Raw genomic sequence first — 115,343 nt, 5'->3', positions numbered from 1 at the left:
CTCTTTATTCTGGCAGACGGATGGAATTTGGTTGTGGGTCAGCTTGTAGAATCTTTCAAATAATTTTGGGCAATGAATCGAGGTAGAAGATGAGTACAGGTGTTATAATTGATATTGCAAGAGAAGTCATTTGGACCGTGGTTAAGGTAACGATGCCCTTACTATTGGTATCGTTGATCATTGGTCTGATCATCAGTATTTTTCAGACGATCACATCTATTCAGGAACAGACACTTACATTTGTTCCGAAGTTTCTTGCTATCATGCTTGTGATCCTTTTGTGTGGAGGATGGATCATGGGATCTGTATCAGATCTTTTTATTGATCTGATGAAGCAGATTCCTACTTTAATAAAATGATATATAAGATAATGATAGGAGTGTAGCAGGTGAAATTTACGATAGAATATATAGAATATGCTGTATTGATCATAACAAGAATTTCTATGATCTTTTTTATCGTACCGTTTTTTGGAAATGTCAACATTCCTGTACGCATTAAGATTGCGCTTTCTTTCTTTTTATCATTGATCATAATGAATTCCGTAGATTATTCAGCTGTATCTTATCAAGGGATGTTAGGATACAGCATTCTTATTGCTCAGGAAGCTGTCACCGGGCTTTTGATCGGGATCGGTTCAGGGTTCACTCTTTATATTTTGAATTTCTCGGGTCATATGTTAGATATGGAGATTGGTTTTTCTATGGCAATGGAGATGGATCCGACAACACAGGTACAGACAACAATTTCGGCTACTTTTCTGACAGCTGTCTTTATGTTAATGTTTATCGCATCTGATATGCATTATTTTCTGATTGATGCGGTTGTAGATTCTTATAAGGTTATTCCAATCGGAGAAGGAATCGTTTCACCCAACTTATACAAGATCTTTGTGCAATACGTGATTGATTATTTTGTGATCGGTTTTCGTATTATTTTACCGGTATTTGCTTGTATTCTGGTTATTAATGTTATTTTAGGTATTCTTGCAAGAATTGCTCCTCAGATGAATATGTTTGTCTTTGGTATGCAATTAAAAGTATTTGCGGGTTTATCCCTGATATTTATATTAATGAACTTTTTACCGGGAATTACGGATTTTCTGTTTAATGAAATGCAGACATTGACGAAGCTGTTTATGCTATCTTTAGCAGGAAGTTCATAACGTTGTATTATAGATTGCTATTTTATCTTATTTAAGGTATTATGATATTGTGTGTGTTAATTGAGAAAAGGATGCTTTAGTATGTTATTGGAATCATATGATCTGCAGCTTTTTGCCAAAGATGGTGAAGGCGGAGAAAAAACAGAAGAACCTACGACAAAAAAGCTTTCGGATGCCAGAAAGAACGGACAGGTTGCTAAAAGTACCGATCTGACTACTGCGTTTTGCCTGCTTGTTTTTTTTATAATCTTAAAGCAGTATTTAGGAACGCTTGGAAATGACTTTCTAGAGCAGTTTCATTTTTTTTATAGTAAGATCAGTGATTATACCAATACAAACTTTACATTACAGTTAGCTTGTGCTACCGCAGGAGAAGCGATCAAAAGCATACTGATCATGGCGTTGCCTTTTTTAGTGATTTTGTTTGCTTTAACAGTCATTGTTTTTCTGATGCAGGTAAAATGGAAGATTTCTTTTGAACCAATGAAACCAAAGATTGATAAATTTAGTCCGATCAATGGCATAAAGCGTTTGTTTTCTGTACAGAAACTGATAGAGCTTTTGCTTGCTATCGCAAAAATTACTATCATGGTTTATGTGGTATACAGTTATCTGATTGATAAATGGACTTTGATACGGGATATGTATCATTATACTTTAGCACAAGGAATTGAATTGATCGGAGATATCATTGTAAATATCGGTATACGTATCAGTGCATGCTTTTTAGTGATCGGTTTTGCCGATTATATGTATCAGAGGTGGAAATTCCACAATGATATGAAGATGACAAAGCAGGAAGTAAAAGATGAATATAAAAATTCGGAAGGTGATCCAAAGATCAAGAGCCAGCAAAGAGCACGTATGAGACAGGCATCACAAAGGCGTATGATGCAGGAACTTCCGCAAGCCGATGTTGTTATTACGAACCCTACACATCTTGCTGTAGCGATCAAATATGATAAAGAAAAATATGATGCGCCTGTTGTAATAGCAAAAGGTGCTGATTATCTGGCACAAAAGATCAAGGATGTAGCCAGAGAGAATGATATTGAAATTGTTGAAAATAAACCATTGGCACGTATGCTATATCATAATGTAGATATTGGAAATCAGATTCCACCGGAATTGTATCAGATGGTGGCAGAGGTTTTGGCATATGTCTATGGTTTGAAAGGAAAATTATAAAATACAGTATATTAACGAAAAAATTTCGTATGACATAAGAAGCAGAGGAGATTAGATCAAATGAAAAAAACAGATATATTTCTGGGGTTATATGTATTAGTTCCGATTGTATTTCTGATTGTACCAATGCCAACGGTATTTTTGGATGTATTGATGATGTTAAATATCAGTCTGGCATTGATCATCATGTTTACGGCATTGTTTTCAAAAGAAGCGTTGCAAATGTCATCATTTCCAACACTTTTGCTGATCACAACATTATTCCGTTTGTCATTGAATGTCAGCTCAACGAGAAACATTCTTTTACAGGGTTATGCCGGAAACGTTGTAGATGCTTTTGGTCAGTTCGTTGGTGGCGGTAATCTGATCGTTGGCGTTGTAATTTTTATGATTCTGATCATTATTCAGTTTATTGTTATCAATAAAGGATCGGAGCGTGTATCCGAAGTAACAGCTCGATTTACACTGGATGCGATGCCCGGTAAGCAGATGGCAATTGATGCTGACTTAAATACCGGTGCGATCACGGATGCACAGGCGAAAGAACGTCGTCAAAAAATTCAGGATGAATCTGCATTCTTTGGAGCGATGGATGGTGCTACGAAGTATGTAAAAGGAGATGCTACAGCCGGTCTTATCATTACAGGCATTAACTTTGTAGGTGGTCTGATCCTTGGTGTTGTGATGCAGGGAATGGACATGACAGAAGCTTTACAAAAGTATTCAATCCTGACCATGGGTGATGGACTGGTAAGCCAGATCCCATCCCTGATCATATCACTTTCAACCGGTATCTTAGTTACAAAAGTATCGAAAGAATCTGATCTTGGTAATGTTTTATTACGTCAGTTGTTTTCTATTCCAAAAGTTTTATATATTACCGGTGGTGCATTAGCCTTTTTGGCATTTACACCAATGCCGACATTGATCTGCCTATGTTATGCGATCGTATTCATTGCTGCAGGCCGTGCAATCGAGGCGACGATGGAGGATGTTAAGGTAGAAAATGAAATTGATGAGGAAGAAGAGTCAGCTGAAGAAATCCGCAAACCGGAAAATGTGGTATCATTATTGCAAGTTGATCCAATTGAACTGGAATTTGGATATGGTATCATTCCGCTTGCCGATGTCAATCAGGGTGGGGATCTGCTTGACCGAGTGGTTATGATCCGAAGGCAGATTGCACTTGAGCTTGGCTGTGTTGTTCCAATGATTCGTTTACGAGATAATATTCAGTTAAATCCAAATCAGTATGTGATCAAGATCAAAGGCGTGCCGGTTAGTGAAGGCGAGATCTTATTTGATCATTATATGGCAATGAATCCCGGATATGTAGAGGAAGAGATCACCGGCATTCCGACATTTGAACCTTCATTCCATCTTCCTGCAATCTGGATTACAGAGGCACAAAGAGAACGTGCGGAATCGCTGGGATATACGGTGGTCGATCCGCCATCGATCATTGCGACACATTTGACGGAAGTAATCCGTAATCATTTGGATGAACTTTTAACAAGACAGGATGTACAAAACCTGATCAACAATATTCAGGAGGCCAATACAACCCTGATTTCAGAATTAGTTCCCAAAACACTAGGTGTTGGAGAAATTCAAAAAGTTTTACAAAATTTGCTGGCAGAAGGAATTTCGATTCGCGATCTTGTGACAATTTTTGAAACGTTAGCAGATAATGCAACTTCCACAAGGGATACTGATGTTTTGACAGAATATGTGCGTCAGAGTCTCAAGAGGGCAATCTCAAATAAATATTTCCCGGCAAATGAAATGACCAGTGTAGTAACATTAGATCCTAAGATTGAACAGGAAATTATGGGTTCAATCAAGCAGACAGAGCAAGGGGCGTATATTAATTTAGAGCCGGAGAAGACACAGGAAATCTTAAATGCCGTTAAAGAAGAAATCGACAAGATGGAGGAACTTGGAAAGAATCCGATCATTGTGACTTCTCCAATCGTACGTATGTACTTTAAAAAATTAACATCAGAGCAATTTAAGGATTTGATCGTTATATCTTATAATGAAATTGAATCTGATGTAGAACTACAATCAATAGGGATGGTGACAGTATAAAATGGTAATCCGAAAATACATAGCAATAAATGAAGAAGAAGCTACAAAGCTTGCAAAAGAAGATTTAGGACAGGATGTTGTGATCCTGAATGTTAAAAATAATTCCAAACGTGGTTTTCTTGGAATTTTTAAGAAACCATCCGTAGAGATCACAGCGGCTGTAGATGAGAAGAAAGAGGAAGAAAGTGTACCGGACTTTAGTAAGCTTCAGGAAGCAATCAAGGAGACAAATGCTGTTTTAGCAGCAAATGAAGCCAAAGTTGCAAACGAAGTAAAAAAAGAAGAAAAGAAAATGCCGGATATGGAAAAGATCTCTTCGAATCTTTTAGAGGATTCCTCTGTTCCTTTTTCAAAAGAGAATGCACAGCCAAAAGAAAAGTTAGAAGAAAGACTGAGTAATTTGCAAGATCTGATTGAAAAGCAGATACAGGCATCGAATGAAGTAAAAGAACATAAGAAGCAGGATTCCAATCAGGCTTATTTTGATCTGATTCGCAAAAAACTTTTAGATAATGAAGTAGAAGAAACGTATATAGATCAGATCTTTTCTGATATTGCAGACAGTTTATCCCAAAATGCGAATCTGGAAAATATTTTAGCAGGAGTTTACCAAAAAATTGTATTAAAGATCGGCCAGCCACGCTTGATCGATATTCGGACCAGAAAGACAAAATATATTTTCTTTATCGGTCCGACAGGAGTAGGTAAGACTACAACGATAGCAAAGATCGCATCAACACTGCGATTAACAAAACAGACAAAGGTTGCATTGATCACATCGGATACATATCGGATCGCTGCCGTTGATCAATTAAAGACATATGCCAATATTCTGGGGATCCCTTTACAGGTTGTTTATTCTCCACAGGATATGAAACCGGCAATGGAAGAATTGTCAGAGTATGATCTTGTCTTTGTCGATACAGCCGGTCGTTCCCACAATAATAAGGAGCAGAAAGAGGATATACAGAATCTGTTAGATACTGTAGAGGATGCAAATAAAGAAGTATTTCTCGTGCTGAGTGCAACAACAAAATACAAGGATCTGGTAAAGATCGCACAGACATATTCTGAGATTACAAAGTATAATCTGATTTTTACAAAACTTGATGAAACAGAGACAGTAGGAAGCTTATATAATATTCATATGCTGACAGGAGCACCGTTGTCTTACGCAACATGGGGACAGAATGTTCCTGATGATATAGGCAAGATAGATGCACAGAGCATGGCAAAGAAGCTTCTCGGAGGAAATAGTTAATGGATCAGGCAGAACAGTTAAGAAATATTATAAAAAAACAAAATATGCAGCAGCATCTTGCACGCGTGATCACAGTGACGAGTGGCAAAGGTGGCGTCGGTAAGTCGAATGTGTCGGTTAATCTTGCATTGCAACTTAGCAGATTGAACAAAAGAGTTGTAATTCTGGATGCGGATTTTGGGCTTGCCAATGTGGAGATCCTGATGGGAATACGACCTAAATATAATCTGGCAGACTTGCTTTTTAGAGGAAAAACATTACGCGAAGTAATCTGTCCGGGACCGGGAAATATCGGATTTATCTCCGGTGGATCCGGATTGAAGGAACTTACAAACCTGAATCATGAACAGCTTCAAATGCTTGTTCGTATGATGTATGAACTTGATAATCTGGCTGACATTGTGATCATAGATACTGGAGCCGGAATTTCCGACACAGTAGTCGAGCTGGTTTTGGCAAGTTCAGAGCTGCTTTTGGTTGCAACACCGGAACCGACTTCTCTTACCGATGCATATGCATTGATTAAGACGCTGTCGCGTCATGAAGAATTTTATGAAGATAATCGTATGATCCGAATGGTCGCGAACAGAACACACAGTGCACAGGAAGGGACAGAATTATATGAAAAACTTTCTTCTGTGGTTGCTAAATTTTTAAAGGTTCATATTGATTATCTTGGTCAGATTCCATATGATGAAAAGCTTTCAAAAGCAATCATGAAACAGCAGCCGGTCGCATTGATGTATCCAAATGCCGCGTCATCAAGAGCACTGATGGAAATAGCGACCTGTGTGGAAAGAGGTTTAGACAGACCGGCAGAGGGAAGACAGGGATTATCGGGTCTTTTCTCAAAAATGTTTCATAATAAAAAAAATTAAAAGAGCGGAAAATATAGCATTCCGGCAGAAAAGAGAGAAGACAGATGATAGATGAGTATGTTAAAATAGGAATGACAGCAAAAATGTATCTTTCTGTTTCCGTGAAAGGAGAGAATGATGCTGACAGGCAGCCATGTATTTGCGTTGGCAAGATAGAAAAGATTCTTTCTGAACATGAAGTGGAAATAGAAGTATTACATCAGTCAGAAGAATCTTTTTCTAAAAAAGAAACATATGTGATGTATTTTATTGCTCCATTGGAGGCATGCATGTGCCATGTCAGTTGTTTGGCATCCTATCATGATGAACAAAAAAAGATTCTTTCTTTTAAAATTTTGTCTCCGTTAGAAAAAGTACAGCGAAGGATGCATGAACGGATATCTTATCATGCAGAACTGGCTTTTCGTACTCTTTCAGAACCTATGAAGGAGTGGAAAGAAGATCAACAGGAACTATTTACGGAAGTATCTGATACTTACTATAAAAATTATGAAGACACAGTTGTTGACATCAGCGGTGGCGGGATTCGTTTTACTTCAAAAAAATGTGTAAAACCAAATGAATGTATCCTAGCTGATTTTAAAACGATTCAAGGTGGTAAAAGTATGATGATGCATGTGTTTGGTCAGGTTGTATATTGCCAGGCACTTCGTAATGAGAAAGATGTTTTTGACATTCGAATGAAATATATTCATTTGAGTGAAGCGAAAAAAGAACAGATCATTCGCTTTGTATTTCAATTAGAAAGAGAACAACGAAACGTAAAATTACGTCGTGGAGGTGAATAGATTGAAAAAAATTTTGGTGGTTGATGACTCTGCACTTATGAGAAGAGTGATATTTGATATAATAAACAAAGATAGAAATCTTCATGTAGAAAAATACGCAACAAACGGATTAGACGCATTAGATCTGTTAGTATCCGGTGAGGAGTTTGATGCAATTGTTCTGGATATCAATATGCCTAAGATGAATGGTATTGAGTTCTTACGTGAGCTTAAGAAGCGTGGAATGAATGAAAAGGTTTTGATCGTCAGTACTCTTGCAAAAGAAGGGGCAAAAGAGACGATTCAGGCGTTAGAGCTTGGGGCGTTTGATTTTGTAACAAAGCCCGACAGCCTTGCAATAGCCAAGGGAAATCTGTTTTCTAATATGCTTCTTGATATGCTTTATGCAGCAGTAAATCTTTCACGCAGAACACTTGATAACGAAGTGAAGCAGCAGGCAAAGGATCACAGCAGCATCCGGAAAACACATAATATCTATGGAAAGGCATTGCAAGGGGATACTTCTAAGCATTCTAAGAAACCGCTTTGTGGTACTGCAAGAAAATTAGTTGCTTTGGCATGTTCGACAGGCGGACCAAAAGCATTGCAATATGTTGTTCCGTTTCTGCCGGCAAATCTTGATGCGGCAGTTTTGATCGTTCAGCATATGCCGGAAGGTTTTACGGCTTCTCTTAGCAATCGTCTGGATGAATTAAGCCGGATCAAAGTGAAAGAAGCAGCACATGGAGATATTCTAGAAAAAGGAACCGTGTATTTAGCAAAAGGCGGTTCACAGATGCGCCTGATCGAAAAAGGAAGGATGCAGCATATTCTTTCTGTTACGGCAGAGGAAGCACGAAATGGTTTAAGACCATGTGCGGATATTATGTATGAATCATTGGTTGGTTCCTCTTTTGATGAGATTACCTGTGTTGTGATGACAGGAATGGGTGCAGACGGAACAAAAGGAATTATACAATTAGAACAAAAAAACAAAATTTACGTGATTGCACAGGATGAAGAAAGTAGTACTGTATATGGAATGCCTAAAGCGATCGCTGATGCAAAAGCGGTTGATGAGGTCGTAACATTACGGAAAATTGCTGATGCAATTACAAAACACGTGGGGGTGCGCTAATATGGACGTTAGTCAGTATCTTGAAATTTTTATTGATGAAACAAAAGAACATTTACAGACATTAAGTGATCAGTTAATGATCCTTGAGCAGGAACCGGAGAATATGGACACGATCAATGAAATCTTTCGTGCTGCCCATTCTTTAAAAGGAATGGCTGGAACGATGGGTTACAAGCGTATGCAGCGCTTAACACATGACATGGAAAATGTGTTTCAGGAGATTCGAAGCGGTAATATGAAAGTACAGCCGGAATTGATCGATGTATTATTCCGTGGATTGGATGCGTTAGAGGCTTATCTTGCTGAGATCCTTGAATCCGGAAACGAAGGAACAGAAGAAAATGAAGAGATTATTAACACCTTAAATTCTATTGCAGCAAAAGCAACCGGTAAAGAGCCGCCGGAGCCAATGAAAACTGCACAACCACAGGAAACGGCAAGTGCATCAACAGAAGAAGCACCTGCAGAAGCAAAATATACTTCTATTCAGATCAATGATTATGAGAAGAATACATTTGATAAAGCGGTTCAGCAGAAAGAAAATATTTTTGGTATCACGGTATATTTACAAGAAACATGTATTTTAAAAGCTGCCAGAGCTTTTTTGGTATTTAAAGCATTAGAAGAACATGGTGAGGTGATTAAGGCTGTTCCGAATGTACAGGATATCGAAGACGAAAAATTTGACTTTGATTTCAGTCTTGTATATTTTACAAAAGACAGTGCAGAGACCATCAAAAAAGCAATCGAAAATGTTTCAGAGGTAAAGAAAGCAATTGTTGGAGCGTTTATGCCTGAGATGGAAAAATCAGAAGAATCAGAAAAGCATGACACTCCAAAAGAAGTAAAGAAAGATGAAAAGGCGGTTAATAATGCCGGAGCAGCTCAGCAAACTGTCAAGAAAGCAGAGAATAAGAAGGCAGCAAAGAAGAACACAAAGACAACAAAACCTACCGTTGGACGTACTGTTCGTGTGGATATTGAAAAGCTTGATGTTTTGATGAATTTAGTCAGCGAGCTTATCATTGCAAAAAACGGATTAGTTTCTATGAGTTCTTCTGATGATTCCAAAAAAGATTCAGGTTTCAATGAACAGATCGAATATCTGGAAAGTGTTACAACCAATCTACATGAATCTGTTATGAAGGTTCGAATGGTTCCTATTGAAAGTGTTGTAAGCCGTTTCCCTCGTATGATCCGTGACTTGAATAAGAAATTAAACAAGAAAATGGAATTACATATGACCGGTGAAGAAACCGAGTTAGATCGTACCGTTATTGATGAGATTGGTGACCCATTACAGCATTTGCTTCGTAATGCGGCAGATCATGGTCTTGAGTCCAATGAAGAACGCCTTGCTTTAGGTAAGGAGGAAGTTGGACAGATTTATCTGGATGCTTACCAAGATGGCAATAATGTTAATATCGTAGTGCGTGATGATGGTGCCGGCATTGATGTTGAAAAGGTAAAACAAAAAGCAATTGAAAAGGGAAATATTACACCGGAGCAGGCTGAGATTATGACGGATAAAGATGTGATTGATCTGTTGTTCAAGCCAAGCTTTTCTACAGCAGAAAAGATTACGGATGTATCCGGACGTGGTGTTGGTCTTGACGTTGTTAAGACAAAGATTGAAGGTTTGGGCGGTAATATTGAATGTAAGACGGTTCTCGGTGAGGGAAGCAGCTTTATTATCCGCCTTCCGTTAACTCTTGCAATCATTCAGGCATTGATGGTAGAGTTAGGCAAAGAAAAATATGCGATTCCGCTTGGAAGCATTCAGACAATCGAAGATATTCCGGTTTCAGATGTAAAACATGTACAGACAAAAGAAGTGATTAACCTTCGTGGAACCGTTATTCCATTGATTCGTCTTGATCAGATCTTAGATGTAGAGACAAACGAAGAAGAGCCGGAAAGTCTTACCGTTGTCATTGTGAAAAAAGGTGATAAGCAGGCAGGTCTCGTAGTTGACAATCTGATCGGTCAGCAGGAAATCGTTATTAAATCAATCGGTGATTACATTAATTGCAGCAAGTTAATTGGCGGTGCCACTATTCTTGGTGATGGTGAGATTGCACTTATTCTTGAAGTAAATACTTTAGTATAGGGGGGCACGAAGATGGAAGATGTAAATGAAGTTCAGAATGTAGAAGTTGTGGATGAAGGAATTCAGTATATTGTTGTTCGTATCGGAAGTGAACAATATGGTATTGATATCCGTTATGTAGATAATATTGTAAGAAATCAGAGAATCACGAGAGTGCCAAAGGCACAGCCATATTTCAAAGGCGTTATCAATCTTCGTGGTGAGATTATTCCGGTTATGAGTCTTCGTTTAAAATTTGGTCTGGAACCGGATGAATTTACAAATGCAACAAGAATTATTATTATTAAGCCGGAATCACAGTCGGCAATCGGCATTATTGTAGATGAAGTGAAGGAAGTTGTTACATTAGATTCAGCTTCAATCGAAAAACCAAATTCTGCTGATGCAAATGATGTTCAGGCAAAATATTTAAGTGGTATTGGTAAATATGAGGATAGTCTGATCACACTTTTAAATATAACATCTGTTATTATTGATAAAGAGAATGTATAAATTAGCACGTTGTGCTGGAATGGAGATTCTATGCAGGATAAAAACAATGAAAGCATGGATGACATTGAGTTTGATGTATTAACAGAAATAGGAAATATAGGTGCGGGCAATGCAACAACTGCATTGTCCCAACTTATTAATGCCAGAATTGATATGCGTGTTCCGAAAGTAGAACTGTTGACTTTTGCCGAGTTGGCAGAAGTGATCGGTGGTGCTGAAACATTGGTGGCAGGCATTTTACTTTCTCTGGAAGGTGATATTCAGGGCTCAATGTTATTTATATTGGAAAGTAATGCAGCAAGATTATTAGTACAACAGTTGATGGGCTGTAAAGATGATAGTACAGAGCAGTTTACGGAAATGGAAACTTCAGCTTTACAGGAAATTGGAAATATTATTTCAGGTGCATATCTGTCTGCAATTTCAAGTCTTACCAATATGCTGATCACGGCTTCAGTGCCGAGTCTTGCATTTGATATGGCAGGAGCAATCTTAAGTGTACCTGCGATCGAATTTGGTAAACTTGGAGATAAGGCTTTATTGATTGAATCACAATTTAAGGATATGGATGTAGATATTAGCGGATATTTCATTCTGATTCCAACATTAGATTCGTATTCGAAAATATTAAAGTCTCTGGGGTTAAGGTGATTAAAATGGCTGATATGATAAAAGTAGGAATGGCAGATTTGAATATCTGCCATGCACCTGATGCAATTACTACATTAGGTCTTGGATCATGTGTGGGAGTGGCATTGTATGATCAACCTAAGAAGTTAGCAGGTTTGGTACATGTAATGCTACCGGATAGTACACAGGTGCGTCAAAATCAGAACAGAGCAAAGTTCGCTGATACAGGTATTGATTATTTGATCGAACAGATGGAAAAAGAGGGGGCTTTAAAAAGCAGATTAACAGCTAAGATAGCCGGTGGCGCACAGATGTTTGCGTTTAGTACGAATAACGATATGCTTCGTGTCGGCGAAAGAAATGTAGAGGCTGTTAAAGCAAAGCTTCGTAAATTAGGAATCCATATTCTGGCAGAAGATACAGGATTAAATTTTGGACGAACTGTTGAGTTTTATCCTGAAACCGGAGATTTTGTGATCAAATCTGTTGGGAAACCGATCCGAACGATTTAAAAGTGAATTGTTTATTATCAGACACATTGTATTATAGAAAGCAAGGCAGGGGGAATTTTGTGAAAGCGGAATTTATACCAAAATTTATTATGCTCTTAGCAGGTGCTATTGTATGTATCATAACAATTGTCAATGGTACAGACGTAACATATAGTTTAGAAATGCTGTTAGCAACTTTGATCATTTTTTATATCATTGGACTGATTGTAAAAAAGATTGTCGTAAAAGTATTAGAAGGCAATATGTTTGTAAAAAAGACTGATACAAATATGTCAGAAGTAAAAGATCAGGAAAAAGATGTTGATATGCAGCAGGGAGAAGATAAAGAAAAAGAAGAACAATCTGCAGAAGAGTAATCGGTTTAAGAAGGGAAACTTTGTTTTATGGATGAAATTTTGAAAGAAGAGTTATGGAAAGAGTACCAGAAAAGTAAAAGCCCCGGTATACGTGAACAGTTGATCATAGAATATTCAAGTCTTGTAAACGTAGTTGCCGGAAGAATGAGTATGCATCTGGGGCATTTGGTAGAATATGATGATCTTGTAGGATATGGGATTTTTGGCTTGATTGATGCGATCGACAAGTTTGAATTAACAAAAGGGGTAAAGTTTGAAACCTACGCAAGTCTGCGCATTCGTGGTGCCATTTTAGACCAGATTCGTAAAATGGACTGGATACCACGTACTCTTCGTCAAAAGCAAAAAAAATTAGATGCTGCTTCGAAGGAATTGGAGTTAGAATTGGGAAGGCAGCCTAAAGAAGAAGAATTGGCACAGAAACTTCAGATCAGCATGAAAGAATTGAATGATCTGATCAATGAGACGCAGGTTGCTAATCTGGTGTCCCTGGATGAGTATTTGGAACAGGGAAGTGAAGTGAGGGCAGAATTGGGAAATCGTCCGAGATTTGAACAGCCGGATCAGGTAGTTGCCCGCCAGGAGTTAAAAAGAACACTTTCGGAAGCAATTGATTCATTGACGGAAAATGAACGAAAGGTGATTGCTTTATATTATTATGAAGAATTAACATTGAAAGAAATTAGTATGATACTCGAGGTTTCTGAATCGAGAGTATCACAGTTACATACAAAGGCATTGAAAAAAATGAGGGAAAAACTAGGGGATGATATAGTTATCTTTAACTTATATAATGTATGATATCGGGATGGAGGAGTTGTATGAAAAGAAATGCTTTTTTTCAGCTGATTCACAGAAACGGAAAGATGTATTTAAAATCGTATCCGGCTATAAATGGGGGAAGGACACTGCATATAGAAGATGTGATCTTTTATTTGGACAAGAAAAAGATTAATGATGTGGCAGTAGACGATATAAAAAAATTTGTGACTTTGGCAGGAAAACAGAAAAATGCTGAAATGCTGATCTCAAATGAGGAGATGATCGCAGAAAATGAGTCATTGTTTATAACGGTCGATCCAAAAAAATTATATGCAAAAGTGAGATTGTATCCGCATTCTAATAAAGGGTTACGGTTAGAAACAGAGGATATTATTTCTTTGCTCGAACAGCAGGGAGTTGTTCACGGAATTTTATATGAAAATATTGCATTGATGCAAAGATTAAAATTATATTGTACAGATATTCTGGTTGCAAAGGCTACTATGCCTGTACACGGACATGATGCACAGATTCATTATAATTTCAACCTGGATAAAACAAATAAACCTGCGATGGATGAAAATGGTCATGTAGACTTTCACCGGCTTGATATGATCGAGCCGGTAGAAGAAGGACAGCTTTTGGCAACGTTAGAGCCTGCTGATTTCGGAATACCCGGAATTGACATTACAGGACATGAAATAAAACCTAAAACAGTAAAAGTGTTATCATTGAAGCATGGCAAGAATATTCATTTGTCAGAAGACGAATTAGAAATGTATTCGGAAGTATCAGGTAACGTAACTTGTGTGGATGATACGGTTTTTGTGTCAGATTGCTATGAAGTTCCGGCGGATGTCGGACCATCGACAGGAGATCTTGAATATTCCGGAAGTGTCAATATCAAAGGCAATGTATTGTCAGGGTATACAGTCAAAGCAAGTGGAGATATTTATGTCAATGGTGCTGTAGAAGGTGCAACATTAATTTCCGGTGGTAAGATTGTATTGAACAGAGGTATTCAGGGAAAAGGCAAAGGAATGATGCAAGCGGAAGGCGACATCATTTCCAATTTTATTGAAAGTTCAAATGCATATGCCGGTGGTAAGATTGTAACAGATGCGATATTGCACAGTCAGGTCGTAGCACAAGATAGTGTGATCGTAAATGGTAAAAGAGGTATTGTTACCGGAGGTTCAGTGCGTTCTACTGTCTTGATCGAGACAAAAGTAGCCGGTTCGACGATGGGAACAGTTACGGAACTTGAAGTTGGTATTGATCCGAAAGTAAGTGAAAGATATCATGAGATAGAAGATATTATTGCAGATCATTCCGATGAGAAAGAAAAATTAGAACAGACATTGACTCTGCTGCTTAAGAGAGTGAAAGCAAAGGGAAAATTAGAAGAAGAAAAGTTAGAACAATTAAAGCAGTCTAAGGCAAGGCTGCAAGAGATTGAAGCAGAAGACAAAAAACTTTCAGATGAATATGAAGCATTAGAAGAAGAACTTCGAAATGCAAAAGATGTTGGGAAGATCATTGTGCATGATAAAGCATATAGCAGTGTCAAGATTACAATTTCTAATATTGTAAAATACCTTCATTCAGAAGTACAACACAGTTCGTTCGTAAGAGATGGTGCAGATATACGTATTCGTGGTCTGTAGTAAGATAGGAGGGATTTTATGTCACTTTCTTTAGATTATATAACCATGCCACCTAAGTCTCAGGAAGTTTCACAGATACAGACGCAGGAAATTACGCGAATGGAACAGGAGAATCAACAGCTTGCCACACAATATCAGGCTGAGATTAAACACCATTCGGAACAGACGATACGTCGTAACAAAGCAGAAAATGAAGAACTTAAAAATGACGAAAAAAAGAAGCAGCAAAAGAAACAACAAAAAAGAAAATCATCTACGGCAGATAAGAAAAAAGAAACGATGAAAAAAACAAATGCAGCTGGGATGGAATCGGATCAACATTTTGATATGCGGATCTAGAATGATATTTCATAGACGATGGAGGGCAACATGATTTTTTTAGAAGCGACAATGATTGTTATTGGCTTAGCCGCTGTCATTATCAGCTTTCGTATATCAGATAAGAAAGTAAGTAATACAGCAGAAGTAGATATGGAAGCCAATATACAAAAGTTTGATGATGTAAAAGAAGAACTTTCACAGAAAGCAGAAAGCATATTAGAAAGCACGGATGATAAATTAAGTACATTATCCAATGAAAAGATTATGGGAATGAATGAGTATTCTGACCAGGTGATGGATAAGATCGAAAAAAATCATGCAGAAGTTGTTTTCCTATATGACATGTTGAATGAAAAGCAGGAAGAAGTGAAACAATTAGTTCATGATATAGATTCCTTGAAGGCAGAGATTCATAATGAAGCTGCAAAAGGATACCAAAGTATCAAAGAGCAGGAGAGGCAATTAGACGAATTAAAAAAAGACATGGAAACAGAGTCCCTACGATTGGATCAGGACAAAAAAGAAATAGCAGATAAAATGGAAAAAGAGAGAACAGACATTGCGGAAAACAAGGAAGATGATGTTGAACAGGAATTTCATACATTGTTAGAAGAAACAGACCATGATGAAAAATCTGCCGCGTCTGTTTTTGATGAAGAAATAGCTAAAATTGAAGAAGAGGAAGCAAAAAATACACCACAAGAACGTTATCGTCCATTGCACCAACAGGAAAAGGCATCCAATCATAATGATGAGATTATTGAATTGTACAAAAATGGAAGATCCATTTTAGAAATTTCAAAAATGTTGTCGATCGGACAGGGCGAGGTGAAATTCGTGATCGATCTGCATCAGGCAGCGTCACGTTAATTACAAAAGATGGGAGATGACATACAATGAATAAGAAATCATTTCTTCGTGGATTTGGAAGTGGTGTGCTTTTTACTGCTGTTATACTAGGGACGTCTGCGATGTTAAGAACATCGGATTCTTATGTACGATCCCGTGCTCTCAAATTGGGGATGGTAGAAAAGCCACAAAAGGAAGAAACACTCTTTGCAACGCAGACACCACAGCCATCTGTCTTACCGACGCAGACAAATGCAAAAGATGATGCTAAGTCAAAGTCAGAGAAAACCACATCTGCAACACCGCATACATCGGCATCTACGACAAAAACATCCAATAAAAAGCAGGAAAAAAAGATGGATACCGAGAAGAAACGTTTGGAAAAAGATTTGAAAGCCGAAGAAAAGAAATTAAAGATTTCGGATGGAGAATGGTCTTCTGACGTGAGTAAAGAGTTAGAAAAACTTGGTATTATTGATGATTCCAAAAAATTTGATAAATATTTAAATCAAAATGGATATTCTCATTTAATCAATTCAGGAACGTATCATGTATCCGTAGATGATACATACGAAGAACTTGCAAAAAAGATTACAGGAAATCGAAAATAAAAAAAATACTTCTGTGATTGCTAAGAGTAATCCGGAAGTATTTTTTATATAACTCAAAAATCAAAGGAAAAATATTTTGTCAGAAAAGGAGAAGTAGTATGAAATTTCGTCCATGTATTGATATTCATAACGGAAGTGTAAAACAGATCGTAGGAGGCAGTCTGCAGGATCAGGGAAGCCAGGCTGTTGACAATTTTATATCTGAACAGGATGCAGCTTTTTATGCAGACAAATATAAAGAAGCAGGGTTGAAAGGTGGACATATCATTCTATTGAATCCTGCTGGATCAGAGTATTATGAAAAAGATATAGAACAGGCCAGGAAAGCGTTGATGGCGTATCCGGGGGGAATGCAGATCGGGGGAGGTATGCACACAGAAAATGCAAAAAGTTTTCTTAATATGGGAGCCTCGCATGTGATCGTTACATCATATGTTTTCCGGGATGGAAAAATAGATTTTAAACGATTAGAAGAGCTTGTTGCCAGAATAGGAAAGGAACATTTAGTCTTAGATCTAAGCTGTCGTTTTTATGAAGATGATTATTATATTGTGACAGACCGCTGGCAAAAAAGAACATCGGTACCAATGAATCAGGAAACATTTGAACGGCTTGCTCGGTATTGTGATGAATTTCTTATACATGCTGTTGATGTCGAAGGAAAAGCATCCGGTGTGGAAAAAGAAGTGGTCAGACGGCTTGGAAATGCAAAAGTGCTTCCTGTGACATATGCAGGCGGCATTCATTCTATGGAAGATATTGATTGGATTGAAAAAGCAGGAAATGGCTTTGTGGATTATACTATAGGAAGTGCTTTGGACTTATTTGGCGGAACGATTTCTTATGAGAAGATCATAAAACGTTCTCAAAAATAGTGGGAAAATAGGTGTAACAAATCTGTAACAAATACACAATCTTACGGAATAGATAATAAAAGGTATATGCAATAATGACAAATTAATTATCAATTGTAATAAAAAATTATACAAATAGCACAATAAAATAGAATGTAAAATCTTTCTAAAATTTAAATCATTTGTAACAGGGTTGAAAATATGAAAAAGTGTGTTATAATTGTTACATAAATGTTAAGCAACAATTGCATTTTTGCAAGAACAATATATCAAAGTTGTTCCTTTATAAGAAATGTAGAAATGCAAAGCAAAATTTTGGAGGTTTTTATGTTTATGAAAAGATTTGCACTGTTGGTCTTATCAGTTGGAGTGATTTCCTGCTTTCAGGCAGCAGAAGCATCTGCTGCACAGGAGGAAGCTTTTAATCAGAACACAGTTGCAGTATCTGAAGCAAATGAAACGATTACACCCGTACAGAATAATCTGTCTGCGATAGTGCCAACAGCAGCACCGGTTGCACAGAATGCTCAGGAAGCGCAGACAGCTGTTGATTCACAGATACAGCAAAGAGCTGTAACACAGGGAAAAAAAGCTGCCAAAAAGAAGAAACACAGTACTAAGAAAAAGAAAAAAGCTTCTTATACAAAAAAGGAATTGCGTCTGATGGCAAGCATCATTAATTGTGAGGCAGGTGCAGAGCCATATCAGGGTAAGTTAGCCGTTGGTGTAGTAGTAATGAACCGTATTAAGTCCAGATCATTTCCAAACACATTAAAGAAAGTGATCTACCAGAAATATCAGTTTTCACCGGTAAGAAACGGATCATTAAACAAGCGCCTTAGACAATATGATGCAGGAAAGATTCATTCAAAACAATGGAAAGACTGCATTTCTGCGGCAAAAAAGACTTTAGAAGGTCAGAAGACGATTGTAGTGAAAGGAAAGGTAAAAAACATGAAAAGTTACCATTTCTTCAGTGTTCGTTTATCAGGTGCCAGGATGAAACTTGGCGGACATCGTTTCAAATAAACTTCAGAAAAATAAAAGAAAAGATACTTTATAACAGCTTCTTTGTTATAAAGTATTTTTTTCTTTTCTATTTGGCGAAAATGTGGTATCATTTATAATAGTATGTTTTGTATTTTATGAATAAAGCATTCTATCTATGAAAACATCAAAGGAGGAGACACAGTGAGTAGTCCGGAGAATATGAATGAGATGAATAACGAGAAAGTCTCTCGTAATTTTATTCAAAACATAATTGATAAAGATTTGGCGGAAGGAAAGTATGATAAGATTGTTACACGTTTTCCACCGGAACCAAATGGTTATCTGCATATAGGACATGCAAAATCCATCTTATTGAATGCAGGTCTTGCAAAAGAATATGGTGGAGATTTTCATTTGCGGTTTGATGATACAAATCCCATGAAAGAAAAGTCGGAATTTGTAGAATCTATTATGGAAGATGTAAAATGGGTCTGCGGAGATCTGGATCTGGAAAAAGTATTTTACGCATCTGATTATTTTGATAAGATGTATGAATATGCAGTTTTGCTGATCAAGAAAGGAAAGGCTTTTGTTTGTGATCTATCGCCTGATGAGATCCGCGAATACAGAGGAACATTAAAAGAACCGGGTAAGAATAGTCCGTATCGTGATCGCACGATTGAAGAAAATTTAGATCTGTTTGAGCGCATGCGTGCCGGTGAATTTGAAGATGGTTCTAAAGTATTACGTGCTAAGATTGATATGTCTTCGCCTAACATTAATATGAGAGATCCTATTATTTATCGTGTTGCGCGTATGCATCATCATAATACCGGTGATAAATGGTGTATTTATCCTATGTATGATTTTGCACATCCGATCGAAGATGCGATCGAAGGTGTGACACATTCAATCTGCACATTAGAGTTTGAAGACCATCGTCCATTGTACGACTGGGTGGTTCGTGAGATTGGTTTTGAAAAGCCGCCTAAGCAGATTGAGTTTGCAAAATTGTATCTTACTAATGTTGTTACCGGTAAGCGTTATATCAAAAAGCTGGTAGAAGACGGAATTGTAGATGGCTGGGATGATCCAAGACTGGTATCGATTGCTGCGCTGCGTCGTCGTGGATTTACACCGGAATCAATTCGTATGTTTATGGAGTTATCCGGTGTATCAAAGGCACAGAGTTCATCGGATTATGCAATGTTAGAGTATTGTATCCGTGAAGACCTCAAGATGAAACGTCCGCGTATGATGGCAGTGTTAGATCCTGTTAAGCTTGTGATCACAAACTATCCTGAAAATGAGATTGAATATCTCGATGTATCAAATAATCAGGAAAATGAAGCAATGGGAACCAGAAAAGTTCCATTTGGAAAAGTTTTATATATTGATCGTTCTGATTTTATGATCGAACCACCAAAGAAATATTTCCGTTTGTATCCGGGCAATGAAGTGCGTCTGATGAATGCTTACTTCGTAACCTGTACAGATTATATAACAGACGAGGATGGCAAAGTTACGGAAGTACACTGTACATACGATCCTGAGACAAAGAGTGGTTCCGGTTTTACCGGCAGAAAAGTGAAAGGTACGATTCACTGGGTATGCGCAGAGACCGCCCAGAAAGCAGAAGTTCGTCTGTATGAGAACATTGTAGATGAAGAAAAAGGTGTATACAATGAAGATGGAAGCATTAATGTCAATCCAAATTCATTAACTGTTTTAAAGGAATGCTATATAGAACCGGCACTCGCAGAGGCAGAACCGATGGAAAGTTTCCAATTTGTCCGTCAGGGATACTTTACAGTGGATTCTAGGGATTCCGGCAAGGATCATCTGGTATTTAACCGGATTGTATCAATGAAGAGTTCATATCGACCAAAATAAGGAGGTAGTATCATGGGAGTGTTTTCCGGATTAGACCAATTTGGGTTAGGAAAATTGGAAAAAGTACATGTATTTGAAGAGGAAAATAGTAAAGTTGGAAAAGATGGGAAAAAAGCAGAGCATCAGGTGACAGAAGAAGAACTTTTATTCGACAAGACGTTTAGATGCCCGGTATGTGATACGGAATTCCATTCAAAAATGGTTCGTACCGGTAAGGTAAAGTTGATTTCTGCTGACACGGATTTAAGACCAAAGTACCAGTTAGTGGATTCTTTAAAATATGATGCACTTGTTTGTCCAAAATGTGGTTATGCCGCATTAAGTCGTTTCTTTAAGTTCATGATGCCGGCGCAGGCAAAGTTGATCCGTGAGAATATTTCGAAAAATTTTAGTGGATTAAAGCCGACAGGTAATATTTATACATATGATGATGCGATTGCCCGCCATCAGCTTGCTTTAGTTAATACTGTTGTAAAAAAAGCAAAAGCAAGTGAAAAAGCATATACCTGCTTAAAGATGGCATGGCTTTGCCGTGGTAAAGCTGAAACTCTGCCAAAAGAGACACCGGATTATGATAAAGTGATCACGGATCTGAACAAAGAAGAATTAGAGCTTCTTGCGAATGCACATGATGGATTTGTTGGTGCATTTTCGAAAGAATCATTCCCTATGTGCGGTATGGATGAAATCACGGTTACTTATCTGATCGCTGAACTTGCACGTCGTATTGGAAAGTATGATGAGTCCAGCAGATGGATCTCTCGTGTCCTGACTTCGAGAGAAGCCAGTGAGCGCATTAAGAATAAAGCCCGTGAGATCAAAGAAATGCTCAATAAACAAAAAGAGAAAAAGTAATCCAGATACCAATTAAAAAGAATATATTCTGAATATTGAAACAGAAAGAAAAATCTGTATCAAGACCCAGAAGATACAAAAAGATGAATGCAATCCGATAAGAAGTGTATTCATCTTTTTTATTGGATCGGAAATAGCACGTACAGTAGCGGTACACCAACAAGAATTGCTTTAGCAATTCTTGGAGTGAAAAGCTATGGATTTGCACTGTATTATATTATAGGAAAAATGCTTGTATTGTAATGGTATGCCGATAAAAAACAATTGCAGGCATACAACTTGTAGAATTTGAGATTGTATCTGCAGAAATATCAGGCATCCTATCAGAAAATTTATCATATAGTATAAAGTGTTTTTATATAATGTTTTGTGAGTACGGATCAATATAAAAAATACGATATAAGCAGAAGAAAAATGCAGATTGTTAAAACACATCGTTTTAATCTATGCAGAGCATAAAACAAAAAAAAGTGTAAAAGTGAGAAAACAATAGAATAGATGAGAAAAATAAAGAATTGACTAAAATAATAAAAAAATGGAGTACAGATATATATTGCTAAAAATGTACAAATGAAATATATTAAGGATATGGTTAGCACTCAAAAAGAAAGAGTGCTAATAAACGAAAATCTAAAGGAGGCAATCGTTATGAAATTATCACCATTAGGAGACAGAGTCGTATTAAAGCAGTTAGAAGCTGAGGAAACTACAAAATCAGGTATTGTACTTCCGGGAAATGCCCAGGAAAAGCCACAGCAGGCAGAGGTTATTGCAGTAGGACCGGGTGGAAATGTAGATGGTAAAGAGGTTGTAATGCAGGTTGCAGTTGGCGATAAAGTGATTTATTCAAAATATGCAGGTACAGAAGTTAAATTAGAAGATACAGAATACATTGTTGTTCGTCAGAGTGATATTTTAGCAAAAGTAGAGGCTTAATATAAGAAGAAAAACAACATAGAACGGATAGAAAATAAAAATGTTTGGAGGAATTTTATTATGGCAAAGGAAATTAAATTTGGTGCTGACGCAAGAGCAGCATTAGAAGCTGGCGTTGATAAATTGGCAAATACTGTAAAAGTTACATTAGGACCAAAAGGAAGAAACGTAGTATTAGATAAGTCTTTTGGTGCTCCATTGATCACAAATGATGGTGTTACAATTGCAAAAGATGTAGAATTAGAAGATGGATTTGAAAACATGGGTGCACAGCTTGTAAAAGAAGTTGCTACAAAGACAAACGATGTAGCAGGTGATGGTACTACGACCGCTACGGTTCTTGCACAGGCTATGGTTAATGAAGGTATGAAGAACCTAGCAGCAGGTGCTAATCCTATTATTCTTCGTAAGGGTATGAAGCAGGCTTGTGACTGTGCTGTAGAAGCAATCGCACAGATGAGCTCAAAGGTTACAGGAAAAGACCAGATTGCCAGAGTTGCTGCCATTTCAGCCGGAGATGACGCAGTTGGTGAAATGGTTGCTGATGCAATGGAAAAGGTTTCTAATGATGGTGTTATTACAATCGAAGAATCTAAGACGATGAAGACAGAATTAGACCTTGTAGAAGGTATGCAATTCGACAGAGGTTATGTTTCAGCATATATGGCAACAGATATGGATAAAATGGTCGCAGATCTCGATAATCCATATATTCTTATTACAGATAAGAAGATTTCAAATATTCAGGAAATTCTTCCGCTTCTTGAAGAAATCGTTCAGAGTGGTGCAAAACTTTTGATCATTGCGGAAGATGTAGAAGGCGAAGCTCTTACAACATTAGTGATCAACCGTTTAAGAGGTACATTCAATGTGGTTGCTGTTAAGGCTCCGGGTTATGGCGACAGAAGAAAAGCTATGTTAGAGGATATTGCAATCTTAACAGGTGGTCAGGTAATCTCAGAAGAAGTTGGTCTTGAATTAAAAGATACTACATTAGATATGCTCGGTCGCGCTAAATCAGTTAAGGTTCAGAAAGAAAACACAGTTATCGTTGACGGTGCAGGCGATAAGGATGCTATTGCAGCCAGAGTTGCTCAGATCAAAGCACAGATTGAAGAAACAACATCTGATTTTGACAGAGAAAAGTTACAGGAAAGACTTGCTAAGCTTGCTGGCGGTGTAGCTGTTGTACGTGTTGGTGCTGCTACAGAAACAGAAATGCAGGAAGCAAAACTTCGTATGGAAGATGCTTTAGCTGCAACAAGAGCCGCTGTAGAAGAAGGTATCATTTCCGGTGGTGGATCAGCTTATATTCATGCTTCTAAGAAGGTTGCTAAGCTTGCTTCTACATTAGAAGGAGATGAAAAGACAGGTGCTAACATTATCTTAAAAGCACTTGAAGCTCCGTTAAAGACAATTGCGTATAATGCAGGTTTAGAAGGCTCTGTTATCATTAATAAAGTAAGAGAATCTGAAGAAGGCATTGGATTTAATGCTTTAACAGAAGAATATGTTGATATGGTTCAGGCAGGTATCGTTGATCCTGCAAAGGTTACAAGAAGTGCTCTTCAGAATGCAACCAGTGTTGCTTCTACACTTCTTACAACAGAGTCTGTTGTATCTACAATTAAGGAAGATGCTCCTGCAATGCCTGCAGGAGGAGCACCTGGAATGGGTATGATGTAATCTGATAAAAGAGTAGTCAATAGCATAACAAAATAAAAAACAGACAGGAGGGGATTTGAACATTCGTTCATTTCCCCCTCTTGTTTTTTGGGGGATTTACCATGGAAGAATTATATTCAGAAACTTATATTAAAGAAGCAAAGCTGACACCACAAAAAAAGATACAGCGTATCGGACTGATCGCATTAGCTGTGATCCTTATTGCATTCGGACTTCTTGCGGCAATTACAATGGGAACGGTTCTTGTATTGTTAGTTATGGTCGTTGCAGCCGGAATTGCGATTTTTTTTGTGCCGACAGAAAAACTTTCGTATGAATACATTTTTGTGGATGGACAGATTGACTTTGACCGCATTTTGAGAGGTGAGAGCCGTAAGACAATGAAGCGTATCGATCTTTCCAAAGTCGAAGTCGTTGCACCGGAGCATTCTCATCATCTGGATGCATACGCAAAGCGTACGTTATATGACTACTCATCCGGAATAGATACAGATCAGCATTATATCGCTGTTTATATGGACGAAAAAGGACTGATACAGATCCGCTTTACACCGGATGAAAAGATGCTTCATATGATGAAAATGAAATCACCAAGCAAGATAAAAGAAGACTAGGAGTGCAGTTTAGGAATTCTTCATCTTTTTTTATAGGATAGCAGTTGACAAAAAAAGAGGATTTGTTGTATACTTGTACAAATATTTCAAATGCGAACAACACGCAGGATTTCCCTGCGTGTTTCCTAATATAAAATAATATACAATAAGGAGGAAATAAAAAATGGGTAAGATTATTGGTGAAGGCATTACATTTGATGATGTGTTATTAGTACCACAGTATTCAGAAGTAATTCCAAATCAAGTTTCTTTGGCAACAAATCTGACAAAGACCATTAAACTGAACATTCCTATGATGAGTGCAGGAATGGATACGGTTACGGAATATCGTATGGCAATCGCAATGGCAAGACAGGGTGGAATTGGTATTATCCACAAAAATATGTCGATTGAGGCACAAGCTGATGAGGTTGATAAGGTAAAGAGGTCAGAGAATGGTGTTATTACGGACCCGTTTTATTTATCTCCGGAACATACATTAGAAGATGCAAACAATCTGATGGCAAAATTCAGAATTTCAGGTGTACCGATCACGGAAGGAAAGAAGTTAGTCGGAATTATTACAAACCGTGATCTGAAGTTCGAGACTGATTTTTCTAAAAAGATCAAAGAGTCTATGACTTCTGATGGACTGATCACAGCAAAAGAAGGCATTACGTTAGAAGAGGCAAAGAGTATTCTTGCAAAATCAAGAAAAGAAAAGCTTCCATTAGTAGATGATCAGGGCAATTTAACAGGTCTTATCACAATCAAAGATATTGAAAAGCAGATCAAATATCCATTAGCAGCAAAAGATTCACAGGGCAGACTTCTTTGCGGGGCTGCTGTTGGTGTTACTGCAAATATTTTAGATCGTGTCGCTGCTTTAGTAGAAAAACATGTAGACTGTATTGTTATTGATACAGCACATGGTCATAGTGCAAACGTATTAAAGGTAGTTAAGATGGTGCGTGATGCCTATCCTGATCTTCAGATCATCGCAGGTAATGTTGCAACAGGAAAAGCAACAGAAGCTTTGATCAAAGCTGGTGTTGACTGCGTTAAGATCGGTATTGGACCGGGTTCGATCTGTACAACCCGCATCGTAGCAGGTATCGGTGTTCCACAGATTACAGCAATCATGGAAGCATATGAAGTAGCAAAAAAATATGATATTCCAATTATTGCAGATGGTGGCATTAAGTATTCCGGTGATATGACAAAAGCATTAGCAGCCGGTGCAAGTGTATGTATGATGGGAAGCATCTTTGCCGGATGTGATGAAAGTCCCGGAACATTTGAATTATTCCAGGGAAGGAAATATAAAGTATATCGTGGTATGGGATCAATTGCTGCTATGGAAAACGGTAGTAAAGACCGTTACTTCCAGACAGGTGCTAAGAAATTAGTTCCGGAAGGTGTAGAAGGACGTGTGGCTTACAAGGGAACCGTAGAAGATACTGTATTCCAGTTGATCGGTGGTATCCGTTCAGGTATGGGATATTGTGGAGCAAAGGATATTCCTACTCTTCGTGAAACAGCCGAATTTGTAAAGATTTCAGCTGCTTCTCTGAAAGAAAGCCATCCACATGATATTCATATTACAAAAGAAGCACCAAACTATAGTGTAGAATAAACTAAATAAAAGCCATGTAGCATTTTTATGTAACATGATAAATGAAGTCTGAACGCTGATCATGCATCCGATATTGTGGAGTTGTATTGGCTTGTCAGACTTCTTTTTTTGAAACTGCTATGTTATAATTATATTATTAAAAGTTTTTTTGTAAAAATATTACCGGATACAAGAGGAAGAAACATGGGAAGAGTACAAAAGAAGAATGCAAAGAATTATTTATTGATCATCATTGCAACATCGTTAGCATGTATTTTATGCATTGCTACGGTTGTAGGAGGCATTCATATGGCTTTCGGACAGGATCATAAAAAGCAGCAGGATATATTATATCAGAACGCACAGATCACAAAGCCGGTGATCACGCAGAATCTTCTGACCGCAAACATAAATTCCAGACCGGGAATTGCTCTAGAGAAAGTGAAAGGCATTGTTGTTCATTATACGGCAAATCCCGGAACAAGTGCGAAAGCAAACAGAGATTACTTCGAATCCAGAAAAAATTGTGAAGATAAAGCAGAATACAAAGTCAGCAGTCATTTTATTATTGGGATAGCCGGTGATATCATTCAATGTATTCCCGAAAATGAGATTGCATATGCGTCGAATTCACGAAATAAGGATACAATTTCGATCGAGTGCTGTCATCCTGATGCTACCGGTAAATTTACTCAAAAAACATATCAGTCTTTAGTAAATTTGCTTAGTTATCTCTGTGTGAAATATCACATATCAGATCAAAATATTATCCGTCATTATGATGTGACAAAGAAAATCTGTCCGAAATATTATGTGAAGCACCCAAAGAAATGGGAAAAACTAAAAAAAGATGTTTTATCGGAAATTAAGAATAGCGAAAAAGAATAAAGATTTTACCTTCCCGGTAAGAAAAATTACATTGTAAAAAACAGAGATTTTTGTCTCTGTTTTTTGTTGATTCTTGCCATTGTAAAATTGCTTAAAAATGATACAATGAGGATCAATTCATAAATCAAAAGCTATGTAATACCTGATTACGCATTTAAAAAGGGAGAGTGCGAAAAAGGAGGTTACATATGAAAAAAAGTCGAATGATAAGAAAGATCGGAAGCGTTCTTTTTCTATTGATGATTGTAGCTGTATTATCAGGAAAAAACAGTTACGCCAAAGAAAATAATACGTATTTGGATGTTGGAACTTATGCAGATACAGAAAACGGATATTCCTATCCGGGAGTTGCATTTTATATGGATGGTGTGATACAGCACTATGCAATGGATATCTGGAAAAAGACACAGGAGCAATGGTCATATTGCCATACAAGAGTAAATGATCGGGTATTTACAAACAGTGACAATACAGAAGTTGTAAAAGACATTCGTATGCAAACAAAAGAAGATGGCAGTCACCGTTTTGCACTTTCTGATAATGCAATCACGCCTTCAGATGAATATTCTGTATTGGTCAAAAGAAAGCAGGCAGGGAAAAAAAGAGAAGAAGTAATCGAGTATTCAGATGATCCTGCAAGCTGGCAGCCGCTTTCGGATTATTCATTTTGCAATGCAAAAGCAAAGAAGAATGGGTTAGATTTAACCATTCAGGATGCAAACAGTTCTTCTCTTATTTACCGAATTTATAATGCAAAGGAGGTTGCCCCGGATTGCAATGGTTTTCAATTTGATCTTGCAGGAGGTACGTTAGAAGAATCAGGAAAAGCATATTATGATGGAGAGAATTATGTGATCCGGAAGCTTCCGAAGGTCTCGAAAAGTCTGAAAGGATATGCAGTTACTTTTGATGGCTGGTATGATGCTAAGAATGGTGGTAATCCGATTACTGTTGGAAGTATCGCATATTATGGGCAGACACTGTATGCTCACTGGACGCAGAGAGCATACCAATACAAAGTACATTACGTCGATCTATTAAAAGAAAAAGCAGACGATGTTCAATTTTTAAGTCATAGAGAAAAGAATATTGCATATGGAAGTTATGCGTCTGGCGCGGATATTGGTGACAGTAAAGAAGATGGAGCATATTATACAGGATACACATTAGACAGTACAACAAAAGAAAAGGTGATAAAAGAAAATATCACGGTGTATCGTTATTTTATTAAGAGTACCTATCAGGTACGATATATTGATCAGGTCATAGAAGGAAAAAAGAGTGGAACGATTTTACAATCCGTTAAAAAGGTGAAAGAATATCAGGAAATAGCAAATGGAGCGGAACTTGGAACGGATACCAAAAAGCACAAATATTATAAAGGATATCAATTAAGTAATACGACATCTGTACTTGTAGATTCCAATGCGGTTTGTGTCTATCGGTATTTTGTGCCGGTACGATATTCGATTCATTTTGATGGAATGGAACCAAGCAATGGCATTATGCGTGATATCGAATCCTGTGAATATTTAGAAAGCATTACATTGCCAAAGAACCTTTATCAAAAAAAGATTCAGTTACGATTGCATTTGAATTGCGAGGATGCGATCTGCGACAGCAATGAATCCGTTCATCCTGCAGTTTTTCTTGGCTGGTCCCAAACAGCAGGTGGTGATGTGGAATTCATGGATCAGGCACAAGTGGCAGAACTTTGTGATACCGAGCAGGAAGAAGTGACATTATATGCAATCTGGGATTATAGCAATCAGAAAATAACAAATATTCCGACAAGACAGGGTTATCAGTTTGCCGGATGGTCGCAGGATCCTGACGCACAGCAGGGAAATACAACTTTTCAATGGAAAGAGGATATGGATCTGTATGCAGTATGGAAAGCTTGCAATGTGCCATATCATGTAGAATATTATAAAGAAAAAACAGATGGAACTTATGAAAAGACAGCGCAGTACGAATTTACCGGAAAAACCGACAGCGAAGTATCGATCGAAGAAAATGCAGAGATCTATCCGGGCTTTTATCTGGATCGGGATGCTTCGGTATTGAAAGGAAAAGTCAGGGCAGATGGCAGTCTTATACTGGCTGCATATTATAGCCGTAATGTCTATACCCTTACAATGGATGTAAATGGCGGAAAAAGCAGTGCAGATCTGCAGGCGTTTTGTACGAAAACGAAATATGGAACAGCATATGCAATTCCAAATTGTGATGCAACGCGTTATGGATATCGCTTTGCCGGCTGGAGTACCGAAAAAGAAAACTATCATAGAGTTTATCAAAGTGGTGAGACAATCCTGATGCCAAATCATGATACCGTATTATATGCTGCATGGGAACCAATCGAGTATACTGTTCATTTTAAAGAGAATTTACCGGAAGAATGTAAAGAGCAGAGTCAAAAGAAAATGAGAGATCAAAAAATTGGTTATGATCAGGAGACTATTTTATCTGAATGTATCTATCAGGCGAAAGGATATGCATTTGCCGGCTGGAGTCTGACAAAGGATGGATCAGAAGCTCTTTATTCAAAAGAGGATATTGTAAAGAATCTTACGACAAAGGAAGGTGGCGAAGTGACACTATATGCAATCTGGAAACCGCTTTCTTTCAAGATTCATTATGAAAAAGGTCGGACGCCGCATGATCAGGATGCAACAGGAGAAATCGATGATACGCAGTATTTCTATGATAAGGATTGTTTTGCAGCGAAGAGTCATTTTGCTGTGCAAGGATATCATATAGCGTTCTGGAACACAAAAGAAGATGGAAGTGGAATTTCTGTTCTGCCGGGAGAAAATCTCAAAGGAAAATATATTGCAAATGAAGATTTAACGTTATATGCGGTCTGGGAAGCAAATGAAGACACGCCGTTTACAATTGAGCTTCGTATTGGAAATGAAGAAACATATGAAGTAGTAGAGATGAAGAAACTGAATGGTGAAACAGAAAAAAGTATCGCTAAAGCGTTGGAAAAGTGTTATAGCCAAACATTAGACGGCGAAGAAGCAGCCTTTTTTTATTCAGGATATGAGATAATCAATAAGGAAGTATTAGAACAGAAGATCAAAGCGGATGGATCTTCTTATCAGATCTGTTTTATAAAAAGAAGAGATTGCAAAATAAATTATTATCAGGAGGAAAATGGAAAAGAGAAAATTGTCTGCTCAATAACATATCCATATGAAACAACGGTTACTTTGAAAGATTCTGTGGAAGATATAACCGGAGTTGAACGCTATGTTGATGATAAAGGAAAGATTTATGCTGTTGGAGAAAAGATGACATTGTGGAAGACTGCTAATCTGCATATACAGCATAGTATTTCATTTGAGGGAGATCATAAGAAATATGTTGATCATGGGGCATGTGTTTATTTAGAAAATTTAAAAAAAGAAGGTCATAGATTAGAAGGCTGGTACGAAGATGCTGCATTTAAACAATTTGCGGGTATGGCAGGGCAAAGAAGTAAAGCTATTTACAAAAACATGGTCTATTATCCGAAATGGTCTGATCCGTTAAACTATAAGATCACATATGATTTGCAAAATACAAAAGCGGTAATGTTAGAAAACAGGATTGATCACTATGTATATGGACAAAAAACACAACTGCCGGATGCTTCACAGTTATTCCTTCCTGATGGATATCAATTTGTCGGCTGGTTTGATGTGTCTGACCCTACCATGACAATTCTTACAGAAATCGGTGAACGCCAGACAGGAGATAAAGTGCTGCGTCTGCTTTTAATGCTTGAAGAGAAGAAAACGCAGCCACAAGAGGAAAAAAAAGCAGAGCAGTCTTTTGCAACAGTTAAAGAAGATCGTATAAATAACCTGAGCACCGGAGAGCAGAATCCTTCGTTTGAGGGAATGATGGAGCTTCAAACAGGAAAGAAAAGCTCTGTGCTTCAATTTAAGCAAAAAGGGATTACATATTGTGTGAATGAAGCAACAGGAGAATTGGTTGTCTCTACGATTAAAGTAAATAAGAAAAATATAAAAATACCACGGACAGTGACATGGAAACAGAAGCGATATAAAGTAACCGGTATCAAAGAGAAGGCATTATATCGTCATAAGAAAGTACAGGAATTCGTAATAGCAGATACCATCACTTCTATTGATGCAAAAGCGATTTTACAAAATCCTCATTTGAAAAAGATTACGATTGGCCGTAATGTTTCTAAGATTGAAAAGGACAATTTGCGAAATTGTCCTAAGCTTAAAAAGATTTTATTCAAAGGGGATCAAATTAAAAAGATCGGGAAAAACTTCTGTATCTCTGCTTCCAAAGTAACTGTATATGGGAAAAAGGAGCAAAAAAAGCTCCATCTTACCAAGCTTCATAAGGCGAATCACAAAGTAAAATGGAGATATCGTTCTTTATAGATCCAGTTGAATTTTTTTGTTAGCAGGATGATAAGGCGTATAACGGACGCCGGCTGATTTCATCATTCGTTTGGCTGCGATAACAGATGGTGTCTCGGCATATTTATCACAAAGATAAATTACTTCCGAGATGCCTGCCTGTATCAGCGCTTTTGTACATTCATTGCATGGGAAGAGAGTTGTATAGATCTTTGCATGTGTCATATTTGTACCGGTATAGTTTAAAAGAGCATTTAATTCTGCATGACAGACATAAAGATATTTCGCATCCAGTTCATTTTCGGAATTGCGATCCCATGGATATTCATCATCGGAACATCCACGCGGCATTCCGTTGTATCCTACGGACAGGATCTTGTTGTCTTCGCTGACAATACATGCACCTACGCTGGTATGGGGATCTTTACTGCGTTCTGCGGATAAAAGAGCGATTCCCATAAAATATGCATCCCATTTTAAATAATCACTTTTTTTCATAATAATCCTCTTTCTTTTCCTTTTGTATATCAATGCCTTGGATTTGTATATCAAAAAAGGCTACCCACACCATTGGTAGCCTTTCATTTTACATAATCAATTATGCGATTTTATTGACAGCAACTGTCAGACGTGAAATCTTTCTAGATGCGTTCTTCTTATGGAATACACCCTTGCTTGCAGCTTTGTCGATTTCTGTAATAGCAGCCTTTAATGCTTCTGTTGCAGCAGCTTTATCATTGGCAGCGATTGCAGCATCTACTTTTTTAATTGCAGTTTTCACAGTAGACTTGATTGCTTTATTTCTTTCTGCATTTCTGCGATCAACTAAAATTCTCTTCTTTGCTGATTTAATATTAGCCATTCTTTACACCTCCCAATATTGAAGTTATCTCTATTCAAACCGGACACGGTCGCTTTGAATAAGCATACTCATATATAATAGATGAAAATAAAAAGCTTGTCAATATATAAAATAAAAAATGTCATAAAAATTCACCCGCCTCACTTTTAAAAAGAAATTGCTTGTATTCTTAGTTTGATCGGTATAAATCGAGCAAAGCAGAACACAATAAAGAATAGAAATAAAAAAAGACAGATCAGTGAGGATGAGGAGAAGACGATATGAGATATGAGAAAAGAACCGATTTGGCAATTGAAGTCAAGGAAAGTTTTCCTAAAGATCATGTAGAGATACCGGGAGTCAGTTTACAGGAAAACTATGATAAACTAAAAAAGATCAAAGTAACTTCGGTTCGGATCATGAATCATATTGGAGCAAGGCAGATGAAAAAGCCGATTGGAACCTATACTACGATTGATTTTGAAGAACGTTTCATATTCGAACAGAAGGATTATATGGATGCTGTCGGAAAAAGATTGCAAAAAGAATTGGCAGCTATCCTGCCGCACAAAATAAAGAAGGATGCCACGATATTGGTTACCGGGCTTGGAAATCGTTTTGCAACACCGGATGCATTGGGACCATATGTCTTGGAACAGATTGAAGTCAACCGGCATTTATCGGTACAGTATGTGGGCATGGAATTACAAAAGGGAATGAAAATATGTGGTATGATTCCCGGTGTATTAGGACAAACAGGAATGGAAAGTTCAGAAATCCTAAAAGGCGTGATCGAAAACGTACATCCTGATTGCATGTTAGTCATAGATTCGTTAGCTACTAGAAGTATCAAAAGATTATGCACAACAATCCAGTTGACAGATACCGGTATTTCACCGGGAGCAGGTATTGGAAATAATCGTAGTGAGATCAATCAGAACACAATGAATATTCCAGTGATCGCAATCGGTGTGCCTACTGTTGTGGAAGCCGGAACGATTGTTTATGATACATTAGAAGCAGCTTTACAAAAGGAAGGCTACAGCACGAAAGAAATTGCCCTCTTTTTTGATAGAATACATGATAAGATGGGAGATTCTTTTTTCGTTACACCAAAAGATATTGATGAAAAGATCAAGACAGTGGGCGATATGATTGCGAATAGTATCAATGCGTGTCTGGCAGGATAAAAGCAGTCATAATTTTCATTAAAAAGACATATGATAAAGCAGTATCTTTTTAACGGCAGCTAAGAGAAGACAGCAGGAAAGGGAGAAAGCCCGCTTTCAAGATCAAATTTGCGATTCTATCCTGCTGCCGGATAGAATGTCAGAAAAATCGGGGGAATAGTGAATGCATGGAAAAAAGATGAGAATCAATTTTATCATGATAGGAAGTCTGCTTTGCATTATGTGGACAGGTATTCTTGTTGCAGCATTATGTGGACAGTTACAGACTGTGAAAAATCTTCAATGTATAGTAATTCAGCAAATGGAAAAGATAGGAATGCATCCTTTTATGGCAGCAGGAATCTTGCAAGACAGGAAAGAAAGGAATGAGGCAGCAGATATGATCTTTCGACAGAATGATATGCTAAAATATCTGTATTCGAATGAACAACGTCTTGTTAAAGTAACAGACAGTACTGTGACACGATTAGCCGGGCATTTTGCAGGACAAAATAAAGAAAATAATCTATTTTGGAGTACGGCAGGCAGTATCTACGATCGTTCGGAAGTATTATTTGAGACAAAAGACGAAAATGGTCAACAGGCAGTTTCTAAGGAAGAAACACAGACGCAGACACGGGAAACGACTGCACAGGTAGAAGAGCATAAGGCATCGGATCCATCAATCTCAAAAACACCGATTGCGACAGACAGCAAAGAAAAATTACAACAGAATCTTCATAAAATAGAAAAGCTGGAAAAAAGCATGAGCAGGTCTTACTTATTAAAGAATTTTTATATTACAGATTCTTCGACAACAATAGATAATTCTATCTTTCAGGTTCGGACATTGCTTACAAAATCCATGGTGATAAAAAAGGAAAAGAAACCGCAGATTCTTATTTTTCATACGCATGGTGCATCGGAAAGTTTTCGTGACAGCAAAAAAGGAAGAAAAGAAGATTCAATTGTCGGTGTAGGTGCGGCATTAGCAAAAGAGTTGACGGATACATATGGTTATCGTGTGATACATGACCAGACACAATATGACAGAATTAACGGAAAAATCGATCGAAGTCTGGCATATAATTATTCATGCAAAGGTGTAACAGAAACATTAAAAAAATATCCGTCCATTCAGGTTGTGATTGATCTGCATCGTGATGGTGTTGGAAATAAAGTGAAGCGTACTACTGTTATAGATGGAAAAAAGACAGCACAGATCATGTTTTTTAATGGCTTGTCAAGAAATGCGTCCGGAAACATTTCTTATTTGCAGAATAAAAATCTTCAGGGAAATCTAAGTTTTAGTTTACAACTGAAACTTGTCTGTATGCGTCGTTTTCAAAATCTCGCTAAACCGATCTATTTGAAAGGATATCGTTATAATATGCATTTGAAAGAACGGTTTACTTTGATCGAACTTGGTAACGAAAATAATACATTACAAGAAGAAATCAATGCAACGAAACCTCTTGCGATGATCCTTGACTGTGTATTACAGGGGAAAAAATAGAATATAGAAAGAAAAGGGAGCAAAAAGATTGGTTGAAAATGAAAAAAAGATTGACATTTACATTTTATCTTGCTATAATAGCAATCGTGTTTTGAATAAAAACAGATGCGGAAGTGCTGGAATTGGCAGACAGGCATGATTCAGGTTCATGTTCGGGATTCCGAGTGTGGGTTCAAGTCCCATCTTCCGCATTTGTAAAATCAAAAGGGTTCATCCGTTAGGATGAGCCCTTTTGATTTTAGAAGCGGAAGCGTCCCTTGAACCCAGGTTCAAGGTCTCCGCTCCGCTTCGGTCGGTGCAAAGCCGAGATCCACCGGATCTCGTGCACCCCATCTTCCGCAGATACAAGGGATCGAAAATAATTGTCTCTAGTATCTTTCATCTTTCGTAAGTGTAAGAGATTAAGACTATCGGATCTCGTGCACCCCATCTTCCGCAGATACAAGGGATCGAAAATAATTGTCTCTTGTATCTTTCATCTTTCGTAAGTGTAAGAGATTAAGACTATCAGATCTCGTGCACCCCATCTTCCGCAGATACAAGGGATCGAAAATAATTGTCTCTTGTATCTTTCATCTTTCGTAAGTGTAAGAGATTAAGACTATCAGATCTCGTGCACCCCATCTTCCGCAGATACAAGGGATCGAAAATAATTGTCTCTTGTATCTTTCATCTTTCGTAAGTGTAAGAGATTAAGACTATCAGATCTCGTGCACCCCATCTTCCGCAGATACAAGGGATCGAAAATAATTGTCGCTAGTATCTTTCATCTTTCGTAAGTGTAAGAGATTAAGACTATCAGATTTCGTGTATCTCATCTTTTGCAAATGCAGGAATTTTCACACAGATATCACACAATATTGCTTGACTTATCTGTATTTTTCGATAGAATAGAAGATAGCGTTTTGCGTTTTTACAATACGCCAAAAGACAATTGGAGGAGTTAACATGAATTCATCAAAGAAAATCAAAGATCAACAGGAAAAGGAAGCAGTTTCAACAGTTTCCGTGCCTGAAAAGAAAGTGAAAAAGGCAAAGAAGATCAGCCGTTTTGCGGGGGTAGATAAAAAGCCTGTCATTTTAGTTACGTTATGTATTGTTGTTGTTTTAGTGCTTTGTATCGGGGTCGGTATTCAGCAGTTTAAGCCAAAGGTTATTATGACTGTGAATAAGACAAAGATCACCATGGATGATATGATGTATCCAATCTATGAAGTGGAGAGTCAGTATCTTCCTTATAATGAGATGTATGAGACTTATACAGGTAAGTCAATCTGGGAAGCTGATTATCAGGGTTCCGGTGCTTCTGTCAGTGGTCTGACCAATGCGATCGGATTAAAGCAGGAGGTTTTAAATGCAGAGACACAGTATGAACTTTTATACCAGTATGCAAAGAAAGACGGGTATAAGCTGACAAAATCAGATAAGGCAAAAGCAAAGAAGCAGGCAAAGAAAGCGTTAAAAGGTCTTTCCTGGTTACAGAAGCTTCAGCTTAACATTTCACAGAAGAATCTGACAGCACGCTTTGAAAAGAGAATTCTTGCGAATAAATATCATGAAGATAAGCAGAAAGAATTAAATAAGACGGTAGATGAGAAAGCAGCAGTTAAGGATATTTCTAAGAAGGATTACCGTCAGTACGATGTACAATTTTATTATGCAGCAACAACAACGAAAGACAAGAACGGTAAGAGCAAGTCTGTATCGGATAAGAAGAAAGCTACATACAAGACAAAGATCGAAGAAATCGCTAAGAAAGCAAAAGAAGCAGATTCTGATTTTGATTTCACAAAGCTGACAGACAAAAAAGAAAAAGATATCACTTTTGAAAAAGATGGTAACTTCACAGAGAAAGATGGCTGGTCATACGTATCAGCTGATACTTTAAAGAAGATCAAGAAGATGAAAAACGGTGAGATCTCAGATGCGATCCTGGATGATACAACAGGATATTATGTAGTAGTCAAGATGGTAAATAATAATTCAGATGAAGCATATAAAACTGCTTGTAAGGATGCAATCGAATCAAAACAGAATGAAGCTTATTCTTCTTGGTTTGAAAAAGAACAGACAGATAAAGTAGTTGTTAATACAGATGTTTGGACAGATGTGACGATTGGTACGGTTACAACAGATATTGTAACGGCTGATGATCTGAATGATATGAAAGAAAACTCATCATCTTCTAAGAAATCAAGTAAGGGTTCTAATCAGTAAAGAAGCACAAAAGTTACTGGATAACAACGAGGATATACAGTACAAGCCGTGTGGATCAACCATATGGCTTGTACGCTTTTATATATGGATAGCCAGATAAAAACACAAGATCAGAATGCTGTTTGCAATGAAAAAAGCTAAAAACTGATCAAACACAACAAAGGAAATGGAGGCATTTAGGCAAATGGGAAACGTTAGAAGAGTATATGTAGAAAAGAAAGAACCATATGCGGTACATGCAAAAGAATTAAAAGAAGAGATCAAGCGTTATCTTGGTATTAAAGATCTTACCAATGTTCGTGTACTGATCCGTTATGATATTGAGAATTTAAGTGATGCAACATATAAGCTGGCATTACAAACTGTTTTTTCAGAGCCGCCGGTTGACGAGTATTATGAAGAAGATTTTACTTGTGCACAGGATGCGGTTGTCTTTTCTGTGGAATATCTTCCGGGACAGTTTGATCAGCGTGCCGATTCTGCTGAGCAGTGTGTGAAGTTATTGAATGAAAAAGAGACACCTGTGATCCGTTCGGCAACAACCTATGTATTGGAAGGCAAGTTCAGTGAGGATGATATCGCTCGTATCAAAGATTATTGTATCAACCCGGTAGATTCTCGTGAAACAGATGAAAAGAAACCGGATACATTGGTTCAGAATTTTGAAGAACCTGCTGATGTTGCGATTTTTGAAGGCTTTAAAGATATGTCGGAAGACAAGTTAAAAGAATTGTATGATTCTTTAAATCTTGCCATGACGTTCAAAGATTTTTTACATATTCAGAACTATTTTGCAAACGAAGAAAAAAGAGATCCATCCGTTACAGAAATCCGTGTATTGGATACGTATTGGTCAGATCACTGCCGCCATACAACATTTTCAACTGAATTAAAGAATGTTACATTTGATGATGGCTTTTATAAAGAGCCGATCGAGCATACTTTTGATGAATACAAAGAAGCTCATAAAGAAATGTTTGCCGGAAGAAATGATAAATTCATTTCTCTGATGGATATTGCTTTAATGGCAATGCGTAAGCTTAAAAAAGCAGGAAAACTTGATGATATGGAAGAATCGGACGAGATTAATGCATGTTCGATCGTTGTGCCGGTTGAAATTGATGGAAAAGAAGAAGAATGGCTGGTATTTTTTAAGAATGAGACTCATAACCATCCAACAGAGATTGAGCCGTTTGGTGGTGCGGCTACCTGTCTTGGCGGTGCAATCCGTGACCCGTTATCAGGCCGTGGTTATGTTTATCAGGCAATGCGTGTGACCGGTGCAGCCGATCCGACCGTATCAATGAAAGATACATTAAAAGGAAAGCTTCCACAAAGAAAGATCGTGACCGGTGCAGCACATGGATACAGTTCTTATGGTAACCAGATCGGTCTTGCAACCGGACTGGTCAATGAAATCTATCATCCAAACTATGTTGCAAAACGAATGGAAATCGGTGCTGTTATGGGTGCTGCTCCACGTCGTAACGTAATTCGTGAGAATAGTGATCCGGGTGACGTGATCATACTTCTTGGTGGTCGTACCGGTCGCGATGGTATCGGTGGAGCAACCGGTTCATCAAAAGCACATACGACAAAGTCGATCGATGTATGCGGTGCGGAAGTACAGAAAGGTAATGCACCGACAGAGCGTAAGATCCAGCGTTTGTTTAGAAGAGCAGAAGTTAGTTCGATCATTAAGAAATGCAATGACTTTGGTGCCGGTGGTGTATCTGTTGCGATTGGTGAACTTGCCGACGGTTTGAAAGTTAATCTGGATAAGGTGCCAAAGAAATATGCAGGTCTTGATGGTACAGAGCTTGCTATTTCAGAATCACAGGAAAGAATGGCAGTCGTTGTTGATCCAAAAGATGCGGATAAGATGCTTGCATTTGCAGAAGAAGAAAACTTAGAGGCAGTAGTAGTTGCTAAAGTAACAAAAGAGCCTAGACTTGTTCTTTCATGGAGAGGCAAAGTAATCGTTGATATTGCCAGAGCATTCTTAGATACCAATGGTGCACACCAGGAGACTGATGTTCGTGTAACCATGCCGGAAGAGAAGGCAAATTATTTTGAGGAAAAGAAAGATGTTTCTGATATCAAAAAAGCATGGTTAGACACGATGAATGATTTGAATGTCTGCTCACAAAAAGGTTTAGTAGAGATGTTTGACAGTTCGATCGGTGCATCTACGGTAGTAATGCCTTATGGCGGTAAGACACAGCTTACACCGATCCAGACAATGGTTGCAAAACTTCCTGTATTAGAGGGCAAATGTGATACCGTAACCATGATGAGTTATGGTATGGATCCATATCTTACAAGCTGGAGTCCATATCATGGTGCAGTATATGCGGTAGTATCTTCTGTTGCAAAAATCGTTGCTGCAGGTGGTGATTTTAGCAAGGTCCGTCTGACATTCCAGGAATATTTCCGTCGTCTTGGAGAAGATGCAGCACGCTGGGGCGAGCCAATGGCAGCATTGCTTGGAGCATATGATGTTCAGATGAAGTTAGGTCTGCCTTCTATCGGTGGTAAAGATAGTATGTCAGGAACATTTGATAAGATTGATGTTCCTCCTACATTATGTTCTTTTGCTGTTGATGTAGCTAAGATTCAGGATGTTGTTACACCGGAATTAAAGAAAGCAGGCAATGTATTAGTAGAGTTCCATATTCAGAGAGACCAGTATGATCTTCCAAAATATGATGCATTGATGGATATGTATCATAAGATTACGGAAATGATTCATAACAAACTGATCGTATCTTCTTATGCGATCGGATTTGGTGGCATTTGTGAAGCTGTCAGCAAGATGGCATTCGGTAATGAACTTGGTGTTACGATCGATCAGAATCTTTCAAAGGAAGATTTGTTTGCAAAAGAATATGGTTCTATCATTGCAGAAGTAGCAAAAGAAGATCTTGATAAGATTACAGCAGAGTATACTGTTATCGGTACGGTGACAGAAGAAGCGATCTTTAACGTATATGGAACGGTAATCTCTATGGATGAAACACTTGATCAGTGGAAAGAAAGATTAGAAGGCGTATTCCCAACAAGATCTAATGTTGAAAATACAAAGTTAGAAGACAAACTATTTGATGCAAAAAAGGTATATACAGCAAAGAATAAGATTGCACGTCCAAAGGTATTTGTTCCGGTATTCCCTGGTACAAACTGTGAATATGATACCGGTAAAGCGTTTGAACTTGCCGGAGCAGATGTAAATACGGTTGTATTTAAGAACATGACAGAAAGCCAGATCGTAGAATCTGTCAATGCTTTTGAAAAAGCGATCAAAGATTCCCAGATCCTGATGTTCTCCGGTGGATTTAGTGCCGGTGATGAGCCGGATGGTTCTGCAAAATTTATTGCATCAATCTTTAGAAACCCTAAGATCATGGATGCAGTTCATGAATTATTACAGAAACGTGATGGTCTGGCACTTGGTATCTGTAATGGTTTCCAGGCTTTGATCAAATTAGGTCTTGTACCGTATGGTGAGATTAAACCACAGACAGAAAATGCACCTACTCTGACAACAAACAGCATTGGACGACATATTTCGAAGTCAGTATATACCAAGGTTTGCACAAACCAGTCTCCATGGCTGATGAAAGCAGAATTAGGTGGGGTATATGCTATTCCGGCTTCTCATGGTGAAGGACGTTTTGTTGCAAGCAAAGAAATGATCGAGTCGCTTTTCGCAAATGGTCAGGTTGCTACAAGATACGTGGATCTGCAGGGAAATCCTACTATGGATGAGGACTTTAATCCAAATGGTTCTTATGCAGCAATCGAAGGTATTACAAGTCCGGATGGCCGTGTACTTGGTAAGATGGCACATTCTGAGCGTATCGGTGATGGTGTTGCATTGAATATTTATGGTAACCAGAACCAGCATATCTTTGAATCAGGTGTAGAATACTTTAAATAATCCTATGAGAAAAAATATATTTGTTAAATTATTTGCCATATTATGTATCTTTGTCGTATTGGCAGTTGTATTAAAATATCAGTTACGGGATCAGGATGACGGAGTAATCAGCTCTTCGAATGTTGCATCCGAAAAGAATGTTGACATGTCAAATGGTATCAGTAATGCTTTGGTGGATCATGCAGATATTACGATCAAAAAAGTAGATGGAATGTCATCGGATTTTATTCGTGGTCTTGATCTGTCAGAAGTGATTGCACAGGAAAAGAGCGGTGTCCGTTATTTTGATCAAAACGGAATGGAAAAAGATATTTTCCGGATTGTCTCGGAAAGTGGGATCAATTGTATTAAAGTACGCGTCTGGAAAGATCCGTATGACAAACAGCATCGCTCTTATGGCGGTGGTAATTGTGATCTGGACAATGCAGTCACGATCGCAAAAAGAAGTTCCCGTTATGGTCTAAAATTAATGGTTATGATTGCCTATTCTGATTTTTATACAAGTGATGGTTTGCAAAGAGTACCAAAAAGCTGGGAAAAAATGGATTTTAAAACAAAAGAAAAAGCAGTAGCAGCCTATACGACACAGGTACTTGAAAAGATACAAAAAGCAGGTGGTCTGATCGGACTGATTCAGATTGGAAATGAAACCAACGAACAGTTCATTGGAGAAAAATCACCGAAGCGAATTGCAAAATTATTAAAAACGGCTTCTAATGCAGCTGATGAATTTACTAAAAAACATCATTCCAAAGCAAAGATTGTAATGGATTTTGCAAATCCGGAGGATCAGAATTTAAGTGAATATGCAGAGTTGCTGCATGAAAATGATGTTCCTTATGATATCTTTGCCACAACATATTATGCCTGCTGGAACGGAACATTAAAAAATCTGACCAGACAGTTAAAAGAGATCAGTGAAGGATATGATAAAGAAGTTATGGTAGCGGAAACTTCATATCCGTATACGCTGCTTGATTCGGATGGAATGCCAAATTCGATCGATAATAAGGATGTTTTAGTTAAAGGGTATGCTGCGAGTCCGCAGGGACAGGGCAAAATGATCCGCGATGTGATCGATGCCGTTGTAAAGTGCGGTAATGGCGGTGTCGGTGTTGTATATGCAGACGCAGCATGGATCACGGTAGGAAATGATTATAATACCAATCCTGCTATCTGGGAACAGTTTGGTTCTGGATGGAAAAGCCAATATGCAGCATCCTATGATAAAAGTATTGAGGCAGTCACAGAGGGGAGCGATGTAGATAATGAAGCTTTATTTGATCGTCGAGGGAAAGTATTACCAACGATCAATGCGTTTGCTTATGCCTATTCGGGTTCGGTTAAGGATAAATAGGATTTGTATACGGTCTGCTTTTCATTATAAATAAACAGAAAAATTCTATTTTATAGAAAAATAAAAACAGAAAAAATTCTATTTTATAGAAAAATGTGTTGACAAGTATATTAGTTTGATGTAGAATGGTCATTGTGTTCGGCAAAAGAACATAGTGATGCACGAGTGGCTCAGTGGTGGAGTATCGCCTTGCCAAGGCGAGGGTCGCGGGTTCGAATCCCGTCTCGTGCTTAGGAGTTAATCCTAGATAATTACATAACGGTCTGTATGCATAGTGAGGTATGCACGAGTGGCTCAGTGGTGGAGTATCGCCTTGCCAAGGCGAGGGTCGCGGGTTCGAATCCCGTCTCGTGCTTTAGGAGTAATCCTTAGATGCAATCAATGATGCATACAGCTATATGCACGAGTGGCTCAGTGGTGGAGTATCGCCTTGCCAAGGCGAGGGTCGCGGGTTCGAATCCCGTCTCGTGCTTTTTTTATACCCAAAATTTCATAAAAGGGTTCAAAAAGGATATCGGAAAAGAAAGGGGTTTCGAGATGAAGAGAAAAGTAGCAGTTGTATTAACGAGTTTGTTCCTACTGATCGTAGGAGTGTATTATTATGCACTGTTCCCGGCAATCAATATTCATGAAGTGTATTTCTGGGGAACTGCATTCTGGATCTGTATTGTGCTTGGAGCAATTTTTGCATCCCGGCTTTTAAAAAGAATGTTTAAGGGACAGAAGATGCACTTTAAGACAGAAATGCAGCATCTTTCCGGAGTAAGTAAATTTTTCCTTCTGCTTGCATTAGCGATTGTTACTGTTTTTGTAGTGGGATCTTTGATGGGAAGTACCTTTTTACGTGCAAAATCATATGCTTCTTTATTGAAGGTAGAAGAAAAAGATTTTGCAACAGATATTGCACAGTCTGATAAGGTGACAGATATTGCATTGATGGATACACAGAGTGCCCGCGTGTTTGGTAATCGAAAGATTGGTTCTCTATCAGATGTTGTCAGCCAGTACGAAGTAGAAAAAGACTATACACAGATCAGCATTAAAAAATCACCAATGAAGGTTTCAAGTCTGAAATACGCAAGCTTTTTTAAGTGGTTTAATAATAGAGATAAAGGTATTCCTGGCTATGTTAAGGTTAATCCGATCAATTCTAATGCAGAATATGTTGCATTAAAAGAAGGGATGAAATATGTTCCATCTGCTTATTTTAATTATAATCTGCAGCGCCATGTTCAATTCAGATATCCGACGAAGATCATTTCAGGGTATCATTTTGAGATTGATGACAGTGGAAATCCATATTATATCTGTCCTACATTGACAGCAAAGATCGGACTTTTTGGAGGCATGGATGTCAATGGTGTGATCATTTGTAATCCGATCAATGGAAAATGTAAATATTATAAAATAAACGAAATACCATCTTGGGTGGATTATGTTTATGATGGAGATCTTTTAATAAGAAAATACGATTGGAAAGGTTCTCTTTCTAACGGTTTCTGGAACAGCATTATCGGGCAGAAAGGCTGTCGTCAGGCAACAGATGATTATGGTTATAAGATCATTGGAGATGATGTATGGATCTATACCGGTGTTACTTCTGTTACAGGTGACCAGTCTAATATAGGCTTTGTCTTGATGAACCAGAGGACTTCCGAGGCAAAATATTATAAAGTATCTGGAGCGGAAGAACATTCGGCAATGGATTCTGCGGAAGGTGAAGTGCAGGAAAAGGGCTATAAAGCATCGTTCCCAAGTTTGATCAATGTTAATGGAGAGCCAACTTACATTATGGTGTTAAAAGATGCAGCCGGATTAGTAAAAATGTATGCCATGGTTAATGTATCACAATACAATCTTGTTGCAACAGCAACAAGCCAGACGGAATTGTTTAAGAACTATAAGAAGCTTCTTGCGTCAGGTGGCAAAGGAATAAAAGATAAGAAGACAAGTAAGACGCAGACTATCACGATAGAAAGTGTTCAGTTTATTGATACGGAAGATGGTACAATGGTTTATATTAAGGATGCTGACCATCAGGTTTATAAAAAAGCATTTAAAGAAGATGAATCTCTGATCCTGCTTTCGCCAAATGATGTGATCGAAGTAACATATGAGCCAATGGACGATGGAATTCATATGTTGGATTCCTATAAGAATATAATGCAGCCAAGTGCAAGTCCTGATCCGAAAACACAGAGTTAAATGCATATGCCGTAATTGTCATTCCTGTAATGTGTAAAGGATTATCAAGAAACTTTTGAAAATAAACGGACGTTACACTTTGTTGTGAAATAGAAAACACACGTTTTTTATACAAAATCTACGAAATATATTCGAATTTCAGGTTATTTATATACATTTTAGAATTCTTCAATCCTAGTACATTGTATTTCTATTCGACAAGTATAGAATGATAAGTAAGTTAGGAAGAAAGGAATTTAAATCAATATGAGAGAGCGTTTGCAACGATTTATGCAAGGGAGATATGGCGTAGATCAGCTTAGTAATTTTATTGTTGTAGTTGCAGTTGTATTATTAGTGATTGAATTGTTCTTACCGTCTTTTAAGATACGTTCAATTGTAAATCTTGTGGCAGTTTGTATGCTTGTATATTCGTATTTTCGCATATTTTCAAGAAATCATTATAAGCGCTATGCAGAAAATGAAAGATTTTTAAAGTATTTTGTCAGAATACAAAGATGGTTTACAAAGAAACAAAGAAGATTTGCACAAAGGAAGACGCACCGTTTCTTTAAATGTCCATGCTGCAAACAATCCATTCGTGTGCCGAAAGGGAAAGGAAAGATTGCAATCACTTGTCCAAAGTGCTCGACAGAATTTATACGCAGATCATAGAAATGCATAGTGGAATAGTGTAAATGCAAAAGAAGTTTTAAAAGAAAGAAGGGGTTTTATGAGGGAAATGCGTTTCAAAATGGAACGTCCCGGACTGGTAGAACCGGGTCAGCAGGTTCATGTCAGTGAAAAAAAAGTTGCATTAAATTATACTTATATTATTGATCCTGCTGTTGCAATGTCAGGATGTTATAAAGTAAACCAGAGAATTCATACATCAGAAGGTGTTGTAAAAAATATTGAACATACCGAAAGAGGATATTATGTGATCGTAGAGTTTGATGAAGAGCCGATCGAAGAACAAAAGTAGCTTTATCAGAAAAATCAAAATATACAGGATTAAAGTAAAAGAAATCCGGCAAAAAGAAAGGAAAAATGATGTTAGAAAAAGGAATACGTGGAGAACAGACAGTAGTAGTGACAAAAGAATTATCGGCAAAGGAAATGGGAAGCGGTGAATTAATGGTCTATGCAACACCGGCCATGATTGCTTTGATGGAAAAGACAGCTTATACCAGTGTTGCTTCTGAATTAGAAGAAGGTATGGGAACCGTTGGTACTTTGATGAACGTATCTCATATAGCTGCGTCACCGATAGGAATGAAGATCCGTTGTGAGTCAGAGCTTGTAGAAGTAGAGGGAAGAAAACTTACTTTCAAAGTAGAAGCATATGATGAAACCGGAAAGATTGGTGAGGGAAAACATGAGCGCTTTATTGTAGCAAATGAAAAATTCCAGAGCAAAGCAGATGCAAAATTAGAAAAATAGAAAATATAATTCTAATTATAATGTGAAGCTGGAACGAAAAACAAAATAAAATTCAATAAATAGGAAAAGCCGAAAAGAAGCATGATGCAAATTAATCTGCATCATGCTTCTTTTTTGTTTTAAAACTGTATTTTGTTTTATTACCTGAAAATTTTTTGTTGTGCTAACTTTTTTTGCATTTTTTATGTCTGTAATGTAAAAAATGCAAAAAAGTTTGGATAGACATGTTCTTTAAACGGTATTACCGTTTATTACTACGTTTCCAGATATGCATCTTTTCAGCCTCTTTGATCAGCTGATCACGGAAATCAGGATGTGCTACAGAAATGATTGCTTCTGTTTTCTGCCATGCAGAAAGTCCTTTTAAATTTACGATACCATACTCTGTAACAAAGTAATGTACGTTTGCACGTGTATCCGTAACAATGGAACCATTATCCAAAGTTGGTTTGATACGTGATTCTACCGTACCGTCTTTTTTCTTGAAAGTAGAAGACATACAGATGAATGATTTTCCTCCGTTAGAAAGATAAGCACCCAGAACGAAGTCAAGCTGTCCACCGGCACCACTGATCTGTTTTGTACCTGCTGATTCTGCGTTAATCTGACCGTAAAGGTCTATATCGACTGCATTGTTGATTGACATGAAGTTATCTAATGCACTGATTTGGCGGATATCATTAGTATAATCAACCGGTGCACTCATGCATTCAGGATTTTCATTGACATAATCATACAGCTTTTGTGTTCCTGCACCAAATGCATATACCTGACGGCCTTTATCGATGTTTTTACGAAGACCTGTAATTTTACCGGCTTTTGCGATGTCAACAAAAGCATCGACATACATTTCCGTATGTACACCAAGATCTTTCAGATCAGATTCTGCGATCAGAGAACCTACTGCGTTTGGCATACCACCGATACCAAGTTGTAAGCAGGCACCATCAGGGATTTCGTTTACAATATATTTTGCAACAGCCTGATCGACATCTGTGGCAGGAGCGGCAGCACCCATCGATGCGATATCAGGATTAGATCCTTCTACGATCATATCCACCTGGCTGATATGAATGCTTTCTTCAAAACCACCAAGACAGCGAGGCATATTTTTGTTTACTTCTACAATGATCGTGTCGGCTTTTTCACAGCATGCAGCCATATGAGAAGCATTTGGTCCGAAGTTAAAGAAACCATGCTCGTCCATAGGAGCAACCTGGAACATCGCTACATTAGACGGTGTTTTGGAATCTCTGTAATATCTTGGAAGTTCTGAATAACGGATCGGAGCATAGAAAGAGAATCCCTCAGCAATCGCTCTTCTTTCAATACCACCCATATGCCATGAATTCCATGTCATATGTTCTGCAGGATTTTCAATCTCAAAAATAGCCGGTTTCCACATCAGAATACCACCACGAAAATTAACATCCGTAAGTTCCGTAAGTCTCTTTGCCATTGCCCGGTCAAGAGTTACCGGAGTGCCCGTACACCATCCATAATCTACCCAGTCACCGGATTTGACAGCCTTGACAGCTTCTTCGGCTGTTGTAAGCTTTTGGGTGTATAATGTTTTAAAATCCATAATTAACCTCATTTCTGCGATGCAAATTTAATAATGCTATCGTGAAGCACCGCTGTCACGATAGACATACATAGAAAAAACACAGATGCATGATAAAATCATCCTATCTTTGTATTTTTGTTCTATCTAATAAAATAACACTTTTGGGAAATCTTTTCAACAACCACGGTGTTTTCAACATGATATGGAAGATTTAGCGCCTTTTTTCGACATTTTCGATAAAGTGTTGACGAAAAACGCTTGATAAATTAGATGCTTTGATATATTATTAAGCAGTGGAGTACGATAATATAGCATTGTTATGTCTATATATTTAATCAATTAAGGAGGAATTAGAATTATGGCAAAGAAAGTAGTTTTGGCAGGCGCATGCCGTACTGCAATTGGTAAAATGGGTGGAGGTCTTAGCACAACTCCGGCACCTGTTTTAGGTTCTATCGTTATTAAAGAAGCTCTTAAGAGAGCAGGAGTTCCGGCTGATCAGGTTGATCACGTGTATATGGGTTGTGTTATCCAGGCCGGTTTAGGTCAGAACGTTGCACGTCAGGCTTCTCTCAAGGCTGGTCTGCCTATCGAGACTCCTGCGGTTACAGTAAATGTTGTTTGTGGTTCAGGTCTTAACTGTGTAAATATGGCAGCACAGATGATCGAATCAGGTAATGCAGATATCGTTGTTGCAGGTGGTATGGAAAATATGTCAATGGCTCCGTATGCTATGATGCAGGGACGTTTCGGATACCGTATGAACAATGGTAAGTTAATCGATACAATGGTTAATGATGCTTTATGGGATGCATTTAACCAGTATCACATGATGATCACAGCAGAGAACGTTGCTGAGCAGTGGGGACTTACTCGTGAAGAGTTAGATGAGTTTGCCGCAAACAGCCAGCAGAAGTGTGAAGCAGCTATTAAGGCAGGCGCATTTGATGATGAGATCGTTCCTGTAGAAGTTAAGACAAGAAAAGGTACTGTTGTATTTGATAAAGATGAGGGACCACGTCCTGGAACAACAGCAGAGAGTCTTTCAAAATTAAAATGCTGCTCAGGTAAAGAGGGCGGAATGGTTACAGCAGGTAACGCTTCAGGTATCAATGATGGTGCTGCTGCAATCGTTGTTATGAGCGAAGAAAAGGCAAAAGAATTAGGTGTTAAGCCTATGGCTACATTTGTTGCAGGTGCTCTTGGCGGTGTGGATCCTTCTATCATGGGTGTAGGTCCTGTTGCTTCTACTAAGAAAGTATTAGCTAAGACTGGTCTTACAATTGATGATTTTGATGTATATGAGGCAAATGAAGCATTCGCTGCACAGTCTGTAGCAGTTGGTAAAGATCTTCACTTTGATCTTTCTAAGTTAAATCCAAACGGTGGTGCGATCGCACTTGGTCATCCGGTTGGAGCTTCAGGATGCCGTATCCTTGTTACACTTCTTCATGAGATGCAGAAGATGGATGCTAAGAGAGGCCTTGCTACACTTTGTATCGGTGGCGGTATGGGCTGCAGCACAATCGTAGAGAGAGACTAATTTATAAAAAGGAGATTGACCGTTATGGATTTCATTTTATATGAAGTAGATGGAGCAGTTGCTACTATTACAATTAACCGTCCAAAGGCTTTAAATGCATTAAACAGTCAGGTTCTTGACGAGTTAAATGCTACATTAGATGCCGTAGATTTAGACACAGTAAGATGTCTGATTCTCACAGGTGCCGGAGATAAGTCATTTGTTGCCGGAGCTGATATCGGAGAGATGAGTACATTAACAAAAGCAGAAGGCGAAGCTTTCGGTAAAAAGGGAAATGATGTATTCCGTAAGTTAGAGACATTCCCAATTCCTGTTATTGCAGCAGTAAACGGATTTGCTCTTGGTGGCGGATGTGAGATTTCCATGAGCTGTGATATTCGTATCTGCTCTGAAAATGCAATGTTTGGACAGCCTGAAGTTGGCCTTGGTATTACACCTGGATTTGGTGGTACACAGAGACTTGCAAGAACAGTTGGTGTTGGTATGGCAAAGCAGATGATCTATAGTGCACGTAATATCAAAGCGGATGAAGCTTACCGTATTGGTCTTGTAAATGCTGTTTATCCTGCTGAGGAACTGATCCCGGCAGCTCAGAAGTTAGCTTCTACGATCGCAAAGAACGCTCCGATCGCTGTTCGTAATTGCAAGAAGGCAATCAACGATGGTCTTCAGGTAGATATGGATCAGGCAATCGTGATCGAAGAAAAGCTTTTCGGTGACTGTTTTGAAACAGAAGACCAGAAAGCCGGAATGGGTAATTTCTTAGAGAAAGATAAAGAAAAGAAGTTAAAGGTAGTTCCATTTAAGAACTGCTAATCAAAGCTTTTTAAAAGTGACAGAATAATCCTTTGCACTGGCATAGGATATATAATGTTACATATGGTAAAAATGGTGTTTTGTCTGTTTGCACTGTAATGACAGAACAAAAGAGATTTCTTATTGTTCTGTCATTACAGGCCGGCAGACAGATGAAGCATTGTTAAAATAAATGCAAAGAAGATTCTTTGCTTAATTAATGGAGGTAATAAAATGAAAGTTGGAGTAATTGGTGCAGGTACTATGGGTTCTGGCATTGCTCAGGCATTTGCTCAGACAGAAGGTTATGAAGTTTGCTTATGCGATATCAATGATGAATTTGCTGCAAACGGTAAGAATAAGATTGCAAAAGGTTTTGAAAAAAGAGTTGCAAAAGGAAAGATGGAGCAGGCTGCTGCTGACGCTATCCTTGCAAAAATCACAACAGGTACAAAAGAGATTTGTACAGATTGTGATCTGATCGTTGAAGCTGCTCTTGAAGTTATGGATATCAAGAAACAGACATTCAAAGAGTTACAGGATATCTGTAAGAAAGATTGTATCTTTGCTACAAATACATCTTCATTATCTGTTACAGAAATCGGTGCAGACATCGACAGACCTGTAATCGGTATGCACTTCTTCAATCCGGCTCCTGTAATGAAGCTGATCGAAGTAATCCGTGGTGAGAATACTACAGATGAAGTAAACGACAAGATTGTTGCAATTTCAAAAGAGATCGGTAAGACTCCTGTAGAAGTAAAAGAAGCTCCTGGCTTTGTTGTAAACAGAATTCTTATCCCAATGATCAACGAAGCAGTTGGTATCCTTGCAGATGGTGTTGCATCTGTTGAAGGTATTGATACAGCTATGCAGCTTGGCGCAAATCATCCAATGGGACCTTTAGCATTAGGTGACTTAGTTGGTCTTGATATCTGCCTCGCTATCATGGATGTACTTTACCATGAGACTGGTGATCCAAAATATCGTGCACACGTTCTTCTTAGAAAGATGGTTCGTGCCGGTAAGCTTGGTAGAAAGACTGGTATCGGTTTCTACGATTACAGTAAATAGATATAATTTGGAAAGGTGGTAAAACGAAGCATGGATTTTACATTAAGTAAACAGCATGAAATGGTTAGAAAGCTGTTCAAAGATTTTGCTGAAAACGAAGTTAAACCTATGGCTCAGGAAGTTGATGAGACAGAGCAGTTCCCTCTTGAGAACGTTCAGAAGATGGGAAAATTAGGATTTTTAGGTATTCCGGTTCCTAAGGAGTACGGTGGACAGGGTGCAGATATTTTATCTTACATCATGTGCGTAGAAGAGTTATCAAAAGTTTGTGCTACAACAGGTGTTGTTGTTTCTGCTCATACATCTCTTTGTGCAGATCCAATCTTAACATACGGTACAGAAGAGCAGAAACAGAAATACTTAGTTCCGCTTGCAAAGGGTGAGAAGATCGGTGCTTTCGGTCTTACAGAGCCGGGTGCAGGTACTGACGCACAGGGTGTTCAGACTAAGGCTGTTTTAGATGGTGATGAGTGGGTTCTTAACGGATCTAAGTGCTTCATTACAAACGGTAAATATGCTGACTTTTATATTATCATTGCTTACACTGATATCGTAGAAGACAGACGTGGAAGAAAGGTTAAGAAGTTCTCTGCATTTATCGTAGAGAAAGGAACACCTGGATTCACATTTGGTACAAAAGAAAAGAAGATGGGTATCCGTGGTTCAGCAACATATGAATTGATCTTCCAGGATTGCCGTATCCCTAAGGAGAACATTCTCGGACCTAGAGGAAAAGGTTTCCCTATCGCTATGCATACACTGGATGGTGGACGTATTGGTATCGCTGCTCAGGCTCTTGGTATTGCAGAGGGTGCTTTGGAAAGAACTATCGAGTATACAAAAGAAAGAAAGCAGTTTGGACGTGCTATTTCTGCTCAGCAGAATACTCAGTTCCAGCTTGCTAACATGGCAACAAAGGTAGAAGCTGCCAAAATGCTTGTATACAAGGCTGCTCTTAAGAAACAGGAATTTGCTGATGGTAAGAAAGTTTCTTATTCTGTAGAAGCTGCTATGGCTAAATTAGCTGCTGCAGAGGTTGCAATGGAAGTTACAACTAAGGCTGTTCAGTTATTTGGTGGTTATGGTTACATCAGAGAATATGATGTAGAACGTATGATGCGTGATGCTAAGATTACAGAAATTTACGAAGGAACATCTGAAGTTCAGCGTATGGTAATTTCTGGAAGCTTATTGAAATAATATTATAAAAGATAAGGAGTGACAAAGCCGTGAAGATAGTAGTATGTATTAAACAGGTTCCGGATACCAAAGGCGGAGTTAAATTCAATCCAGATGGTACTTTGGACAGAGGTGCTATGCTTACAATCATGAACCCAGATGACAAAGCTGGTTTGGAAGCAGCACTTAGATTAAAAGATGAAGTTGGTGCAGAAGTAACTGTATTAACAATGGGACTTCCAAAAGCAGATGAAGTGCTTCGTGAAGCTATGGCTATGGGCGCTGACAATGGAATCCTTGTAACTGACAGAGTTTTAGGTGGTGCTGATACTTGGGCTACATCAACGACTCTTGCCGGTGCACTTAGAAACATTGATTATGATTTGATCATTACAGGTCGTCAGGCTATTGATGGTGATACAGCACAGGTTGGTCCTCAGATCTCTGAGCACCTTGATATCCCTGTAATCTCTTATGCAAAAGCAATTAAGGTTGAGGGTGACAGTGTGATCGTTGAACGTCAGTATGATGATGGCTATCATGTAGTAAAGGCTAAGATGCCTTGCCTTGTTACAGCACTTTCAGAATTAAATGAGCCTCGTTATATGACTCCTGGTGGAATTTTCGATGCATTCGAAAAGGAAGTTACTGTTTGGGGAAGAGCTGATCTTAAAGATGTAGATGATTCAAACCTCGGTTTAGCAGGCTCACCTACAAAGATTGCTAAGGCTTCTGACAAGGTTAGAAAGGGAGCAGGCGAAAAGGTTGCTCTTGAAGCTGACGAAGCAGTAACATATATCATGGACAAGTTAAAAGAGAAACATGTAATCTAATAAATAAAGGAAAAGTGGTGACTAAAATGGGTTTAGAAGAATATAAGGGTGTCTATGTCTTTGCACAGCAGGTAGATAATGAATTAAGCGGAATTGCTTTTGAATTGCTTGGTAAAGCAAAAGAGCTTGCAAAGGATTTGAACACAGACGTTACAGCTATGTTATTAGGATCAGATGTAAAAGGTCTTGTAGACCAGTTAGCAGAATACGGTGCTGACAAAGTTATCGTTGTTGATGATCCTGAGTTAAAGAATTATAGAACAGAGCCATATGCACATGCAGTTGCATCTATTATCAACGAATACAAGCCTGAGATCGTATTAGTTGGTGCTACAGCAATCGGTAGAGATTTAGGTCCTAGAGTATCAGCCAGAGTAGCTACAGGTCTTACTGCTGACTGTACTGTACTTGAGATTGGTGATTTCCCAATCAATCCAATTCCTGGTAAAGAGCAGAAGCATAACCAGTTATTAATGACTCGTCCGGCATTCGGTGGAAACACGATCGCTACGATCGCTTGCCCGGACAATCGCCCTCAGATGGCTACAGTTCGTCCTGGTGTTATGCAGAAGATTGATCCAATTGCCGGAGCAAAAGCAGAAGTAATTGAATACAATCCAGGATTTACTCCAAACAACAAATATGTTGAGATCCTTGACATCGTTAAGGAAGTTTCTGATACGGTTGATATCATGGAAGCTAAGATCCTTGTATCTGGTGGACGTGGTGTAGGAAGTGCTGAAAACTTCAAGATGCTTCAGGATTTAGCTGATGTGATCGGTGGTACAGTAAGCTGTTCTCGTGCCGTAGTTGATAACGGCTGGATGCCTAAAGAGTTACAGGTAGGTCAGACAGGTAAGACTGTTCGTCCTAATGTATACTTTGCTATCGGTATTTCAGGTGCTATTCAGCATACAGCAGGTATGGAAGAGTCTGATATCATCATCGCGATCAACAAAGATGAGACAGCTCCAATCTTTGATGTGGCTGATTATGGTATCGTAGGCGACTTAAACAAGATCGTTCCAAAACTTACAGAAGCTTTAAAAGCAGTTGTAAAATAATAGCATAAATCCAGCATCAAACCGGATTTCCGGATAGATTTATGACGAAGGATATCATCAGATATTGATTTCATTCATATCTGATGATATTTCTTTTATAAAAAGGTTTATTGCTTTCTATTGAGACAGCAGACTGATCGGAATACTATTTTGATCAGGAAAAGAATACTTAAATAACAAGAACCCTTAGAAGGGATAAAAACAGGCTGATGGAATAAAATAGCGGGATTGTATGTACATTAGTATAAAAGCGCCTGGGAATGAGGAGTATTATGTTAAATTATCTTATATCATTTTTCTTTGGAATTATTGAAGGAATTACAGAATGGCTTCCGGTCAGCAGTACCGGACATATGATTTTATTTGATGAATTTGTGAAATTATCGATGTCAGATGACTTTAAAGAAATGTTTTTAATTGTAATTCAGTTAGGGGCTATCTTAGCGGTTGTTGTATTATTCTTTTGGGATATCTGGCCGTTTACAACACCACAGAAAGGCTTGATCAAAAAAGATAAGTTTTCAATGTGGTTTAAAATTGCCGTGGCATGTATTCCGGCAGTCATACTGGAATTATGTCTTGGCGATAAGATTGATGCAATGTTTTATAATTTTCAAACAGTTGCGATCATGCTGATCACCGTTGGTGTTTTATTTATCATTGTAGAAAACTGGAATAAAGGAAGAAGTGCAAGTGTGACAACGATTGATGAGATCAGTTACAAATACGCTTTTTATATTGGTATGTTTCAATTAGTCGCAGCATTGCTGCCCGGTACATCACGTTCCGGTGCAACGATCATCGGTGGCCTTGTCTTAGGATTATCCAGAACTGTTGCGGCAGAATTTACTTTTTATCTTGCAATTCCGGTTATGTTTGGAGCAAGTTTTATCAAAATGTTCGGATTTGGACTTCATTTTACCGGAACAGAGATCGGAGTATTATTGACCGGTACAATTACTGCATTTGTAGTATCGGTATTTGTGATCAAGTTTTTGATGGGATTTATCAAAAAGCATGACTTTAAAGTATTTGGCTGGTATCGTATCATTCTTGGTTTGATCGTTCTGGCATATTATTTTTTGCATTAATGAGAAAAATTTAGTTTAATTCATAGAATATTCATAGAATTTTACGAATGTGTGGTTGACATTGATTTTCAGTCAGTATATGCTAATACTGTTAGTGGGTATTTGATACCTACTACCCTTTTTTCAATTCATACCTAAGGCATCCTGTATCCGCAGGATGCCCCCTTTTTTATCCGGAACTTTTTATATGTATTAGAAATTATCTGCATCGCAGTGGCGTTTTAACGGAAATTACAAGAAATTTTTCGGTAAAGTTTCATGATACATCATACTTTTGAAAGCAAATTGTCATGATATGTTTTATGGAAAAGAAATGGCTCATATTTATGAAAAAGAAAAGGCTGCATTATGTTGACATTATTTTGGCTAGGGATTAAGATAGGGATAATGATTTGTAGTAGGAGGGAATACTATGGAATTTCAGAGAATAGGGAAAAATACCGTACAGTGCCATATGTCTGTAGAAGAGATGCAGGAGTACGGATTTGCGATAGAAGATTTTTTTACGGATCAGGAGAAATCCAGAGAATTTTTAGAGCAGCTTGTAGAGCGTGCAGAAGAAGAAGTCGGTTATGAGGTGGAAAGTGGAATGGTTTCCATGCAGCTTATGAAAATGCCGGACGAGTCTTTAGTAATCACATTTTCCGATCGTAGTGAAGAAGGCATTCAGGGAATGATGGAGCAGCTTCATAATCTGACAGAAATGATCGGTGAAGATGGAGAACTGACTCCGGAGGATATGGAAAATCTGGATGCAGTAAAAAAGGAGATTGCTGCTGCAAGAGAAAAAGCAGGCGATATGATGGATATAATACCAGATGCCGGACAAGAAAAGGCGAATAAGAAAGGGGCATCCAAAGATACTATCAAAGAGGGCTATGCTAAGCATGCACAGGAGATGGAAAAGAAATACATCGAAAAGCAGAAAAAAGAACAATCTGCTGCACGTATTTTCCGTTTCTCTTCTTTATCTATGGTAGAAAGCTTTGCACAGAGTCTTTCTTTAGAAAAGACAATTCCAAGTAAATTATACCAAGAAGAGGATACCGGAATGTGGTATCTGATGGTGAAAAAAGGAAAATTAAAACTGGAAGAATATATTGATGTTTGTGAACATTTGGGAGAATATGGTGTATTATGTTCGAAACAGCCATATGTGGATCAATATTGCAAAGAGCATTATCGCTGTATCATTCCAAAGCATGCATTGAAAAAAATCAAGGAATATGTGTAGAGGAGATTCCAAATGAAATATGATTTTGATCTGGAGAATCGAAAAGAAGCCAGAAAACAGCTGATTTACAAGATTCTACTGACGGTCGTTGAGATTGCGATCGTTATTTTTGCCGGGTTTGCAATTACGCACATTGGCATGGTTACATATACCGTATCCGGACAGAGTATGGCCCCGACATTAAAAAACGGAGACAAGATCTTAGTCAATAAAATATCATATCATTTACATTCTGTTAAAAGAAATGATGTTGTAGTCGTAGAACAGTCCGGTTCAGAACATAATTATTATACATCTGTCCGTATTATTGGTCTGCCCGGAGAAAAAGTACAGATAAAAGATGGAAAAGTCTATATTGATGGCAATAAATTAAATGAGAAATATCATTTTCCAAAGATGGAAAATGGTGGATTGGCATTAGAAGCGTTTACGTTAGATGATAACGAATATTTTGCATTATGTGATAACCGGAACAATTGTGAAGACAGTCGTAATGCGAACATAGGAAATATCATGAAAGAAAATATTGTTGGTAAGGCATGGATTCGAACAAACGGTTTGGAATTGATCGGTCATATTGACGCATTTAAGAAAAAGAAATAATAGAAAAGAGGCAAGTTATGCAATTTCAATGGTATCCCGGACATATGACAAAAGCAAAAAGAGCAATGCAGGAAGATTTAAAGCTGATCGACGTGATTATTGAATTAGTGGATGCAAGAGTTCCGTTAAGCAGCAAAAATCCTGATATTGATCAATTAGCGAATGGAAAGTCAAGGATCATTTTAATGAATAAATATGATCTGGCAGATCCTGCGATCACAGAAAAATGGATTCATTATTATGAAGAAAAAGGATATTATGTTACAAAAGTAAATTCGAAAAACGGAAATGGTGTCAAAGCTGTACATGGTGTGATCCAGGAGGCATGCAAAGCAAAGATTGAGCGTGATCGTCGTCGAGGCATTTTAAATCGTCCGATCCGTGCAATGATCGTTGGAATCCCGAATGTAGGAAAGTCTACTTTTATTAATAGTTTTGCAAAAAAAGCCTGTGCAAAGACAGGTAATAAACCGGGTGTAACAAAAGGAAAGCAGTGGATCCGCTTGAATAAAAACGTAGAATTATTAGATACACCGGGTATTTTGTGGCCAAAGTTTGAGGACCAGACAGTTGGACTTCGTCTGGCATTTATTGGCTCGATCAAGGATGATCTTTTTAATATATATGAATTGAGTGTATTATTGCTTGATTATCTGACACAAAATTATCCAAATGCGGTATCGGACTTTTACCAGATCGATAGAGAAGAAGAGTCTGCACAGCTTCTTGAAAAGATTGCGGTGCGCCGTGGTTATATGAAAACAGGTGGCGTCTATGATGTAGACAAGGCCGGAAAATGTCTGGTGGATGATTTCCGTGCCGGTAAGCTTGGAAAAATCAGTTTGGAAGAGCCACAGGAAAACTAGATTTTTTGGCAGTAGGGCAGAAAGGAACAAATGTATATGAGTAAATCCATTATACAGATCAGACAGGAATTAGAGCAGGCTTCGAAGGAGCAAAGAAAAAGTCTGTTAGATGCATATCAGTCAGATCCACGTAAAGGGGTACAAAATCTGATTGAAAAATATCATAAAAAGGAACTTGCTTTGCAAAAAGAAATGCTACGTTTAGAACAAATGCATTTCTTTGAAAAAAAGTATGGGGCAGAGTATTCATTGATCTGTGGAATTGATGAAGCCGGCCGTGGACCGCTTGCAGGACCGGTTGTGGCGGGGGCTTGCATTCTGCCGCCTGATGCGACGATTTTGTATCTGAATGATTCCAAAAAGCTCAGTGAACAAAAAAGAGAACAATTGTATGATGAAATCTGTGAAAAAGCAATTACATATAGTGTTGGGATTGTTTCACCACAAAGAATAGATCAGATCAATATTTTACAGGCAACTTATGAAGCAATGCGACAGGCAATCTGTAAGTTAAATCCTGCACCGGATATGCTATTAGTTGATGCAGTCACGATACCTGAGGTTACAACAAAACAGGTGGGAATTGTCAAAGGAGATGCAAAGAGTGTATCGATCGCTGCAGCGAGCATTTTAGCCAAAGTCACAAGAGATCATATGATGGTAGAGCTTGATGAGGCTTATCCGGAGTATGGTTTTGCACAGCATAAGGGGTATGGTTCAGCTGCACATATCGAAGCATTAAAAAAATACGGACCATGTCCGATCCATCGGGAGAGTTTTATACAGAAGTTTATATAATAAGAAACAGGGAAGGACAGAAGCATAGCAGCAGGGAGGTTTCTTATGGCAGATGAAAAGAATAAGAAAAAAGTGGTTTATGGGCGCGACATTGTAGATGATTCTATGCATAAATCTGCTATTGCATTGGAATATAATCCAGATGAAGAAGCACCAAAAGTAATTGCAAGCGGTCGAGGTCATTTAGCGGATAAGATCATTGATAAAGCACAAGAATATGATATTCCGGTACATCAGGATGAAAAGCTGGCAAACAGTCTGTCAAATCTTGAGATTGGAGAATATATTCCCAAAGAATTATATCAGGTAGTAGCGGAAGTTCTTGTCTATGTTGATGCGATGGATCGTATCAAGGGCAGAATGGATCAAAAAGGGGAAGATGGATGGAAAAAGAAAAAATAGATCGTCGTAAAATCGGAACAGCCTATGAACAAGAGGCTGTTTTGTTTTTAAAGCAAAAAGGTTATCGTATCATTGCGAGAAATTATTATTGTAAACAGGGAGAGATTGATATTATTGCTGTCGATCAGAACTATCTGGTCTTTGTCGAGGTGAAATATCGTTCGAAAAAAAAGAGTACAAGTGCATTAGAAGCTGTTACATTACAAAAACAACGTCATATTATCCGTTCAGCTCAGTGTTATCTGTATCAAAACGGTTATCCGGAAGATACTCCTTGTCGTTTCGATGTGATCGCAATACAAGGTGATACGATGCAGCATATTGTGAATGCTTTTGAATCGTATTTCATGTAAAAAATGCGTAGTATCAGCAAAATAAATACAAAATACCAATATGGATCTTAGTTACGATAATACCAAAAAGAATAGAAACAGAAATAGAAAAGAGGAAAAAGGGTATGACAGAGGTAAAAGAACATAATACTTTTTACAGTGAAGAAGGAGTGAATGAAAAGAATACCAAAGAGGTTGATACACTTTGGAAACATGCCGTTTATAATGCAAAAAAGAAAGATTATTTTGATCTGGAGAAGGAATGTTATCTTTGTACAAAACACGAAGTACCTTTGATACGTTTTCACGCATTTGATGATTACGAAGAAGTCAACGCATTCTTTTCAACGAGATTTGGTGGGGAAAGTACAGGATATCTTTCTTCTTTAAATCTTGGATTTGAGCGTGGAGATTCTTTAGAAACCGTGGAGCGAAACTATCAAAGGATCTGTAAAAGTGCCGGAATTCATGCTGGGAATCTTGTCCTATCTGATCAGGTTCACGATACCAAAATCAGATATGTTACAAAAGAAGATAGCTGCATGGAGCAGATCAAAAAGAAATTAAAAAGCATTGATGGTCTTGTGACAGATCAAAGAGAAATATGTCTCGCCACTTCTTATGCAGATTGTGTTCCGTTATTTTTTTACGATCCGGTCAGACATATCATTGCATCGTCACATTCGGGCTGGCGTGGAACGGTAGGGAAGATCGGTACAAAGACAATTCAAAAAATGCATGAACTGTTTGGAACGATGGCCAAAGATTTGATCGTAGTCATCGGACCATCGATCTGTGCAGACTGTTATGAGGTAAGTGTGGATGTGATTGAAGAATTTAAAAAAAAATATACACCGGAACAAATGAAAGAAATAGCATATTGTTCCGATGTACCAAAAAAGAAATATCAGCTTAACCTTTGGAAAGCCAATGAATTACAATTTTTAGATGCAGGTGTCAAAAAAGAAAATATACACCTGTCCGGTCTTTGTACCTGCTGTAATCCAAAGCTTTTGTATTCGCATCGTGCTTCAAAAGGAAAGCGTGGCAATTTAAATGGTTTTATCAGTCTTTCTTCTGGTTGTGTTTGATCACAAGTTCCTGAATACGATTGGTTGCATCAAGGATCTCATTGACAGAAGTATCATGATTTAATGTATCAACGATCAATGCAATATATTTGCTCAGATCAACATTATGATAATAAGGTTTTTCACGAAGATCTTTTGGACAATAGCAAAGATTGGTTGTATAGATTGCATCAAAAAGTCCGTCCTCATAAGCTTTATCAAGATGTGCAAAACCATTAGAAAAAAGTCCGAAGGTAGAACAGATCAAAACCTTGCGGGCTTTTCTGTTCTTTAATTCACGGGCTACACTAAGTGCTGTTTTGCCGGAAGCAATCATATCGTCCACAATGATTACGTCTTTTCCTTCAACATCATTTCCAAGAAATTCGACAGATACAACCGGATGCTCTCCATTTACCATATAAGAATAATCTCTTCTGCGGTAGAACATACCCATTTCTATGCCAAGTAAGCTTGCGTAATAGACGGCACGGCGCATACCTCCTTCATCCGGGCTGATCATCATCAAATGGTCGGGATCAACATTCAGATCCGGATTGGTGGATAAGATTTCCGAGATAAACTGGTATGTCGTAAAGAAGTTATCAAATCCGTTGTTTGGAATCGCATTTTGTACACGGCTGTCATGGGCATCAAACGTAATGATCGTTTCAACACCCATCGCGATCAGTTCCTGAAGTGCCTGTGCACAGTCTAATGATTCATTGATCAGGCGCAGATGCTGGCGGCCTTCGTACAAATAAGGCATGATCACGGTAATTCTCTTTGGCTGTCCGCTGCAAGCCATAATGATTCTCTTTAAATCCATAAAATGATCATCCGGAGACATATTGGTATGATCTCCATGCATAGAATACATTTCATTATAATTTACTGTATCAGCAATGATAAAGAGATCCGAACCACGGATCGATTCATTGATCACGGCTTTCCCTTCGCCTGTTCCAAAACGAGGACAGCTATAATCAACAAGATATGTGTCACGGTCATAATCCGTAAGCATAAATGAGGGCTTATCTGCCTTACCATATGCTTCTTTACGTCTTTGAACAATGATCGAATCAATTTTTTTGCCAATCTCTTCACAATTTCCAAGTGCTACAATCTTTAGGGGAGCCAGAGGCATTGTGTCTTGAAATTTTCTTCCAGCCATTTATTTTCTCCATTTCTATTTTATTTTCTTCTTACCATTTTCATTCAGGTAATGGTAAGCATATGCTTTAATCGCTTATCGCTTGTTATCCTACAATAATATATCTCTTTTTGAATAGACCGTCAACGCTTTTGAACAGACTTTTGACACCTTTCGTAATATATGATATAAATGTATAGGTTAGGTATCTTTCATATTTGATAATATATGGGATATAAGGATTATGCATTCTAAACACTGCCTGACGACAGTAAAAAGTTGTTAGAAGTTAGAAAGCATAGAAGAAAGATTTGGAGGAAAGAATTTTGAAGAATACAAAAAAATTACTTACAGTTTTTTTATGTGCAGGTCTGACGGTAAGTTCCCTGACCGGATGTGCTGCAGGAGATCGCTTAAAAAATGCGATCACGAATGGAAAGAGCAGTTCAAAAAAGTCTGAATCATCAACTTCCGAACTGACTGAGATCAAAAACGCAAAATCATATATCACACTTTCTGATTATAAGACGATCAATTTAAAGACTGCAGATATTGATAAGCAGGTAGAAAGTAAGATCGCACAGGATTTAGAAAGTTATACAAGCTACAAAAAGATTAAAAAAGGAAAAGTAAAAAAAGGTGATACCGTTAATATCTATTATGAGGGAAAAGTAGATGGCAAAGCCTTTGATGGCGGTTCTTTAACAAAAGAGACTTCACCGGAAGGATATGATCTAGAGATTGGTTCCGGCACATTTATTGCTGGCTTTGAAGATCAGTTGATCGGAAAGACAATTGGCAAGACCTATGATATCAATGTTACATTCCCGGATCCATATACATCGAATACGGATCTGTCAGGTAAGGCGGCTGTCTTTACCGTAACTATCAACTCCAAACAGGGAAAGAAGATCGAGCCAAAGCTTAACGATGCATTTATAAAGAAGAATCTGACAGATTATACTTCTGTGCAAGACTATAAGACACAGACAAGAACTTCTGTGATCCGTTCACTTGCCGTCTCAAAAGTGACAGATGATTCCAAAATAAAGAAGTATCCGAAGGCTGAATTGAATGCAATGAAAAAGCAGCTTACAACTTCGATCGAGACGTATTTAAAGCAGAACAATGCAACTTTAAAGGATTATTTAGCACAGATGAATTCAACAGAAGATGCATATAACAAGCAGGTAGAATCAACGGCAAAGGATGAACTTGCAAGCCGTATTCTTTACAATGCGATTGCACAGGCTGAAAACCTGACGGTTTCAGATAAAGATTATCAGACAGAATTAAAAACATATTTGAAAAATTACAGTGCAAAGGATGAGAAAGCGTTGAATAAGAAATTTACAAGCACATATGGTGTGACAGCAAAGAGTATTATTTACAATGATCTCTTATATGATAAAGTAGCAGATTATCTTGCTGGAAATGTAAAGGAATCTTAAACACAAAAAAGAAATTGGTAAATGAAAAGATAGATTGGAGTGTACTATGAGTAAACCTATCGTTGCTATCGTAGGAAGACCAAATGTAGGGAAGTCTACTTTGTTTAATATGATGGCGGGAGAACGAATTGCAATCGTAAAAGATACACCGGGAGTTACAAGAGACCGTATCTATGCGGATGTAAGCTGGTTAAAATATAATTTTACGATCATGGATACCGGTGGAATTGAACCGGATACACATAACCAGATGTTGCGTGATATGCGTGAACAGGCAGAGATGGCGATTGAAATGGCAGATGTTGTCATGTTTATTGTTGATGTTAAGCAGGGACTTGTGGATGCGGATTATAAAGTGGCAGATATGCTTCGTAAAGCACAAAAAAAGGTTGTTTTAGTTGTCAATAAGGTTGATAATTTTGACAAGATGATGCCGGATGTCTATGAGTTTTATAATCTTGGAATCGGTGATCCACATCCGGTTTCTTCATTAGCCAAGCTTGGTATCGGTGATATGTTAGATGAGGTAACAGCTCTTTTTCCGCAGGATGTAGAGCAGGAAGAAGATGAAAGACCGCGTATTGCGTTAGTTGGTAAGCCAAATGCCGGTAAGTCATCGATCATCAATAAGCTTCTTGGTGAAAACCGTGTGATCGTATCGGATGTAGCCGGTACGACAAGAGACGCGATCGATACCGCTGTCACATGGGATGACAAAGAATATGTCTTTATTGATACAGCCGGACTCCGACGTAAGAATAAGATTAAAGAAGAGATTGAACGATATAGTATTTTGCGTACTGTATCTGCAGTTGAGCGTGCCGATGTTGTGATCCTTGTAATCGACGCCGTGGAAGGTGTGACCGAACAGGATGCCAAGATTGCCGGAATCGCACATGACAGGGGACGTGGCATTATTATTGCCGTCAATAAATGGGATCTGATTGAAAAGGATAATCATACCGTAAGAAAATTTACCGAAGATATCCGTGATATTTTGTCATTTATGCCATATGCAGAGATTATCTTTATTTCGGCTATGACGGGACAGCGTATTCCGAAGATTTTTGATGTACTCGATATGGTGATCCAGAATCAGCAGATGCGTGTACAGACAGGTGTATTAAATGATATCTTAGCCGAAGCAGTTGCCATGCAGCAACCGCCTTCTGATAAGGGAAGACGCTTAAAGATTTATTATATGACGCAGGTAAGTATCAAACCGCCTACGTTTGTTATTTTTGTCAATGATAAGAAACTGATGCATTTTTCTTATACACGTTATCTTGAAAATAAGATCCGTGAAGCATTTGGTTTCAAAGGAACATCATTGAAATTCTTTATACGCGAAAGAAAAGAAAAATAAAAACATAGAGGAGCAGGTCAATGATAGAGATCATTTTATGTTTAGTTGTAGGATATTTTTGCGGTTGTATTTCAACCGGATATTTTGTCGGAAAGTTCTTTCACAAAGATATTCGTGAGTTAGGAAGCGGCAATGCAGGAACGACAAATGTACTTAGAAACTTTGGCGTGATACCGGCAATCATTACGTTTGTCGGTGATCTGGCAAAAGCAATCATTCCGATTCTTTTGATCCGCCATTGCATTCCGGTACACAATGACTGGTATCTGTTATCGCTGTATTGCGGTCTTGGTGTTGTATTAGGCCATAATTATCCGTTTTATCTTGGATTCAAAGGCGGAAAAGGAATTGCAGTGACTGCGGCAGTTGTCATGTCTGCTGCCAATCCGATCATGATTCCGATCGGCCTGGCCATTTTTGTTGCTGCGGTTGCATTGACAAGATATGTATCAGTAGGTTCTTTACTTGTGGCATGGTATATTCCGTTTAATACGGTAATATTCCATTATCATGATGAAAAGTTCTTTCATATGGTTTTTATCAGCCTGTTATTTACAATGTTTGCTTATTACCAGCATCGTCAGAATATTGTTCGATTGATCAATGGCAATGAGAATAAATTATGGAAAAGTAAAAGTGAGAAGGAGGCTGGTGCAAATGAGTAAAGTAAGTTTTTTAGGAGCCGGCAGTTGGGGAACTGCATTAGCAGTTATGCTTGCAAAACATGGTCATGATGTGATTGTATGGTCAAAAGTAGAAGCAGAAGTCAATATGTTAAAAGAAAACAGAGAGCATAAAGATCGTCTCCCAGGTGTGAAGCTGCCGGATTCAATCGTGATCACAAGCAATCTGAAAGAAGCTCTTACTGATCGTGATCTGGTTGTTTTTTCGGTAGCATCTCCGTTTGTAAGAAGTGTAGCCAAGGAAGTCTCTGCTCTGATACCGGAGGGACAAAAGATTGTCAATGTAGCAAAAGGTATTGAAGAAACTACATTATCGACTTTAAGAGATATTTTAGTTGAAGAGATCCCACAGGCTGATGTATCGGTTTTATCAGGTCCAAGTCATGCAGAGGAAGTTGCGATCGCTATGCCAACGACAGTTGTAGTCGGTTCGGCAAGTAAAGCAACGGCAATCTACATACAGGAAATCTTTATGAATGAGCGTTTTCGTGTATATATCAGCCCTGATATCATCGGAATTGAGCTTGGCGGATCTGTAAAAAACGTCATTGCATTAGCAGCAGGTGCCTGTGACGGTTTAGGTTGTGGCGATAATACAAAAGCTGCTTTGATCACTCGTGGTATTGCTGAGATCACCCGCTTGGGAACAGCTATGGGTGCTAAGAAAGAGACCATGGGCGGTTTATCCGGTATCGGTGATCTGATCGTTACCTGCACCAGTGAGCATAGCCGTAATCATAACGCCGGCTATCTGATCGGAAAAGGCTACTCGGTAGAAGATGCCTTAACTGAAGTCAAGCAAGTGGTAGAAGGTGTTTATTCTGCCAAAGCCGTATTAAAGCTGGCACAGAAATATCAGGTATCAATGCCGATCGTGGAAACGATCTGTCACGTTCTTTTTGACGGGATGAAAGCCGTTGATGCGATCACAATCTTACTGACTCGTGATAAATGTATGGAATATCCTGAACTTGGCTGGTTAGAATAAAAGCAGGCATATTTTAAAAGTGCATGTCATATAGTTTTTCATAGCTAAATTTGGAAAGGAAAGACGAATATGGCATTACCGGAAGAAATGAATACAGAACAGACAATGCGTCGTTCGGATAAAATATTAGAAGCAAAGTCTTCTTTTGATACAGGATTTCATAGAGAAATCAGACAAAAAAGAGAAAATGGAGTTAATCCAAAAGAGGGGCATCCCTTTGGCATGGTTCGTATGCTTATTGCGGGGATGCTTTTTTTGCTACTGGTGATGGCATTTCATTTTCAGGTATCGATTGGTTCGTATAACAAAGAAACGGTCAAACAGCTTCTTAACAATGACAGCCATTGGCAGATCGTAGTCGATCAGATTACAGCAGTGATGAAAAATATTCATTTGGATGATAATCCAAAATAAAGAGTCATAGAGAAAGATGGAGGAAAACAAAGGAATATGAGAAAACTCGCATTAAGTGATGAAATACTATTATCCATAGAAAAACCTGCCCGCTATATTGGTGGTGAGATCAATATGGTGCAAAAAGATCCCAGAGCAGTAGACGTTCGCTTTTGTATGTGTTTTCCGGATGTGTATGAGATTGGTATGTCACATCTTGGAATTCAGATTTTATATGATATGTTCAATCAGTGGGACGATGTTTATTGCGAACGAGTCTATTCGCCATGGGTAGATTTAGATGAGATCATGCGCAAGGAGCATATTCCTTTGTTTGCGTTAGAAAGTCAGGAACCGATCAAGGATTTTGACTTTCTTGGAATTACGATCCAGTATGAAATGTGTTATACAAATATTTTGCAGGTGCTTGATCTGTCAGGAATTCCATTGTGTGCCCAAGACCGTACAATGGAGGATCCTTTTGTAATCGGTGGAGGTCCATGTACCTATAATCCGGAACCGATCGCAGATTTTTTTGATATGTTTTATATCGGTGAAGGGGAGACGGTATATCGTGAATTACTTGATCGTTATAAAGAGTGGAAACATTCCGGCAAAGAACGTATCGAATTTTTGAAAATGGCAGCACAGGTTCCGGGAATTTATGTACCACAATTTTATGAGGCTTCTTATAACGAGGATGGAACGATCGCTTCTTTTGATAAACTGGTCAAAGAAGCACCGGATACCGTGATCAAGCAGGTAGAATGTGATATGTCGGATACCTATTATCCGGAAAAACCCCTTGTGCCATATATTAAAGTAACACAGGACCGTGTTGTCTTAGAAATCCAGAGAGGATGTATACGAGGCTGTCGTTTCTGTCAGGCGGGCATGTTATATCGTCCGATCCGTCCACGCAGTCTTGATTTTTTAAAGCAGCGTGCCAAAGTGATGTTAGAATCAACCGGACACGATGAGATCTCACTTAGTTCATTAAGTTCAAGTGATTATAAAGAACTCCCGGAACTTGTATACTGGCTGATCGACGAATATCGCGATAAAGGCGTGAATATTTCGTTGCCTTCACTTCGTATTGATGCATTTGCGTTAGATGTGATGTCAAAAGTACAGGATATTCGTAAAAGCAGTCTGACCTTTGCACCGGAAGCCGGTTCACAGCGCATGCGTAATGTGATCAATAAAGGTCTTACCGAAGAAGTGATCTTAAAAGGTGCCATGGATGCCTTTGTGGGTGGATGGAACCGTGTCAAACTGTATTTTATGCTCGGACTGCCGGGGGAAGAATATGATGATATCGAACAGATTGCTGTTTTATCGGACAAGATTGCAAGAGAATATTACACACTTCCAAAGGAAGAACGTCAGGGAAAAGTGCAGATCGTAACAAGTACATCGATCTTTGTACCAAAGCCATTCACACCGTTTCAGTGGTCACCGATGGTATCTAAAGAAGAGGCCAGAGAAAAGAGGTTTTTCCTGTTAGATAAAGTAAAGTCACAGCTTAATGCAAAGAGTATCAAATATAACTGTCACGATGCAGATGTTTCCGAGTTAGAAGGTGTATTTGCCCGTGGAGACAGAAAATTGAATGATGTGATCTTACAGGCATATCAGAGTGGATGCATTTATGATGCATGGACAGAATATTTTCATTATGACAAATGGTTAGAAGCATTTGCCGATCACAATGTTGATATGAACTTTTATCTGAAAAGGGAACGAGGCAAAGAAGAGATCTTTCCATGGGATTTCATTGATATCGGTGTGACAAAGAGATTTTTATACCGTGAATATGAGCGTTCGAAAGAAGCAGTCGTAACACCGAACTGTCGTGCAAAATGTGCCGGATGCGGTGCTGCAAAGTTTGGCTGCGGTGTCTGTGTGGAATCCTAAAAAGTACGAAGCAGATATGCATGGAAAGAAAACAGAATGGAGTGACTAAAAAGATGAAAGCAAGAATAAAATTTTCAAAAGTGGGATCAATGCGCTTTATTGGTCATCTGGATCTGATGCGTTTTTTTCAGAAAGCATTCCGCAGAGCAAAGATCGCGATCAGTTACAGTCAGGGATATTCCCCGCATCAGTTGATGTCTTTTGCTTCTCCGCTTGGAATCGGATTAAGCAGTGATGCAGAATATCTGGATATTGTTCTGGATGATACACAGGATGTACAAGGAATCGTAGAACAGATTAATGAAGCAATGAATGACGAGATCTGTGTCAAAGAGTTTACTATTTTAAAAGAAGAAGCTAAAACATCTATGGCAGTACTTGCAGCCTGTGATTATGTAGTAGCCTTAAAAAAAGGAAAGTACAATTTCTTACAAGACAAAGAGTACTGTAAGAAGGCAGTTGAAAATCTGGCTAAAAAAGATAAGATAGAAATTGTTAAAAAGACAAAGCGATCGGAAAAATTAGTGGATATCCGCAATAATATCTATTGTATTAAAACAGATCCAAAAGAGTTCGAAGCATTTACAAAGGTTTCATATGGAAAAAGTAAGCTTGATACAGAAGAATACGATCCATTGTTTTATTGTGAGCTGACAGCCGGGAGTATTGTAAATATCAAACCGGAGCTTGTATTAGAAGCTTTATGCCATGAAGAGGGACAGGAGTTTAATGTGCTGGACTATCAGATCCACCGTATTGAGATGTATGCAGATCAGAATGGCAAAAAAGGAGAGATCCATACATTTGCTACAGAAGTAAAGTGTGATCTGGTTCCATTATCCGAATATGAAGCAAAATAAACGATATATGTTATAATATATGGTTTAGAAAAGAGGATTTGTATGCAAAATCAACTTTTGATCACGAAAAAAGAGGACATGTATCTGAGTGCATGGGCAGAAGACGGGCGCATCCGGCAGATACAGGCAGATTCGCTTGAATCGAAAGCAGTCCTTGGAAATATCTATGTTGGAAAAGTCCGTAATGTAGTCAAAAATATCAATGCTGCATTTATTGAATTTCAAAAAGGGCAGATGGGATATCTTTCTTTAAATGACTGTAAGCATCCGATCCATACGGATGCCGTTATCCGCAATGATGACAGAGTATTGATCGGCGATGAAATTATTGTACAGGTCGAAAAAGAAGCGGTAAAGACAAAGCCGCCAACACTTTCGGCAAAGCTGGATTTTTCGGGCAAATATATCGTGTTATCTGTCGGTGGGGAACGGGTAAGCGTATCAAGAAAGATCAGAGATAAAGAAGTAAGACAGCATTTGCATGAGCTTTTAGAGCCTTGCATTGACAATACGACATTTGGGATCATTGCACGAACCAATAGCAGCAAGGCAAACGATGAAGAATTGCTTGCAGAGACACAACATCTTATGAAACGCTGTCAGGATCTGATCCATACAGGCAGACACAGAACCAAGTTTAGTTGTCTGTATCAGGCTCCTTCCGGTTATCTTGGAAGTATCCGGGATCTGTACGAAGATAAGATTCAGGATGTTGTTACCGATTCGTTGGAAGTCTATGAACAGATACAGAACTTTTTAAAAGAAAATGCATGGGAAGATAAGCTCCATCTGTCTTTGTGGAAGGAAGAAAATGGAAAGTTTGATGCAGTCTATGATCTATCTAAAACCTTAGATAAAGCGTTAAAGCAAAGAGTCTGGCTAAAAAGCGGTGCATATCTGGTGATCCAGCCCACAGAAGCATTAGTCTCAATTGATGTTAATACCGGAAAAGCCATTTCAAAAAAGAAAGATGTTGAAAAAACATTCTTAAAGGTCAACTTGGAAGCCGCAAAAGAGATTGCAATACAATTAAGGCTTCGTAACCTTTCAGGAATGATTCTTGTTGATTTTATCGATCTGCATCAGGAGAAATACAAAGAAGAGTTACTGGATCGTTTCAGGAAGGAACTTTCAAAAGATCCGGTACCGGCACAGTTGATCGATATGACAAAGCTTGGTTTAGTAGAGATCACACGAAAAAAGATCAGAAAACCGCTTGTAGAACAGATGCAAAGCATTCATTCAAAAAAAGAGCGGCCTTTGCAACAATAAAAATAGATCTGTAGGGGAATCGAATCATTAAGGTATCCATGATACGATAAAAGAGTTGATAAGAAAGTAAACTTTCATTTTATAAAAGGCAGAAGAACACGAAAGCTACAAGGAGGAAAAGAATATGGAATTTTATATGCCAACCCAAATATATCATGAAGCAGAAGCGGTAAGAAAGCATGGCGAAGAAATGGCACATACCGGTAAGAAAGCGTTGATCGTAACAGGCCATTCTTCTTCTAAGAAGAACGGGGCTTTAAAAGATGTAACAGACAGTCTGGACAAATATCATACAGCCTATATCATATACGATAAGATTACCGAAAACCCAACGATTGAAAGCGTGATGGACGCAGCCGAAATAGGAAGAAGAGAAGGAACAGACTTTGTGATCGGTATCGGTGGCGGCTCTCCACTTGATGCAGCCAAAGCGATCGCTTTGATGATCCAAAACCGTGACAGTGCAAGTTCTGTATTATATCAGAATATGGCATTGCGTGCACTTCCTGTTGTTACGGTGCCAACGACCTGTGGCACGGGTTCCGAAGTTACTCCGTTTGCGATTCTGACAAGAGATGATTTGCAAACTAAGCAAAGTATTTCACACCGTATTTATCCGGTGATCGCATTAGTGGATGGAAAATATTTGAAGACTGCACCAGAATCGGTTCTTATGAATACAGCAATTGATGCGTTAGGCCATATGCTGGAGAGTTACTTTAATTCCAAAGCAACAGACTACAGCCGTATGCTTGCGCAATATGCCTTGGAAGTATGGGGCATGGCAACCGATATCTTATTTGGCATGGAAGCACAGGAGGGCGATTATGACCGGCTGATGTTTGCTTCTACGCTTGCAGGCATGGCGATCACACATACCGGTACATCGATCCCACATGGATTAAGCTATTATCTGACTTACCACAAAGGCATTCCACATGGAAAAGCGGTCGGCTATTTCCTGCCGGGTTATCTTGACAGTATGCCGGAAAGCTTAGAACCACAGGTGATCATGGCACTTCGTGCAGCAGGCTTTGGTTCTTTAGAGCAGTTTGAAGGCTTTATCAAAGAAATGCTTGGAACGATTCCGGTTACGGATCAGGAAGCAAAAGAAATGGTAGAAGAGATTGCAAATAACGATCGTAAGAAAAAGGCTGTTCCGTTCGAGATTACAAAAGAACAGATTGATAAGATCGTACAACAGGCACGCTAAAAGAAAAGAGGAATATCATGCAGCAGGATGAAGTGATCATACGAAAAGGAATCGTACATATTTTAGACGGAGAGCTTGGCTATCCGGTTTATTCGGAAGAAGAACTGGAACTGACACCCGATATCAACGATTTCTTTCGCGCACATATTTATAAACTCCTTTCAGGAGATGAATTAAAAAAATGTCATTTTTCTGAGGAAGAGCCATCTGAAGTATATGAACTGGTTCAGAATTTTTCGGAAGAAAATCTGGTTGAGCAAAGCAAACAGTTTGCCGGACTTTTGTATGATATCATGAATGCCAATATTGCGATCCCGTCCGGTGATCTTGCCGTTGTGACTTTTCAGGTTGCCGGTGTGATCTATCTGGCATTATTAAAGATGAACTATAAGCAAAGTTATGTGCATCTGACAAAAAGTGAAGATAGCGGTAATGTAAACCAGATCATCTGTTACCAGTCGACACTTCCGGCAACCGGAGCAAAGCTTTCGGAGGCTGTTTTGATCGATCTTTCGGACTTTTCGGTACAGATCGTGGAAAAGAAGTATGATATTAATGGTTCGAAAATGAATTATTTATCGGAGCTTTATTTAAAGTGTCATGCAAAAATGTCTTCCAAATCCAAGATGGATATTGTGACAAAAGCAGTTGAACAGGTCAACAAAAAGCATTATGCACAGGAACCGGTCAAGCAGTTAGAAGCCAAAAGCATTATCAAAAAAGAGATTGAAGATACCGGAACATTAAATGTCGAAAAGATCAGTGAAAAGATTTATGGAAATGCACCGGAGATCAAAGAAGAATTTGATGCTAAAATGGAAAAATACCATATGGAAAAAGCGGAAGTGACACCGCAAAGTGAAAAGACAACAAAGAAATTTGAAAAGCAGTATTTAAAAACAGATACCGGGATTGAGATCAATATTCCGATGGAACAGTATCAGGATGCGAATCAGGTAGAATTTATCACAAATCCGGATGGTACGATCTCTGTTCTGATCAAAAATATCAATCAGATCTCGACAAGATAGTCGGCAGGAGGAAAGCGATGTTTCGAATGTGGGTAAAAGAATGGAAAGACAATCATATGATCCGTGACATTACGATCTGTGATGCTGCCGATCCAAGCGAAAAAAACAGAACAAAAAAAGTCTTTGATACGTTAGAAGAAGCATGCTATGAACTTGATGTTGCAAAACCGATCTGGTTAAATGTCAATGTCGAAGAATTCAAACGGATCGATAAGACACGCTTTTCAAAGGACAGCTTTATTGAGGAAGTGCCATTTGATTATTTAGAGATCCATGTGATCGAAGAAGACGATGACTTTTAAATGCCAAAAGTGTTTTCCCTGAAAAAACAGCAGAATTTCGCAGGTATTGAAAGAAAAAGAGAGAATTTCTCGAATACAGCAGGAGATTCTTCCCAGGGTAGAAGAAAGAATTTCTTAAAGAAAGCAGGAGATCCTTTTTACCGGCAGGAAAAAGAGTTTACAATTTTTTTTTCTCATGGTAAAATAATTCCAAATGAGTAGCACAGATGATCGCGGCTGCAAGTGTCGAAAGACCGCAGGTGAGGAAAGTCCGGGCTTCATAGGGCAGGATGCCGGATAACGTCCGGTGGAGGTGACTCCCAGGCCAGTGCAACAGAAAAGAACCGCCAGAATATCTGGTAAGGGTGAAAAGGCGAGGTAAGAGCTCACCGCGTTTCTGGTAACAGAAGCGGCAGATGTAAACCCCATCCGAAGCAAGACCGAACAGGAATAATACGGCTGCCCGTCGTGTTCCGGGTAGGTCGCTTGAGCCTGGCAGTAATGTCAGGTCTAGATAGATGATCGTCAAATACAGAACTCGGCTTATAGTGTTACTCATTTGATATATATAAGGAATAGGAAGAAGAGAGAGGAAATATAAGATGCCACTCACACCAATGATGCAAAAATATGTAGAAACAAAGGAGGAATACAAAGATTGTATTCTTTTTTATCGTTTAGGGGACTTTTATGAGATGTTTTTTGAGGACGCCAAGATCTGTTCTCAGGAATTAGAATTGACATTAACCGGAAAAAGCTGTGGATTAGAAGAACGTGCACCGATGTGCGGTGTTCCGTTTCATGCAGTTGATGGTTATTTAAATAAATTAGTATCCAAAGGATATAAAGTTGCGATCTGCGAGCAGGTAGAAGATCCTAAGCTTGCAAAAGGGCTTGTCAAAAGAGCGGTGACAAGAGTGGTAACACCGGGTACTAATCTTGATACCAAGGCATTAGATGAAAGCCGTAACAACTATCTGATGTGTGTGGTCTATACAACGAATGCGTATGGTGTATCTTATGTCGATGTTACAACCGGAGATTATTATCTTGCAGAATTTGAATCAGAGAACCAATTGCTAGATGAGATTGGAAAAGTTGTACCGTCAGAGATCATCTGTAATGATCCTTTTTTAGTGTCCGGGATTGATTTTGCCGATCTACAGGCAAGACTCGGAATGGTTGTTTCGGCAATTGATGCATGGTATTTTGATGAAGACAAATGTTATGATACATTAAAACATCATTTTAAAGTCGGTTCTTTAAACGGACTGGGATTAGATGGTTACAGTATCGGTATTATTGCTGCAGGAGCAGCACTCGAATATCTCGAAGAGACACAAAAAATTTCGTTGGATCATATTACCAAGATCACACCATATGTCTCAGATCGTTATATGCTTTTGGATCGTGCAACCAGAAGAAACTTGGAATTATGTGAAACCATGCGTGAAAAAGCAAAAAGAGGATCACTTTTCTGGGTGCTTGATAAGACAAAAACAGCTATGGGAGCAAGAATGTTACGCAATGCGATCGAACAGCCACTTCTTAGCAAAGAAGAGATCGATCAAAGACTGGATACGATCGAAGCATTGAATCAGAATGCAATCAATCGTGAAGAGATCAGGGAATATCTCGGACCGATCTATGATCTGGAACGTCTGATCAGTAAGATCAGTTACCGTAGTGCCAATCCAAGAGATCTGATCGCTTTTCGCCAATCATTATCGATGCTGCCACCGATCAAGCAGGTCTTGAATTCATTTGAAGAAGGAACACTTTTAAAGCAATACGGTCAGGAGATGGATGCACTGGAAGATCTGTTTGCATTGATCGATGCTTCGATCATGGAAGAGCCGCCTCTTACCGTGCGTGAAGGCGGTATGATCAAAGATGGTTATAACGAAGAAGTCGATCACCTGCGTCGTGCAAAGACCGATGGCAAACAATGGCTTGCCGATCTGCTAGAGAAAGAAAAAGAGCGTACCGATATTAAGAATTTAAAGATCAAATACAATAAAGTCTTTGGATATTATCTTGAAGTAACCAATTCATATAAAGATCTGGTACCGGATGACTGGACGAGAAAGCAGACTTTAGCAAATGCAGAACGTTATACGACACCACGGTTAAAAGAGCTCGAAGACAGCATTATGGGTGCAGAAGACCGCCTTTGCAATCTGGAATATTCAATTTTTTGTGATGTGCGTGAAAAGATCTATGCACAGATCGGAAAAGTTCAGACAACGGCAAAGATCATTGCTGCAGTAGATATGTTTGCATCTTTGGCATTGGTTGCGGAACAAAATAATTATGTACGTCCGCAGATCACAACAGATGGAAAGATCGATATCCGTGAAGGGCGGCATCCGGTTGTAGAAAAAATGATACGAAATGATATGTTTGTGTCAAATGACACGTATCTGGATGATAAAAAACATAAGATTGCAATCATTACAGGACCCAATATGGCAGGAAAGTCAACGTATATGCGGCAGACAGCACTTTTGGTTCTGATGGCACAGATCGGATCCTTTGTTCCGGCACAAAGTGCGCAGATCGGAATTGTCGACAGGATCTTTACAAGAGTCGGTGCATCCGATGATCTTGCAAGCGGCCAGAGTACGTTTATGATTGAAATGACAGAGGTAGCAAACATCTTACGAAATGCGACCAAAAACAGCCTGATCATTTTAGATGAGATCGGACGTGGTACCAGTACATTTGACGGATTAAGTATTGCATGGGCTGTTGTGGAATATATTGCAAATACGAAGCTTTTGGGTGCCAAAACGTTATTTGCCACACATTATCATGAATTGACAGAACTCGAAGGTAAATTAGAAAGTGTGGATAATTATTGTATTGCCGTCAAAGAACAGGGCGAGGATATTGTCTTTTTGCGTAAGATCATCAAAGGCGGTGCCGATAAAAGCTATGGTATTCAAGTCGCAAAACTTGCCGGAGTACCCGAAAACGTCTTGAAAAGAGCCAGAGAGATCGTACAGCAGTTAAGCGATCATGATATTGCTTCAAAAGCAAAAGATATCGAAGTCGAATATGAGATCCCGGATTATGATTATGGCATTGAGCAGCAAAGTAAGAGAAGAGTCCGTAAAAAGACAGCTTCCGAGATTGAATCGGAAAAGTTAGGACAGCTTTCTTTGTTCGATACATCCAATACCAATATCAAAATGGATGATATCATTCTGGAATTACATGATATCAATCTTTCGGATACTACACCGATCGAAGCGTTAAATATTTTATACAAGATGCAGGAAAAACTCAAAGAAAGAATGTAAGGAGACAGGCTATGGCGAAAATTCATGTTCTGAGTCAGGATACGATCAATCAGATAGCTGCCGGAGAAGTAGTAGAACGTCCTATGGCAGTCGTAAAAGAATTGATTGAAAATGCAATCGATGCAAAAGCAAGTGCAGTCACGGTAGAGATTGCCGATGGTGGAAAGGCATTGATCCGTATTACCGATAACGGAAGCGGTATTGCAGCAGATGATATCGAACTTGCGTTTTTACCGCATGCTACCAGCAAGATCCAAAATGTAGAAGATCTGCTTGCTGTGTCCAGTCTCGGCTTTCGTGGAGAAGCTTTAGCAAGTATTGCCGCAGTATCGCAATTAGAAATGGTCACAAAGACCAGGGATGCATTGATGGGAACGCGCTACCGCATAGAGGGCGGCGACAAAAAAGAAATCGAAAATGTCGGCTGTCCGGATGGAACTACTTTCTTAGTAAGAAATCTGTTTTATAATACACCGGCCCGTTTGAAATTCTTAAAAACATCTCAGACAGAAGCCGGCTATATCAGTGGTTTGGTAGAACGAATGGCATTATCCCATCCTGATATTGCATTCCGTTTTATAAACCAGAAGCAAAACCGGTTATCGACTTCCGGCAATGGCAATTTAAAAGATGTTATTTATCATATCTATGGTCGTGAAGTGACTTCTAATCTGATCGAAGTCCAAAGCCGTGAAGTGTTTTGTACGCTGAGCGGTTATATCGGAAAACCTGTGATTTCAAGAGGTAACCGAGGTATGATGAATTATTTTATCAACGGACGTTATATCAAAAGTCCGATCATTCATCGCGCGATTGAAGAAGCCTATGCACCGTATTCGATGCAGCACCGTTATCCGTTTACGGTATTGCATATCCAAATTGATGCGAAATACATTGATGTCAACGTACATCCGCAAAAGATGGAATTGCGTTTTAACAATGAAAAAGAAGTCTTTCAAAGTATATATCATGGTATCAGCGAAGCACTCAGACACCGTGAATTTATACCGGATGTGACATTCCATTCAGAAAAAAAAGAAGAAAAAAAGAAAGCACAGCCGCATATCGAACCATTTGAAGTGAAAAGACAGGCACAAATGAATGCCTCCGGTCATCTGACACCGAAAGACAGTCTGAAAGCATTAGAAACATTATCAAAAGATCTTCCGGATCAAAAAGGTAGTCTGGAAAAACAGGCAGTCAGTCAGAAAACTCCATTTGACGAAAAAGAAACGAAAGAACGACAAAAGATTTTTACAAATCAGGAAAAGGAAGTAATAAATCAGAGTGTCTATCCGAGTCAGTCACAGCCGATGGATAACACAAAGAACTCGTTACAGCAAGCCGATGGTACAAGCAGACGGCAAAAGTCAGGTGAAGATACCTCATCCATGGTACAACAGCAGACAGCTTCTGAGAATCCCGTGACCTTACATATTCCACAGGAACATACTAAGAGTATGGTAGCAGAAAAGGCAGAATACAACACATCCCGGTCTGTACCGGTTACAAATGTTGTGCAACAGGATCTGTTTGAAGAAGGCATTTTGTCTGCAAAAGCGCAAAAAGAGATTAAGATCATCGGGCAGGTTTTCTCAACATACTGGGTATTGCAATACGAAGATAAGATGTATATGATCGATCAGCATGCGGCTCATGAAAAAGTTTTGTATGAGCGTTTTATGAAAGAATTAGAACAAAAAAAAATCATGACACAATATATGAATCCACCGATCATTTTGTCATTGTCCATGGTGCAGCAGCAGGCAGTGGAAGAAAATCTGGAATTGTTAGAAAGTCTTGGCTATCAGATTGAAAACTTTGGTGGAAAAGAGTATGCTGTAAACGGAGTTCCGGCAAATCTTCCGAATGTCGGATCAAAAGATCTGCTTATCGAGATCATTGATTCGATGACAACAGAAATCAGCGGCAAAGGCAGGACACCGCAGATGCTAAAAGAAAAGATTGCTTCGATGTCATGCAAAGCAGCCGTAAAAGGAAATAACAAATTACCACGCGAAGAAGTCGAAGAACTGTTAAAAGAACTCATGACCTTGGAAAATCCATACCATTGCCCACATGGACGACCAACCATGATCAGCATGACCAAATCCGAACTCGAAAAAAAATTCAAACGAATCGTATAACCTCATTTACAGTTTCCGCTACATTCATATGTATTTCCATCATCATAGGATTGTATATTTTGTGCGTCATCTTGCGTACACTTTGATTCGCATTTCTATTTATTTTGTCTTTTGGGGCACTGTATCACCTTGTAAGGATATCTAAGATTTTTAGCTTTTTTGCTATGATTATGGGCGCTCTCATCTGATATAGGGGCAGGACCGGTCTGATGTACATTGCTGTTTGGGAATCTCAAAGGCCGTCACCACTTGCACTGCAAAAGGAGTAAAACGATTTTTGCAGTGCTATGTGTGCGCTACGTGGCTTTGCGAAGCGGGAGCGTGTCCCAAACAACAATGCTACTCAGGCTGAGTCGCCCCTATAGTTATGACCCGCGCCCAATCAGCAGAAAAGCTTAAAAAATCAGATATCCTAACAAGTTGGCGTGTCAACCCAAAAGGCAATAATAAATAGAAATTGCGAAAGATAATGTCTGGAAGATGACGCAATAAAGGGCATGAAGATATGATGATTGGGTGTGGAAGTTGTAAAGGGGAGAATGGAGAGATTATGAAGAGACCATTGATTATTTTGACCGGGCCGACAGCGGTCGGTAAGACAGCCCTTTCGATCGGGCTTGCCAAAGCATTAAATGGTGAGATCATTTCGGCCGATTCGATGCAGGTTTATAAAGGCATGGATATCGGAACCGCTAAGATAAAGAAAGAAGAAATGCAAGGGATCAGACATTATCTGATTGATACGTTTGAACCGGATTTTGCATTTAACGTTGCTGTTTTTCAGGAGTATTGCAATCGCGCGATCGAAGAGATCTACGCAAAAGGAAAAGTACCGATCTTAGTTGGCGGTACCGGATTTTATATTCAGTCGGTGTTGTACCAGATCGCATTTGACCAGACTGATACAGATGACAGTTATCGGAAAGCATTAGAAGCATTTGCAAAAGAACATGGAAACGAAGTATTGCATGAGCGGTTACGCAAAGTTGATGCAGAAAGTGCCGATGCGATCCATCCGAATAATGTCAAAAAAGTAATTCGGGCTTTAGAATATTATGAGCAGACCGGTAAGAAGATATCGGAACATAACAAAGAGCAGCAAAAGAACAAAGCAGCCTTTGATTTCCGGTATTATGTGCTGAGTCTGCCAAGAGAGATTCTATATGAGCGCATTGATAAAAGAGTGGATCAGATGCGAAAAGAAGGTCTGGTAGAAGAAGTAAAAACTTTGATGCAGAAGGGATGCACAAGAGATATGATCTCGATGCAGGGACTCGGATATAAGGAAATCATCGCTGCACTGGAAGGAAAGATCACAATAGAGGAAGCATTTGAGCAGATCAAGAAAGAGACACGTCATTTTGCCAAAAGACAATTTACCTGGTTTCGCAGGGAAAAAGAAGTTACATGGCTGCAGAAAGAAAAATTTGCATCAGAAGAAGAACTTTTGCAATATTGTATTGCAGATTGCAACGATTTAGTGCAAAATAGAACCGATAAGATGCAAAAAACAAATGACTTAAAAGGAGACAGACAGCATGGATAGTTTAAAAGAAATGTATTTATCCGCAGGAATCGATCAGGATGTATATGATTTCTGTGACCGGATCCAAAAAGGATTAAAAGACCGTTTTGAAAAGATCGATCAGACAGCCGAATATAATCAGATGAAAGTTATACGTGCAATGGAAAAGCAGCGTGTCAGTGCAGAATGCTTTGAATCTTCTACCGGGTATGGCTATGATGATCTTGGAAGAGAAAAGCTTGAAGCAGTTTATGCAGATGTTTTTGGAACAGAAGCTGCTCTGGTACGTCCGCAGATCACATGTGGTACACATGCTTTGACACTGGCATTATCGGCAATCCTGCGTCCGGGAGATGAACTTTTGACTCCGGTTGGAAAACCATATGATACATTAGAAGGTGTGATTGGAATCAAAGACGACAATCCACCCGGGTCACTCAAAGAATTTGGCATTTCCTATCGTCAGGTAGATTTATTAGAAGATGGTGAATTTGATCTTGAAGGGATCAAAGAAGCATTAAATGAAAAGACAAAATTAGTTACGATCCAGCGTTCCAAAGGATACGCGCCAAGAAAGACCTTATCCGTAGAACGGATCGGAAAGCTGATCGCATATATCAAATCAATTAAGCCGGATGTGATCTGTATGGTGGATAACTGTTATGGTGAATTTGTAGAAACGATCGAACCGACACAGGTGGGAGCCGATCTTTGTGTCGGATCATTGATCAAAAACCCGGGAGGCGGTTTAGCACCGATCGGTGGTTATGTCGTGGGAAAAGAAAAAATCATTGAGCTTTGCGCAAACCGTCTGACTGCTCCGGGACTTGGAAAGGAAGTTGGAGCAACACTTGGTGCAAACAGAGCATTTTTTCAGGGCTTTTTCTTAGCACCAACTGTTACGGCAGGTGCACTAAAAGGTGCGATCTTTGCGGCAAATGTCTATGAAACGTTAGGATTTGTTACGGTTCCAAATAAAACAGAATCCCGTCATGATATCATTCAGGCAGTCACATTGGGATCAGCAGAGGCTGTGATCGCATTTTGCCAGGGTATTCAGGCAGCATCACCGGTAGACAGTCATGTTGCTCCTGAACCATATGCGATGCCGGGATATCATAGTGACGTGATCATGGCAGCCGGTGCATTTATTCAGGGTTCTTCGATCGAATTAAGTGCCGACGGACCGATCGAACCGCCATATGCCGTTTATTTTCAAGGGGGGCTGACCTGGTACCATGCCCGATATGGTATTACGATGTCATTGCAATATATGAAAAATGCCAATCTGGTCACGATTCCATAAAGGATGGATACTAGTAAGAACTTTTAATAAAAATAAGTCCAAAAGTGTCGAAAGGGCAGAGTTTTCTGCCCTTTTTGTTATTTGAACACGAAAAATACACTTTTTTTCCAGTCTGCCTTCTATACAAAAAAACGAATTTGTGATACGATAATTAATATGCGTGTTTATAACAAAGTGGCATAGAAAATTTGGGGAGCTCCTTTAGACAGGAGTTTATATGAAGAAAAAATGGAATACAACAAAGGAATTACCGTTATCGGAGCAACCATATGAAAAATGTATGGAATATGGTGCACAAAGTTTATCCGATGCTGAGCTGCTGGCAGTTTTTTTACGAACAGGAAGTCAGGGTGAGTGCAGTGTTGATCTTGCAAAACGTCTTTTATGTGAACTTCCGGGACAAAACATTGCCGGACTGTATCAGATTTCCTATGCAAATCTGTGTGAGATCAGAGGAATTGGTAAGGTAAAGGCAATCCAAATGCTGTGTCTTGCAGAAATTGCGGTCAGAATCCTTCGTTCCGGTAAACACAAAAATGCATTTTTGTGTAATGATCCGGCTGTAGTTGCCGGATATTATATGCCGTCTATGCGTTTTTTGGAAACAGAGCAGGTCAGACTCCTGATACTGGATGGAAAAAATGCATTGGAAAAAGAAATGATTTTATCAACCGGTTCTTTTACCGCATCAATGGCAGCACCGAGAGAAGTTTTTTATTATGCATTAAAGCATAAAGCGGTATCGATCATTTTGTTACATAATCATCCATCCGGTGATCCTTCACCAAGTAAGGATGATCTGGTTTTGACAAAGCGAATGGCAGATACCGGCAGCATGATCGGAATTCCGTTGTTAGATCATATTGTTATAGGCGATAATCGTTATATCAGTTTAAGAGAAAGTGGTTATTTATCATAGTTACTGGTTGGAAGGAGTTAGTTTCATGGCTAAGAAAATATTTGGCATTGATTTTGGAACCAATGTCATTAAGGTATATAAAAAAGGAGAAGGGATTATTCTTTTAGAACGTACTGCAGTTTCTACAGTCGGAAAAGGAAAAGCAAAAAGAGCGATCGCAATTGGCGAAAAGTCTTTCGAAATGTTTGAAAAAGCACCACCAAGTATTGATGTTTGTTTCCCGATTCACAGGGGTGTTGTATCACATCTTGACGATATGGTGCAGCTATGGAATTATATGGGACAAAAGATTTCGGGTAAGAAAAAGATCAGTCATTGCCAGTTTTATTTAGCGGTACCGGCAGATATCACCGAAGTAGAAAAACAGGCGTATTCTAAGATTGTCTTAAAGTCGGAAAGCAAACCTAAGAAAGTATTTTTGATCAATAAACCGATTGCAGATGCTTACGGGCTTGGACTGGACATAGAAAAGTCAAAAGGAATCCTGATCGCAAATCTGGGAGCAGATACTTGTGAACTTTCAATCCTGTCGCTGGGTGGATTGGTATCAACCAAGCTGGTTCCGTTCGGAGGTAATGATTTTGATCATACGATCCAAAATTATATCCGTAAGAAATATAACTTTGTGATCGGTTTAAAAACAGCAGAACAGATCAAGATGAAATTGATCGCAGCTGTTCCGAAAGAAGAGACGATCACGGTTACGGGACGGGATCTTTTAAAAGGACTCCCGAGAGAAGTTACGGTCAGGTCGACAGAGATCATTCCTTTAGTTATTGATATTTTTGAAAAACTTGCAAATGATATCCGTTCTCTTTTGGAACATACGCCACCGGAGATTTCACATGAGATCTTGCATAATGGTATTTACCTGACCGGAGGTACTTCCCAGATTGAAGGAATGGATCGTTATCTTGCCAATCAGATCAAGATCCGTGTCAATGCCGCACAGAATGCTCAGAAGACAGCAGCCGAAGGAATCGGTTATCTTGCCGAGCATCCAAAGCTTGCCTTAAAATATGCAGTACCGCTTGATAAAAAAGACAATGAGTAGCATAGGAGGATTTATATGCGTAAAAAAACCAAAATCACAATTGATCCGAAATATATTTTAGCGGGGCTTTTTGTGTTTTGCATTATATTAGGAATAATCTCGTTTCGATTTGAGAATAAAATGACTCCGGTACGTTCTGCAGTCAGCAGTGTGATCGCACCTATGCAAAAAGGGATCAATGCAATCGGCGTGAAGATTTCAGAACGAATGGATTATGCCACAACCTTAAAAAAGACAGTCCGAAAAAACAAAAAATTGCAATCCCAGATTGATAAGCTGTCTGCGGAAAACAAATTATTACAACAGGATAAGTATGAATTGGAAAACTTCCGTAAACTATATGATTTGGATCAGCAATATGCAGGCTATCCTAAGGTAGCTGCACGGGTAATAAGCAGCGATCCGGATAACTGGTATAATACATTTATTATTGATAAAGGCTCTAAAAACGGACTCAAAAAGAATATGAATGTTATGGCAAATGGTGGACTTGTCGGCATTATTACGGAGGTCAATAAATCGTATTCTAAGGTTCGTTCGATCATTGATGACAACAGTAATATTTCCGGTACGGTACTTGGCAGTTCCGAAAATTGTATTGTCAGCGGCAATTTAAAACTGATCAATAATGGTGTGATCGAGGTCTCCGGCATCAACGGAGATGCAAAGATTGAGGATGGAGCGGAAGTGGTTACTTCGCAGATCAGTGATAAATATCTTCCGGGTATTTTGATCGGATACTTAAAGGATCTAAAGAAGGATTCTTCTAATATCACACAGACCGGTTACTTGTCACCAGTTGTAGATTTTTCGAGCCTCGACATGGTATTAGTCATTACGCAGGTCAAGGATTCTGCTGAATTAGGAGAGATGCTGAAATGAAGATCAAAAGATATCTGAGTATTTTTTTTATGATTGTATTCTGCTTTTTGATGCAGACAACGGTACTTTCTCATTTTAAATTAACTAATATCATACCGAATCTCTTAGTGATCATGACATCAGCTTCCGGATTTATGTTCGGCAGGCGTTATGGTATGTTTGCCGGTGTGATCTGTGGCGGATTAATGGATCTGATCTATGGTGATGTTGTTGGCGTATGCATCTTTATCTTTGTATTGATCGGTTTTTTAAATGGTTTAGCCAATAAGTATTACTTTAAAGATGATCTGTCCATTCCGTTATCAGCAATGGGACTGAGTGATCTGGCCTTTGGTATGCTTTATTATATCTGTAATTTTTTACTTTGCGGAAGACTGGATCTTTTGGCTTACGTAAAAGATATTATGATCCCTGAAATGATCTATACAATTCTGTTTGGTGTGATTCTTTATAAATTCTTATATTGGCTGGATGATAAGTTGTATCCGCCGGAAGAAATTCCTCTGCATAAAAACGACAGATTGTATTGATCCGGCAGAACGCCAGAAAAAAATGAGCGAAAGAAAGATATGGGAAAGATAAAGCGGATCTGTTTATTTTGTTAGGAAATGTTTTAAATTTTAGTAAAAAGAATGGAGAGTTACATGCTTGATACGTTTAAAGATATGATAAAATCCTTTTTTCAATCACGTATATTACCGGTAGCTGTGGTATTTATCCTGTTATTTGCGATTTTAGTAAACCGGCTTTTTAGTCTTCAGATTGCGGATACGGATACCTATGCGAGTCAGGCGGCAAAACGTACCGAAAAGACAAAGTCGATCAAAGCAACTCGCGGCAAAATCTATGACTGTAACGGAAAGCTTCTTGCTTATAATAAATTGTCTTATAATATTGTTTTTGCGGAAAATGATACGACAGCAGATCTGACGTCGGAAGAAAAAAATACAATGATCTACAAATTGTTAAAACTGATGGAACGTGAGAATACAGATCTGACCGTCGAATTCTATATCCGGTATAACAAGAAAAACGAACTGGAATTTACATTGAAAGGTAATTCACTGCTTCGTTTTAAAGCTGAAGTTTTCTCTACAACAGTAGAAGAAATGACACAAAAACAGCGTGATATGTCAGCACAGAATATTTATGATTTCTTGCGATATGATACCGGTTCAACGAGTCCAAAGTTTGCAATCGACAAAAAATATGATGATGATACCGCATTACAGATCATGGCAATCCGTTACGCAATGTTTATTAACCGTTATAAAAAATACCAGCCGATCACATTAGCGACAGATGTTAGTGATAAAATGGTTGCCGCGGTTAAAGAAAACAGTGAAGAGTTGTCCGGTATTGATATTGAAGAAGATACAACGCGTGTATATAATAAGAGTAAGTATTTTGCTCATCTGCTCGGGTATACCGGGACGGTATCGACAGAGCGGTTAGAGTCTTTAAAAGAAGAAGACCCGAATACAACCTATACCACAGAAGATCAGATCGGTATTTCCGGGTTAGAAAGTACCTATGAGAATTATCTGCGTGGCAAAAAGGGAAGTGAAAAGATTACGATCAATGAAACGACAAGCCGGATTGAAAAGACGGAAAATCAAACAGAACCGGAAGCCGGAAATGATCTGTATCTGACGATTGATGCTAATTTACAGGAAGAGTGTTATAAACTGTTAGAAGAACATATTGCCGGTATCCTGCTTGCAAATATCAATAACAGCGATAGCGCAGGAAGTAAAGGCAGTTCGGCATCTAAGATTAAAGTACCGATATATGATGTATATAGTGCGTTGATTGAAAATAATATCATTGATTCAAGCCGTTTTACGGATCAAAATGCATCTGCATTAGAAAAGAGCACTTATAGAAAATATAAGAAAAAATCCAAAGTTCTCAAGAACAAGCTTCGTTCGATACTGGCTGTAGACAGCAAGACCACCAAAAAGCAATTATCGGATTCAATGGCAGATTTTGTGGATTATTTCTATAAATTATTAAAAAATGAAAAGATCATATTAGTTGACAAGGTTGACTCTTCAGATGAAACCTTTAAAAAATATTCTTCCAAAAAGATCAGTCTGAGCCGTTTTTTACAATATGCGATCACAAAAAACTGGGTCGATCTTAGTGTGTTAAATGTCGGAGAGAACTATTACAGCACGGAAGAGTTATATAAAAAGCTGATTAAATATGGTTTAAATCTGTTAGAGAAAGATACCACATATCCTAAAATGGTATATAGTTTTTTGATCCACCAAAAGGAACTTTCCGGCAGAGACTGCTGCCTGCTTTTATTTGATCAAGGTGATATTAAGTACAATGCAACAGAATACCAGAAAGTAAAAGCCGGTATTACATCGCCATATGCATTTATCACAAGGAAGATAAAAAAACTTGAAATTACACCGGGACAGCTTGGATTAGAGCCTTGCTCCGGTTCCATCGTGATCACGGATGTAAAGACCGGTGATGTCAAAGCGATGGTCAGCTATCCAAGTTACGATAATAATAAAATGGCAAATCAGGTAGATTCCGAATATTTTTACAATTATCTGACACAGGCATCCTCTTCACCATTGTTAAACCGTCCGATCCAGCAGGAACTTGCACCGGGTTCTACATTTAAGATCGTATCTTCTGTTGCAGGTCTGGAAGAAAAAGTGATCTCAACAGGAACAACGATCTATGATCATGTAAAATTCGAACAGATTCATCCATCGCCTAGCTGCTGGAAGAAATCCGGTCATGGCAACTTACATGTCGCAACCGCGATTGAAGCCTCATGTAACTATTTTTTCTATACGGTAGGATATAAGCTTGGTACAGGACATAATGGAAGTGTCAATGATAAGAAAGGCTTAAGTCGTTTGAAAAAATATGCTGATATGTTTGGTCTTACCGACAAATCCGGTGTAGAATTGCAAGAAGCATCCCCGAGGTTTTCAACGACGGATATTGTCCGTTCTGCGATCGGACAGGCTACACATGCGTATACACCTTCACAGTTATCACGTTATGTTACAACAGTAGCAAATAATGGGACCTGTTATAATCTGACATTGGTAGATAAAGTAAAAGATGTATCAGGTAAAGTGATCTTAGATAATAAGGCGAAAGTGCGTAACAAAGTCAAAATCCATTCTTCTACATGGAATGCAATACATCATGGTATGTATTTGGTTGCGAACGGACCGAACAGCTCGATCAAGAGTATGTTTACAAACTTGAAGCAGACAGTAGCCGGAAAGACCGGTACTGCACAGTTAAACACATATCATGCCAACCATGCGTACTTTATGTCATATGCACCGTATAAAAATCCGAAAATATCCGTAACTTGTGTTATTCCGAACGGATATGCTTCATCCAATGCAGTGCAAACGGCAAGAGATGTATATAAATATTACTTTAGCAAGAATAAAAAGAAAGTATCCGGAAGTGTTAAAATGCCGGAAATTTCAACCAATCATATGGATTAAGAGTATTTTTATAATACAGAATGGAGGGAATATGAAAAAAGATACCGTAGTAATGAAGGGGACAAAGTCAGGCATTATTCTTGTGCTGGATGAAAATACCGATTTTGAAACGCTCAAAAATGATGTTGCTGCAAAGTTCAAAGCATCTGCAGCATTCTTAGGCGAAGCACAAAAAGCCATTACATTTCAGGGGAAAGCACTGACGGAAGATGAAAAGCTAGAGCTGATTGATCAGATTCATGCAAATTGTCAATTATCAATCGTATGTATTATGGAAGATGACAGACAGCTCGAACAGTCTTTTGCACAAACGATCCGGAAACAACCGGCACAGCCGGATTATAATACCGGACAGTTCTTTAAAGGAAATCTGCGTTCCGGTCAGGTGCTGGATGTAGAAACCAGTATTATTATTCTTGGAGATGTGAAAGCCGGAGCAAAAGTCGTATCAAAAGGTAATGTGATCATTTTAGGATCGCTAAAGGGAAATGTATTTGCCGGTGCATCCGGTAATGTCAATGCCTTTGTTGTCGCATTGGATATGGATCCGATGCAGATCAGGATTGCAGATACGATTGCCCGTTCTCCGGATAAGCCAAGAAAAAAAGAACCAAAGGAGACAAAGATTGCTTTCTGGGAAAACGGTAATATTTATATTGAACCATTAGACAAAGATGTATTAGGTGATATTAGGTTATAGATTTTTAATTGATTTTTTGGTATAATAAGAATTGATATCAAAAATATAATAATATAACAGCAGGTATGAATTAGCTTTTTCTTTTTTTGTGTAGTAAGAAAAGCTTTTGCTATAAAAACATTCATTAGGAGGAATAAAAATCATGGGAGAAGTTATAGTAATCACGTCTGGAAAAGGCGGCGTAGGAAAGACAACGACAACAGCGAATGTCGGAACAGGTCTTGCTATGCTGGATAAAAAAGTTGTATTAATTGATACGGATATAGGACTTCGTAATCTGGATGTAGTTATGGGCTTAGAAAACAGGATCGTATATAATCTTGTGGACGTGATTGAGAACAACTGCCGCATCAAACAGGCATTGATCAAAGACAAAAGATATCCAAATCTTTATCTGCTGCCTTCTGCTCAGACAAAGGATAAAACAGCTGTTACACCAGAACAGATGAAAAAATTAGTAGAGGAATTAAAGACTGAGTTTGACTACATATTGTTAGATTGTCCTGCCGGTATTGAGCAGGGATTTAAGAATGCAATAGCAGGTGCAGACAGAGCATTAGTTGTTACAACACCGGAAGTTTCTGCTGTTCGTGATGCAGACCGTATTATTGGATTATTAGAGGCAAATGAGATCAACCAGACACATCTGATCGTAAACCGTCTGAGAACGGATATGGTTAAAGAAGGCAATATGATGTCAAGTGATGATGTAGTTGAGATTCTTGCAGTAGATCTGATCGGTGTAGTACCGGATGATGAGCAGATCGTCATTGCTACAAATAACGGTGAACCGTTAGTAGGTTCTGATTCCAAAGCAGGACAGGCATATATGAATATCTGTCATCGTATTATCGGGGAGGATGTTCCTTATCTTGATCTGGAAGAAACAAAGGGATTTTTTCAGAAATTTGCATCTATTTTCAAAAAATAGTACAAGATAGCGTGCAAAATCAGATCTTTGCACAGAAATGGAGATTAGTATGAGTTTTTTAGGAAATTTTTTTAAAGGTTCCGGAAATAGCAGTGATGTAGCAAAAAACCGTCTGAAAGTAGCCATTACTTCAGACCGTGCCGTTTGTTCACCGGAATTAATGGAACAGATGAAGAATGATATCATTGAGGTTATTTCCAAATATTTAGATATTGACACCGAGGGGTTAGACATAAAAGTAACAAAAACAGAAATTGATGAAACATCAGGCACGATCAATGCATTATTAGCAAACATTCCGATCAAGGAAGGCTCGCGTAACTTTAGAAAATAACGTTTCATCCGTCAGGAAGGCAGTAAAATGATTAATACAATTAAGCAGTATGATTGGAAAAAATACAATTACTCCCTGTTAGTCGCCGTATTATTTTTATGTGCATTAAGTGCATTCTCTGTAAAAATGGCAGGTGGTGAAGAACATGGAATGTCATATATGAAAGGCCAGTTAGTAGGTACTTTTTTGGGACTGGTTATTGTAGCAGCTTTATCTGTGATTGATTATCATTTTATTTGTAAATTTGCTGCAATTTATTATGTATTTGGTGTTTTGCTGACAGCAGCGACGCATTCGCCGATCGGTACAAATAACGATACGGATGCCAGACGATGGATTAAGGTTGGCAGTATTACTTTTCAGCCTACGGAATTGATGAAGATTGTTTTAATTCTTTCTCTGGCGGCTCTTTTTGCAAAGCTGCGGCACAGGATGGAGAAAGTCAGTACTCTTGTGATCGTGGTTGCCGTAACCGGAATTCCGGCTTTGGTTATCATGTCGCAGCCCGATCTTTCATCCAGTTTGGTTACCGTTTTTATTATGCTGGTTTTGATCTTTGTATCGGGACTTAGTTATAAGATACTGGCTCCGGTCATTGTAATGGGCATCCCGCTTGGTGTTGTTCTGTTCTGGTATATTCAGCAGCCATATAATGTGTTATTAAAGCATTATCAATATAAGCGAATTATGGCATGGCTTCATCCCGAAACGGATGTCAAAGGAACTATCAATTACCAGCAAAACCGTTCAATCCGGGCTATCGCATCCGGTGGATTGTATGGAAAGTTTTTACAGGACGGAGGAACAAAAGGAGCATCAAGAGCATATCATTCCGTTGGTGTCAATGAAAGTGATTTTATCTGGTCGGTTATTGGAGAAGAGTTTGGTTTTTTAGGTTGCTGCCTGATTTTATTAGTCTTTGCATTTATTATTTTCAAATGTTTTTTAGTGGCCAAAAACTCACAGGATTATTTAGGAAAACTGATTGCTGCCGGAGTTGCTGCAATGTTCATGTTCCAGGTGTTTACGAATATTTCCGTAGTTACATTGATGTTTCCAAACACCGGACTCCCGCTTCCGTTTATCAGTAACGGACTAAGTTCAATGCTCTCTTCGATGATTGCGATAGGTCTGATTATGAATGTCAGCATACAACCGGGCAAGACCAGCAAGGGCGGATTTTCGATGCGAAATATTTACGGAAATGATCCGGTTTCATCCATTGATCTGGATATGGATCTGGAATTATAAATTTTACGAAGAAAGGGGTTTATATCATGAATATTGGACTTATAGCGCATGATGCAAAAAAAATATTGATGCAGAATTTTGCGATTGCATATAGAGGCATCTTGAGCAAACATGATATTTATGCAACAGGAACAACCGGTCGTCTGATCGAAGAGGTTACAAACTTAAATGTTCATAAATATCTTGCAGGACATCTTGGAGGAGAGCAACAGCTTGCATCGCAGATTGAACACAATCAGATTGATATGGTGTTTTTTCTGAGAGATCCTTTGTCCCCAAAAGTTCATGAGCCCGATGTGAATAATGTCATTCATTTATGCGATATTTATAATATTCCGTTTGCAACGAATCTTGCTACTGCAGAATTATTGATCAAAGCATTAGACCGTGGCGATCTTGAATGGCGTGAAGTTCTGAAAAAAGAGGGAACAGATATTGATGAATAAAAAGATACAAATTTTAACATTAGGAGCTGTTATGCTGGTATCATCTTGCTTTATGACAGGCTGTAGTTCCAAAAAGAATGAATTAATGAACTATCGAGTAAAAGCATCCGGTACTGCTATGCAGATTACAAATGATACAACACAGGACTATCTTTCAAAAGATATCTGTGTGATTCCGAAGAAGGGGCAGACGAAAAAGCAGGATGCTGTCATGACAGCAGGTGCTTCTCTTATGGTAAACGATACCGATGGCAAGATGCTGTATTCACATAACATCTATAAAAAGTTGTATCCTGCCAGTATTACAAAAATTGTGACTGCATTTGTAGCTTTAAAATATGGAAATCTGAATGATACGGTAACGATCAGCCATAGTGCAGCCAATATTACGGAATATGGTGCAAAGTTATGCGGATTTAAAGAAGGAGACCGCATTGCATTAAAAGATCTTTTGTATTCTTTTCTGATATATAGTGGAAATGATGCGGGTGTTGCAATTGCGGAACATATTGCCGGTGATACAAAAAGCTTTGCGGTAATGATGAATCGTGAAATGAAAAATATCGGAGCAAAGCATACGCATTTTGTTAATCCCCATGGATTACATAATAACAAACATTATACAACCGCTTATGATCTATATCTGGTTTTTCATCATCTTGCAAAGAACCGAACCTTTATGGATATTGTCAGCCGTTCAAATTATACCGCAAAGTATGTAGATGCTACAGGAAAAAGTAAGAGTTTATATTTTACTTCAACAGACCGGTATCTGCTTGGAACGGCAAAAGCACCGACCGGCATTACCGTGATCGGAGGCAAGACAGGAACTACAAATAATGCAGGCTCGTGCCTGATCCTATATTCGAAAGGAAAGAAGAATAAAGATTATATTTCGGTTGTTTTAAAAGCTGCCGGTCCATATGCTTTATATGGTCAGATGAATCATTTGTTAGACTATGGTACAAAATAAATAATCCAAGAGAATGCACTGTCATAAAAGAAATAAGAGAATGATTCGTTTATGAGAAAGAAATTGTTAAAAATAAAAGCGATAACCAATAACGTAAAGTAATAATGAATACAAAAGAGAACGTTAAAACAGAAATGTACTATCGGTAAAAAGTCGGTAATATCTATCCGCCAACCGGTATTTTCTGATCATAACGTTCTCTTTTTATTTGTGATGTTTTGTTTTCTTATTCGTATCTTCTTTTATTCCATTGCTTTTCCGATGCGTCCAAAATAACTGATTGCATATAAGCCGGAAATACCAATAAGAGCATAGACGATACGTGACAGAATGCTCATGTCACCAAAAAGGACACGTACCAGATCAAATTGTAAAAAACCGATCAGTCCCCAGTTAATGGCACCGATAATCACTAATGTAAGTATTGTGTAATCTAATGCTTTCATAATAACCTCCATTCAAAATAGGATTTTTTTTTTGCGGTTTCAATGCCATTCCTGTTATATTATGGCATTAACCTTGTTTACAGTATTACCTGATTATAAAAAAATATTCTTTTTTTACTATGATCCACACAATAGATCAATCGGAAGAAATTTTGCCCGTTCTTCATCGGAAGCAGGATTTCGTTTTTGTTCCACTAGACAAGTATGGTTCATTCGGGGTATAATAAAAGTTATGAGAATAAAATCCTTGTATGGGAGAAAAGAGAGGATCTTATATGAGTCCAGCGAAAAATAAAAAAGTGATCAAAATGAAAAAAAGATCCTTTGGAGCATTTGGGTTCTTTTTGATCTTTCTTGCTGTTTTGATTATCTTACTTTTTATACAATCTTTTACCAGAGAACATGTATCCATCTATGAAGTCACACAGACACAGCTTGCCGATAACGAAAATCTGCGTGGAATCGTTCTTCGCGAAGAAAGTCTTGTCAATGCCAAAAAGAATGGTTATGTCAATTATTATGTAGGCGAAGGATCAAAATTATCCAAAACGACAACCGTGTATTCGACAAGTGACAGCAAAGATACAACAACTGCGATTGCGAATACTGATACGGACGATGTAGCATTATCCGATGAAGATACCAGAAATATCCGTAATACAATTTCTGATTTTCGTGAAAATTTTGATCTTTCTGAATATGGAAGTATTCGAAATTTTCGTTATAATGTCGATAATGTACTTTTAGAATTATCGGATGTCAGCCTGACAAAAAGTTTACAAAAGCTAAAGCAGGAATCAGGAAGTGATAAGAACTTTTCCTTAGTCAAAGCAGAAAAGACCGGCATCATTTCTTTTTCATCGGATGGAAGAGAGTCGTTATCAAAAGATACGATCCAAAAGAGTGATTTTACATCGATGAATGATGCAATGAAGCAGATCCGTACAACCGAGCAGATAACAGCAGGTTCACCTGTATATCGCGTGGTAACAAGTGAGAAATGGTCGATCGTTGTATCCTTGACCAAAGAACAGTATATTAAGATTGCAAAGAAAGATTCGGTGTCCGTAAAGATAAAAAAAGATAATATCACTATGACACCGGTCGTTCAGGAATTTACTTCAAATGGCGGTTATTATGCTAATCTGGTATTTGACAAATATATGATCCGATATCTGAATAACCGGTATCTGGATGTGGAGATTATTTTTAATAATGCTACCGGTTTAAAGATTCCGGTTTCATCCGTTTTAAAGAAAAAATGTTATGTGATCCCGAAGGAATATATTACAAAAGGTGCCAATTCCAATCAGACAGGTGTTGCAACGATCACATATACGGATTCCGGAGCACCAAAGATCAACTTTGTGGCAGCCGAAGTATACTATTATGATGAAAAAGGAAATGCATATATTGATGCAGCCGTGTTAAAAGCCGGGACAACGATCACAAAAGGCAATTCCACTTCGTCGGGTCGTTTTATGCAAGTCACGAAGATCAAAAAGCTAGAAGGCGTTTATAATTGCAATCAGGGTTATTGCCGTTTTGAATATATCAAAAAACTTTATGCGAACAAAGAATATGCAATTGTTGAGATAGGAAACCAGTATAGCCTGTCAAACTTTGATCATATCATTTTAAATCCTGATATGATTACAGAAAGTGATGTGATCTATTAAATATTACAAATACAGAAAGAGGTGTTTTCTTTGATCGAAGAAAATTTAAAAAACGTAGAACAAAACATTGCAAATGCGTGCAAAAGGGCAGGTCGTAATAAAGAAGATGTTACTTTGATCTGTGTCAGCAAAACAAAACCAAAAGAAATGATAGAAGAAGCCTATGCGTTTGGAAAAAGAGAGTTTGGTGAGAACAAAGCACAGGAAATGAAAGAAAAGTGTGATGGACTTCCAAAAGATATCAAATGGCATTTTATCGGACATTTACAGACCAATAAAGTAAAATATGTCGTTGGAAGAGCTTTTTTGATCCATTCGGTTGATTCTTTACATTTAGCACAGGCGATTGAAGCAGAGGGAAAGAAAAAAGATGTGATTTCGCATATTTTGATTGAAGTTAATGTTGCACAAGAGGAAAGCAAATATGGATTAAAGACAGAAGAAACGCTGGAATTAGTTGAGCAGATCGCGCAAATGCCGCATATTAAGATTGAAGGTTTAATGACGATTGCTCCGTTTGTTGATGATCCCGAAGAAAATAGAGATATTTTTCAAAAGTTACGTGAATTGTCAGTTGACATTGACAGCAAAAACATTGATAATGTTTCTATGAGTGTGTTATCTATGGGAATGACAAACGATTACGAAGTTGCCATAGAAGAAGGTGCTACTTGTGTCCGCGTTGGAACCGGCATCTTTGGCGCTCGTGATTATAGTAAAAAATAAGTGATACAGTCAACTGTTATCACATAGGAGGGTATACAAGAATGGCAAACAAATTAGGCAGCAAAATATTGGATTTTTTACGTTTTGACAATGAAGAAGAATTCGATGATGATTTTTATGAAGATGATATCGATGAATTCAGTGAAAGAGAACTGCAGCGGGAAGCACGCAGGGAAGAAAAAGAGCGTAAGAAAAACGCAAAGCATACATCTACTTTCCGTGAAGAAAATGATGCTTATTTTAATGATGAAGCGGCTGCACCAAAGGCACGTACCGGTACAGCAACTCGTTCTTCGGGAAGTAAAGTAGTCAGAATGCCATCATCCAACAGTGAATTAGAAGTTTGTATTGTAAAGCCATCTAACATCGGAGAAGCACAGCAGGTCTGCGATACGTTGTTAAATGATCATCCGGTTGTTGTTAACCTGGAAGGAATTGATCTGATGGAAGCACAAAGAATTATGGATTTTATCTCAGGATGTATTTTTGCGATTTCCGGCAATATGTGCCAGGTATCTCGTTTTATCTTTATCTTTTCACCGAATGGTGTAGAGATTTCAGGTGATTATATTAAGAGTCTGGAAACAGAAGAGAGCTATAACATTGCATCGTTTAACAAAGAATTTTAATCAAAGTTTTTTGAATTCTGCTTCCTGCATCTTAGCAAAATGAATGGAGGCAGCAGATGGTTCATTACATAATATATTGTATGGAGATATTCTTTATCGTGTTAGAATGTCTGGTTGTTCTGTTTTTAGTCCAGTCGTTCTTTCCGTTATCGCAAAAAGTACGAATCTTTTTTTTGATGATGGTATCACCGATATTATTTCCGATGCAAAAAATTATGAAATATTCCATGATGAATACATTTTCAATAGATTTGAGTCCTTACGTTATTCTGATCATTTTGTCTTATCTCGAAAGAGTCTGTTCGTATTTTCTTTCCAAGGGAGGCATACTATGAATCTGACAAAAGAAGAACAGATCATTTTAAAACATTATCATGATCTGATCAATCTGTCCTATCAGCGTTCGATTCCGGCATATAGCCAGTTTGGAAGCATGAGTGAACTCGAACTCGCCTATAAAGCTTTGGATGAGTTTTATGGGCATCAGAACGTGTCAGAAGAAGTACAATACAAATTATATGGCGGATATCCCGAAGCAGAACGTAAGATCATCTGTTTCTTGCCGGATGACAGACAATCTCCTGTTGTTGAACAGGATTTTCCGATAGCATGTATCCGTTTTTTGCCGGCAAATAAAAAATTTTGTGATGAATTAAATCATAGAGATTATCTTGGAACGATCATGGGACTTGGCATTACAAGAGACAGGATCGGAGACATTTTGGTAAAAAAAGATCCTGTGTTTAAGGCCGGCACGGCTTATGTTTTTTGTAAAAAAGACATGGTTTCTTTATTAGAGGGAATTACCAGGATAAAACATACAACTGTGGTTGCAAAAGAAGTCGCATTTTCTTCGGCAGACTGGGAGATCACCTATAAAACGATTACGGGAAGTGTATCATCATTCCGGCTTGATGCGGTATTAGCACTTGCGATCCGTACGTCCCGTTCTCAGACAGTAGCCTTGATACAGAGCGGCAAAGTTTTCCTGAATGGACGGATCTGTACGGAAAATGCAAAAAAGTTAGAAGAGGGAGATATCTTTTCAATACGTGGATATGGGAAATTCCGATATGACAAAGCAAATGCCCTATCCAAAAAAGGACGTTATCATATTACAGTTCAACAATATACTTAGGAGGATATAAGAATGCTTACACCGATCGATATTCAAAATCATACATTAAAAACAGCCGTTCGCGGTTATAGTAAAAAGGAGACTGACGAATTCTTAGAGCAGATCTTAGCAGGATATGAAGAGCTTTTCAAAGAGAATCATGATCTGAAAGAAAAAGTATCCTCTTTAAGCGAAGGGATACAGAATTACAAACAGATGGAAACAACCTTGCAAAAAGCTCTTGTTCTTGCAGAAAAGACATCGACTGAAACACAGGAAGCAGCCAAAAGTAAAGCGGATGCAATGATTCGTGAGGCACAGACAAAAGCAGAAGCGATTGAAAAAGAAGCGGCTTCCCGGGCTGAGTCTTTGCGCAAAGAAACAGAAGCATATGCCGAGATCACAAAAGCCAAAGCAAATAATGAACTTTCTGAGACAAGAAATCATGTCCGCAAATTAGTACAAAGTTATGAAAGCTATCGTTTACAGTTTAAGAAATTAGCAGAATCCCAGATTGAGATGTTAGAAAGTGAAAATTATTCTATCTACGCACCTGAGATTGATGAAATGTTAAGTGATACAAAAGCAGATGATAACGAAGTTGTAGCTGATGCAGATATGTCGTATACAGAAGAGAAAGCCAATGTGACAGAGGATATGGTTCAGAATGAATCTGAAATTCAGGATATCGCTAAAGAGACAGAACCAGATCAAAAAACAGAGGTTAAAGATACTGTAAATAATATCACAAAAGAAATATCAGCCCGGGACAACAGCATCGGCATGGAGAATGTAAACACATCTTCAGATGGATCAGAAGATGTATCGGCAGATGTTGCAGAAGACGAAACAAAAGACGATATACCGGATGAACATCTCAGCAAGGAGGATATTGATGCGATCAGCCAAAAACTTGCCAATGGATTTGATAAAATGACAACAGGTTCTGATGATGCAAAAGAAGAAACCAATCATACTCCAGATGCAGCTAAAAAAGCTTCTGATGAGGTCATAACAACACCAAAGTTAGATGATTTTACCGGAGATGACACGATCCATAGTGTTGATCCTGAGGAAGAGGAAAAAGATTCTCCATTTACTTTTATTGAACCGTAATTATTATGATTTGTTTATGGATGAAAATGCAATGAAGTGAGGATGTATATGACAAGGAAATATTATCTATTAGGATTATTAGGGATCATAGCAGGAATTTTGATTGACCAGGGAACTAAGATGCTGGCGGTTGCTCATTTGAAAGGGCAGGAAGCTATTTTGATCATTCCTAATGTGTTTCAGTTGCAATATTTAGAAAATCATGGAGCTGCATTTGGTATCTTGCAAAATAAACGGGGTTTTCTTTTAGTCATTACGATATGTATTTTGGTTGCGATCACATTCTTTTACCGTAAAATTCCGGCACAAAAGCGTTTTTTGCCATTGCATATTGCCATGATTCTGGTGGCTGCCGGTGCGCTGGGAAATATGATCGATCGTATGGTGCATGGTTATGTAGTTGACTTTTTATATTTTTCATGCATACGATTTCCGATCTTTAATATTGCTGACTGCTATGTTGTGATCGCTGCTGTCATTGCTGTGATTTTGATCGGATTTTATTACAAAGAGGAAGATTTTGAACAATTGTCTCTTTTCTCATCTTCCAAAAAAGAAGAGACTAAGTAAATAAACCGAACATAATAAGACAGAATGTATCAAAATTGTATTTTTCAAAATTTAAAATACCCGCTCGTCTATATTGCTCTTGTAGAAATGAGGATAATCATGTCAGATTCCATTACCAAAATAGAATATACTGTACCGGAAGAAGAGTCAGGAAGCCGTCTGGATCAGTTTCTTACGAAGAAACAACCGGATATTTCCCGCTCTTTTTTGCAAAAAAAGATCAAAGAAGGCAAAGTGCTTGTCAATGACAAAAAGGCAAAAGCCGGTTTGAAATTAACAAACGGAGATCATATCATTCTTTATCATGAACCACCAAAAGAACTGTCCATAGAACCGGAAAACATCCCGCTGGATATCTTGTATGAAGATGAAGATATCATTGTGATCAATAAGCCTAAACAGATGGTTGTACATCCGGCACCCGGACATTATTCCGGTACGATTGTTAATGCACTTTTATATCATTGCAAGGATTCATTATCCGGTATCAATGGTGTCTTGCGTCCGGGTATTGTACATCGTATCGATCAGGATACGACCGGTGCGATCGTTGTGTGCAAAAATGATTATGCACATAACTTTATTGCGTCACAGTTAAAAGAACATTCGATCAGCCGAACCTACCATGCAATCGTTCATAATCATTTAAAAGAAGAACAGGGAACAATTGAAAGCACGATAGGAAGACATCCCGTTGACCGTAAGAAGATGGCAATGAACGTAAAGAATGGCAAACATGCTGTAACACACTATACAGTATTAGACCCATTAAATAATAAGTATACTTATATTCAATGTAACTTGGAAACCGGACGGACGCACCAGATTCGTGTGCATATGGCAAGCATTGGTCATCCGATTCTTGGAGATTCTGTATACGGTCCTGCAAAATGTCCGTTTCACTTACAGGGACAGACTTTGCATGCAAAGACATTGGGATTTATTCATCCGAGAACTAAAAAGTATGTAGAATTTGATGCACCGTTACCGGAATATTTTAAGAAGCTTTTAACAACATTAAAAGGGTAATGCATAGAAAAAGACTAAAACTCAGCTTGTAAAAATAAACTTTTTGTAAGCTGAGTTTTTATATTCCCAATTTATATAATATAAGAAATTTCAACTGTTTGTAAGCGATTCACTCCATATAAGTTTTACTATAATAATAAACTTTTTTTATAACAGGCTAAAAATAAACTAAATAAACTTGCTTTTTCCTCTTGTGGTGATATAATAAACTTATATAGAAAGGTGTTTGGAAATTAAACAAAAGTTTATTTTCTATACAGATTTATTGTAAAACAGCAAGCAAAAGTTTATTTTTGTCCTGCCATACAGAAAGGAGTCGGTAGCACTTTATGGAAGAAAAAATCTTCACAATACGACTAAAAGAAGCGATGCAAAAAAAGCACAAAAAACAAGTGGATCTTTTGCGTGAAGCCCAGGCTGCTAATGTCAGACTGAGCAAAAGCCAGATGAGTCAGTACGTAAGCGGTCGAGCGGTACCAAGACAAAATATCGGAATTTTTTTAGCGAAAGCTTTACAGGTTAATCCTGCGTGGTTATATGGAACAGATAATATAGAACATACCTATGAGGAAGGAAAGAAAACAATGCGTCAATTTAAAAAATCAACAAAATTAGATAATGTATTATATGATGTACGTGGTCCTGTCGTAGAAGAAGCAAATCGGATGGAAGAATGCGGAACCCATGTCTTAAAATTAAATATCGGTAATCCGGCTCCTTTCGGCTTCCGTACGCCGGATGAAATAGTATACGATATGAAGAGACAGTTGACAGAGTGTGAGGGATATTCTGCTTCTAAGGGACTTTTCTCAGCCAGAAAAGCCATTATGCAATATGCACAGTTAAAACATATTCCAAACGTTTCCGTTGAAGATATTTATACAGGTAACGGAGTAAGCGAATTGATTAATCTGAGTATGTCAGCACTTCTTGATAATGGTGATGAAGTATTAGTTCCTGCGCCGGATTATCCACTTTGGACCGCCTGCGTGACTCTTGCCGGAGGAAATGCGGTTCATTATATCTGTGATGAGCAATCAGAATGGTATCCGGATATGGAAGACATCCGCAAAAAAGTGACCGATAAAACGAAGGCAATCGTTATTATCAATCCAAACAATCCAACCGGAGCATTATATCCCAAAGAAGTATTAGAGCAGATCGTTGAGATTGCCAGAGAACACCAGCTTATTATTTTCTCTGATGAGATCTATGATCGTCTGGTAATGGATGGAGAAGAACATATATCAATTGCCTCTTTAGCACCGGATCTGTTCTGTGTTACATTCAGCGGACTTTCCAAATCACATATGATTGCCGGCTATCGTGTCGGATGGATGGTTTTAAGTGGAAATAAAGAAATGGCAAGAGATTACATGGAAGGTTTGAATATGCTTTCTAATATGCGTCTTTGTTCGAATGTACCGGCTCAATCTATTATCCAGACTGCACTTGGCGGCCACCAGAGTGTACAGGACTATATCGTACCGGGCGGAAGAATCTATGAGCAGAGAGAATACATTTATAAAGCGTTAAATGATCTTCCGGGCATTTCTGCTGTTAAACCCAAAGCTGCATTTTATATTTTCCCTAAGATTGATCCGAAACGCTACAACATTTTAGATGATGAAAAATTTGCATTGGATCTGTTACGGGATAAAAAGTTGTTGATCGTGCATGGTGGTGGATTTAACTGGAAAGATCCTGATCATTTCCGTGTGGTTTATTTGCCTCGTATTGAAGTACTTGAAGATGCGATCACAAAACTTGGTGACTTTTTAAGTTATTATAAGCAAAAATAAGTGAAATAAGTTTTTTATCATAAAAGAGTCCTATCATATTTAGATATCCCCCTGTCAGAAAAGCAGGGAAATATCCCGTTTTGATAAGACTCTTTTTTATTTCGGATCAGTGTATTTTTTTTCGCAAAAAAAAGTTATGATACGTCTTACAGATCCAATAATTTATCAATGGCTTTCCGGTAAATCTCTTTTGAACGATATGCCAGAATCAAAGCTTCTTCATGTTCTGTTAAGATCATTTTATCTTTTGCTGTCTTATAGCCAAAAGTACCTAATACATCTTTGATCTCATAAAGTTTGCAAAGATACATCAATGTATCTGCATCGGGCTGCGTCTGCCCGCTTTCCCATCCGTAAATGGTTTTAGAAGCAACCGGGATTCCGTTGTCCTGTAGGTAAGCGGCTACATTTTCAACCGATAATTTCTTTAATTTTCTATAATATTTTAACATAGCTGCGATTTTTGGATTTTTCATTTTTCCTCATTTCCGGGAATTTTTATCATCCCTTTTTTCTGTTTTCTGATAAAAGCTGTAAACATATCGACACATGGCAGATAGGATATCTGCTCTTAGTATATACAGTTCGGTCTTATTAAAATCATAGTAGCAAATCAATTTTCCTGCTGTCAAGCAAACACATAGATATTCCCACTATCCGGGAAAATATTTAATTGCAATTCTCTTATAAAAAGAATATAATGGATTTATTATAGATAAAATTCCCGTAAAAAGAGAAAAAGGACAAGGTGTGAATATGAATATAACCAAAAGGGTGATGGATTATATAAAAGAAAAAGGCTTGTCGGTTGATGAACTTACAAAAGCAACCGGTATTGCAAAGGAGCGTTTTTGCTCGGATCAAACGGTTTTCAGTGCAGATGAATTTATGAGAATATGCTGTTATTTACAGGAAGATCCGTACCTTTTCTCGATAGAAGATAATGCAGAAAGAATCGGTATCCCGAAAAATCCGGCAATAAAGATAAAATAGTTTCATTTTAGCGTATAAAGAGGTCAGCATAATTAGGATGTTCTGACACAAAATAAACTTTTGATATGTTAATTCCGGTAGCGATAAAAATGAAGGAAAGAAAAAGATGATTCAATATAAATGTTATGGATTTCATAGAGAAAAGAGAGAAGATGAAAGCTATGAGGCTTATTTGCAAGCAAAAAAAGCATATGATGTACTTCCAAAATCAGACAGATCGTATATTACCATTCCATCCAGTGAGTGTAATCAATGTCGTATGTTGTTTGAAAAGACAAAAAGTTATCCCAATGCAAAGGAATTAAACTTTCAACCACGAAGTGAAGTTGAGACAAACAGCAGACTGTATTGGTGTAAGCAATGCAACATCCCTCTTTATGATAAAGTTTGTGGCTGCTGTAAGCAAAAAGGAGTTGCTTTTGCAAAGGACTGTCGTATTGTTTTCCCGGAAGAGAAGCTTTTGCTCGAACTTATTTTAGGCAAAAAGCCCGGATCGTTTCGAAATATTTCTATCTGGAACGGAAGCGGCAACATCTATTATGCAAATAAGGAAAGAATCCCTTTAACAATCAGTACATTAAAGTCTCTGGATACGAAAAAGATCCGCAAAAAGTATCAGGAATTTGAAAGTGAAATTGATACCGGATACTTTGATGCTATGATCGAACGTTTCATTGTCGCAAACCGGCAGAGATTCTTACAGATAGAAGAAGATGCCACAAATTATATCCGTCAGGTGGCAAAAGATTTTCAAAAAGATGAGATCTTTGTCTCTTTTAGCGGAGGAAAAGATTCCACGGTTGTAGCAGATCTTGTCAGGCGTTCGCTTGATTTTTCACCAAAAGAAAAATTATTACATCTGTTTGGAGATACTACATTGGAATTTCCTTATACCTTAGAATATGTCAAACAATATAAAAAGACATATCGGGATGCATTCGTGCGTTCTTCTAAGAATAAGGATAAAAACTTTGAGGAACTTTGTCAGATTATCGGTCCGCCAAGTCGGGTTATGCGCTGGTGTTGTACGATATTTAAGACCGGTGCGATCAACCGCCAGATTGAATCGATGTTTAAAAATAAAACAAAGATCGTTTCGTTTCAGGGAATCCGTCGAAGTGAGTCGACAAGTCGAAGCAAATATGAAAGAACTTCCGAAGATTCCAAGATTGGAAAGCAGCAAGCGGCAGAACCGATCATTGACTGGTATGACTTTGATGTCTGGCTCTATATTTTAAGCCGAAAGATTCCTTTTAATCAGGCATATCGGTTAGGGTATGCCAGAGTAGGCTGCTGGTGCTGCCCGAATAACAGTATATGGTCCGAATTTTTATCAATGATCCATATGCCGGATCAATATTTTACTTTTCGTGAACAACTGATCGACTTTGCGAAAAAAGTCGGCAAAAAAGACCCGGAAGTCTATGTAGATACCGGCAAATGGAAAGCACGGCAAGGTGGTAACGGTCTTATGATCGCCCAGACTTCTGTTGTTACGGACAAACCATGTGTGACACAGGAAAATGCATTCAACTATGAATTAACACGTCCTTTGAGCGATGAATTGTATGAATTGATGAAACCGTTCGGACATCTTGATTTTTCTATGGGACGAAAGCGTTTGCATGAAGTATATGTCGTTGACAGCAATTACAACAGCATTTTGCGGATACATGGAAAAGCAGGCAGTACATCGATAAAGATCATTATAGATGATATTGCCAGGATGCGTGCAAAAGATCTTGCAGATGCCAAACGCAAAATAGATTGCCAGATCACAAAATACCAAATGTGTCTCGGATGCCGGGCATGTGAGAGTGTATGCAAATATAGTGCGATCAGTGTCTCTGATAAAGAAGGCAGCACAAACTACAAGATTGACGATACGAAATGCGTAAAATGTCAGGAATGCGTTGGTCATTTTACATTAGGATGTTATATGCGAAAAGTATTAGCAATTAAGAGAAATTAAAAAGGACGCTTCAAAGCATATAAAAGAAAAAGATACAGGCAGGAAGGAAAAATTATGGCAAAGAATTACCGTTTAAAAGGCCATGGAAGCTTTGCGATCCGAGAAGGATGGATTACAAAAGCATTACTTGCAATACAGGAATATGAAAAACAAAACCCGGACAAAAATTTCTTTTCAAAAGAAAATTTCAATGGTGCAGATTCGTTAGGAGTGGGTTCTAATATGGCGTTATCGATCAAGTTCTGGCTCCGTGTGTCCGGTTTGATCGAACAAAAAAATACACATTTAACAGAGCTTGCCCATATTATTTTACAATATGATCCCTATTTAGAAAATGATATGACATTATATTTTTTACATATCAATATTGCATCGAACAGGCAGGAAGCAACTATTTGGAATCTGTTTTTTCAAACTATGTCAAATCTTGAATTTGACCGTCAAAAACTCGAAGAGAGAATGAAAGAAACGTTTGAATCTGTTTTTCAGACAGATTATCCCATACATTCATTAGAAAATGATTGTAGTGTGTTATTACAAATGTATGTAAGGCAAAATACAGAGGATATCGATCCCGAAGATAACAGGATATGCCCGTTTCAGCGTCTTCATCTGATCAGTAGACACGGTAAAAACTATATTCGTGAGACACAGTTTGATATATCGGGCTATGCCGTACTTTATGCCATGAAAAAGCAATTACAGTTAAAAGAGCCTCTAAGAGGTCATAAAGTCCAAAGTATTTCCATTGATGAACTTTTACAAGGCTGCAACAGCCCCGGCAGGTTATTGAACTTAACAAGGATTTCTTTGAATGATGCTTTAGATGAACTTCAAAATAAGGGCTATTTGCATGTGGACCGTACTGCCGGGTTAGATATGGTTTACATTGCAAAGGATTTGCCTGATAAGGCAGAACAGATTGTTAAAATGTACTATGAGATAGGAGAATAACTAAATGAATCTGTCAAACATAATTACAGTCAATGAACGTTTTGAATCTTCTATTAACTTAAAGTTAGATTTAGAAAACAATAAAAAAGTAGATGCTTATATACCAACGTCTTCTTCGGTTGCTATTTTGGATGCATTTTTAGAAGATTTACTTTATGAGAAAAAATGGACCTCTACAATGTTGACCGGTGCATACGGAAAAGGAAAATCACATCTGTTACTTGTTCTTTTATTTTTATTGAACAGACCTGCTGCCACAAAAAAGAAAGAACTTTCTTTGTGGAAAAAGAGTGTGAGAAACTTACAAAAAAAGGTAGCAAACATTAATGAGAATACTGCATTAAAATTAAAAGAACTCGTACAAAAAGAGAAAAAATATCTTCCGGTTATCATTAATTTTGGAAGGGAAAGTTTAGAACAATCATATTTGCTTGCACTTCAAAATGCATTACAAAGAGTCGGAATTTCTGAGCTGGTCTTTGACACACATTTTGAATTAGCGAATCATTGTATTGATCAGTGGAAAAAGGAATTTTATACAACTTATCAATTATTAGAAGAGAAACTTTGTAACAGTAAGTTTACAACGATCTCCATATTACAGCAGGCTCTTTTTGAACATGACAGTAAAGCGTTGCAGCTTTTTAAAGAGATTTATCCAACACTTACAGCCGGTAGTCAGTTTCATCCTATGATCTCTATGGATACCATGGATATTTACAAAGATACACTTCATTTGTTACAGGAACAATATCATTATGAAGGAATCCTGATCGTATTTGATGAATTCAGCAAATTTATCGAAAGCGAACATCCCGATGAAGTTTCAACGGATATGAAATTAGTCCAGGATATGTGTGAATTATGTAATAGCAGTCATAAAGCATCTTTGTGCCAGATTTTTGTTACGCATAAAAGCATCAAAGAATACGGAAGATATTTAGCTCCTGAAGTGCTGCATGCATTTGAAGGCGTAGAAGGCAGATTACATGAGATTTCCTTTGCAACCGGTTATCGCAATTATTATGAGTTGATACAAAATGTGATTTGCAAAGAAAATACAGATATCAACCAATTTGCAAAAGAACAGCGCTTTGATCTGGATGCCTATGCAAGAGACGTATATCCGTTGGCAAATTTCCATACAATTTTTTCTTATGAACAATTCAAAGAAATTGTTGTATACGGCTGTTTTCCGTTAGCACCGCTTACAACGCATCTGTTATTACAGATCAGTGAAGCAGTCGGACAAAATGAACGGACATTATTTACATTCTTAAGTAAAAAAGAAGAGTACACATTAGTCAGCTATTTGCACGAAGAAAAAAAGGCAGATGCATTTTTGATCAGTGCAGACAGAATTTATGATTACTTCCGTGATCTTTTATTGCATGATAAGAGTAATCCAAGATATCAGGATGAATGCCGGAAAGCAGAATACATTTTAAAACAGCAAACCGATCCGAACTGTAAAAAATGGATCAAGGTATTAGCGTTATTTACGATGATCCATTCTTCCGATATGCCTGCAAATGATCTTCATTTACAAAATGCATGTAATATGCCGGCAGACTTATATGAACAATGCAAGAAAGAATTACTTGCCTCAGGATATATTGTTTTTCGTAAACGTCACAAAGAATATGCATTTTCCAGAGACAAAAGTATTCATCTTGAGCAGGAAATCGAAACATTAGCGCAGAATATGACAAAAAAACCGGCAATTGATTCGCTATTATACGAGATCTTAGAACAAAAGTACGAATTGCCTAAAAAATATAATCAGCAAAAAGCGATCACACGCTTTTTTGAATATTTGTTTTTAGATGCGAAAACGTTCTTGCAATTATCCTCACCGGATATTTTTTGGAAACAGGAAAAAGGAAAGGGATATGGTTTTTCAGACGGAAAGATCCTGATGCTTTTATCCGATCCATCCGTTTCTGAAAGGCAGATCAGGCAAAAGCTGCAGGAATGGAAAGAAGAACGCCTGCTTGTAGTATTTCCGCACAAAACAATGCATTGGGATGAAAAATTAAAACAATATTGTGTGGTACAGGAGCTTCTTTCTAATGCTGAGGAAATTGCAAAACAGGAATTTGTCGAAGAGGAACTTTTATTATACAAAGATGATCTGCTTTATGAACTCAATACAGAAATCGCAAAGACGTATTTTCCATCAAATAAAAAGCAAATGTCTGCTATGCATCTTTGTGACGAACAAGTCATTTCTGACACGATACAAAGTTTTACGCAAATGCATGAAGTTTTAAATGAGATCTGTATTCATTATTATGGGCAGACACCACGCATCAACAATGAAATGATCAATCGCAGAAATATTACGGCACAAACAAAAAATGCCCGTAAAAAGATTATGGATGCCATCTTACAGGATCAGGACGTAACTTCCTGGGATACCGGTACGGCACAGGAAGCTACGATCTTTCGAGCTGTATTTACCAATGTGGGAATTTCTGATCTGCATGATAAGAATAAAGTGATTCCAAAAGATATTCAGATGATACTTACTATGATCATGGAATTTGTCAATAGAGCATTTTATGAAAAACAGTCTTTTCAAACTTTATATGATCGTCTGACCGGCAAAAAAATCGGACTTCGAAAAGGAATCATTCCTATTTATTTATCATGGATCTTAGCCAGAACAGAAGGGACACCTGTTTTGTATGCAGGAAAAGCAGAACAGGAACTTTCAGCAGATACATTGACAGAAGCAGATAATACACCGGATAATCACTGGCTTTTCATTTTAAGTGATTCAAAAGATGTCATGACGTATTTAGAGCAGATAGAAAAGCTGTTTGGTATCAGTCGCGATCTTGCAAACAAAAAGGCAATGCGGCTTCGTTGTATCGTTCGTGCCATGCAGGAATGGTATCGCTCGCTTTCACAATATGCAAGGATCGTACCGATTCCAAAAGAAGATATTCCGCAAAATCTGAATGTCAAAATGTTTACTAAGTTTCGGGACAGCTTAAAACAAATTGAGATCAATCCAAGAGAATATTTATTTGAAATCCTTCCGGCTCTTTTTGAAGCATCTACCCTGACAGAATGTATAAAACGACTAACCAAGGCAAAACAATTTATAGGAAAGCTATATGATCGTTTGCTACGGGAAGCCGAACAGATCACAAGGAATGCAATCAATGTTTCGCATGATGTTTCTTTGCGTCCGGCATTAAAAGACTGGAAAGAACAATACGATACCGGAGAAATCATACTAAGCCATGAGGCGGTTTCTTTGTTTCATTACATTCAAAATTTAGCAGATGACAATACCGAAAATATTCTGAATCATATTTCGAAATGTTTTCTCGGAAAATATTTATCTGATTATAACGAATCCGGTCTGACACATTTTCAGGAGGCATGGGATTCCATTCTTACTGAAGTGACACAAAAAGAAACAACCGATCAGCCAAACCAATATCGCTTTACGATCCGCAGAGCCAATGGCAATACGATCGAAAAAACCGTATCGACGGAAGAAAACAACAGTTCAACCCATTTTTTAGAAACTGAAATGGAAAGTTTATTAGATGACTATGCAGAAGAACTCAGTACCGAACAAAAAATACGGGTTCTTTTACAAATGATCGAGAACACATTAGAACAGGGCTAAAAACAAATTGCTAAAAGCAATATCAGGCATAATGTACAAAAAGAAATGAGGTGAAACGACATGATCTATCTGGACTATGCAGCAACATCGTATCCAAAATCCGAAGAAGTATATAAAGCAATGGAAGATGTGATGCGTAATGTATCTGTCAATGCCGGAAGAGGGAGCTATCATTTAGCAAAAAAAGCAGAAGAGTTAATAATTGCTACACGTAGTAAAGTTGCCCGACTGGCAGCAGTTCCTGATATCGGACAGGTAGTCTTTGCACCTTCTGCTACCATTGCCGCAAATGAAATATTAAATGGCATTTCATGGGAAGCACAGGATCGGATCCTCGTATCACCTTATGAACATAACGCAATCATGCGAACAACAGAACATTTAAGGCAGACAAAAGACTTACAAATAGATGTGCTTCCGTTACAGCCGGATACATTAGAGATTGATATTGCAAAAAGTATGGATCTGATCCATTTGTACAAGCCGAAATTAATATGTCTCACACAGATCAGCAATGTTACAGGTTATATCTTACCATTAGAAGTTTTATGCAAAGCAGCAAAAGAAGAACAATGTCTTGTATGTATTGATGGGGCACAGGGCTTTGGACTCTTACCTCTTGAACCATTAAAAGACTGTACTGACTTTTATCTTTTTGCCGGTCACAAATCGATTGGAGGACCGTTTGGCATCGGCGGCTATATCAACTATAGCAAATATCCGCTAAAACCGTTCTTATATGGAGGTAATGGAAGTGATTCCTTAAATCTTAGTTTACCGGAATCCGGGATCAAACGTTATGAAGTCGGCAGTCCTGACATTATTGCGGTTGCCGGATTGCAAGCTGCAATAGAAAATCGCGTTTCCTATGAGGTTATTTATAACCATGAACAGGAATTGATACAGTATTTCCGACAACAGACAGCCGATCTGGATGATCTGATCCTATTTGCAAAAGACACGCCTACAGACAAATGTCTCGGTATCCAGTCATTTGCAATCGAAGGCTTTTTAGCCAATGAAGTCGGACAGATCTTAGATGAGGAATTTGATATTGCGGTACGGACAGGTTATCATTGCGCACCATTGATCCACGATGCACTTTTAAGTAAACCGTATGGCGGAACAGTCCGCATGAGTGTCGGGCGGTATACGACAAAAGAGGAGATTGATAGGATGGTGGAAGCATTGGAGGATATTATGGAGTATGGGTAGGTAAGAAACTGGAAATGACAAAGCAGGTATTTAACGAATGTTAAAGGAGGAAACAAGAGATGAAATTAAATGGAGCAGGAATTATTAATATGTATTGTTTGTTTAAAGGGCAGAATACGGATAAAGCAATGGGTGGAAAAGGAATAGAAATACTCGGAAATCATATCATTGAAATTCCATATTATCAGCGTCCTTATCGATGGGAAGAAGAAAATATAACAAATTTATTTAACGATTATAATGACAATTTATCAAAAACAGGAAATCCATCTGAATATTTTGTAGGTGCAACGGTTTCTGTCGAAGACGAAGATAAGACTATTTTTTCTTTGGTCGATGGACAACAAAGAACAACAACACTTTATTTAATGAATTATGTTCGATATATTATTCAGCTTAAATTGGCAGAACATACACTTGATGGTCCTGATGCCATAGCGAATGCACAAACTGAAGTTCAAAAACTTTCTGATATTTATGTTAATTTAATTGGGAACAAGAATGGTACAAAGTTTGAACATTTAAACGCTAATATTTCAAAAAATTTGTCGCAATTATCTCAAACATCTCAAACATCTCCTGAGAATATTGGTATAAAGATTGCAAAAGTGTTAAAGGACAATCTAACCTTATTTCGAACTGAATTAGGTCTTCCGACAGTCCCTGTCTCATCCAAAGAGGACTACAAAAAGGCTTTACATACTTTCTTTGACGGTGAAAAGCTGTGCTTGCAATATGCGCGAGACTGTTATAATGATTACCTTTTGGATGCTTTATGTGGCATATGTCTGGAAAACGAAAAAACACCATCCAATTTTTCTCTTAATATTTCAGAAATAGAAAATGATAATAATATGAATTATCTACATGCACTTCGAGCTATTTTTAATAATGCAAAAGAGTATGTTCAAAAAACAACTACAGACAGCAAGTTAGATATGTGGGATATGGCGAAAAAAATGGTTGATTACCTCGGAGAAATCATTGAGCATTTAAGCTTTTGTATGATTTTAACCACAGATCCGGATGATGCATATACATTATTTGAAGTGTTAAACGACAGAGCATTAGATGTAGATGATCTGGAATTAGTAAAAAATCATTTTTATAAAGTATATTGTCAGCATTCTCCCCAAATTTCTGACTCAGATAAAAATAAAGAAATTGATAAGTTGGATAAACTTTGGGTTGAAGAAATCTTTAAAGATACAAAACCTAAGGCAGAAAAACGTTTGATCGCTTATTTAGCTACAATTTTTTTAACACAATCAGAACAATATGACAATAAGAATGATATTAAATGTAAAAATGAGATTCAAAGAAAATATACCGATAATACTAAAACATATACAAAAGAATATATCGAACATGATTTTAATGTTTTCTATGCTATGAGTGTTTTGATCCAAACATTTGACATTAAGTTTCAAAAATTAGAAACAATTGCAATTAAAGCAGATAACAATAATTCTGTTTCCATAACATATAAAACATTTGCTTTATTATATGCCATGAAACGTGAAGCTGTATTAGCAGCTCTTGCAAATGTAATTCTGGCAAAATATCTTTCTGATCATGATCAAAAATTGAATATTGATCAATTTAAAGATTATATAGAAGAACTTAAAAACGATGAAAGGAACGAGGAACCCCAATTTATTGAAATTCATGAATGTGCCTTTATGCTCTGGAAAGCTAATATTTTAGCAAAAGATCATAAAACACCAAGAAATAAATTAGCGACTAAAATTATAGCCACAAATGGAAGAAAAGGTTATCAAAAAGTATCTGATCTTCTTACATCTGATATAGAAAAAAGCTTAAAATCAGAGTTTGAAATCTGGATTAATGATTGGTCTTATCGAAGAAATCATTTATGCGTAAAAATTCTTTTCTTAAATCTTTTCCGATGTACCAGGATATGTGATAGCGATTCATCAGATGCAAAAGATTATACATACGATAAGTTTCAACTAAAAAAATCTGCAAACACCTATAATTTGGATGCGGATAAAATAAACCTTGATCATTTAGAAGCTGCAAAGGTAAGGGCACCGGAAAATGCATATTTTATGTATAATGATCCGGATAAACGATCAGAGGTTGTAAATTCTCTTGGTAATATGATGATTCTGGATTCAAAAGAGAATAATAAAAAAAATAATGATCCATTAAAAGATTCGTTTAAAAAATATTATGATCGCAAAAAAGATTATTGGATGTATAAAGACATTGAACAAATGATGAGTAATGAAAGCTATTTTGACCTTGAAAAAAAGATTCCTAAAAAAGAGTTTTTTGAACGAAGGAAAAAGATCTTAGTTGGATGTTTTAAGGCACTTCTTGATTGTGACTTAAATCAGGATGAGATGATGGTACAATTATAATCTTTCATATAACCATATAGCATTTTTATATGAAATATGCATTAAATTATATATGTCTTTTTGACTATTTTTTTATATCTTCTTAAATGTCCGCAAAGCCTTATTTTATCGGCTCTACGGGCATTTTTCTTTTGTGGTAAACCTCACATATCTAGGTCTATCTTCTTATATTTTCGCTATCAAGCGTGGTTAAAATCGTGGTAAATACTTCTTATGCGATTAGGCGCTGAACCTCTGATTTTGCGGTATCTATGGACGCATGAGCATACCAGTTCATTGTGATACTGATATTTGAATGCCCCATGATATACTGTAAATCTTTCGGGTTCATGTTCTTGCTTGCCAGCCTTGTGCAGAATGTATGGCGTAGTGTATGCGGTGTGATATGTGGCAAGGGATTGTCTTTGTGGTGCTTGTTGTATTTCTTTACCATACGGACAAAAAGCATATTGTAATCAATGGCAACTTTGGGCTTGCCTTTATGATTGACAAATAGAAAGTTGCCCCGTCCGTCTATCACAAATGGTTTTGCCTTTGGGCGTTTCTTCATAACCCGTTGAAATGCTTGTATCGTTTCTCTGCTTAATGGCACTTGCCTTGTTCCGCTTTTTGTCTTAGGCGTTTCAATATAATAACCCTGTTCCTTGCTCTTTAGTAACTGGTGGTCGATAACCACAACCTCATGGATAAAATCAACGTCCATGATTGTCAGTCCGCACAGTTCCGAGATACGAAGTCCTGTCTTTAACAGTATCAGCACATCATCATAATACTTGTGATACACATTGTCCGTCTTGATGAATGAGAGTAGGGCTTGTTCCTGTTCCTCTGTCAATGCGACTTTCTCTTTGGTATCATTTTCTAGGACTTCACTTAACTTGAAATCAAAAGGGTTTTTCCTTACACAATCGTCTTGTATGGCGATATAGAATGACGCTTTTAACGAGCGTTTATGGTTGTTAATGGTGTTATAGGAAAAGCCTTTGTCTTTCATGCGTAATGCCCATTCCTTAGCGTCAGAGGGTTTTATCGTATCAATGCTCTTAGCACCTAACTTGTCCTCTTTCAATAACCGCATGAGCTGTTCCCGTTGTTTCTGTGTGCTTTTCTTCACGTTTGCCCTCTGTGTGTTCTGTTTAGCGTAGAGTTGGCAAAGCGTCATTTTCTTGCCTGTGCTGTCGATACCGTCCTCAATATCCCGTCTTATCTGCTGTTCCAGTTCACGAAGTGAGGGTTTTTTCCGTTTTCCCTTTGGTGTCGGGTCTGTGGGTGTCAATCTCCAAGCATACACATATTTTGTGTTTCCAAATGCGTCCACATATTTATATAAGTATTTTCCGTCTGTTCGTTAGCTCTCTCCAGTATGCAGGATACGTCCTTTGCTATCCCGTCTTTTTTCTTTCATGGTGTCTGCTCCTTTCCTTGTTGGAAAGAGCCTTGATATGACTTGTGTTCATCATAACACATACAAGGCTCATTTGCATTAGATTGCGTCCAATTTGTCAATGACCTTTTCAAACTGTCGGCGTTTAATCTGTATGCGGTTGCCATTCATAATGAGCCAGCCAGCGTCCTTGTTTTCCTCTGCCAATCGTCTTAACTTGTTTTCTCCGATACGGAAATATTTTGACGCTTCTTCAATGGTAAGGGTGTACTTTTCCCATACAGGAATATCGTTGTTATTCATTAGATACCCCCTTTCCCTTGTTTTGTGTCATACTGGATATAGGGGATAAGGTCGGTGCGGTTTATCCTCTGTAAGTGGGCGGTTAGTTTGCTGGAAAGGGAATTACTGTATCTTGCCTTATCAAGCATAGTTCCCACTTTTTCCAGTCCACCTAATGCGTCATGTTCTTCTAAGAAGTAAAAACTTTTGACAGCGGAAATCACGCCACCCTCTGTGAGCCATTGCTGTGTTTCTTCAAGAGAATTATGTAGTTTCGGTACTTGCAGTTTCAAGACTTCCACAGCCCCTAAAAAGCGTTCCCAAAACCGACACGTTTTCCATCTGTATAAATGCTAAGATATAAATGTACATAAATGATCATATAAAAATGTACAAGTTCCAGATATAATGGATCCCATTGGAGGGATCGCATTATGATATATACACAGAAAATACATACAGATCTTCAGATTAATACCCTTGAAGATTTAGCAAAACTAAAACCTTTTCTGGAGGACGGTACATTGAAAGTAAATAAAAGTCAGATTGCCCGTGAGTTGGGAAAAGACCGGCGTACAGTTGATAAATATTTAAAAGGTTATAAAAAACCAACCACCCGGCACAAAGGATCTCCTATTGATGATTATTACGACATCATCAGGGAACTTCTATCAGATGAAAACCAGCAGATTTTCTATTACAAACGTGTTTTGTGGCAGTTTCTAAAAGACAACCATCAGCTTCATTGTGCACAATCAAGTTTTCGGCGTTATATTAGCCATCATCCGGAATTTCAGGAATATTTTGACCGCAGGCAGAAAAATTTCAGTCACAAAAAGTCAGCGATGCGTTTTGAAACTCCTCCCGGACAACAGGCACAGCTGGATTGGAAAGAATCCAT

Annotated in this window: 100 protein-coding genes, 4 tRNA genes, 1 other RNA gene and 3 pseudogenes (1 of these 108 running past the window's edge); 99 read left to right on the top strand and 9 right to left on the bottom strand. The window is 38.1% G+C overall.

The annotated features are described in order from the left end of the window. The 29 genes from fliP to H8700_RS09290 all read left to right on the top strand — a co-directional run. On the top strand, positions 1-63 hold the final stretch of the coding sequence (gene fliP, locus H8700_RS09430) for a flagellar type III secretion system pore protein FliP (RefSeq protein WP_022141936.1). The gene continues 762 nt to the left of window position 1, outside the view; only the last 63 of its 825 coding nucleotides appear in the window; the start codon falls outside the window, past its left edge; its stop codon occupies positions 61-63. Between the two features lie 26 nt (positions 64-89). Then, the gene (fliQ, locus tag H8700_RS09425) at positions 90-359 is read left to right on the top strand and encodes a flagellar biosynthesis protein FliQ (RefSeq protein ID WP_022141937.1); all 270 of its coding nucleotides are present in this window, start codon (positions 90-92) and stop codon (positions 357-359) included. A gap of 29 nt (positions 360-388) precedes the next feature. Further along, the gene (gene fliR, locus H8700_RS09420; protein WP_022141938.1) at positions 389-1,165 is read left to right on the top strand and encodes a flagellar biosynthetic protein FliR; all 777 of its coding nucleotides are present in this window, start codon (positions 389-391) and stop codon (positions 1,163-1,165) included. An 81-nt stretch (positions 1,166-1,246) separates the two neighbouring features. Further along, positions 1,247-2,353, top strand: coding sequence for a flagellar biosynthesis protein FlhB (flhB, locus tag H8700_RS09415; protein WP_249305347.1), 1,107 nt, complete (start codon positions 1,247-1,249; stop codon positions 2,351-2,353). Between the two features lie 60 nt (positions 2,354-2,413). Beyond that, positions 2,414-4,444, top strand: a complete 2,031-nt coding sequence (gene flhA / locus H8700_RS09410; RefSeq protein WP_249305344.1) for a flagellar biosynthesis protein FlhA — start codon at positions 2,414-2,416, stop codon at positions 4,442-4,444. A gap of 1 nt (position 4,445) precedes the next feature. Continuing rightward, entirely contained in the window at positions 4,446-5,705 is a 1,260-nt protein-coding gene (gene flhF, locus H8700_RS09405; RefSeq protein WP_249305342.1) for a flagellar biosynthesis GTPase FlhF, read from the top strand. Continuing rightward, positions 5,705-6,583, top strand: coding sequence for a MinD/ParA family protein (locus tag H8700_RS09400; RefSeq protein ID WP_022141942.1), 879 nt, complete (start codon positions 5,705-5,707; stop codon positions 6,581-6,583). The genes flhF and H8700_RS09400 overlap by 1 nt, the downstream gene beginning before the upstream one ends. Positions 6,584-6,627: 44 nt before the next feature. Further along, positions 6,628-7,371: a PilZ domain-containing protein gene (locus tag H8700_RS09395; protein ID WP_022141943.1), complete on the top strand. Its 744-nt coding sequence runs from the start codon at positions 6,628-6,630 to the stop codon at positions 7,369-7,371. Then, positions 7,364-8,488 (top strand): chemotaxis-specific protein-glutamate methyltransferase CheB, encoded by a 1,125-nt coding sequence (gene cheB, locus H8700_RS09390; RefSeq protein WP_408610854.1) that lies wholly within the window; start codon positions 7,364-7,366, stop codon positions 8,486-8,488. Before H8700_RS09395 ends, cheB begins: the two co-directional genes overlap by 8 nt. Before the next feature lies 1 nt (position 8,489). Further along, a complete protein-coding gene (locus tag H8700_RS09385) occupies positions 8,490-10,598 on the top strand; it encodes a chemotaxis protein CheA (RefSeq protein WP_249305338.1) in 2,109 nt (702 codons plus the stop codon). Between the two features lie 12 nt (positions 10,599-10,610). Continuing rightward, complete coding sequence (locus tag H8700_RS09380; RefSeq protein ID WP_022141946.1) at positions 10,611-11,090, top strand: chemotaxis protein CheW; 480 nt, start codon at positions 10,611-10,613, stop codon at positions 11,088-11,090. Positions 11,091-11,120: 30 nt separating this feature from the next. Beyond that, positions 11,121-11,741 carry a chemotaxis protein CheC gene (locus H8700_RS09375; protein ID WP_022141947.1) on the top strand — a complete coding sequence of 207 codons (621 nt, stop codon included), beginning with the start codon at positions 11,121-11,123 and terminating at the stop codon, positions 11,739-11,741. 5 nt (positions 11,742-11,746) lie between these two features. Next, complete coding sequence (locus H8700_RS09370; protein WP_022141948.1) at positions 11,747-12,232, top strand: chemotaxis protein CheD; 486 nt, start codon at positions 11,747-11,749, stop codon at positions 12,230-12,232. A 59-nt stretch (positions 12,233-12,291) separates the two neighbouring features. Further along, on the top strand, positions 12,292-12,588 hold the full coding sequence (locus tag H8700_RS09365) for a hypothetical protein (protein WP_022141949.1): 297 nt from the start codon (positions 12,292-12,294) through the stop codon (positions 12,586-12,588). A 27-nt stretch (positions 12,589-12,615) separates the two neighbouring features. After that, positions 12,616-13,389 (top strand): FliA/WhiG family RNA polymerase sigma factor, encoded by a 774-nt coding sequence (locus H8700_RS09360; protein ID WP_249305336.1) that lies wholly within the window; start codon positions 12,616-12,618, stop codon positions 13,387-13,389. A gap of 20 nt (positions 13,390-13,409) precedes the next feature. Beyond that, a complete protein-coding gene (locus H8700_RS09355; RefSeq protein WP_249305333.1) occupies positions 13,410-15,017 on the top strand; it encodes a flagellar assembly protein A in 1,608 nt (535 codons plus the stop codon). A gap of 18 nt (positions 15,018-15,035) precedes the next feature. Beyond that, positions 15,036-15,356 (top strand): hypothetical protein, encoded by a 321-nt coding sequence (locus H8700_RS09350; RefSeq protein ID WP_022141952.1) that lies wholly within the window; start codon positions 15,036-15,038, stop codon positions 15,354-15,356. Between the two features lie 30 nt (positions 15,357-15,386). Next, positions 15,387-16,208, top strand: coding sequence for a DUF6115 domain-containing protein (locus H8700_RS09345; protein ID WP_249305330.1), 822 nt, complete (start codon positions 15,387-15,389; stop codon positions 16,206-16,208). A 26-nt stretch (positions 16,209-16,234) separates the two neighbouring features. Further along, positions 16,235-16,798 carry a hypothetical protein gene (locus tag H8700_RS09340; RefSeq protein ID WP_249305328.1) on the top strand — a complete coding sequence of 188 codons (564 nt, stop codon included), beginning with the start codon at positions 16,235-16,237 and terminating at the stop codon, positions 16,796-16,798. Positions 16,799-16,896: 98 nt separating this feature from the next. After that, positions 16,897-17,673 (top strand): phosphoribosylformimino-5-aminoimidazole carboxamide ribotide isomerase, encoded by a 777-nt coding sequence (gene hisA, locus H8700_RS09335; RefSeq protein WP_249305326.1) that lies wholly within the window; start codon positions 16,897-16,899, stop codon positions 17,671-17,673. A gap of 312 nt (positions 17,674-17,985) precedes the next feature. After that, positions 17,986-18,681: a cell wall hydrolase gene (locus H8700_RS09330; protein ID WP_249305324.1), complete on the top strand. Its 696-nt coding sequence runs from the start codon at positions 17,986-17,988 to the stop codon at positions 18,679-18,681. 189 nt (positions 18,682-18,870) lie between these two features. Continuing rightward, positions 18,871-20,535, top strand: coding sequence for a glutamine--tRNA ligase/YqeY domain fusion protein (locus H8700_RS09325; RefSeq protein ID WP_249305510.1), 1,665 nt, complete (start codon positions 18,871-18,873; stop codon positions 20,533-20,535). A gap of 12 nt (positions 20,536-20,547) precedes the next feature. Beyond that, positions 20,548-21,390: a DUF2225 domain-containing protein gene (locus H8700_RS09320; RefSeq protein ID WP_249305322.1), complete on the top strand. Its 843-nt coding sequence runs from the start codon at positions 20,548-20,550 to the stop codon at positions 21,388-21,390. Positions 21,391-22,038: 648 nt separating this feature from the next. Then, positions 22,039-22,326 carry a co-chaperone GroES gene (locus tag H8700_RS09315; RefSeq protein ID WP_022141959.1) on the top strand — a complete coding sequence of 96 codons (288 nt, stop codon included), beginning with the start codon at positions 22,039-22,041 and terminating at the stop codon, positions 22,324-22,326. A gap of 60 nt (positions 22,327-22,386) precedes the next feature. Next, on the top strand, positions 22,387-24,012 hold the full coding sequence (groL, locus tag H8700_RS09310; protein ID WP_022141960.1) for a chaperonin GroEL: 1,626 nt from the start codon (positions 22,387-22,389) through the stop codon (positions 24,010-24,012). Between the two features lie 101 nt (positions 24,013-24,113). Then, complete coding sequence (locus H8700_RS09305) at positions 24,114-24,626, top strand: DUF6106 family protein (protein WP_249305319.1); 513 nt, start codon at positions 24,114-24,116, stop codon at positions 24,624-24,626. A 163-nt stretch (positions 24,627-24,789) separates the two neighbouring features. Then, on the top strand, positions 24,790-26,241 hold the full coding sequence (gene guaB, locus H8700_RS09300; RefSeq protein ID WP_249305316.1) for an IMP dehydrogenase: 1,452 nt from the start codon (positions 24,790-24,792) through the stop codon (positions 26,239-26,241). Positions 26,242-26,424: 183 nt separating this feature from the next. Further along, the gene (locus H8700_RS09295; protein ID WP_249305313.1) at positions 26,425-27,108 is read left to right on the top strand and encodes a peptidoglycan recognition protein family protein; all 684 of its coding nucleotides are present in this window, start codon (positions 26,425-26,427) and stop codon (positions 27,106-27,108) included. Positions 27,109-27,296: 188 nt separating this feature from the next. Beyond that, positions 27,297-31,517: an InlB B-repeat-containing protein gene (locus H8700_RS09290; RefSeq protein WP_249305311.1), complete on the top strand. Its 4,221-nt coding sequence runs from the start codon at positions 27,297-27,299 to the stop codon at positions 31,515-31,517. Here the strand turns inward: H8700_RS09290 and H8700_RS09285 are convergent. Continuing rightward, a complete protein-coding gene (locus H8700_RS09285; RefSeq protein WP_249305309.1) occupies positions 31,512-31,994 on the bottom strand; it encodes a deoxycytidylate deaminase in 483 nt (160 codons plus the stop codon). The two genes, H8700_RS09290 and H8700_RS09285, sit on opposite strands and share 6 nt — an antisense overlap. Before the next feature lie 100 nt (positions 31,995-32,094). Further along, on the bottom strand, positions 32,095-32,358 hold the full coding sequence (rpsT, locus tag H8700_RS09280; RefSeq protein WP_022141547.1) for a 30S ribosomal protein S20: 264 nt from the start codon (positions 32,356-32,358) through the stop codon (positions 32,095-32,097). Between the two features lie 260 nt (positions 32,359-32,618). On the opposite strand from rpsT, the gene gpr reads away from it, so the two are divergent. The 13 genes from gpr (at position 32,619) to H8700_RS09215 (ending at position 46,163) form a co-directional block, all read left to right on the top strand. Further along, a complete protein-coding gene (gene gpr, locus H8700_RS09275) occupies positions 32,619-33,527 on the top strand; it encodes a GPR endopeptidase (protein WP_249305308.1) in 909 nt (302 codons plus the stop codon). A gap of 163 nt (positions 33,528-33,690) precedes the next feature. After that, positions 33,691-35,022: a stage II sporulation protein P gene (locus H8700_RS09270; RefSeq protein WP_249305307.1), complete on the top strand. Its 1,332-nt coding sequence runs from the start codon at positions 33,691-33,693 to the stop codon at positions 35,020-35,022. Between the two features lie 107 nt (positions 35,023-35,129). Continuing rightward, a tRNA-Leu gene (locus H8700_RS09265) sits at positions 35,130-35,213 on the top strand. A gap of 757 nt (positions 35,214-35,970) precedes the next feature. Next, positions 35,971-37,239 carry a SurA N-terminal domain-containing protein gene (locus H8700_RS09260; protein ID WP_249305306.1) on the top strand — a complete coding sequence of 423 codons (1,269 nt, stop codon included), beginning with the start codon at positions 35,971-35,973 and terminating at the stop codon, positions 37,237-37,239. Positions 37,240-37,423: 184 nt separating this feature from the next. Further along, complete coding sequence (locus H8700_RS09255; RefSeq protein WP_249305305.1) at positions 37,424-41,179, top strand: phosphoribosylformylglycinamidine synthase; 3,756 nt, start codon at positions 37,424-37,426, stop codon at positions 41,177-41,179. Between the two features lie 4 nt (positions 41,180-41,183). Continuing rightward, positions 41,184-42,536: a glycosyl hydrolase 53 family protein gene (locus tag H8700_RS09250; protein WP_249305304.1), complete on the top strand. Its 1,353-nt coding sequence runs from the start codon at positions 41,184-41,186 to the stop codon at positions 42,534-42,536. 159 nt (positions 42,537-42,695) lie between these two features. Then, positions 42,696-42,767: transfer RNA gene (locus H8700_RS09245), tRNA-Gly, on the top strand. A gap of 52 nt (positions 42,768-42,819) precedes the next feature. Continuing rightward, a tRNA-Gly gene (locus tag H8700_RS09240) sits at positions 42,820-42,891 on the top strand. A 45-nt stretch (positions 42,892-42,936) separates the two neighbouring features. Continuing rightward, a tRNA-Gly gene (locus H8700_RS09235) sits at positions 42,937-43,008 on the top strand. A gap of 65 nt (positions 43,009-43,073) precedes the next feature. Next, on the top strand, positions 43,074-44,741 hold the full coding sequence (locus H8700_RS09230) for a hypothetical protein (RefSeq protein ID WP_249305303.1): 1,668 nt from the start codon (positions 43,074-43,076) through the stop codon (positions 44,739-44,741). Between the two features lie 246 nt (positions 44,742-44,987). Then, complete coding sequence (locus tag H8700_RS09225) at positions 44,988-45,395, top strand: hypothetical protein (protein ID WP_022140937.1); 408 nt, start codon at positions 44,988-44,990, stop codon at positions 45,393-45,395. Between the two features lie 58 nt (positions 45,396-45,453). After that, complete coding sequence (locus tag H8700_RS09220; RefSeq protein ID WP_022140938.1) at positions 45,454-45,705, top strand: hypothetical protein; 252 nt, start codon at positions 45,454-45,456, stop codon at positions 45,703-45,705. Between the two features lie 68 nt (positions 45,706-45,773). Next, positions 45,774-46,163, top strand: a complete 390-nt coding sequence (locus H8700_RS09215; protein ID WP_022140939.1) for a thioesterase family protein — start codon at positions 45,774-45,776, stop codon at positions 46,161-46,163. Positions 46,164-46,404: 241 nt separating this feature from the next. Here the strand turns inward: H8700_RS09215 and H8700_RS09210 are convergent, their stop codons facing one another. Continuing rightward, positions 46,405-47,748 carry a butyryl-CoA:acetate CoA-transferase gene (locus H8700_RS09210; RefSeq protein ID WP_022140940.1) on the bottom strand — a complete coding sequence of 448 codons (1,344 nt, stop codon included), beginning with the start codon at positions 47,746-47,748 and terminating at the stop codon, positions 46,405-46,407. A 340-nt stretch (positions 47,749-48,088) separates the two neighbouring features. Between H8700_RS09210 and H8700_RS09205 the strand changes: the two genes are divergently transcribed. The 14 genes from H8700_RS09205 to pgeF all read left to right on the top strand — a co-directional run bounded on the left by H8700_RS09205 (position 48,089) and on the right by pgeF (position 60,635). Then, entirely contained in the window at positions 48,089-49,273 is a 1,185-nt protein-coding gene (locus tag H8700_RS09205; protein ID WP_022140941.1) for an acetyl-CoA C-acetyltransferase, read from the top strand. Positions 49,274-49,297: 24 nt separating this feature from the next. Continuing rightward, positions 49,298-50,089, top strand: a complete 792-nt coding sequence (locus H8700_RS09200; RefSeq protein WP_022140942.1) for an enoyl-CoA hydratase-related protein — start codon at positions 49,298-49,300, stop codon at positions 50,087-50,089. A 213-nt stretch (positions 50,090-50,302) separates the two neighbouring features. Next, positions 50,303-51,142: a 3-hydroxyacyl-CoA dehydrogenase NAD-binding domain-containing protein gene (locus H8700_RS09195; protein ID WP_249305302.1), complete on the top strand. Its 840-nt coding sequence runs from the start codon at positions 50,303-50,305 to the stop codon at positions 51,140-51,142. A gap of 30 nt (positions 51,143-51,172) precedes the next feature. Next, positions 51,173-52,342 (top strand): acyl-CoA dehydrogenase, encoded by a 1,170-nt coding sequence (locus tag H8700_RS09190; protein ID WP_022140944.1) that lies wholly within the window; start codon positions 51,173-51,175, stop codon positions 52,340-52,342. 29 nt (positions 52,343-52,371) lie between these two features. Then, the gene (locus H8700_RS09185) at positions 52,372-53,154 is read left to right on the top strand and encodes an electron transfer flavoprotein subunit beta/FixA family protein (RefSeq protein WP_022140945.1); all 783 of its coding nucleotides are present in this window, start codon (positions 52,372-52,374) and stop codon (positions 53,152-53,154) included. A 26-nt stretch (positions 53,155-53,180) separates the two neighbouring features. Continuing rightward, positions 53,181-54,218 carry an electron transfer flavoprotein subunit alpha/FixB family protein gene (locus H8700_RS09180; RefSeq protein ID WP_022140946.1) on the top strand — a complete coding sequence of 346 codons (1,038 nt, stop codon included), beginning with the start codon at positions 53,181-53,183 and terminating at the stop codon, positions 54,216-54,218. A gap of 272 nt (positions 54,219-54,490) precedes the next feature. Next, entirely contained in the window at positions 54,491-55,309 is an 819-nt protein-coding gene (locus H8700_RS09175) for an undecaprenyl-diphosphate phosphatase (RefSeq protein ID WP_249305300.1), read from the top strand. A 412-nt stretch (positions 55,310-55,721) separates the two neighbouring features. Continuing rightward, complete coding sequence (locus H8700_RS09170) at positions 55,722-56,543, top strand: adaptor protein MecA (protein WP_022140948.1); 822 nt, start codon at positions 55,722-55,724, stop codon at positions 56,541-56,543. Between the two features lie 12 nt (positions 56,544-56,555). Further along, positions 56,556-57,146 carry a signal peptidase I gene (gene lepB, locus H8700_RS09165; protein ID WP_249305298.1) on the top strand — a complete coding sequence of 197 codons (591 nt, stop codon included), beginning with the start codon at positions 56,556-56,558 and terminating at the stop codon, positions 57,144-57,146. Positions 57,147-57,163: 17 nt separating this feature from the next. Beyond that, a complete protein-coding gene (gene ylqF, locus H8700_RS09160; protein WP_022140950.1) occupies positions 57,164-58,012 on the top strand; it encodes a ribosome biogenesis GTPase YlqF in 849 nt (282 codons plus the stop codon). Positions 58,013-58,048: 36 nt separating this feature from the next. Further along, positions 58,049-58,810, top strand: a complete 762-nt coding sequence (gene rnhB, locus H8700_RS09155) for a ribonuclease HII (RefSeq protein WP_022140951.1) — start codon at positions 58,049-58,051, stop codon at positions 58,808-58,810. A gap of 45 nt (positions 58,811-58,855) precedes the next feature. Further along, entirely contained in the window at positions 58,856-59,212 is a 357-nt protein-coding gene (locus tag H8700_RS09150; RefSeq protein WP_022140952.1) for an EscU/YscU/HrcU family type III secretion system export apparatus switch protein, read from the top strand. Then, a complete protein-coding gene (locus tag H8700_RS09145) occupies positions 59,194-59,565 on the top strand; it encodes a YraN family protein (protein ID WP_022140953.1) in 372 nt (123 codons plus the stop codon). The genes H8700_RS09150 and H8700_RS09145 overlap by 19 nt, the downstream gene beginning before the upstream one ends. A 104-nt stretch (positions 59,566-59,669) precedes the next feature. Beyond that, positions 59,670-60,635, top strand: coding sequence for a peptidoglycan editing factor PgeF (pgeF, locus tag H8700_RS09140; protein ID WP_249305296.1), 966 nt, complete (start codon positions 59,670-59,672; stop codon positions 60,633-60,635). On the opposite strand, the gene H8700_RS09135 is transcribed toward pgeF, so the two are convergent. Beyond that, positions 60,610-61,788 carry a ribose-phosphate pyrophosphokinase gene (locus H8700_RS09135; protein WP_249305294.1) on the bottom strand — a complete coding sequence of 393 codons (1,179 nt, stop codon included), beginning with the start codon at positions 61,786-61,788 and terminating at the stop codon, positions 60,610-60,612. The two genes, pgeF and H8700_RS09135, sit on opposite strands and share 26 nt — an antisense overlap. A 305-nt stretch (positions 61,789-62,093) precedes the next feature. On the opposite strand from H8700_RS09135, the gene H8700_RS09130 reads away from it, so the two are divergent. From H8700_RS09130 to H8700_RS08995, 28 genes are all read left to right on the top strand, one after another. Continuing rightward, positions 62,094-63,218 (top strand): FKBP-type peptidyl-prolyl cis-trans isomerase, encoded by a 1,125-nt coding sequence (locus H8700_RS09130; RefSeq protein ID WP_249305292.1) that lies wholly within the window; start codon positions 62,094-62,096, stop codon positions 63,216-63,218. A gap of 46 nt (positions 63,219-63,264) precedes the next feature. After that, positions 63,265-64,584, top strand: coding sequence for a ribosome biogenesis GTPase Der (gene der / locus H8700_RS09125; protein ID WP_249305290.1), 1,320 nt, complete (start codon positions 63,265-63,267; stop codon positions 64,582-64,584). A 20-nt stretch (positions 64,585-64,604) separates the two neighbouring features. Further along, positions 64,605-65,249, top strand: coding sequence for a glycerol-3-phosphate 1-O-acyltransferase PlsY (gene plsY, locus H8700_RS09120; protein ID WP_249305287.1), 645 nt, complete (start codon positions 64,605-64,607; stop codon positions 65,247-65,249). Continuing rightward, positions 65,242-66,255 (top strand): NAD(P)H-dependent glycerol-3-phosphate dehydrogenase, encoded by a 1,014-nt coding sequence (locus H8700_RS09115; protein ID WP_249305284.1) that lies wholly within the window; start codon positions 65,242-65,244, stop codon positions 66,253-66,255. Before plsY ends, H8700_RS09115 begins: the two co-directional genes overlap by 8 nt. A gap of 69 nt (positions 66,256-66,324) precedes the next feature. After that, positions 66,325-66,669, top strand: a complete 345-nt coding sequence (locus H8700_RS09110; protein ID WP_022140960.1) for a hypothetical protein — start codon at positions 66,325-66,327, stop codon at positions 66,667-66,669. A 36-nt stretch (positions 66,670-66,705) separates the two neighbouring features. Beyond that, positions 66,706-68,565, top strand: coding sequence for a TIGR03960 family B12-binding radical SAM protein (locus H8700_RS09105; protein ID WP_249305282.1), 1,860 nt, complete (start codon positions 66,706-66,708; stop codon positions 68,563-68,565). 20 nt (positions 68,566-68,585) lie between these two features. Further along, entirely contained in the window at positions 68,586-69,425 is an 840-nt protein-coding gene (locus tag H8700_RS09100; RefSeq protein ID WP_249305280.1) for a TIGR03936 family radical SAM-associated protein, read from the top strand. 42 nt (positions 69,426-69,467) lie between these two features. After that, positions 69,468-70,697, top strand: a complete 1,230-nt coding sequence (locus H8700_RS09095) for a ribonuclease E/G (protein ID WP_249305278.1) — start codon at positions 69,468-69,470, stop codon at positions 70,695-70,697. A 124-nt stretch (positions 70,698-70,821) separates the two neighbouring features. After that, positions 70,822-71,910: an iron-containing alcohol dehydrogenase family protein gene (locus H8700_RS09090; RefSeq protein ID WP_022140964.1), complete on the top strand. Its 1,089-nt coding sequence runs from the start codon at positions 70,822-70,824 to the stop codon at positions 71,908-71,910. A 17-nt stretch (positions 71,911-71,927) separates the two neighbouring features. After that, the gene (locus tag H8700_RS09085) at positions 71,928-72,941 is read left to right on the top strand and encodes a nucleoid-associated protein (RefSeq protein ID WP_249305275.1); all 1,014 of its coding nucleotides are present in this window, start codon (positions 71,928-71,930) and stop codon (positions 72,939-72,941) included. Between the two features lie 17 nt (positions 72,942-72,958). Next, positions 72,959-73,243, top strand: coding sequence for a hypothetical protein (locus H8700_RS09080; RefSeq protein ID WP_249305273.1), 285 nt, complete (start codon positions 72,959-72,961; stop codon positions 73,241-73,243). Further along, positions 73,244-73,444 (top strand): hypothetical protein, encoded by a 201-nt coding sequence (locus H8700_RS09075; RefSeq protein ID WP_249305271.1) that lies wholly within the window; start codon positions 73,244-73,246, stop codon positions 73,442-73,444. Then, positions 73,438-73,784: RNase P RNA component class A (gene rnpB, locus H8700_RS09070), an RNA gene on the top strand. The genes H8700_RS09075 and rnpB overlap by 7 nt, the downstream gene beginning before the upstream one ends. Positions 73,785-73,824: 40 nt before the next feature. Next, positions 73,825-76,527, top strand: a complete 2,703-nt coding sequence (gene mutS, locus H8700_RS09065; RefSeq protein ID WP_022140705.1) for a DNA mismatch repair protein MutS — start codon at positions 73,825-73,827, stop codon at positions 76,525-76,527. A gap of 11 nt (positions 76,528-76,538) precedes the next feature. After that, positions 76,539-78,674, top strand: a complete 2,136-nt coding sequence (gene mutL / locus H8700_RS09060; RefSeq protein ID WP_249305268.1) for a DNA mismatch repair endonuclease MutL — start codon at positions 76,539-76,541, stop codon at positions 78,672-78,674. A gap of 550 nt (positions 78,675-79,224) precedes the next feature. Beyond that, positions 79,225-80,220 (top strand): tRNA (adenosine(37)-N6)-dimethylallyltransferase MiaA, encoded by a 996-nt coding sequence (miaA, locus tag H8700_RS09055; RefSeq protein WP_249305264.1) that lies wholly within the window; start codon positions 79,225-79,227, stop codon positions 80,218-80,220. Continuing rightward, positions 80,213-81,505 carry a methionine gamma-lyase family protein gene (locus H8700_RS09050; RefSeq protein WP_022141508.1) on the top strand — a complete coding sequence of 431 codons (1,293 nt, stop codon included), beginning with the start codon at positions 80,213-80,215 and terminating at the stop codon, positions 81,503-81,505. The genes miaA and H8700_RS09050 overlap by 8 nt, the downstream gene beginning before the upstream one ends. Positions 81,506-81,722: 217 nt before the next feature. Continuing rightward, positions 81,723-82,424 (top strand): RadC family protein, encoded by a 702-nt coding sequence (gene radC, locus H8700_RS09045; RefSeq protein ID WP_022141507.1) that lies wholly within the window; start codon positions 81,723-81,725, stop codon positions 82,422-82,424. Between the two features lie 25 nt (positions 82,425-82,449). Further along, a complete protein-coding gene (locus tag H8700_RS09040) occupies positions 82,450-83,478 on the top strand; it encodes a rod shape-determining protein (protein WP_249305261.1) in 1,029 nt (342 codons plus the stop codon). Positions 83,479-83,493: 15 nt separating this feature from the next. Continuing rightward, a complete protein-coding gene (mreC, locus tag H8700_RS09035; RefSeq protein ID WP_022141505.1) occupies positions 83,494-84,360 on the top strand; it encodes a rod shape-determining protein MreC in 867 nt (288 codons plus the stop codon). Further along, positions 84,357-84,890, top strand: a complete 534-nt coding sequence (gene mreD, locus H8700_RS09030) for a rod shape-determining protein MreD (protein ID WP_249305258.1) — start codon at positions 84,357-84,359, stop codon at positions 84,888-84,890. The genes mreC and mreD overlap by 4 nt, the downstream gene beginning before the upstream one ends. Positions 84,891-85,004: 114 nt before the next feature. Next, entirely contained in the window at positions 85,005-87,857 is a 2,853-nt protein-coding gene (locus H8700_RS09025; protein ID WP_022141503.1) for a penicillin-binding transpeptidase domain-containing protein, read from the top strand. A gap of 31 nt (positions 87,858-87,888) precedes the next feature. Beyond that, on the top strand, positions 87,889-88,557 hold the full coding sequence (gene minC / locus H8700_RS09020) for a septum site-determining protein MinC (RefSeq protein WP_249305257.1): 669 nt from the start codon (positions 87,889-87,891) through the stop codon (positions 88,555-88,557). Between the two features lie 142 nt (positions 88,558-88,699). Beyond that, positions 88,700-89,488 (top strand): septum site-determining protein MinD, encoded by a 789-nt coding sequence (minD, locus tag H8700_RS09015; protein WP_249305255.1) that lies wholly within the window; start codon positions 88,700-88,702, stop codon positions 89,486-89,488. A gap of 49 nt (positions 89,489-89,537) precedes the next feature. Beyond that, positions 89,538-89,822 (top strand): cell division topological specificity factor MinE, encoded by a 285-nt coding sequence (gene minE, locus H8700_RS09010; RefSeq protein ID WP_022141501.1) that lies wholly within the window; start codon positions 89,538-89,540, stop codon positions 89,820-89,822. Between the two features lie 27 nt (positions 89,823-89,849). Continuing rightward, complete coding sequence (locus tag H8700_RS09005) at positions 89,850-91,073, top strand: FtsW/RodA/SpoVE family cell cycle protein (protein WP_249305253.1); 1,224 nt, start codon at positions 89,850-89,852, stop codon at positions 91,071-91,073. 26 nt (positions 91,074-91,099) lie between these two features. Continuing rightward, complete coding sequence (gene mgsA / locus H8700_RS09000; RefSeq protein ID WP_022141499.1) at positions 91,100-91,519, top strand: methylglyoxal synthase; 420 nt, start codon at positions 91,100-91,102, stop codon at positions 91,517-91,519. Further along, positions 91,512-92,492, top strand: coding sequence for a D-alanyl-D-alanine carboxypeptidase family protein (locus H8700_RS08995; protein ID WP_249305251.1), 981 nt, complete (start codon positions 91,512-91,514; stop codon positions 92,490-92,492). The genes mgsA and H8700_RS08995 overlap by 8 nt, the downstream gene beginning before the upstream one ends. 242 nt (positions 92,493-92,734) lie before the next feature. On the opposite strand, the gene H8700_RS08990 is transcribed toward H8700_RS08995, so the two are convergent. Then, complete coding sequence (locus H8700_RS08990; protein ID WP_249305249.1) at positions 92,735-92,938, bottom strand: DUF378 domain-containing protein; 204 nt, start codon at positions 92,936-92,938, stop codon at positions 92,735-92,737. A 275-nt stretch (positions 92,939-93,213) separates the two neighbouring features. On the opposite strand from H8700_RS08990, the gene H8700_RS08985 reads away from it, so the two are divergent. From H8700_RS08985 to H8700_RS08950, 8 genes are all read left to right on the top strand, one after another. Further along, complete coding sequence (locus H8700_RS08985) at positions 93,214-94,617, top strand: biotin/lipoyl attachment domain-containing protein (RefSeq protein ID WP_249305247.1); 1,404 nt, start codon at positions 93,214-93,216, stop codon at positions 94,615-94,617. A gap of 30 nt (positions 94,618-94,647) precedes the next feature. Next, positions 94,648-95,343, top strand: a complete 696-nt coding sequence (locus H8700_RS08980) for a YggS family pyridoxal phosphate-dependent enzyme (RefSeq protein ID WP_249305244.1) — start codon at positions 94,648-94,650, stop codon at positions 95,341-95,343. A gap of 41 nt (positions 95,344-95,384) precedes the next feature. Further along, positions 95,385-95,972 (top strand): cell division protein SepF, encoded by a 588-nt coding sequence (locus tag H8700_RS08975; RefSeq protein WP_022141494.1) that lies wholly within the window; start codon positions 95,385-95,387, stop codon positions 95,970-95,972. Between the two features lie 331 nt (positions 95,973-96,303). Next, on the top strand, positions 96,304-97,110 hold the full coding sequence (locus H8700_RS08970; RefSeq protein WP_249305242.1) for a YlmH family RNA-binding protein: 807 nt from the start codon (positions 96,304-96,306) through the stop codon (positions 97,108-97,110). A gap of 12 nt (positions 97,111-97,122) precedes the next feature. After that, positions 97,123-98,205, top strand: a complete 1,083-nt coding sequence (locus tag H8700_RS08965; protein WP_249305241.1) for a DivIVA domain-containing protein — start codon at positions 97,123-97,125, stop codon at positions 98,203-98,205. Between the two features lie 48 nt (positions 98,206-98,253). Beyond that, positions 98,254-98,775 carry a signal peptidase II gene (gene lspA / locus H8700_RS08960; protein WP_330606349.1) on the top strand — a complete coding sequence of 174 codons (522 nt, stop codon included), beginning with the start codon at positions 98,254-98,256 and terminating at the stop codon, positions 98,773-98,775. 99 nt (positions 98,776-98,874) lie between these two features. Beyond that, entirely contained in the window at positions 98,875-99,804 is a 930-nt protein-coding gene (locus tag H8700_RS08955) for an RluA family pseudouridine synthase (RefSeq protein WP_249305237.1), read from the top strand. A gap of 584 nt (positions 99,805-100,388) precedes the next feature. Next, a complete protein-coding gene (locus H8700_RS08950; RefSeq protein WP_249305505.1) occupies positions 100,389-101,606 on the top strand; it encodes an aminotransferase class I/II-fold pyridoxal phosphate-dependent enzyme in 1,218 nt (405 codons plus the stop codon). A 146-nt stretch (positions 101,607-101,752) separates the two neighbouring features. On the opposite strand, the gene H8700_RS08945 is transcribed toward H8700_RS08950, so the two are convergent. Continuing rightward, positions 101,753-102,082, bottom strand: a complete 330-nt coding sequence (locus H8700_RS08945; RefSeq protein WP_022141486.1) for a helix-turn-helix domain-containing protein — start codon at positions 102,080-102,082, stop codon at positions 101,753-101,755. A 280-nt stretch (positions 102,083-102,362) separates the two neighbouring features. On the opposite strand from H8700_RS08945, the gene H8700_RS08940 reads away from it, so the two are divergent. From H8700_RS08940 to H8700_RS08915, 6 genes are all read left to right on the top strand, one after another. Further along, a complete protein-coding gene (locus tag H8700_RS08940) occupies positions 102,363-102,599 on the top strand; it encodes a helix-turn-helix domain-containing protein (RefSeq protein ID WP_249305234.1) in 237 nt (78 codons plus the stop codon). A gap of 106 nt (positions 102,600-102,705) precedes the next feature. Then, positions 102,706-104,571 carry a phosphoadenosine phosphosulfate reductase domain-containing protein gene (locus H8700_RS08935; protein ID WP_249305231.1) on the top strand — a complete coding sequence of 622 codons (1,866 nt, stop codon included), beginning with the start codon at positions 102,706-102,708 and terminating at the stop codon, positions 104,569-104,571. Between the two features lie 54 nt (positions 104,572-104,625). Further along, a complete protein-coding gene (locus H8700_RS08930) occupies positions 104,626-105,525 on the top strand; it encodes a DUF4007 family protein (RefSeq protein ID WP_249305229.1) in 900 nt (299 codons plus the stop codon). Positions 105,526-105,529: 4 nt separating this feature from the next. Next, positions 105,530-109,174, top strand: a complete 3,645-nt coding sequence (locus H8700_RS08925; RefSeq protein WP_249305227.1) for a DUF6079 family protein — start codon at positions 105,530-105,532, stop codon at positions 109,172-109,174. A 60-nt stretch (positions 109,175-109,234) separates the two neighbouring features. After that, positions 109,235-110,389, top strand: a complete 1,155-nt coding sequence (locus tag H8700_RS08920) for an aminotransferase class V-fold PLP-dependent enzyme (RefSeq protein WP_249305225.1) — start codon at positions 109,235-109,237, stop codon at positions 110,387-110,389. A 59-nt stretch (positions 110,390-110,448) separates the two neighbouring features. Next, positions 110,449-112,776, top strand: a complete 2,328-nt coding sequence (locus H8700_RS08915; RefSeq protein ID WP_249305222.1) for a DUF262 domain-containing protein — start codon at positions 110,449-110,451, stop codon at positions 112,774-112,776. 211 nt (positions 112,777-112,987) lie between these two features. Here H8700_RS08915 and H8700_RS08910 read toward each other — a convergent pair. The 3 genes and pseudogenes from H8700_RS08910 to H8700_RS08900 form a co-directional block, all read right to left on the bottom strand. Further along, positions 112,988-114,181, bottom strand: a pseudogene (locus tag H8700_RS08910) (site-specific integrase). Positions 114,182-114,259: 78 nt separating this feature from the next. Further along, complete coding sequence (locus H8700_RS08905) at positions 114,260-114,463, bottom strand: excisionase (protein WP_002610247.1); 204 nt, start codon at positions 114,461-114,463, stop codon at positions 114,260-114,262. Then, a pseudogene (locus tag H8700_RS08900) lies at positions 114,463-114,786 on the bottom strand (replication initiation factor domain-containing protein); the annotation flags it as partial. The pseudogene H8700_RS08900 and the gene H8700_RS08905, both read right to left, overlap by 1 nt. Before the next feature lie 90 nt (positions 114,787-114,876). Here H8700_RS08900 and H8700_RS08895 point away from each other — a divergent pair. Continuing rightward, positions 114,877-115,343 (top strand): annotated as a pseudogene (locus tag H8700_RS08895) (IS21 family transposase); the annotation flags it as partial.

Origin of the sequence: Jutongia hominis, assembly GCF_014384965.1 — a bacterium.
In the GTDB taxonomy this organism is placed as follows: Bacteria; Bacillota; Clostridia; order Lachnospirales; family Lachnospiraceae; genus Butyribacter; species Butyribacter hominis.
The sequence above is the reverse complement of the archived record's forward strand: the minus strand, read 5'-3'. Positions and strand labels throughout refer to the sequence as shown.

Coding starts and splice junctions, on each gene's coding strand:
- H8700_RS09040 (WP_249305261.1), top strand. CDS start 82,450: ATGGCTAAGAAAATATTTGGCATTGATTTTGGAACCAATGTCATTAAG.
- plsY (WP_249305287.1), top strand. CDS start 64,605: ATGATAGAGATCATTTTATGTTTAGTTGTAGGATATTTTTGCGGTTGT.
- H8700_RS09225 (WP_022140937.1), top strand. CDS start 44,988: ATGAGAGAGCGTTTGCAACGATTTATGCAAGGGAGATATGGCGTAGAT.
- H8700_RS09395 (WP_022141943.1), top strand. CDS start 6,628: ATGATAGATGAGTATGTTAAAATAGGAATGACAGCAAAAATGTATCTT.
- H8700_RS09315 (WP_022141959.1), top strand. CDS start 22,039: ATGAAATTATCACCATTAGGAGACAGAGTCGTATTAAAGCAGTTAGAA.
- H8700_RS09075 (WP_249305271.1), top strand. CDS start 73,244: ATGCCAAAAGTGTTTTCCCTGAAAAAACAGCAGAATTTCGCAGGTATT.
- H8700_RS09255 (WP_249305305.1), top strand. CDS start 37,424: ATGGGAAACGTTAGAAGAGTATATGTAGAAAAGAAAGAACCATATGCG.
- H8700_RS09355 (WP_249305333.1), top strand. CDS start 13,410: ATGAAAAGAAATGCTTTTTTTCAGCTGATTCACAGAAACGGAAAGATG.
- H8700_RS09090 (WP_022140964.1), top strand. CDS start 70,822: ATGGAATTTTATATGCCAACCCAAATATATCATGAAGCAGAAGCGGTA.
- H8700_RS08975 (WP_022141494.1), top strand. CDS start 95,385: ATGGCAAACAAATTAGGCAGCAAAATATTGGATTTTTTACGTTTTGAC.
- H8700_RS09260 (WP_249305306.1), top strand. CDS start 35,971: ATGAATTCATCAAAGAAAATCAAAGATCAACAGGAAAAGGAAGCAGTT.
- H8700_RS09190 (WP_022140944.1), top strand. CDS start 51,173: ATGGATTTTACATTAAGTAAACAGCATGAAATGGTTAGAAAGCTGTTC.
- H8700_RS08905 (WP_002610247.1), bottom strand. CDS start 114,463: ATGAATAACAACGATATTCCTGTATGGGAAAAGTACACCCTTACCATT.
- rnhB (WP_022140951.1), top strand. CDS start 58,049: ATGAGTAAATCCATTATACAGATCAGACAGGAATTAGAGCAGGCTTCG.
- H8700_RS08935 (WP_249305231.1), top strand. CDS start 102,706: ATGATTCAATATAAATGTTATGGATTTCATAGAGAAAAGAGAGAAGAT.
- gpr (WP_249305308.1), top strand. CDS start 32,619: ATGAGATATGAGAAAAGAACCGATTTGGCAATTGAAGTCAAGGAAAGT.
- H8700_RS09210 (WP_022140940.1), bottom strand. CDS start 47,748: ATGGATTTTAAAACATTATACACCCAAAAGCTTACAACAGCCGAAGAA.
- H8700_RS09150 (WP_022140952.1), top strand. CDS start 58,856: ATGGCAGATGAAAAGAATAAGAAAAAAGTGGTTTATGGGCGCGACATT.
- H8700_RS09220 (WP_022140938.1), top strand. CDS start 45,454: ATGAGGGAAATGCGTTTCAAAATGGAACGTCCCGGACTGGTAGAACCG.
- H8700_RS09375 (WP_022141947.1), top strand. CDS start 11,121: ATGCAGGATAAAAACAATGAAAGCATGGATGACATTGAGTTTGATGTA.
- H8700_RS08930 (WP_249305229.1), top strand. CDS start 104,626: ATGGCAAAGAATTACCGTTTAAAAGGCCATGGAAGCTTTGCGATCCGA.
- H8700_RS09290 (WP_249305311.1), top strand. CDS start 27,297: ATGAAAAAAAGTCGAATGATAAGAAAGATCGGAAGCGTTCTTTTTCTA.
- H8700_RS08920 (WP_249305225.1), top strand. CDS start 109,235: ATGATCTATCTGGACTATGCAGCAACATCGTATCCAAAATCCGAAGAA.
- H8700_RS09215 (WP_022140939.1), top strand. CDS start 45,774: ATGTTAGAAAAAGGAATACGTGGAGAACAGACAGTAGTAGTGACAAAA.
- H8700_RS09085 (WP_249305275.1), top strand. CDS start 71,928: ATGCAGCAGGATGAAGTGATCATACGAAAAGGAATCGTACATATTTTA.
- H8700_RS09170 (WP_022140948.1), top strand. CDS start 55,722: ATGGAATTTCAGAGAATAGGGAAAAATACCGTACAGTGCCATATGTCT.
- H8700_RS09360 (WP_249305336.1), top strand. CDS start 12,616: ATGGATGAAATTTTGAAAGAAGAGTTATGGAAAGAGTACCAGAAAAGT.
- minC (WP_249305257.1), top strand. CDS start 87,889: ATGAAAAAAGATACCGTAGTAATGAAGGGGACAAAGTCAGGCATTATT.
- mutS (WP_022140705.1), top strand. CDS start 73,825: ATGCCACTCACACCAATGATGCAAAAATATGTAGAAACAAAGGAGGAA.
- H8700_RS08915 (WP_249305222.1), top strand. CDS start 110,449: ATGAAATTAAATGGAGCAGGAATTATTAATATGTATTGTTTGTTTAAA.
- miaA (WP_249305264.1), top strand. CDS start 79,225: ATGAAGAGACCATTGATTATTTTGACCGGGCCGACAGCGGTCGGTAAG.
- H8700_RS08955 (WP_249305237.1), top strand. CDS start 98,875: ATGTCAGATTCCATTACCAAAATAGAATATACTGTACCGGAAGAAGAG.
- H8700_RS09180 (WP_022140946.1), top strand. CDS start 53,181: ATGGGTTTAGAAGAATATAAGGGTGTCTATGTCTTTGCACAGCAGGTA.
- hisA (WP_249305326.1), top strand. CDS start 16,897: ATGAAATTTCGTCCATGTATTGATATTCATAACGGAAGTGTAAAACAG.
- H8700_RS09195 (WP_249305302.1), top strand. CDS start 50,303: ATGAAAGTTGGAGTAATTGGTGCAGGTACTATGGGTTCTGGCATTGCT.
- flhA (WP_249305344.1), top strand. CDS start 2,414: ATGAAAAAAACAGATATATTTCTGGGGTTATATGTATTAGTTCCGATT.
- groL (WP_022141960.1), top strand. CDS start 22,387: ATGGCAAAGGAAATTAAATTTGGTGCTGACGCAAGAGCAGCATTAGAA.
- H8700_RS08990 (WP_249305249.1), bottom strand. CDS start 92,938: ATGAAAGCATTAGATTACACAATACTTACATTAGTGATTATCGGTGCC.
- flhF (WP_249305342.1), top strand. CDS start 4,446: ATGGTAATCCGAAAATACATAGCAATAAATGAAGAAGAAGCTACAAAG.
- H8700_RS09295 (WP_249305313.1), top strand. CDS start 26,425: ATGGGAAGAGTACAAAAGAAGAATGCAAAGAATTATTTATTGATCATC.
- H8700_RS09400 (WP_022141942.1), top strand. CDS start 5,705: ATGGATCAGGCAGAACAGTTAAGAAATATTATAAAAAAACAAAATATG.
- H8700_RS09325 (WP_249305510.1), top strand. CDS start 18,871: ATGAATAACGAGAAAGTCTCTCGTAATTTTATTCAAAACATAATTGAT.
- ylqF (WP_022140950.1), top strand. CDS start 57,164: ATGCAATTTCAATGGTATCCCGGACATATGACAAAAGCAAAAAGAGCA.
- H8700_RS09320 (WP_249305322.1), top strand. CDS start 20,548: ATGGGAGTGTTTTCCGGATTAGACCAATTTGGGTTAGGAAAATTGGAA.
- H8700_RS08940 (WP_249305234.1), top strand. CDS start 102,363: ATGAATATAACCAAAAGGGTGATGGATTATATAAAAGAAAAAGGCTTG.
- H8700_RS09025 (WP_022141503.1), top strand. CDS start 85,005: ATGCTTGATACGTTTAAAGATATGATAAAATCCTTTTTTCAATCACGT.
- H8700_RS09080 (WP_249305273.1), top strand. CDS start 72,959: ATGTTTCGAATGTGGGTAAAAGAATGGAAAGACAATCATATGATCCGT.
- radC (WP_022141507.1), top strand. CDS start 81,723: ATGAAGAAAAAATGGAATACAACAAAGGAATTACCGTTATCGGAGCAA.
- H8700_RS09200 (WP_022140942.1), top strand. CDS start 49,298: ATGGATTTCATTTTATATGAAGTAGATGGAGCAGTTGCTACTATTACA.
- pgeF (WP_249305296.1), top strand. CDS start 59,670: ATGACAGAGGTAAAAGAACATAATACTTTTTACAGTGAAGAAGGAGTG.
- H8700_RS09230 (WP_249305303.1), top strand. CDS start 43,074: ATGAAGAGAAAAGTAGCAGTTGTATTAACGAGTTTGTTCCTACTGATC.
- H8700_RS09370 (WP_022141948.1), top strand. CDS start 11,747: ATGGCTGATATGATAAAAGTAGGAATGGCAGATTTGAATATCTGCCAT.
- H8700_RS09380 (WP_022141946.1), top strand. CDS start 10,611: ATGGAAGATGTAAATGAAGTTCAGAATGTAGAAGTTGTGGATGAAGGA.
- H8700_RS09005 (WP_249305253.1), top strand. CDS start 89,850: ATGATTAATACAATTAAGCAGTATGATTGGAAAAAATACAATTACTCC.
- lspA (WP_330606349.1), top strand. CDS start 98,254: ATGACAAGGAAATATTATCTATTAGGATTATTAGGGATCATAGCAGGA.
- H8700_RS09095 (WP_249305278.1), top strand. CDS start 69,468: ATGCAAAATCAACTTTTGATCACGAAAAAAGAGGACATGTATCTGAGT.
- H8700_RS09175 (WP_249305300.1), top strand. CDS start 54,491: ATGTTAAATTATCTTATATCATTTTTCTTTGGAATTATTGAAGGAATT.
- guaB (WP_249305316.1), top strand. CDS start 24,790: ATGGGTAAGATTATTGGTGAAGGCATTACATTTGATGATGTGTTATTA.
- H8700_RS09340 (WP_249305328.1), top strand. CDS start 16,235: ATGAATAAGAAATCATTTCTTCGTGGATTTGGAAGTGGTGTGCTTTTT.
- H8700_RS09385 (WP_249305338.1), top strand. CDS start 8,490: ATGGACGTTAGTCAGTATCTTGAAATTTTTATTGATGAAACAAAAGAA.
- H8700_RS08985 (WP_249305247.1), top strand. CDS start 93,214: ATGAGTCCAGCGAAAAATAAAAAAGTGATCAAAATGAAAAAAAGATCC.
- H8700_RS08970 (WP_249305242.1), top strand. CDS start 96,304: ATGAATCTGACAAAAGAAGAACAGATCATTTTAAAACATTATCATGAT.
- H8700_RS09345 (WP_249305330.1), top strand. CDS start 15,387: ATGATTTTTTTAGAAGCGACAATGATTGTTATTGGCTTAGCCGCTGTC.
- H8700_RS09270 (WP_249305307.1), top strand. CDS start 33,691: ATGCATGGAAAAAAGATGAGAATCAATTTTATCATGATAGGAAGTCTG.
- mreC (WP_022141505.1), top strand. CDS start 83,494: ATGCGTAAAAAAACCAAAATCACAATTGATCCGAAATATATTTTAGCG.
- H8700_RS09330 (WP_249305324.1), top strand. CDS start 17,986: ATGAAAAGATTTGCACTGTTGGTCTTATCAGTTGGAGTGATTTCCTGC.
- H8700_RS09285 (WP_249305309.1), bottom strand. CDS start 31,994: ATGAAAAAAAGTGATTATTTAAAATGGGATGCATATTTTATGGGAATC.
- H8700_RS09110 (WP_022140960.1), top strand. CDS start 66,325: ATGGCATTACCGGAAGAAATGAATACAGAACAGACAATGCGTCGTTCG.
- fliQ (WP_022141937.1), top strand. CDS start 90: ATGAGTACAGGTGTTATAATTGATATTGCAAGAGAAGTCATTTGGACC.
- flhB (WP_249305347.1), top strand. CDS start 1,247: ATGTTATTGGAATCATATGATCTGCAGCTTTTTGCCAAAGATGGTGAA.
- rpsT (WP_022141547.1), bottom strand. CDS start 32,358: ATGGCTAATATTAAATCAGCAAAGAAGAGAATTTTAGTTGATCGCAGA.
- H8700_RS09050 (WP_022141508.1), top strand. CDS start 80,213: ATGGATAGTTTAAAAGAAATGTATTTATCCGCAGGAATCGATCAGGAT.
- H8700_RS09145 (WP_022140953.1), top strand. CDS start 59,194: ATGGAAAAAGAAAAAATAGATCGTCGTAAAATCGGAACAGCCTATGAA.
- H8700_RS09205 (WP_022140941.1), top strand. CDS start 48,089: ATGGCAAAGAAAGTAGTTTTGGCAGGCGCATGCCGTACTGCAATTGGT.
- H8700_RS08925 (WP_249305227.1), top strand. CDS start 105,530: ATGAATCTGTCAAACATAATTACAGTCAATGAACGTTTTGAATCTTCT.
- H8700_RS09100 (WP_249305280.1), top strand. CDS start 68,586: ATGGAAAGAAAACAGAATGGAGTGACTAAAAAGATGAAAGCAAGAATA.
- H8700_RS08950 (WP_249305505.1), top strand. CDS start 100,389: ATGCGTCAATTTAAAAAATCAACAAAATTAGATAATGTATTATATGAT.
- H8700_RS09250 (WP_249305304.1), top strand. CDS start 41,184: ATGAGAAAAAATATATTTGTTAAATTATTTGCCATATTATGTATCTTT.
- minE (WP_022141501.1), top strand. CDS start 89,538: ATGAGTTTTTTAGGAAATTTTTTTAAAGGTTCCGGAAATAGCAGTGAT.
- mgsA (WP_022141499.1), top strand. CDS start 91,100: ATGAATATTGGACTTATAGCGCATGATGCAAAAAAAATATTGATGCAG.
- H8700_RS08965 (WP_249305241.1), top strand. CDS start 97,123: ATGCTTACACCGATCGATATTCAAAATCATACATTAAAAACAGCCGTT.
- H8700_RS09305 (WP_249305319.1), top strand. CDS start 24,114: ATGGAAGAATTATATTCAGAAACTTATATTAAAGAAGCAAAGCTGACA.
- mreD (WP_249305258.1), top strand. CDS start 84,357: ATGAAGATCAAAAGATATCTGAGTATTTTTTTTATGATTGTATTCTGC.
- mutL (WP_249305268.1), top strand. CDS start 76,539: ATGGCGAAAATTCATGTTCTGAGTCAGGATACGATCAATCAGATAGCT.
- H8700_RS08995 (WP_249305251.1), top strand. CDS start 91,512: ATGAATAAAAAGATACAAATTTTAACATTAGGAGCTGTTATGCTGGTA.
- der (WP_249305290.1), top strand. CDS start 63,265: ATGAGTAAACCTATCGTTGCTATCGTAGGAAGACCAAATGTAGGGAAG.
- H8700_RS09105 (WP_249305282.1), top strand. CDS start 66,706: ATGAGAAAACTCGCATTAAGTGATGAAATACTATTATCCATAGAAAAA.
- H8700_RS09115 (WP_249305284.1), top strand. CDS start 65,242: ATGAGTAAAGTAAGTTTTTTAGGAGCCGGCAGTTGGGGAACTGCATTA.
- H8700_RS09135 (WP_249305294.1), bottom strand. CDS start 61,788: ATGGCTGGAAGAAAATTTCAAGACACAATGCCTCTGGCTCCCCTAAAG.
- lepB (WP_249305298.1), top strand. CDS start 56,556: ATGAAATATGATTTTGATCTGGAGAATCGAAAAGAAGCCAGAAAACAG.
- minD (WP_249305255.1), top strand. CDS start 88,700: ATGGGAGAAGTTATAGTAATCACGTCTGGAAAAGGCGGCGTAGGAAAG.
- H8700_RS08945 (WP_022141486.1), bottom strand. CDS start 102,082: ATGAAAAATCCAAAAATCGCAGCTATGTTAAAATATTATAGAAAATTA.
- H8700_RS09350 (WP_022141952.1), top strand. CDS start 15,036: ATGTCACTTTCTTTAGATTATATAACCATGCCACCTAAGTCTCAGGAA.